The sequence below is a fragment of the Micromonospora sp. CNZ280 genome (genome assembly GCF_011759515.1).
Genome location: NZ_JAAOYP010000001.1, coordinates 1,919,002 through 2,034,344 on the forward strand (window position 1 = coordinate 1,919,002; position 115,343 = coordinate 2,034,344).

The 115,343-nt window shown below is 72.6% G+C and carries 101 protein-coding genes, 2 tRNA genes and 1 pseudogene (2 of these 104 only partly in view); 60 read left to right on the forward strand and 44 right to left on the reverse strand.

Features of this window, described 5'->3' with window-relative positions; translation table 11 throughout:
- The 5 genes from FHX32_RS09160 to FHX32_RS09180 all read left to right on the forward strand — a co-directional run.
- A protein-coding gene (locus FHX32_RS09160) for a fructosamine kinase family protein (RefSeq protein ID WP_167180318.1) crosses the window boundary here: on the forward strand, window positions 1–782 show its 3' portion. 133 nt of this gene lie to the left of the window's left edge; 782 of the gene's 915 nt are visible here — the last part of the coding sequence; the start codon falls outside the window, past its left edge; its stop codon occupies window positions 780–782.
- Window positions 779–1,792 (forward strand): GTP 3',8-cyclase MoaA, encoded by a 1,014-nt coding sequence (gene moaA / locus FHX32_RS09165; protein ID WP_167180319.1) that lies wholly within the window; start codon window positions 779–781, stop codon window positions 1,790–1,792. Before FHX32_RS09160 ends, moaA begins: the two co-directional genes overlap by 4 nt.
- Window positions 1,793–1,794: 2 nt before the next feature.
- Window positions 1,795–2,073, forward strand: a complete 279-nt coding sequence (locus FHX32_RS09170; protein WP_486480975.1) for a MoaD/ThiS family protein — start codon at window positions 1,795–1,797, stop codon at window positions 2,071–2,073.
- A gap of 11 nt (window positions 2,074–2,084) precedes the next feature.
- Window positions 2,085–3,329 (forward strand): metallophosphoesterase, encoded by a 1,245-nt coding sequence (locus tag FHX32_RS09175; RefSeq protein ID WP_167180320.1) that lies wholly within the window; start codon window positions 2,085–2,087, stop codon window positions 3,327–3,329.
- A gap of 61 nt (window positions 3,330–3,390) precedes the next feature.
- The gene (locus FHX32_RS09180; protein ID WP_167180321.1) at window positions 3,391–6,582 is read left to right on the forward strand and encodes a UvrD-helicase domain-containing protein; all 3,192 of its coding nucleotides are present in this window, start codon (window positions 3,391–3,393) and stop codon (window positions 6,580–6,582) included.
- A 41-nt stretch (window positions 6,583–6,623) separates the two neighbouring features.
- On the opposite strand, the gene FHX32_RS09185 is transcribed toward FHX32_RS09180, so the two are convergent.
- A complete protein-coding gene (locus FHX32_RS09185) occupies window positions 6,624–7,652 on the reverse strand; it encodes an EamA family transporter (protein ID WP_208418018.1) in 1,029 nt (342 codons plus the stop codon).
- A gap of 707 nt (window positions 7,653–8,359) precedes the next feature.
- Here FHX32_RS09185 and FHX32_RS34945 point away from each other — a divergent pair.
- The 3 genes and pseudogenes from FHX32_RS34945 to FHX32_RS09200 all read left to right on the forward strand — a co-directional run.
- Window positions 8,360–8,644: pseudogene (locus FHX32_RS34945) on the forward strand (LppU/SCO3897 family protein); the annotation flags it as partial.
- Between the two features lie 548 nt (window positions 8,645–9,192).
- The gene (locus tag FHX32_RS09195; protein WP_167182473.1) at window positions 9,193–9,609 is read left to right on the forward strand and encodes an LppU/SCO3897 family protein; all 417 of its coding nucleotides are present in this window, start codon (window positions 9,193–9,195) and stop codon (window positions 9,607–9,609) included.
- Window positions 9,610–9,765: 156 nt separating this feature from the next.
- Window positions 9,766–11,007 (forward strand): ATP-binding protein, encoded by a 1,242-nt coding sequence (locus FHX32_RS09200; RefSeq protein WP_167180323.1) that lies wholly within the window; start codon window positions 9,766–9,768, stop codon window positions 11,005–11,007.
- A gap of 51 nt (window positions 11,008–11,058) precedes the next feature.
- On the opposite strand, the gene FHX32_RS09205 is transcribed toward FHX32_RS09200, so the two are convergent.
- On the reverse strand, window positions 11,059–11,604 hold the full coding sequence (locus FHX32_RS09205) for a GNAT family N-acetyltransferase (protein ID WP_167180324.1): 546 nt from the start codon (window positions 11,602–11,604) through the stop codon (window positions 11,059–11,061).
- Between the two features lie 133 nt (window positions 11,605–11,737).
- Between FHX32_RS09205 and FHX32_RS09210 the strand changes: the two genes are divergently transcribed.
- The 3 genes from FHX32_RS09210 to FHX32_RS09220 all read left to right on the forward strand — a co-directional run bounded on the left by FHX32_RS09210 (window position 11,738) and on the right by FHX32_RS09220 (window position 14,929).
- Complete coding sequence (locus tag FHX32_RS09210) at window positions 11,738–12,283, forward strand: DoxX family protein (protein ID WP_167180325.1); 546 nt, start codon at window positions 11,738–11,740, stop codon at window positions 12,281–12,283.
- Between the two features lie 215 nt (window positions 12,284–12,498).
- Window positions 12,499–13,944, forward strand: coding sequence for a glycosyltransferase 87 family protein (locus FHX32_RS09215; RefSeq protein ID WP_167180326.1), 1,446 nt, complete (start codon window positions 12,499–12,501; stop codon window positions 13,942–13,944).
- Between the two features lie 139 nt (window positions 13,945–14,083).
- Window positions 14,084–14,929: an IS5 family transposase gene (locus FHX32_RS09220; protein WP_109901909.1), complete on the forward strand. Its 846-nt coding sequence runs from the start codon at window positions 14,084–14,086 to the stop codon at window positions 14,927–14,929.
- A 23-nt stretch (window positions 14,930–14,952) separates the two neighbouring features.
- Here FHX32_RS09220 and FHX32_RS09225 read toward each other — a convergent pair whose 3' ends face one another.
- The 4 genes from FHX32_RS09225 to moaC are packed head-to-tail and all read right to left on the reverse strand — an operon-like array spanning window position 14,953 to window position 17,633.
- On the reverse strand, window positions 14,953–15,381 hold the full coding sequence (locus FHX32_RS09225; protein ID WP_088996653.1) for a molybdenum cofactor biosynthesis protein MoaE: 429 nt from the start codon (window positions 15,379–15,381) through the stop codon (window positions 14,953–14,955).
- Window positions 15,378–16,637, reverse strand: a complete 1,260-nt coding sequence (locus FHX32_RS09230) for a molybdopterin molybdotransferase MoeA (protein ID WP_167180327.1) — start codon at window positions 16,635–16,637, stop codon at window positions 15,378–15,380. Before FHX32_RS09230 ends, FHX32_RS09225 begins: the two co-directional genes overlap by 4 nt.
- A gap of 37 nt (window positions 16,638–16,674) precedes the next feature.
- Complete coding sequence (locus FHX32_RS09235; protein ID WP_486480976.1) at window positions 16,675–17,145, reverse strand: MogA/MoaB family molybdenum cofactor biosynthesis protein; 471 nt, start codon at window positions 17,143–17,145, stop codon at window positions 16,675–16,677.
- Window positions 17,142–17,633: a cyclic pyranopterin monophosphate synthase MoaC gene (gene moaC / locus FHX32_RS09240; RefSeq protein WP_167180328.1), complete on the reverse strand. Its 492-nt coding sequence runs from the start codon at window positions 17,631–17,633 to the stop codon at window positions 17,142–17,144. Before moaC ends, FHX32_RS09235 begins: the two co-directional genes overlap by 4 nt.
- Before the next feature lie 815 nt (window positions 17,634–18,448).
- On the opposite strand from moaC, the gene FHX32_RS09245 reads away from it, so the two are divergent.
- The 4 genes from FHX32_RS09245 (at window position 18,449) to FHX32_RS09260 (ending at window position 23,495) form a co-directional block, all read left to right on the forward strand.
- Window positions 18,449–20,965: a bifunctional diguanylate cyclase/phosphodiesterase gene (locus tag FHX32_RS09245; protein ID WP_167180329.1), complete on the forward strand. Its 2,517-nt coding sequence runs from the start codon at window positions 18,449–18,451 to the stop codon at window positions 20,963–20,965.
- Window positions 20,966–21,039: 74 nt separating this feature from the next.
- Entirely contained in the window at window positions 21,040–22,329 is a 1,290-nt protein-coding gene (locus FHX32_RS09250; protein ID WP_167180330.1) for a glycosyltransferase family 87 protein, read from the forward strand.
- A 106-nt stretch (window positions 22,330–22,435) separates the two neighbouring features.
- On the forward strand, window positions 22,436–23,068 hold the full coding sequence (locus FHX32_RS09255; protein ID WP_167180331.1) for a phosphoribosyltransferase family protein: 633 nt from the start codon (window positions 22,436–22,438) through the stop codon (window positions 23,066–23,068).
- Window positions 23,069–23,087: 19 nt separating this feature from the next.
- Window positions 23,088–23,495: a TFIIB-type zinc ribbon-containing protein gene (locus FHX32_RS09260; RefSeq protein ID WP_167180332.1), complete on the forward strand. Its 408-nt coding sequence runs from the start codon at window positions 23,088–23,090 to the stop codon at window positions 23,493–23,495.
- A gap of 286 nt (window positions 23,496–23,781) precedes the next feature.
- Here the strand turns inward: FHX32_RS09260 and FHX32_RS09265 are convergent, their stop codons facing one another.
- On the reverse strand, window positions 23,782–26,481 hold the full coding sequence (locus tag FHX32_RS09265) for a replicative DNA helicase (protein WP_486480977.1): 2,700 nt from the start codon (window positions 26,479–26,481) through the stop codon (window positions 23,782–23,784).
- A gap of 381 nt (window positions 26,482–26,862) precedes the next feature.
- Here FHX32_RS09265 and FHX32_RS09270 point away from each other — a divergent pair, with 381 nt between their 5' ends.
- The gene (locus FHX32_RS09270; protein WP_167180333.1) at window positions 26,863–28,458 is read left to right on the forward strand and encodes a hypothetical protein; all 1,596 of its coding nucleotides are present in this window, start codon (window positions 26,863–26,865) and stop codon (window positions 28,456–28,458) included.
- A gap of 157 nt (window positions 28,459–28,615) precedes the next feature.
- Here FHX32_RS09270 and rplI read toward each other — a convergent pair whose 3' ends face one another.
- The 4 genes from rplI to rpsF all read right to left on the reverse strand — a co-directional run bounded on the left by rplI (window position 28,616) and on the right by rpsF (window position 30,253).
- Window positions 28,616–29,062 (reverse strand): 50S ribosomal protein L9, encoded by a 447-nt coding sequence (gene rplI, locus FHX32_RS09275; RefSeq protein WP_088996664.1) that lies wholly within the window; start codon window positions 29,060–29,062, stop codon window positions 28,616–28,618.
- A gap of 14 nt (window positions 29,063–29,076) precedes the next feature.
- Complete coding sequence (gene rpsR, locus FHX32_RS09280; RefSeq protein WP_007073789.1) at window positions 29,077–29,316, reverse strand: 30S ribosomal protein S18; 240 nt, start codon at window positions 29,314–29,316, stop codon at window positions 29,077–29,079.
- A 41-nt stretch (window positions 29,317–29,357) separates the two neighbouring features.
- Entirely contained in the window at window positions 29,358–29,885 is a 528-nt protein-coding gene (locus tag FHX32_RS09285; RefSeq protein ID WP_199235687.1) for a single-stranded DNA-binding protein, read from the reverse strand.
- A gap of 77 nt (window positions 29,886–29,962) precedes the next feature.
- On the reverse strand, window positions 29,963–30,253 hold the full coding sequence (rpsF, locus tag FHX32_RS09290) for a 30S ribosomal protein S6 (RefSeq protein ID WP_076468436.1): 291 nt from the start codon (window positions 30,251–30,253) through the stop codon (window positions 29,963–29,965).
- A gap of 639 nt (window positions 30,254–30,892) precedes the next feature.
- Between rpsF and FHX32_RS09295 the strand changes: the two genes are divergently transcribed.
- From FHX32_RS09295 to FHX32_RS09310, 4 genes are all read left to right on the forward strand, one after another.
- Window positions 30,893–31,684 (forward strand): deoxyribonuclease IV, encoded by a 792-nt coding sequence (locus FHX32_RS09295; protein ID WP_167180334.1) that lies wholly within the window; start codon window positions 30,893–30,895, stop codon window positions 31,682–31,684.
- Window positions 31,681–34,014, forward strand: a complete 2,334-nt coding sequence (locus FHX32_RS09300) for a hypothetical protein (RefSeq protein WP_167180335.1) — start codon at window positions 31,681–31,683, stop codon at window positions 34,012–34,014. Before FHX32_RS09295 ends, FHX32_RS09300 begins: the two co-directional genes overlap by 4 nt.
- 92 nt (window positions 34,015–34,106) lie before the next feature.
- A complete protein-coding gene (locus FHX32_RS09305) occupies window positions 34,107–34,643 on the forward strand; it encodes a VOC family protein (protein WP_167180336.1) in 537 nt (178 codons plus the stop codon).
- Window positions 34,636–35,439, forward strand: coding sequence for a MerR family transcriptional regulator (locus tag FHX32_RS09310; RefSeq protein WP_208418022.1), 804 nt, complete (start codon window positions 34,636–34,638; stop codon window positions 35,437–35,439). The genes FHX32_RS09305 and FHX32_RS09310 overlap by 8 nt, the downstream gene beginning before the upstream one ends.
- Before the next feature lie 41 nt (window positions 35,440–35,480).
- Here the strand turns inward: FHX32_RS09310 and FHX32_RS09315 are convergent, their stop codons facing one another.
- From FHX32_RS09315 to FHX32_RS09330, 4 genes are all read right to left on the reverse strand, one after another.
- A complete protein-coding gene (locus FHX32_RS09315) occupies window positions 35,481–36,983 on the reverse strand; it encodes a glycosyltransferase 87 family protein (RefSeq protein WP_167180337.1) in 1,503 nt (500 codons plus the stop codon).
- A 116-nt stretch (window positions 36,984–37,099) separates the two neighbouring features.
- Window positions 37,100–39,829 carry a transglycosylase domain-containing protein gene (locus FHX32_RS09320; protein ID WP_167180338.1) on the reverse strand — a complete coding sequence of 910 codons (2,730 nt, stop codon included), beginning with the start codon at window positions 39,827–39,829 and terminating at the stop codon, window positions 37,100–37,102.
- 114 nt (window positions 39,830–39,943) lie between these two features.
- Window positions 39,944–42,820 (reverse strand): transglycosylase domain-containing protein, encoded by a 2,877-nt coding sequence (locus FHX32_RS09325; protein WP_167180339.1) that lies wholly within the window; start codon window positions 42,818–42,820, stop codon window positions 39,944–39,946.
- A gap of 191 nt (window positions 42,821–43,011) precedes the next feature.
- Entirely contained in the window at window positions 43,012–43,476 is a 465-nt protein-coding gene (locus FHX32_RS09330; protein ID WP_167180340.1) for a DUF5318 domain-containing protein, read from the reverse strand.
- Between the two features lie 174 nt (window positions 43,477–43,650).
- On the opposite strand from FHX32_RS09330, the gene FHX32_RS09335 reads away from it, so the two are divergent.
- Window positions 43,651–44,289 carry a PadR family transcriptional regulator gene (locus FHX32_RS09335; protein WP_167180341.1) on the forward strand — a complete coding sequence of 213 codons (639 nt, stop codon included), beginning with the start codon at window positions 43,651–43,653 and terminating at the stop codon, window positions 44,287–44,289.
- 23 nt (window positions 44,290–44,312) lie between these two features.
- Window positions 44,313–45,392 (forward strand): inositol-3-phosphate synthase, encoded by a 1,080-nt coding sequence (locus FHX32_RS09340; RefSeq protein ID WP_167180342.1) that lies wholly within the window; start codon window positions 44,313–44,315, stop codon window positions 45,390–45,392.
- A gap of 125 nt (window positions 45,393–45,517) precedes the next feature.
- On the opposite strand, the gene FHX32_RS09345 is transcribed toward FHX32_RS09340, so the two are convergent.
- Window positions 45,518–46,006: a methylated-DNA--[protein]-cysteine S-methyltransferase gene (locus tag FHX32_RS09345; protein ID WP_167180343.1), complete on the reverse strand. Its 489-nt coding sequence runs from the start codon at window positions 46,004–46,006 to the stop codon at window positions 45,518–45,520.
- Window positions 46,007–46,120: 114 nt separating this feature from the next.
- On the opposite strand from FHX32_RS09345, the gene FHX32_RS09350 reads away from it, so the two are divergent.
- Complete coding sequence (locus FHX32_RS09350) at window positions 46,121–46,744, forward strand: hypothetical protein (RefSeq protein ID WP_167180344.1); 624 nt, start codon at window positions 46,121–46,123, stop codon at window positions 46,742–46,744.
- Between the two features lie 25 nt (window positions 46,745–46,769).
- Here the strand turns inward: FHX32_RS09350 and FHX32_RS09355 are convergent, their stop codons facing one another.
- Window positions 46,770–47,174, reverse strand: a complete 405-nt coding sequence (locus FHX32_RS09355; protein WP_088996676.1) for a hypothetical protein — start codon at window positions 47,172–47,174, stop codon at window positions 46,770–46,772.
- 117 nt (window positions 47,175–47,291) lie between these two features.
- Between FHX32_RS09355 and FHX32_RS09360 the strand changes: the two genes are divergently transcribed.
- Window positions 47,292–47,813 carry a hypothetical protein gene (locus tag FHX32_RS09360; protein ID WP_486480978.1) on the forward strand — a complete coding sequence of 174 codons (522 nt, stop codon included), beginning with the start codon at window positions 47,292–47,294 and terminating at the stop codon, window positions 47,811–47,813.
- Between the two features lie 29 nt (window positions 47,814–47,842).
- A complete protein-coding gene (locus FHX32_RS09365; protein ID WP_167180346.1) occupies window positions 47,843–49,357 on the forward strand; it encodes a flotillin family protein in 1,515 nt (504 codons plus the stop codon).
- 59 nt (window positions 49,358–49,416) lie between these two features.
- Here the strand turns inward: FHX32_RS09365 and FHX32_RS09370 are convergent, their stop codons facing one another.
- On the reverse strand, window positions 49,417–50,877 hold the full coding sequence (locus FHX32_RS09370) for a CCA tRNA nucleotidyltransferase (protein WP_167180347.1): 1,461 nt from the start codon (window positions 50,875–50,877) through the stop codon (window positions 49,417–49,419).
- Between the two features lie 124 nt (window positions 50,878–51,001).
- On the opposite strand from FHX32_RS09370, the gene murJ reads away from it, so the two are divergent.
- The 7 genes from murJ (at window position 51,002) to FHX32_RS09405 (ending at window position 59,518) form a co-directional block, all read left to right on the forward strand.
- Complete coding sequence (gene murJ, locus FHX32_RS09375) at window positions 51,002–52,747, forward strand: murein biosynthesis integral membrane protein MurJ (RefSeq protein ID WP_167180348.1); 1,746 nt, start codon at window positions 51,002–51,004, stop codon at window positions 52,745–52,747.
- Between the two features lie 437 nt (window positions 52,748–53,184).
- Window positions 53,185–54,786 (forward strand): protein kinase family protein, encoded by a 1,602-nt coding sequence (locus FHX32_RS09380; protein ID WP_167180349.1) that lies wholly within the window; start codon window positions 53,185–53,187, stop codon window positions 54,784–54,786.
- A gap of 43 nt (window positions 54,787–54,829) precedes the next feature.
- Complete coding sequence (sigM, locus tag FHX32_RS09385; protein ID WP_486480979.1) at window positions 54,830–55,594, forward strand: RNA polymerase sigma factor SigM; 765 nt, start codon at window positions 54,830–54,832, stop codon at window positions 55,592–55,594.
- The gene (locus tag FHX32_RS09390) at window positions 55,591–56,637 is read left to right on the forward strand and encodes a hypothetical protein (protein ID WP_167180351.1); all 1,047 of its coding nucleotides are present in this window, start codon (window positions 55,591–55,593) and stop codon (window positions 56,635–56,637) included. The genes sigM and FHX32_RS09390 overlap by 4 nt, the downstream gene beginning before the upstream one ends.
- A 180-nt stretch (window positions 56,638–56,817) precedes the next feature.
- Window positions 56,818–57,771, forward strand: a complete 954-nt coding sequence (gene trxB / locus FHX32_RS09395) for a thioredoxin-disulfide reductase (RefSeq protein WP_167182485.1) — start codon at window positions 56,818–56,820, stop codon at window positions 57,769–57,771.
- Window positions 57,772–57,805: 34 nt separating this feature from the next.
- Window positions 57,806–58,129, forward strand: a complete 324-nt coding sequence (gene trxA / locus FHX32_RS09400) for a thioredoxin (RefSeq protein ID WP_088996685.1) — start codon at window positions 57,806–57,808, stop codon at window positions 58,127–58,129.
- A gap of 225 nt (window positions 58,130–58,354) precedes the next feature.
- On the forward strand, window positions 58,355–59,518 hold the full coding sequence (locus FHX32_RS09405) for an N-acetylmuramoyl-L-alanine amidase (RefSeq protein WP_167180352.1): 1,164 nt from the start codon (window positions 58,355–58,357) through the stop codon (window positions 59,516–59,518).
- Window positions 59,519–59,591: 73 nt separating this feature from the next.
- On the opposite strand, the gene FHX32_RS09410 is transcribed toward FHX32_RS09405, so the two are convergent.
- A complete protein-coding gene (locus FHX32_RS09410) occupies window positions 59,592–60,260 on the reverse strand; it encodes a GNAT family N-acetyltransferase (RefSeq protein WP_167180353.1) in 669 nt (222 codons plus the stop codon).
- 293 nt (window positions 60,261–60,553) lie between these two features.
- Here FHX32_RS09410 and FHX32_RS09415 point away from each other — a divergent pair, with 293 nt between their 5' ends.
- Both FHX32_RS09415 and FHX32_RS09420 read left to right on the forward strand, forming a co-directional pair.
- Window positions 60,554–61,867, forward strand: a complete 1,314-nt coding sequence (locus tag FHX32_RS09415) for an aminotransferase-like domain-containing protein (protein ID WP_167180354.1) — start codon at window positions 60,554–60,556, stop codon at window positions 61,865–61,867.
- Between the two features lie 7 nt (window positions 61,868–61,874).
- Window positions 61,875–62,864, forward strand: a complete 990-nt coding sequence (locus FHX32_RS09420) for a D-alanine--D-alanine ligase (protein WP_167180355.1) — start codon at window positions 61,875–61,877, stop codon at window positions 62,862–62,864.
- Between the two features lie 130 nt (window positions 62,865–62,994).
- Here FHX32_RS09420 and FHX32_RS09425 read toward each other — a convergent pair whose 3' ends face one another.
- The 3 genes from FHX32_RS09425 to FHX32_RS09435 form a co-directional block, all read right to left on the reverse strand.
- Entirely contained in the window at window positions 62,995–63,873 is an 879-nt protein-coding gene (locus FHX32_RS09425) for a hypothetical protein (protein WP_486480980.1), read from the reverse strand.
- Between the two features lie 1,790 nt (window positions 63,874–65,663).
- Window positions 65,664–66,665, reverse strand: coding sequence for a ParB/RepB/Spo0J family partition protein (locus FHX32_RS09430; protein WP_167180356.1), 1,002 nt, complete (start codon window positions 66,663–66,665; stop codon window positions 65,664–65,666).
- Between the two features lie 27 nt (window positions 66,666–66,692).
- A complete protein-coding gene (locus FHX32_RS09435) occupies window positions 66,693–67,688 on the reverse strand; it encodes a ParA family protein (protein WP_486481091.1) in 996 nt (331 codons plus the stop codon).
- Here FHX32_RS09435 and FHX32_RS09440 point away from each other — a divergent pair.
- Window positions 67,630–67,782, forward strand: a complete 153-nt coding sequence (locus tag FHX32_RS09440; RefSeq protein WP_167180357.1) for a hypothetical protein — start codon at window positions 67,630–67,632, stop codon at window positions 67,780–67,782. The two genes, FHX32_RS09435 and FHX32_RS09440, sit on opposite strands and share 59 nt — an antisense overlap.
- A gap of 789 nt (window positions 67,783–68,571) precedes the next feature.
- Here the strand turns inward: FHX32_RS09440 and rsmG are convergent.
- The 6 genes from rsmG to rpmH form a co-directional block, all read right to left on the reverse strand.
- A complete protein-coding gene (rsmG, locus tag FHX32_RS09445; protein WP_167180358.1) occupies window positions 68,572–69,423 on the reverse strand; it encodes a 16S rRNA (guanine(527)-N(7))-methyltransferase RsmG in 852 nt (283 codons plus the stop codon).
- A 4-nt stretch (window positions 69,424–69,427) separates the two neighbouring features.
- Window positions 69,428–70,039, reverse strand: coding sequence for a R3H domain-containing nucleic acid-binding protein (locus FHX32_RS09450; protein WP_167180359.1), 612 nt, complete (start codon window positions 70,037–70,039; stop codon window positions 69,428–69,430).
- A 213-nt stretch (window positions 70,040–70,252) separates the two neighbouring features.
- Complete coding sequence (gene yidC / locus FHX32_RS09455) at window positions 70,253–71,239, reverse strand: membrane protein insertase YidC (protein ID WP_167180360.1); 987 nt, start codon at window positions 71,237–71,239, stop codon at window positions 70,253–70,255.
- 3 nt (window positions 71,240–71,242) lie between these two features.
- Window positions 71,243–71,482, reverse strand: coding sequence for a membrane protein insertion efficiency factor YidD (yidD, locus tag FHX32_RS09460; protein WP_231928446.1), 240 nt, complete (start codon window positions 71,480–71,482; stop codon window positions 71,243–71,245).
- Window positions 71,483–71,526: 44 nt separating this feature from the next.
- Complete coding sequence (gene rnpA / locus FHX32_RS09465; RefSeq protein WP_167180362.1) at window positions 71,527–71,943, reverse strand: ribonuclease P protein component; 417 nt, start codon at window positions 71,941–71,943, stop codon at window positions 71,527–71,529.
- Window positions 71,944–71,979: 36 nt separating this feature from the next.
- Window positions 71,980–72,117 carry a 50S ribosomal protein L34 gene (gene rpmH / locus FHX32_RS09470; RefSeq protein WP_007073824.1) on the reverse strand — a complete coding sequence of 46 codons (138 nt, stop codon included), beginning with the start codon at window positions 72,115–72,117 and terminating at the stop codon, window positions 71,980–71,982.
- A 625-nt stretch (window positions 72,118–72,742) separates the two neighbouring features.
- On the opposite strand from rpmH, the gene dnaA reads away from it, so the two are divergent.
- The 5 genes from dnaA to FHX32_RS09495 all read left to right on the forward strand — a co-directional run bounded on the left by dnaA (window position 72,743) and on the right by FHX32_RS09495 (window position 79,353).
- On the forward strand, window positions 72,743–74,557 hold the full coding sequence (gene dnaA / locus FHX32_RS09475; protein ID WP_167180363.1) for a chromosomal replication initiator protein DnaA: 1,815 nt from the start codon (window positions 72,743–72,745) through the stop codon (window positions 74,555–74,557).
- A 1,025-nt stretch (window positions 74,558–75,582) separates the two neighbouring features.
- Window positions 75,583–76,716, forward strand: coding sequence for a DNA polymerase III subunit beta (gene dnaN / locus FHX32_RS09480; protein ID WP_167180364.1), 1,134 nt, complete (start codon window positions 75,583–75,585; stop codon window positions 76,714–76,716).
- A 49-nt stretch (window positions 76,717–76,765) separates the two neighbouring features.
- Window positions 76,766–77,638 carry a phosphogluconate dehydrogenase (NAD(+)-dependent, decarboxylating) gene (gnd, locus tag FHX32_RS09485; protein ID WP_167180365.1) on the forward strand — a complete coding sequence of 291 codons (873 nt, stop codon included), beginning with the start codon at window positions 76,766–76,768 and terminating at the stop codon, window positions 77,636–77,638.
- Window positions 77,639–77,654: 16 nt separating this feature from the next.
- Complete coding sequence (recF, locus tag FHX32_RS09490) at window positions 77,655–78,788, forward strand: DNA replication/repair protein RecF (RefSeq protein WP_167180366.1); 1,134 nt, start codon at window positions 77,655–77,657, stop codon at window positions 78,786–78,788.
- Window positions 78,751–79,353, forward strand: coding sequence for a DciA family protein (locus FHX32_RS09495; RefSeq protein WP_167180367.1), 603 nt, complete (start codon window positions 78,751–78,753; stop codon window positions 79,351–79,353). Before recF ends, FHX32_RS09495 begins: the two co-directional genes overlap by 38 nt.
- A 3-nt stretch (window positions 79,354–79,356) precedes the next feature.
- Here FHX32_RS09495 and FHX32_RS09500 read toward each other — a convergent pair whose 3' ends face one another.
- Window positions 79,357–79,584 (reverse strand): hypothetical protein, encoded by a 228-nt coding sequence (locus tag FHX32_RS09500; protein WP_167180368.1) that lies wholly within the window; start codon window positions 79,582–79,584, stop codon window positions 79,357–79,359.
- A 97-nt stretch (window positions 79,585–79,681) separates the two neighbouring features.
- Here FHX32_RS09500 and FHX32_RS09505 point away from each other — a divergent pair, with 97 nt between their 5' ends.
- Window positions 79,682–80,167, forward strand: coding sequence for a MarR family transcriptional regulator (locus tag FHX32_RS09505; protein ID WP_167180369.1), 486 nt, complete (start codon window positions 79,682–79,684; stop codon window positions 80,165–80,167).
- On the opposite strand, the gene FHX32_RS09510 is transcribed toward FHX32_RS09505, so the two are convergent.
- On the reverse strand, window positions 80,152–80,706 hold the full coding sequence (locus tag FHX32_RS09510; RefSeq protein ID WP_088996704.1) for a hypothetical protein: 555 nt from the start codon (window positions 80,704–80,706) through the stop codon (window positions 80,152–80,154). The genes FHX32_RS09505 and FHX32_RS09510 overlap by 16 nt on opposite strands.
- 515 nt (window positions 80,707–81,221) lie before the next feature.
- Here FHX32_RS09510 and gyrB point away from each other — a divergent pair.
- The 6 genes from gyrB (at window position 81,222) to FHX32_RS09535 (ending at window position 87,285) form a co-directional block, all read left to right on the forward strand.
- Window positions 81,222–83,165: a DNA topoisomerase (ATP-hydrolyzing) subunit B gene (gene gyrB / locus FHX32_RS09515; RefSeq protein ID WP_167180370.1), complete on the forward strand. Its 1,944-nt coding sequence runs from the start codon at window positions 81,222–81,224 to the stop codon at window positions 83,163–83,165.
- Between the two features lie 136 nt (window positions 83,166–83,301).
- The gene (gene gyrA / locus FHX32_RS09520) at window positions 83,302–85,821 is read left to right on the forward strand and encodes a DNA gyrase subunit A (RefSeq protein ID WP_167180371.1); all 2,520 of its coding nucleotides are present in this window, start codon (window positions 83,302–83,304) and stop codon (window positions 85,819–85,821) included.
- A 4-nt stretch (window positions 85,822–85,825) separates the two neighbouring features.
- Window positions 85,826–86,764 (forward strand): DUF3566 domain-containing protein, encoded by a 939-nt coding sequence (locus FHX32_RS09525; RefSeq protein ID WP_167180372.1) that lies wholly within the window; start codon window positions 85,826–85,828, stop codon window positions 86,762–86,764.
- Between the two features lie 151 nt (window positions 86,765–86,915).
- A tRNA-Ile gene (locus FHX32_RS09530) sits at window positions 86,916–86,989 on the forward strand.
- A gap of 42 nt (window positions 86,990–87,031) precedes the next feature.
- Window positions 87,032–87,160 carry a DLW-39 family protein gene (locus FHX32_RS34950; protein ID WP_231928447.1) on the forward strand — a complete coding sequence of 43 codons (129 nt, stop codon included), beginning with the start codon at window positions 87,032–87,034 and terminating at the stop codon, window positions 87,158–87,160.
- A gap of 49 nt (window positions 87,161–87,209) precedes the next feature.
- Window positions 87,210–87,285 (forward strand) — tRNA-Ala (locus FHX32_RS09535).
- Between the two features lie 475 nt (window positions 87,286–87,760).
- Here the strand turns inward: FHX32_RS09535 and FHX32_RS09540 are convergent.
- Window positions 87,761–88,141, reverse strand: coding sequence for a VOC family protein (locus FHX32_RS09540; protein ID WP_167180373.1), 381 nt, complete (start codon window positions 88,139–88,141; stop codon window positions 87,761–87,763).
- A gap of 629 nt (window positions 88,142–88,770) precedes the next feature.
- Here FHX32_RS09540 and FHX32_RS09545 point away from each other — a divergent pair.
- The 3 genes from FHX32_RS09545 (at window position 88,771) to FHX32_RS09555 (ending at window position 90,872) form a co-directional block, all read left to right on the forward strand.
- Window positions 88,771–89,178: a RidA family protein gene (locus tag FHX32_RS09545; RefSeq protein WP_167180374.1), complete on the forward strand. Its 408-nt coding sequence runs from the start codon at window positions 88,771–88,773 to the stop codon at window positions 89,176–89,178.
- A 246-nt stretch (window positions 89,179–89,424) separates the two neighbouring features.
- Entirely contained in the window at window positions 89,425–90,069 is a 645-nt protein-coding gene (locus FHX32_RS09550; RefSeq protein ID WP_167180375.1) for a dihydrofolate reductase family protein, read from the forward strand.
- A 320-nt stretch (window positions 90,070–90,389) separates the two neighbouring features.
- Complete coding sequence (locus FHX32_RS09555) at window positions 90,390–90,872, forward strand: CBS domain-containing protein (RefSeq protein ID WP_167180376.1); 483 nt, start codon at window positions 90,390–90,392, stop codon at window positions 90,870–90,872.
- A gap of 85 nt (window positions 90,873–90,957) precedes the next feature.
- Here the strand turns inward: FHX32_RS09555 and FHX32_RS09560 are convergent, their stop codons facing one another.
- Window positions 90,958–91,794, reverse strand: coding sequence for an MBL fold metallo-hydrolase (locus FHX32_RS09560; RefSeq protein ID WP_167180377.1), 837 nt, complete (start codon window positions 91,792–91,794; stop codon window positions 90,958–90,960).
- 121 nt (window positions 91,795–91,915) lie between these two features.
- Complete coding sequence (locus FHX32_RS09565) at window positions 91,916–96,412, reverse strand: cation-translocating P-type ATPase (RefSeq protein ID WP_167180378.1); 4,497 nt, start codon at window positions 96,410–96,412, stop codon at window positions 91,916–91,918.
- A 367-nt stretch (window positions 96,413–96,779) separates the two neighbouring features.
- Between FHX32_RS09565 and FHX32_RS09570 the strand changes: the two genes are divergently transcribed.
- From FHX32_RS09570 to FHX32_RS09585, 4 genes are all read left to right on the forward strand, one after another.
- Window positions 96,780–98,159, forward strand: a complete 1,380-nt coding sequence (locus FHX32_RS09570; protein WP_486480981.1) for an MFS transporter — start codon at window positions 96,780–96,782, stop codon at window positions 98,157–98,159.
- Window positions 98,160–98,246: 87 nt separating this feature from the next.
- Entirely contained in the window at window positions 98,247–99,026 is a 780-nt protein-coding gene (locus tag FHX32_RS09575) for an NAD(P)H-binding protein (protein ID WP_167180379.1), read from the forward strand.
- A 37-nt stretch (window positions 99,027–99,063) separates the two neighbouring features.
- The gene (locus FHX32_RS09580) at window positions 99,064–99,258 is read left to right on the forward strand and encodes a hypothetical protein (protein WP_167180380.1); all 195 of its coding nucleotides are present in this window, start codon (window positions 99,064–99,066) and stop codon (window positions 99,256–99,258) included.
- A gap of 118 nt (window positions 99,259–99,376) precedes the next feature.
- Window positions 99,377–99,925 carry a YbaK/EbsC family protein gene (locus FHX32_RS09585; RefSeq protein WP_167182495.1) on the forward strand — a complete coding sequence of 183 codons (549 nt, stop codon included), beginning with the start codon at window positions 99,377–99,379 and terminating at the stop codon, window positions 99,923–99,925.
- Window positions 99,926–100,004: 79 nt separating this feature from the next.
- Here FHX32_RS09585 and FHX32_RS09590 read toward each other — a convergent pair whose 3' ends face one another.
- The 4 genes from FHX32_RS09590 to FHX32_RS09605 form a co-directional block, all read right to left on the reverse strand.
- Complete coding sequence (locus FHX32_RS09590) at window positions 100,005–100,640, reverse strand: DsbA family oxidoreductase (protein WP_167180381.1); 636 nt, start codon at window positions 100,638–100,640, stop codon at window positions 100,005–100,007.
- A 19-nt stretch (window positions 100,641–100,659) separates the two neighbouring features.
- Window positions 100,660–101,088: a SufE family protein gene (locus tag FHX32_RS09595; protein ID WP_167180382.1), complete on the reverse strand. Its 429-nt coding sequence runs from the start codon at window positions 101,086–101,088 to the stop codon at window positions 100,660–100,662.
- Between the two features lie 53 nt (window positions 101,089–101,141).
- Window positions 101,142–101,567 (reverse strand): CBS domain-containing protein, encoded by a 426-nt coding sequence (locus FHX32_RS09600; protein WP_167180383.1) that lies wholly within the window; start codon window positions 101,565–101,567, stop codon window positions 101,142–101,144.
- Window positions 101,568–101,639: 72 nt separating this feature from the next.
- Window positions 101,640–103,391 (reverse strand): proline--tRNA ligase, encoded by a 1,752-nt coding sequence (locus FHX32_RS09605; RefSeq protein WP_167180384.1) that lies wholly within the window; start codon window positions 103,389–103,391, stop codon window positions 101,640–101,642.
- Window positions 103,392–103,545: 154 nt separating this feature from the next.
- Here FHX32_RS09605 and FHX32_RS09610 point away from each other — a divergent pair, with 154 nt between their 5' ends.
- Together FHX32_RS09610 and FHX32_RS34455 are read left to right on the forward strand one after the other, a co-directional pair.
- On the forward strand, window positions 103,546–104,076 hold the full coding sequence (locus tag FHX32_RS09610; protein ID WP_167180385.1) for a SigE family RNA polymerase sigma factor: 531 nt from the start codon (window positions 103,546–103,548) through the stop codon (window positions 104,074–104,076).
- Window positions 104,073–105,233, forward strand: coding sequence for a hypothetical protein (locus FHX32_RS34455; RefSeq protein ID WP_208418024.1), 1,161 nt, complete (start codon window positions 104,073–104,075; stop codon window positions 105,231–105,233). The genes FHX32_RS09610 and FHX32_RS34455 overlap by 4 nt, the downstream gene beginning before the upstream one ends.
- 73 nt (window positions 105,234–105,306) lie before the next feature.
- Here FHX32_RS34455 and FHX32_RS09620 read toward each other — a convergent pair whose 3' ends face one another.
- From FHX32_RS09620 to FHX32_RS09635, 4 genes are all read right to left on the reverse strand, one after another.
- Window positions 105,307–105,927 (reverse strand): RloB family protein, encoded by a 621-nt coding sequence (locus FHX32_RS09620; protein WP_167180386.1) that lies wholly within the window; start codon window positions 105,925–105,927, stop codon window positions 105,307–105,309.
- A gap of 1 nt (window position 105,928) precedes the next feature.
- Window positions 105,929–107,221, reverse strand: coding sequence for an ATP-binding protein (locus tag FHX32_RS09625; protein WP_167180387.1), 1,293 nt, complete (start codon window positions 107,219–107,221; stop codon window positions 105,929–105,931).
- Window positions 107,222–107,335: 114 nt separating this feature from the next.
- Complete coding sequence (locus FHX32_RS09630; protein ID WP_167180388.1) at window positions 107,336–108,499, reverse strand: winged helix DNA-binding domain-containing protein; 1,164 nt, start codon at window positions 108,497–108,499, stop codon at window positions 107,336–107,338.
- Window positions 108,496–109,614, reverse strand: a complete 1,119-nt coding sequence (locus FHX32_RS09635) for an epoxide hydrolase (protein ID WP_167180389.1) — start codon at window positions 109,612–109,614, stop codon at window positions 108,496–108,498. The genes FHX32_RS09630 and FHX32_RS09635 overlap by 4 nt, the downstream gene beginning before the upstream one ends.
- A gap of 63 nt (window positions 109,615–109,677) precedes the next feature.
- On the opposite strand from FHX32_RS09635, the gene FHX32_RS09640 reads away from it, so the two are divergent.
- Window positions 109,678–110,634, forward strand: a complete 957-nt coding sequence (locus tag FHX32_RS09640; RefSeq protein WP_167180390.1) for a helix-turn-helix transcriptional regulator — start codon at window positions 109,678–109,680, stop codon at window positions 110,632–110,634.
- A gap of 73 nt (window positions 110,635–110,707) precedes the next feature.
- Here FHX32_RS09640 and FHX32_RS09645 read toward each other — a convergent pair whose 3' ends face one another.
- Together FHX32_RS09645 and FHX32_RS09650 are read right to left on the reverse strand one after the other, a co-directional pair.
- Complete coding sequence (locus FHX32_RS09645) at window positions 110,708–110,893, reverse strand: DUF397 domain-containing protein (RefSeq protein ID WP_167180391.1); 186 nt, start codon at window positions 110,891–110,893, stop codon at window positions 110,708–110,710.
- Window positions 110,884–111,687 (reverse strand): helix-turn-helix domain-containing protein, encoded by an 804-nt coding sequence (locus tag FHX32_RS09650; RefSeq protein WP_167180392.1) that lies wholly within the window; start codon window positions 111,685–111,687, stop codon window positions 110,884–110,886. The genes FHX32_RS09645 and FHX32_RS09650 overlap by 10 nt, the downstream gene beginning before the upstream one ends.
- A gap of 224 nt (window positions 111,688–111,911) precedes the next feature.
- Here FHX32_RS09650 and FHX32_RS09655 point away from each other — a divergent pair, with 224 nt between their 5' ends.
- The 3 genes from FHX32_RS09655 (at window position 111,912) to FHX32_RS09665 (ending at window position 114,303) form a co-directional block, all read left to right on the forward strand.
- Complete coding sequence (locus FHX32_RS09655) at window positions 111,912–112,292, forward strand: hypothetical protein (protein ID WP_486480982.1); 381 nt, start codon at window positions 111,912–111,914, stop codon at window positions 112,290–112,292.
- Window positions 112,293–112,507: 215 nt separating this feature from the next.
- A complete protein-coding gene (locus FHX32_RS09660; protein ID WP_167182501.1) occupies window positions 112,508–113,275 on the forward strand; it encodes an SGNH/GDSL hydrolase family protein in 768 nt (255 codons plus the stop codon).
- A gap of 125 nt (window positions 113,276–113,400) precedes the next feature.
- Window positions 113,401–114,303 carry a sulfurtransferase gene (locus tag FHX32_RS09665; RefSeq protein ID WP_167180393.1) on the forward strand — a complete coding sequence of 301 codons (903 nt, stop codon included), beginning with the start codon at window positions 113,401–113,403 and terminating at the stop codon, window positions 114,301–114,303.
- A 131-nt stretch (window positions 114,304–114,434) separates the two neighbouring features.
- Here the strand turns inward: FHX32_RS09665 and FHX32_RS09670 are convergent, their stop codons facing one another.
- Window positions 114,435–115,343: the 3' portion of a hypothetical protein gene (locus tag FHX32_RS09670; RefSeq protein ID WP_167180394.1), read on the reverse strand. It continues 273 nt past the right edge of the window; 909 of the gene's 1,182 nt are visible here — the last part of the coding sequence; the start codon falls outside the window, past its right edge; it ends in the stop codon at window positions 114,435–114,437.

Sequence of the window (115,343 nt, forward strand, 5' to 3'; positions counted from 1 at the left end):
CGGTCTTCGCCAAGACCTGGCCCGAGCGGGCCGGGCGGCCGGTGCCGGAGGGTTTCTTCGCCACCGAGGCGGCCGGCCTGCGCTGGCTGCGCGAGGCCGGCGCGGTGGCCGTACCGGAGGTGCTGGTGGCGCTGCCCGAGCTGCTGGCGCTGGAGTGGGTCGAGCCGGGCGAGCCGACCGCCGAGGCGGCCGAGCGGTTCGGCCGGGAGCTGGCCGGGCTGCACCGGGCCGGCGCGCCGGCCTTCGGGGCCGACTGGCCCGGCTTCATCGGCGCGCTCCCGGCGGACAACACTCCCGATCCCGGCCCGTGGTCGAGCTGGTTCGCCCGCTGCCGGCTGCTGCCCTACCTGCGCCGCTCGGTCGACGGCGGGGCGTTGAGCGGCGCCGAGAGCGCCCTGGTCGAGGAGGTGGTCGACCGGATCGGCGAGTTCGGCGGCGACGAACCACCGGCCCGCGTCCACGGCGACCTGTGGCCGGGCAACGTGCTCTGGGGTGCCGACGACCGGGCCTGGCTGGTCGACCCGGCGGCGCACGGCGGGCACCGGGAGACCGACCTGGCCCAGCTGGCCCTCTTCGGCGGCGCGCCACACCTCGACCGGATCCTCGCCGCGTACGCCGAGGCGTGGCCGCTGGCCGACGGGTGGCGGGACCGGGTGCCGCTGCACCAGCTGCACCTGCTGCTGGTGCACACCGCCCTGTTCGGCGCCGCGTACCGCGATGCGGTCGCCCGGGCCGCCCGGGCCGCCCTCGGCGGGCTCACACGCGCTACCGTCGACGGATGACCGCCGCCCAGCCGACCGACGGCCCCCTCGTCGACCGGTACGGCCGCGTCGCCCGCGACCTCCGCGTCTCGCTGACCGACAAGTGCAACCTGCGCTGCACGTACTGCATGCCGGCCGAGGGCCTGCCCTGGCTCGCCGGGCCGCAACTGCTCACCGACGCGGAGATCGTCCGGCTGGTCCGGATCGCGGTGCGCGACCTCGGCGTCACCGAGGTGCGCTTCACCGGCGGCGAGCCGCTCATCCGGCCCGGGCTGGTGGGCATCGTCGCCGAGGTGGCGGCGCTCGAACCGCGCCCCCGGATCTCGCTGACCACCAACGGCATCGGGCTGGCCCGGCTCGCCCCCACGCTGCGCGCCGCCGGGCTCGACCGGGTGAACGTCTCGCTGGACACGCTGGATCCGGACCGGTTCACCCGGTTGACCCGCCGAGACCGGCTCGCCGACGTGCTGGCCGGCCTGGCCGGCGCCACCGCGGCCGGGCTCACCCCGGTCAAGGTCAACACGGTGCTGATGCGGGGCGTGAACGACGACGAGGCGCCGGCGCTGCTCCGCTTCGCCCTCGACCACGGCTACGAGCTGCGGTTCATCGAGCAGATGCCACTGGACGCGCAGCACGGCTGGGACCGCGCCGCCATGGTCACCGCCGAGGAGATCCTCGCCGCCCTGCGTACCACCTTCGACCTGCGGCCCGACCCGGCCGAGCGCGGCGCGGCGCCCGCCGAGACCTGGCTGGTCGACGGCGGTCCGGCCCGGGTGGGTGTGATCGCCAGCGTCACCCGGCCGTTCTGCGGCGACTGCGACCGCACCCGGCTCACGGCCGACGGCCAGGTACGGGCGTGCCTGTTCGCCACCGAGGAGTCCGACCTGCGCGGGGCGCTGCGGGCCGGGGCGGACGACGCCGAGATCGCCCGCCGCTGGCGTACCGCGATGTGGGGCAAGCGGGCCGGCCACGGCATCGACGACCCGACGTTCCTGCAACCCGCCCGGCCGATGTCGGCCATCGGAGGCTGACCGTGACCGACCCGACCCGGCCCGCCGCCGGGCCGCCGCCGCTGACCGTGCGCTACTTCGCCGGGGCGCGCGCGGCCGCCGGCCGCACCGAGGAGACGGTGCCGGCCGGGGGCACCCTCGACGACCTCGTCACCGACCTGACCGAACGGCACGGTGACCGGCTCGCCGCCGTGCTGCGGGTGGCGAGTTTCCTGGTGGACGGGGTGACCTGCCACGATCGTCAGGCCCCGCTGCCGGCCGGGACCACGATCGACGTACTGCCCCCCTTCGCGGGCGGCTGAGGGAGGCGCACATGCTCGCAGTGCTGGGTTTCGTGGGGACCCTGGCGCTGATCACCGGCCTGATCCACCTCTACCTGTGGAAGCGGCTGGTCCGGGACACCACCGTGCCGGGGCGCTGGCGGCGCGTCGGCGGGATCACCGCGCTCGTGCTGGCGCTGCTGGTGCCGGCCACCATGGTCGGCACCCAGGCCGGGCTGTACTGGCTGGCGTGGCCCGGCTACCTCTGGCTCGCGATCATGTTCTACCTGCTGGTCCTGCTCGTCGCGCTGGAAGTGCCGATGCTGGTGACCAGGCTGGTGCTGCGCCGCCGGGTGGCCGCGGCCGAACCGACCGCCGCCGCGCCCGAGCCGGCCCTGGTCGGCGCGACCGGCCCGGCCGACCCGCCGGCCGCCGGCGCCGTCGGGCAGCCCGACCACGACCCGTCCCGCCGGCTGCTGCTGGCCCGGGGGGCAGCGATCTTCGCCGGGCTCACCGCCACCGGCGTCACCGGGTACGGCATCCGCACCGCGCTCGGCCCGCCGCAGCTGGACCGGGTGCAGATCCCGCTGGCCAAGCTGCCGCGGAGCATGGACGGCCTGCGCATCGCCACCGTCTCCGACATCCACCTCGGGCCGCTGCGCGGCCGGGCGCACACCGAACGCATCGTGGCCGCGATCAACCGCCTGGACGCCGACCTGGTCGCGGTCGTCGGCGACCTGGTCGACGGCTCGGTCGCCGAGCTGGGCGAGGCCGCCGCGCCGCTGCGGAACCTGCGCTCCCGGCACGGCAGCTACTTCGTCACCGGCAACCACGAGTACTACTCCGGCGTCGAGGAGTGGGTGCGGGAGCTGGACCGGCTGGGCCTGCGGGTGCTGCAGAACGAGCGGCGGGAGATCCGGGCCCGCGGCGGAGTGCTCGACCTGGCCGGGGTCAACGACGTCACCGCCGCCGGCACCGGGCTGGCCGCGCCGGCCGACTTCACCGCGGCGCTCGGCGACCGGGACCCGTCCCGCCCGGCGGTCCTCCTCGCCCACCAGCCGGTCGCCGCGGTGGAGGCGGCGAAGTTCGGCGTCGACCTGCAACTGTCCGGGCACACCCACGGCGGCCAGATCGTCCCGTTCAACCTGCTGGTCAAGCTCCAGCAGCCGGTGGTCTCCGGCCTCGGCGAGGTCGACGGCACCAAGGTGTACGTCACCAACGGCGCCGGCTTCTGGGGGCCGCCGGTCCGGGTCGGCGCCGAGCCGCAGATCACCCTCGTCGAGCTGCGCTCGGCATAGCGCAACTCACCCCCGAGCGTGGCGACGCGCGGCGGCGAGGCGTGCCGTGGCAGGATGCGGCGTGCCTCCGTTCAGCGCCGCACCCCCCGGTGGCCTCCCGCCGTTCGTCGCGGACCTGCACATCCACTCGAAGTACTCGCGCGCGTGCAGCCGGGACCTGACCCTGCCGAACCTCGGCTGGTGGGCCCGGCGCAAGGGCATCGGCCTGCTCGGGACCGGTGACTTCACCCACCCCGCCTGGTACGACCACCTGCGCGAGACGCTGCACCCGGCCGAGCCCGGCCTCTACCGGCTCAGCCCGGAGGCGGAGCGGGACATCGCCCGGGGGCTGCCACCCCGGCTGGCCGGGGAGGCCGAGGCGGATCCGGTGCGGTTCATGCTCAGCGTGGAGATCTCGACGATCTACAAGCGGGACGACCGCACCCGCAAGGTGCACCACCTGATCTACCTGCCCGACCTGGACGCGGTGGCCCGGTTCAACACCGCGCTCGGCCGGATCGGCAACCTCGGCTCGGACGGCCGGCCGATCCTCGGCCTGGACTCCCGGGACCTGCTGGAGATCACCCTGGAGGCCAGCCCGGACGGCTACCTGGTGCCGGCGCACATCTGGACGCCCTGGTTCTCCGCGCTCGGCTCCAAGTCCGGCTTCGACGCGATCGCCGACTGCTACGCCGACCTGGCGGGGCACATCTTCGCGGTGGAGACCGGCCTCTCCTCCGACCCGGAGATGAACTGGCGGGTCGGCAGCCTGGACGCGTACCGGCTGGTGTCCAACTCGGACGCGCACTCGCCGCCGGCGCTGGCCCGGGAGGCGACCGTGTTCGCCACCGCCCGCGACTACTTCGCCGTCCGGGACGCCCTGCGCACCGGCGACGGGCTCGCCGGGACCATCGAGTTCTTCCCGGAGGAGGGGAAGTACCACGCCGACGGGCACCGGCTCTGCGGGGTGAACTGGGCCCCCGAGCAGACCCGCGCGGCCGGCGGGCGCTGCCCCGAGTGCGGCAAGCCGCTCACCGTCGGCGTGCTCAGCCGGGTCGAGGAACTGGCCGACCGGCCGGCCGGCCACCGCCCCGAGCAGGCCCGCGAGGTGACCCACCTGGTGCCGCTCGCCGAGATCCTCGGCGAGATCAACAAGGTGGGCGCCCGGTCCAAGAAGGTCGACGGGAAGCTCAACGACCTGCTCGCCGCGCTCGGCCCGGAGCTGGAGATCCTCACCCGCACCCCGCTGGACGAGATCGCGCGGGTCGGCGGGGAGGTACTCGCCGAGGGGATCGGCCGGCTGCGCCGGGGCGAGGTGCGCCGGGTCCCCGGCTACGACGGCGAGTACGGCGTGATCACCCTCTTCGACCCGGCCGAGCTGGGCGGACCGATGCCGGGGACGCAGGCCGAGACGCTGTTCGACGTACCCGTGCCGGCGCAGCGCAGGCCCGCGGAGCCGGCGGCCCGACCCCGGGCCAAGCGCCCGGCGGCGGCCAAGGCCGAGCCGAAGCGGAAGCCCAGCCCACCGCCGCCGCCGATCGCCCCGCCCCCCTCACCGCACGAGCCGTTCGAGCCGATGCTCGCCGGCATGGAGGAGGTCGGCACCGGCCTGCTGGACCGGCTCGACGCGATGCAGCGGGTGGCCGCCTCCGCGCCGGGCGGGCCGCTGCTCATCGTCGCCGGACCGGGCACCGGCAAGACCCGGACGCTGACCCACCGGATCGCGTACCTGTGCGCGGAGCTGAACGTCTTCCCGGAGCACTGCCTGGCGATCACGTTCACCCGGCGGGCCGCCGAGGAGTTGCGGCACCGCCTCGACGGGCTGCTCGGTCCGGTCGCCGAGGACGTCACCGTCGGCACCTTCCACTCGCTCGGGCTGACCATCCTGCGGGAGCACGCCGAGGCGGCCGGGCTGCCGGTGGACTTCCGGATCGCCGACGACGCCGACCGGACGGCGGCCCGCTCCGAGGCCGGCGACGACCGGACGGCGTACACCGCGCTGCTGCGCAAGCAGGGCCTGGTCGACCTGGACGAGCTGCTCACCCTGCCGGTCGCGCTGCTGCGCGAGGACCGGGCGCTGGTCGAGCGCTACCGGAACCGCTGGCGGTGGATCTTCGTCGACGAGTACCAGGACGTCGACGCAGTGCAGTACGAGCTGCTGCGGCTGCTCAGCCCGGCCGACGGCAACCTCTGCGCGATCGGCGACCCGGACCAGGCGATCTATTCGTTCCGCGGCGCCGACGTCGGCTACTTCCTGCGCTTCTCCCAGGACTTCACCGACGCCCGGCTGGTGCGGCTGAACCGCAACTACCGCTCGTCCGCGCCGATCCTGGCCGCCGCGGTGCAGGCCATCGCGCCGTCGTCGCTGGTCCGCGGCCGCCGGCTGGACCCGGCCCGGCTCGACCCGGAGGCTCCGCTGGTCGGCCGCTACCCGGCGGCGTCCGTCGCCGACGAGGCCGACTTCGTGGTCCGCACCGTCGACGAACTGGTCGGCGGACTCTCCCACCGGTCGCTGGACTCCGGCCGGATCGACGGCCGCTCGACGTCGCTCTCCTTCTCCGACATCGCGGTGCTCTACCGCACCGACGCCCAGGCCGCGCCGATCGTGGACGCCCTGGCCCGGGCCAACATCCCGGTGCAGAAGCGCTCGCACGACCGGCTGCGGGACCGGCCCGGGGTGGCCGCCATCGCCCGGGAGCTGCGGCACGCCGGCGGGCTCGACGGCTCGCTGGCCGCCCGGGTCCGGCTGGCCGGCCAGGTGCTGGCGGAACGCTTCGCGGTGCCGACGCTGGACGGTGCCGGCGCGGTCCGCCCGGAGGACGTCCGGGCGGCGGTGGACCTGCTCACCCCGCTGGCCCGGCGCTGCGGCGACGACCTGCCGCTCTTCCTGTCCCAGCTGGCCACTGGCGCCGAGGTGGACGCCCTCGACCCGCGGGCCGAGGCGGTCACCCTGCTCACCCTGCACGCGGCCAAGGGACTGGAGTTCCCGGTGGTGTTCCTCGTCGGCTGCGAGGACGGGCTGCTGCCGCTGCGCTGGCCCGGCAGCGAGCCCGACGACGACGCGGTGGCCGAGGAGCGGCGGTTGTTCTTCGTCGGCCTCACCCGCGCCCAGGACCGGCTGTACGTCAGCCACGCCGCGCGCCGCAGCCGGCACGGCTCGGAACGCGAGTGCCGCCCGTCGCCGTTCCTCGACGCCATCGATCCCGGCCTGTTCGAACGCTTCGGCGAGACCGAGCCGCGCCGCCCGAAGGACCGCCAGCTCCGGCTGATCTGACCGGCCGGCGGCCCGGCGAGGCGCGTGGCTCGGGCCGGACGTCAGCGGCGCGCCGGCTCCGGGGTTGCCGGCTCGGCCGGCCGGCGCGGGCGTTCGGTGCTCACCACCAGGGCCACCCCGGCCACGATCACCGCGCCGCCGAGCAGCACCTGCGCGGTGATCGGCTCGGCGACGAGCAGCGCGCCGAGCGCCACCGCGACCGCCGGGTTCACGTACGCGTACGTGGCGACCAGCGAGATCGGCGCGTGGTGCAGCAGCCAGACGTACGCGGTGAAGGCGACCAGCGAGCCGGCCACCGTGAGGTAGCCGAGGGCGAGCCAGGAGCGGGTGGTGACCGCGCCCGGATCGAAGCCGCGCAGCTCGCCCCGGCCGACGGCGAGGACGGCGAGCACCGCCGCCCCCGCGAACATCTCGTACACGGTGGCGACGAACGGGTCGGCGGGCATCCGGATCCGGCCCGACAGGAACGAGCCGATCGACCAGGAGGCCGCCCCGACCACCACGGTCAGCGCGCCGACCAGCGGTACGGCGTCCGCCCCACCGCTCGGCAGCACCAGCAGCACCAACCCGACGAAGCCCAGACTCACCCCGGCCAGCGTCCAGAGCCGGGGGCGGTCGCCGGTGGCCGAGCGGAGCAGCACCACCAGCAGCGGCACGGTGGCGACCAGCAGCGCCGCGATGCCGGACGGCACCGCCACCCCGGGCGGCCCGGACTCGGCCAGCACCACCAGCCCGTTGCCGCCGGCGAGCAGGAGCACGCCGACCACCGCGGCGGAGGCGAGCTGGCGCCGGTCGACCCGCAGTGCCCGCGGCCCGCGGCGCAGCCGCAGCACCACCGCGAGCACCAGACCGGCGGCCGCGAACCGGGCCGCCGCCGAGGCGAGCGGTGGCAGGGACTCCACGGCGATCCGGATGCCGAGGTAGGTGGAGCCCCACAGCACGTAGACCAGCAGCAGCGCGGTCCAGATCAGCGCGGGCGCGGCGGCGCCTGGATGACCGGCGGCGATGCTCGGCCCGGGCCGGCTGTCCGGGCCGGTGGACGGGGACGCACTTGGCGGAGGTGAGCTCATTGGTGGTCCACGCTACGGTGGCCTGGGCGTCGGCGTCCCTCGTTGGTGGCCGGCCTCTCACCACTTGGTTCCAGGAGGACGGCATGGCGAACTACGGACCACCAGGTGGCGGTTCCCCGGAGCCGTGGCGCGGGCGGGGGCCCGACGAGCCGTACGAGCCGGACCGCCGGCGCGGGTGGGACGGGTCCGAGGATCCCTACCAGCAGCGCCGGCCGGGGCAGCCGTACGGCGCCGATCCCTACCGGCCCACCGAGCCGTCCTACGACCCCCGGTACGGGTCCGGGCCGTACCGGCCCGCGGATCCCGGGTACCCCGCGGATCCCGGGTACGCCGCCGATCCCGGGTACGCCGCCGATCCCGGTTACCCGGCCGATCCCCGGTACGCACCGGAGCCGGCGTACCGCCCGGAGCCGGGCTACGGCGAGCCGGGGCCGGGCCAGTACCGGCCGGGCGAGCAGTCGTACGCCGGCTATCCGGGCGCCGGAGCGCCGGCCGCACCGTACGCCGGGGAACCGGCCCCGCCGCCGGAGCGCCCGCGCTCCCGCGGCCCGTTGATCGCGGTGCTGGCGGCCGTGCTGGTCCTCGTGCTCGGCGGTGGGGCGGCGGTGCTCTACCTGCTCGGCCAGGACGACGACAACCCGCCGCCGACCGCCGCCGCCGGTGCGTCCGCCTCGGCCCCCGCCGACGGCGCGGAGCCGACCGCCGCGGGTCCGGCGCCCAGCGCACCGGCCCCGGAGGCGTCCGCCGACCCCCGGTTCGTCAAGGCCGGCCAGTGCGTCCGCAACGAGGGGGCGCCCGGTGGCAAGCCCAAACTGCTGATCAGCGACTGCGCGCCGAAGACGTACGAGGTGCTGCGCCGCTTCGACGGCGCGACCAGCGGCGAGCGCGACGCCGAGGCCAAGTGCGCCAAGGTCGCCGGCTACACCAACTGGTACTTCTTCGACAGCGAGCTGGACACCCTCGACTTCGTGCTCTGCCTGAAGCAGCGCTGAACCACCGCACCCCTGGGAGAGAGATGACCACCTACGGACCATCCGGCCAGCCGGACGACCCGTCGCAGCGGCCGCCGGCCGGGCCGGAGGGCCCGAGACCCGCCGACCCGACGCTGCCCCAGTGGGGCCAGCCACCGGCGGGCGGTCAGGATCAGCCCACCCTTCCCCAGTGGGGCCAGCCGCCCGCCGGCCAGGACCAGCCCACCCAGCCGCAGTGGGGCCAGCCCGTCTCCGGCGGCGCCGAGCCGCCCACCACGCCGATGTGGGCCCAGCCGCCGGCGGGCGCACCGCAGCCGGCCGAGCCGCCGCAGCCGCCCGCCGGCTACCCGCCGCCGGCCCCCGGGCCGGGCCAGCCACCGCCCGGTGCCGGCTACCCGCCCCCCACCTCGGGTGCCGGATACCCGCCGCCGCCCGGACCGTTCCCGCCGGCCGGGCCGCAGCCGGGCCAGCCGGCCGCCGGCCAGTGGGGCGCACCGCCGCCGGCCCCCGGCCAGTTCGGTACGCCGCCCGCCCCACCGGCGAAGCGGGGTGGCGGCGGGAAGATCGCCCTGATCATCGGCCTGGTCGTGGTGCTGGTCCTCTGCCCCTGCCTCGGCCTGGCCGGCTGGGCGGTGTACCAGGCCGCCGAGGACGACGACCCGAGCCCGGCGCCGTCCGTGTCGGCGAGCGCGTCGGCCGAGCCGACCGCCGAGCCGAGCCCGGAGGAGAGCAGCGCGGAGCCGAGCCCGACCAGGGACGACGACGACTACGCCAAGGGCGACTGCGTGGTCAACGACGGCACCGACGACGACGCCGAGCTGCGCAAGGTGCCGTGCGGCCCGAACACGTACGAGGTGCTGCTGCGGCTGCCGGCGACCACGGACGCCGACCAGTGCAAGACGCGCGCACCCCGGTCGACCGCGCACTACGTGCACGACAACTCGGTCGACCTCTTCGACTACGTGCTCTGCCTGCGGAAGCGGTAGGCCATCGCGGAAACTAGGGCTGTCTAGCGTGGACGCTAGACAGCCCTAGTTTTGTCTCGAGGCGGTCCCGGCCGGCCAGTTCGCTGGCACGACACGCGGTAGCCCCATCTACGGATGTCTAGCCTCCCCGCTAGACGGCCCGATACTGTGCGAGGCGTGGATCCGGTCCGCAACCCGTACGCCCCGGGCGCCGGCCAGCGTCCGCCCGAACTCGCCGGGCGGGGACGCGAGCTGGACGTCTTCGACATCGTGCTGGAGCGGATCGCGCGGGGCCGGCCGGAACGCAGCCTGATGCTCACCGGGCTGCGCGGCGTCGGCAAGACCGTGCTGCTCAACACCCTCCGCTCGCAGGCGATCAACCGACTCTGGGGCAGCGGCAAGATCGAGGCCCGGCCGGACCAGTCGCTGCGCCGCCCGATCGCCGCCGCGCTGCACATGGCGGTCCGCGAACTCGCTCCGCGACACCGCGCGCCGGACCGGATCGACGCCTTCCTCGGGGTGCTCAAGGCATTCGCCCAGCGCTCCGCGCCGACCGGCCGGGGCGGCGCCGCGCCGAAGCTGCGGGACCGCTGGCAGCCCGGCATCGACGTGCCCGCCGCCAGCGGCCGGGCCGACTCCGGCGACATCGAGATCGACCTGGTCGAGCTGCTCACCGACGCCGCCGGGGTGGCCAGCGACGTCGGCACCGGAATCGCCATCTTCATCGACGAGATGCAGGACCTCGGCCCCGAGGACGTCTCCGCGCTCTGCGCCGCCTGCCACGAGCTGTCCCAGCTCGGCGCGCCGCTGATCGTGGTCGGCGCCGGGCTGCCGCACCTGCCGGCAGTGCTCAGCGCCGCCAAGTCGTACTCGGAGCGGCTCTTCCGGTACCAGCGGATCGACCGGCTCGACCGGATCGCCGCCGACCAGGCACTCTGCGCGCCGGCCGAGCGCGAGGAGGTGGAGTACGAGCAGAAGGCGCTCGACCTGCTGTACGAGAAGTCCGGCGGCTACCCGTACTTCGTGCAGGCGTACGGCAAGGCCACCTGGGACCACGCACCCCGCTCGCCGATCACCGCCGCGGACGTCCGGGTGGCCGCGCCCGAGGCGGAGGCGGAGCTGGCGGTCGGCTTCTTCGGTTCCCGGTTCGAGCGGGCCACCCCGGCGGAGCGCGAGTACATGCGCGCGATGGCCACCCTCTCGCTGATCGAGGGCGAGGCGGACGGGGGCGGCCGGGACGACATGGACGCCGCGGTGCCGACCGCGGAGATCGCCCGGGCGCTGGGCCGCAAGCCGGCCAGTCTCTCGCCGGCCCGGGACGCGCTGATCAAGAAGGGGCTGATCTACTCCGGCGAGCGGGGCACGGTGGCCTTCACCGTCCCGCACTTCGGCCGGTACCTGCGCACCCAGCCGGCCTGAGCCGGGGGTCGTGCGGGCATCCGCAGGACGACCGGTGCCGGGCCCGAGCGGTCAGACCCGGGACCAGGCCGCCGGGAAGAGCACCTCGCCGGTGGGCGGCGGGCCGTCGCCGCTGCTGGCCGGCGGCAGCACCAGGGCCTGCCACGGCTCGCCGAGCCCGGACCACGGGCTGGTCAGGCCCATCCGGTCACCGCGGACGAAGCCGAACCGCCGGTAGTACGCCGGCGCGCCGAGCACCACCACCAGCCGCTCGCCCAGCTCGGTGGCCGCGTCGAGGGCCGCCTGCACCACCGCCGTGCCGAGCCCGATCCGCTGCCGGTGCGGGGCGACCGCCACCGGGCCGAGGGCCAGCGCCGGCGCGGTGTGCTCGTCGGAGCGCACCCGCACCCGGGTGAGCAGCGCGTAGCCGACCACCTCACCGCCGTACTCGGCCACCATGGCCAGCTCGGGCAGCCAGGCGTCGCTGTCGCGCAGCTCGTCGACCAGCCCCACCTCCGGCGGGGTGGTTACGTCGGGGCGGGCGAAGGCGGCGGCCAGCACCCGGTGGATCGGGCCGACGTCGGCCGGATCCTCGGGGCGGAGCCGCAGCGTGGTCACCCGGGCGACGTTACCCGCCCCGGCCGGTCCATCAGCGACGGTCGCTCGAATCGGCGTGGCGTGACGTCCACGTCGGCCGATCGGATCGGCGGTTGCCGGGGTAGCCGTGCCCGCGACGGGGTATGACTGATCCATGAAACCCGTACGCTCCCTCGCCCGAGCCATGTTGAGCGGCATCTTCGTGGTCAGCGGGGCCCGTAACTTCGCCAACCCGGAGCGGCTGGTGACGGCCGCCAAGCCGGTGACGGACCGGGTGACGCCGCTGCTGGAGCGGGCCAACCCCCGCATCCCCACCGACACCACCACGCTGATCCGGGTCAACTCGGCGGTCCAGGTCGGTGCCGGCCTGATGCTGGCCACCGGGAAGTTCGCCCGCCCGGCGGCGCTGGTCCTCGCCGGCACCCTGGTCCCGGTGACCATCGCCGGGCATCCCTTCTGGAACAACGACGACCCGGCGGCGCGGAACAACAACCAGATCCACTTCCTGAAGAACCTGGGTCTGTTCGGCGGGCTGCTGCTGGCCGCGGCCGACACCGAGGGGAAGCCGGGTCTGCGCTGGCGCACCGGTCATCGCATCGGCCACTCTCGACGTTCGGTGCAGCGCGCCGTCCGGACCGCCCGCCGGGAGGCCCGGATCGCCGTACGGTCCGCCTCGACGGCCCGGCGACTTCCCGGCTGACCTGCGTCTATACCATCCCCTTACCAGTCTCACCCCTCCCAACGCCGCGAATCACCTGAACCGCCAGGTAGGCGTTAACGCGGTGGAAATATCAAAAACATGTGTGGGATCGGACACGGTCGCATAACGCGGGAGGCAGTAACGTGAGGCACCGTTCTAGGCTCCGTACCGGACCTGGACGGGTAGGACGACCTTGGTACGGGGGTGGCCACGCCATGCCGGCGACCGTCGGAAGACGGGTGGACCGCCTCGCCCCAGTCCGTCGCGTAACGCGTGGGATCGATCGTAGGACAGTCGTACGGACCGGCATCGTGGCCGCCGTCGCCTACGCCGCATGGCTTGCCATCGGCGCTTTCGGGCGGCCGTACAACTTCTTCGATATGAAGATCTACCATGGCGCGGTGGTGTGGTGGGCGAGCGGTCACGAGCTGTACGACTTCATCGCACCCGGCACCACCCTGGGTTTCACCTACCCGCCCTTCGCCGGGCTGGTCATGCTGCCGATGGCGCACCTGCCGGTCCAGGCGGCCGGGCTGGTCAACGCGCTGGGCAGCCTCGCCGCGCTGGCCGTGGTGCTGGCCGGGCTGCTGCGCCCGATCGTCGACCGGCTGGGCTGGCCGCTCTGGTACACGGTCGCCATCGCGGTGCCGCTCGCGGCGGCGATCGAGCCGGTCCGCGAGACCCTCGGCTACGGCCAGGTCAACGTGCTGCTCTTCGCCCTGGTCATGGCCGACCTCATCGGCCTGCGCTGGCGCTCCCGCCGGGGCACCCACTTCGCCGACGCAGACGGCGCGCTGCTGCGGTTCGTCTACAGCGGCGCGTGGGCCGGTGCCGGCATCGGCCTGGCCACCGCTGTCAAGCTGACCCCCGCACTCTTCATCGGCTACCTGATGATCACCCGGCAGTGGCGGGCGGCGGCCACCGCCGTCGGCACCGCCGTCGGCGTGACCATCGGCACCTTCACCATCGTCGGCACCGAGTCGCGCGCCTACTGGGGCAACGTGCTGTGGCAGACCGAGCGGGTGGGCGCGGCGGACATGACGCCGAACCAGTCGCTGGCCGGCCTGCTCGCCCGCCTCTACGACTCGATCGAGACACCCGGCCTGCTCTGGCTCGCCTTCGCCGTGCTGATGCTGGCGCTGGGCCTGTCCCGGGCCGCCAACGCGCACGCCGACGGCGACGAGCTGACCGCGTTCACCCTGGTCGGGCTCACCGCCAACGTGATCAGCCCGATCTCCTGGACGCACCACCTGATCTGGGTCATCCCGGCGATCATCGTGCTGGCCGACGCCGCGGTACGCCGCCGCGAGGCCAGCCGGGGCCTCAACCAGCGGGCGGCGCAGGCGTCGTCGTACGGGGGGCCACCCGGGGTGAACGGACTACGCCCGCCGATCTGGTACCCGACGCTGACCGGGATGCGGCACGGGGTGGCCGCGGCCGGGCTCTACCTGCTCTTCCTGGTCTCGCCGATCTGGCCGTACGAGCACCAGCTGCCCGAGGTCTCGCACTACCAGGACGGTCTGTTCGGCGCCCTGATGGAGAACTCGCTGGCGCTGGCGCTGATCGTGCTGGTGGCCGCGCTGCCCTGGCGGCCCGGCGCGGAGCCGGTCTTCTACGCCGACCGGCTCGGCCGGCAGGCCGCGCTCTACACCCGCCGCTGAGCGGGACCGCCGGACGCCCGCCGCTGAGCGGGGCCGCCGCTCAGAAAGTGTTGTGATACCTCGGTGTGATCTTTGATGGCTGTGTCGGTAAAGATCACGTCCGTGTCGTTGTGTCTGTAAGCCGGGGTACGAGTCCTCACTGAGCGATCCGCAGTGGGCAGTGATCAAGCCGCTGCTGCCGCGGCGGGATCCACGCCGGGGTGGGCGGCCGCTGGGTTATCCGCGTCGGCTGGTGATCGACACGATTCTGTATGTGCTGCGTACCGGTTGTGCCTGGCGGCATGTCCCGCATGACCTGGCGCCGTGGGATGTGGCCTACCGGTGGTTTCGCTGCTGGAGCGCTGATGGCACGTGGGATCGAGTCCACGACCAGTTGCGAGACGCGGTGCGGGTGGCCGAGGGCCGTGACCCGCAGCCGTCGGCGGCGGTGCTGGACTCGCAGACCGCGCACAGTCACCAAGGCGGGGAGGCGATCGGTTACGACGCCGCCAAACGCACTCGGGGCCGTAAGCGGCATCTGCTCGTCGACACGGCAGGGCTGCTGCTCAAGGCCGTAGTGCACGCCGCGTCTGTGCAGGAGCGTGCCGGGGCCAAGCTGGTGCTGGCAGGCGTCACGGACACGTTCCCGCTGCTGGGCCTGGTCTGGGCGGACGCCGGCTACGTCAACCGCGTCGACGCGAGCCTGCTGGACTGGGCCCGCACCCACGCCGGCATCGAGTTGCAGATCGTGGCCCGCAACGCCGACGTGAAAGGCTTCCAGGTGCTACCCCGTAGGTGGGTGGTGGAACGAACTTTCTCCTGGTTGGGACGGTGCAGACGGTTGGCCCGCGACTACGAGCGCAAGCCCGCGCACGCCGAAGCGATGATCAAGGTGGCGATGATCCGGTTGATGGCCGCGCGCCTGGCCGGTGAGGACGTCGAGCCGCAAGGCCCGATCGAGGCCGAGGCAGCCCGACGCCTCGACGACGAACTCAACCAGAAGTAGCTACCCGGTTACCCAACACTTTCTCAGGGGCAATTGACCCACTCCTCGGTGCCGTCCGCGAACACCTGCCGCTTCCAGATCGGCAGCCGCGCCTTGACCTCGTCGACCAGCCGGGCGCAGGCCGCGAACGCCGCCGCCCGGTGGGCGGTGCTCACCGCGGCGACCAGGGCCACGTCGCCGATGCCGAGCGGGCCGATCCGATGCGACACGGCGACCGCGTACACCTCGGGGTCGGCGGCGATCTCGGCGGCCACCTCGCGCAGCACCCGCTCGGCGCTCGGGTGGCCCTCGTACTCCAGGCTGGTCACCGCGCGGCCGTGGTCGTGGTCGCGGACCACGCCCTGGAACGAGACCACCGCGCCGGCCCGGACGTCGGCGACCGCGGCCTCGTGCGCGGCGAGGTCGAGCGGCTGGTCGGTCACCCCGCCGTAGGTCGTCGTCGGGGCGGTCACCAGGCACGCTCCCCGGGCAGCAGGGGCAGCGGCAGCACCGGCACCCGGTCGCCCGGTTCGCCGGAGGTGTTCGGGCGGATCACCGCGAAGCCGTCCGCGCCGGCCAGCCCGCGCAGCATCGCCGAGCCGACGTGCCGGACCGGGTGGGCGGTGTTCGCGACCCGGTCCAGCCGGACCAGCGCCAGATGGGTGTGGTCGCCGCGGCCCGGCACCGGTTCGGCGAGGGTGGCGTGCGGCAGCACCGGCATCGGCCGGCCGGCCAGGCCGGCGAGCAGCGGGACGACCAGGGACACCAGCGCGATGACGGCGGACTGCGGGTTGCCCGGCAGCCCGGCGACGAACCGCACCCGGCCGTCGTCGCCGACCAGCCGGGCCAGCAGCATCGGGAAGCCGGGCCGCACCGCCACGGTGTTGACCACGTAGTCCGCGCCGAGCGCGGTCAGCGTCGGGTGCAGGTGGTCGACGGGGCCGTGCATGGTGCCGCCGGTGGTGCAGACCAGGTCCGCGTCGGCCAGCGCGGCCCGTACCGCCGCCACGTGCGCGGGCAGGGTGTCGGCCACCGGGCCCACCACGTCGGCCGGGCGCACCTGGCAGCCGTAGCGGCGCAGCCAGGCCGGCACCGCCGGGCCGAGCGCGTCGCGGACCCGGCCGGCGGCCGGCGGGCCCTCGGTGAGCAGTTCGTCGCCGAAGACCAGCAGGGCGGCCCGCGGCTGCCGCCGCACCAGCAGGGCGTCCTGGCCGCAGGAGGCGGCCAGGCCGATCAAGGCCGGGTCGACCGGGGTGCCGGCGGGCAGCAGTTCCTCACCCGCGTAGGCCTCCTCGCCGGGCGCGCGCCACTCGGGCGCCGGTCGCGGTACGCCGTCGACCAGGTCGTCCGCGGTACGGCTGGACTCCTCGACCCGCAGCACGGCGGTGGCGCCCTCGGGCACCATCGCGCCGGTGGCGATCTCGACGGTGGTGCCGTCCTCGGTCAGCGGGGCCGGGTTGCCGCCGGCCAGCACCCGCCCGACCACCCGCCACGGGCCGGCGCCGCGCACCGCCCAGCCGTCCACGCTGGAGGTGGGGAAGGCGGGCAGGTCGGTCCGGGTGGTCAACGGTTCGGCCAGGGTGTGCCCGTCGGTCTCGGCGAGCGGCCGGCGCTCGGCGGGCAGCGCGGCGGCCAGCCCGACCGCGTACGCCCGGTCGCGGGCCTCTTCCCAGCCGGCCGGCGGCGGCGCGGTGACCCGGCCGGCGGCGGATGCGGTGTCCGTGCTCACCGGCCGAGCCTATCCGGGCGGCCGGCCTCGGGGCGGCTCAGTGGTCGCCGCCGCGGATCTGGTCGACCGCGTGGTGGAGGATCGGGCCGAGCACGGCGAGCCCGTCGCGGGCGCCGCCGGTGGAGCCGGGCAGGTTGACCACGAGGGTGCGGTCGGCGACGCCGGCCAGCCCGCGGGAGAGCGCCGCGGCGGGGACCCTGTCGCGGCTGTGCGCCCGGATCGCCTCGGCGATGCCGGGAATCTCGTAGTCGAGCAGCGCCCGGGTCACGTCCGGGGTCCGGTCCGACGGGTTGATGCCGGTGCCGCCGCTGGTGACCACCACGTCCATCCCGTCGGCCACCGCCGCGCGCAGCGCCGCGCCGACCGGCTCGCCGTCGGGCACCACCACCGGCTCGGCCACCTCGCAGCCGAGCGCGCGCAGGCCGGCGACGAGCAGCGGGCCGCTGGTGTCGGCATACACGCCGGCGGCGGCCCGGTTGGACGCCACGACCACCCGGGCGCGGATCACGGCCGGCCCTCCGGGCGGAGCCACTCACCGGTCTTGCCGCCGGTCTTGCGCAGCACCCGGACCGCGTCGACGCTGGCCGCCGGGTCGACCGCCTTGACCATGTCGACCAGGGCCAGCCCGGCGACGGCCACCGCGGTCAACGCCTCCATCTCCACGCCCGTCCGGTCGGCGGTGCGGGCGGTCGCGGTGATCTCCACGGTGTCGTCGGTGAGGGTCAGGTCGACCGTCACCCCGTGCAGGGCGATCGGGTGGCAGAGCGGGATCAGGTCGGGGGTGCGCTTGGCGCCCATGATGCCGGCCAGCCGCCCGACGGCGAGCGCGTCGCCCTTGGGCAGCCCGTCGCGGCGCAGCAGGTCGACCACCTCGGGGGTGGTCCGCAGCCGGCCGGCGGCGACGGCCTCCCGGCCGGAGACCGGCTTGGCGGAGACGTCGACCATGCGGGCCGCGCCGGCCGGGTCGACGTGGGTGAGCTGCGCGGGTTCGGTCACGGGGGCGAGCCTATCGGGCGGCGGGGAAGCAGGGCGCCGCACCCGCTCACCGGATGGGGAGTGGACGACATATCCGCTCGGCATTCGGGCGTGCCGGATTCCGTGGATTCGGCGGCGGCGGAACCGCGCCGTCGACGGGCTTACCGAACGACGTTCGTCATTCCGCGGATGACGAGGGGCCATCCAGCTGTTACCGGACCATTGCGAGAAGCGCTCACCGGCCGGGTATCCGTTCCCGTTAGCGATTGTCGCGCGGGTGGGGGAGGTGGCCAACCACGTGAATCTCCACAAAATTCGTCGAGCACGTGACCCGAACGCAACTCACTTCCTGCAAGTTGCAGCATTGCCGCTGGTCAGCGGGGTCGAAAGATGATCGCCCGGGGTCTCGGGCCGGCCCGGGAAGCCCGACACCGGCCGAAACGACGATGAGCCGACGCCGCCTTGCCCGCAGACTGGAGGGACGGGGACCATCTTTCCAAGGACTCGCGGCCGGGCGGCACATTGCGCGACGGATCGACTGCGAAGGAGAGAACATCCATATGCTCTCCGCGCATATCTGGTCGACAGAACGTCACCATTAGGCATGGTATTAGCTAATGTTGAGGATACCGACATTTATCACTGCTAACCATGCCCTTCTTCACTTAAGCTCCGTTTCATCAGCCAGACGACACGTCCGGCTAAATGCGACTCTCGCGTGTGAACGGAAGGGGCAGCGGCATGCGCGGCAACGACTGGGGCTGAAATCGTCCGGAGCTCTCCCGGCTTCCCGGCGGTAGGCTGCCAGCAGGTGCGGGCGGTCACCCGGGAGTGGAGTGACTCTTTTCAGGCGACGCGACACTGAGACCGATCGGCAGCTGCGGCTGCTCGTCGGTCTCGTCGTCGTTGTCGCCGCGATCGTCGCGCTGGACTCGCTGCGGCTCGCCCTGACGTCGGCCGCACCACGGTCCGGGAACGACGTCGGCACCCTCGTGATGCTGGTCTTCATGATCGCGGTGGGCACGCTCGTCAAGGCGCGGATCCGCGTCCGGTCGACCAGCCACCTGATCAGCTGGAACGAGACCGCGATCGTCATCGGCGTGGCCATCGCCCCCACGCCCTGGGTGGTCCTCTGCACCGGCGTGGGCGTCGCCATCGCCTCCTTCCGACTCGCCCCGATCAAGATCGCCTTCGGCGTCGGCAAGAACATCGTGGTCGCCTGGGGCGCCGGGTCCATGCTCGCGCTGCTCGACGCCGCCTGGCAGTCGGCCGACGCGCTGCGGATGGTCGGCCTGCTCGCCGTCGTCTACCTCGTCGCGGTGTTCCTGGACGAACTCCTCGCCATCCCGGTCATCGCGCTGGCCTCCGACACCCGGATCTCCCGCCAGTTCCGCAGCAACCTCGACCTGCGGCTGGCCGGATACGCGGTGCGGTACGTCATCGCCGTGTGCACCCTGCTCATCGTCAAGGCGGATCCCCGACTCCTGCTCGCCTTGCCGCCGCTCGTGCTGAGCCTGCACCTCGCCTACTCCACCCGGTTCCGCACCCGCACCGAGCAGCAGGCGTGGCAGCGGCTGGCCCGCACCACCGACGCACTGAACGTGGTCGACCTGGACAAGGTCCTCACCACCGCGGTCACCCAGGCCGCCGAACTCTTCTCCGCCGACGAGGTGGAGATCGAACTGCGCGACGGCGGTCGCACCGTCCGGGGCGGCGGCGGCATCACGTACGACGGGCCGGCCGGCCAGCCCACCAGCGTCGACAGCACCGTCGTCCCCATGCTGTTGGAAGGGCACGACCGGGCGGTCGACGTGGGCGTGCTCCGGCTGCGGTTCCGGGGGCCGGTGCAGCTCTCCGAACGCGAGCAGTACACGCTGCGCACCTTCGCCTCGGCCCTGTGCACCGCCGTGCGCAACGCGCAGGCGTATGCCGAGCTGGCCCGGGTCGCCGACGAGCACGCGTACGCCGCCACCCACGATCCGCTCACCGGGCTGGCCAACCGCCGGCATCTGCTGGAGGAGGGCACCGAACAGCTCAGCGCCCGGCACGCCGACGGGGTGACCGCCCTGGTGCTGATCGACCTCAACCACTTCAAGGAGGTCAACGACACCCTCGGGCACGCCGCCGGCGACCAGGTGCTGGTGCAGGTCGCCGACCGGCTGCGCGGCGCCGCCCAGGACAGCGACCTGGTGGCCCGGCTCGGCGGCGACGAGTTCGCCGTGCTGCTGCGCGGGCTGCCGGCGCCTGCGGTGGCCGCGCACCGGGCCGAGGCGCTGCTCGGCGCGCTGCACGAACCGTTCGACCTGGACGGCATGCGGATCAGCGTGGAGGCCAGCGGCGGAATCGCCGCCGCCCCGGCCAGCGGCGGGATGGCCGAACTGCTGCGCCGCGCCGACGTGGCGATGTACCAGGCCAAGCGCGCCGGCCAGCGGACCTCCACCTACGCCCCGAACCGGGACACCGCCGACCTCGGCCGGCTGGCCCTCGGCGGCGAGCTGCCCCGCGCCGTGGCCGACCAGGAGTTCAGCGTCAACTTCCAACCGATCGTCGACCTGGGCACCGGCGTGGTGACCGCCGCCGAGGCGCTGGCCCGCTGGCACCACCCGGTGCACGGCGTGATCGACCCGCTGCGCTTCCTGGAGGCGGTGGAACGCTCCGGCCTGCTTCCCGCCTTCGCCGAAGCGATCCTCGACCAGGCGCTCCTCGCCGCGGGCAGTTGGCGCGACGCCGGCTTCGACGTGCCGGTGGCGGTCAACGTCTCCCCGCGCAGCCTGCTCGACGCCCGCTTCCCCGGCTCGGTGCTGGCCCGGCTGCGCGCGCACGATCTGCCGCCCGACCGGCTGGTGCTGGAGCTGACCGAGACGCTCACGCTCAGCCAGCTGGACGTGGTCGACCGGGTGCTCAGCCGGCTTCGCGACGAGGGCGTCCGGCTGGCGTTGGACGACTTCGGCACCGGCTACTCGTCGCTCTCGCTGCTCTCCCGGATCCCGGTGCACGAGTTGAAGATCGACCGGAGCTTCGTCACCGAGATGGAGACCTCGGCCGAGGCGGCCGCGGTGATCCGCTCCACCCTCGACCTGGGGCGCAGCCTCGACCTCGCCGTCGTGGCCGAAGGCGTCGAGCGGGAACCGCAGCGCCGCGCGCTCTGGGAGCTGGGCTGCGCCGCCGGGCAGGGCCACCTCTTCGGCCGGCCGATGCCCGCCGGCACCCTGCTGGCCGCTCTGCAACGCGGCTCCGGCGGCAGTCCCGGGTCGCTGGCGGCCCCGCTGCACGACGCGGGCGCGGTGATCCGGCTCGCCCCGGGCCGCCGGCAGAACGGCCGCGGCCGCACCGACCGGCACCTGCCCGCCTGAACCGGATCCGCGCCCGCGACCTCCACCGCGTCGGCCCGCGAGCCGTCCGCCGGCGGTCTGCCAGACTGGCGCGCGTGACCGCCGCCCCCGCCACCCGACGTCCCGTCTGGCAGAAGCTGGACACCGCCGCCGGCGGCCTCGCCCTCGACCTCGGGCTGTACGCCGTCTCCGCCGCCTTCGCCGCGATCACCGCCGTCACCTCCACCCTGCTCCCGCACCGGGCCTGGGGCGGCCTCGCCGCGGTCGGCTACCTCCTCGCCGCCCTCGCCGCCACCGGCCAGTTCCTGCTCCACCGCCAGTCACCCGCGTCACCGCTGACCGGGCTGCCGGCACGCTGGGCGGTCACCGCCTTCGCCTGGACCACCACCGCCCTGCTGCCGCTGGTCGCGCAGAGCGTGCAACGGGCCGGTGGGCGTACCGACCGGGCGCAGGAGGAGGTGCTGGTGGTCGAGCACTCCGGCGGCCGGCTCGTCGACACCGGCACCCCCTACCTCGGGCACGACGCGATCGCCGCCCTGCCACCGGGCGAGCAACTGCTCGGATACACCCCGTACCAGCCGGGCATGGCGCTGTTCGGGCTGCCCCGGGCGGCCGTCGACACCTGGTGGACCGACGCCCGGGTGTGGTTCGCGGTCGGCACCGCGATCGCCCTCGCCCTGGCGGTCCGCGCGCTGCGCCGGCCGGGCGGCCGGACCGCCGGCCGGGACGGCGCACTGCTGCGCGGCGTGCAGGCGGCCACCGTACTGCCGATCTGCGCGCTCACCCTGGCCACCGGCGGTGACGACCTGCCCGTCCTGACGCTCTGCCTGCTCGCGCTCGCCCTCGCCGCCGCCGACCGGCCCGGCGCGGCGGGCATCGCGGTCGGCGTCGCCGGCGCGCTGAAGCTCTTCGCCTGGCCGGTCGCCCTCGTCCTGATCGTCTGGGGGGCGACCCGCCGGGCCGGGCTGCGGGTCGCGGCCGGCGCCATCGGCCTGCCGGTCGCCGCGCTGCTGCCGGTGCTGCTCGTCGACCGGGACGCGCTGGTCGAGAACGTGCTCCGCTTCCCGCTCGGCCACGGCCTGGTCACCAGCCCCGCCCAGTCCCCCTTCCCCGGGCACCTGATCGCCAGCACGCTGCCGGCCGGCCGGCTGATCGCCGCCGCGCTGCTCGTCGCGGCCGGGCTGGCGATCGCCGTCCGGCTCGCCCGCCGCCCGCCGCGCAGCGCCGTCACCACCGCGCTGATCTGCGGGTACGGGCTGCTCGCCGCGATCCTGCTGATGCCGTCCACCCGGTTCGGCTACCTGCTCTATCCGATCGCGTTCCTGGTCTGGGCGCCCGCGCTACGGCCGGTGCCGGCGGACTCGCCCGCCACGACGTCACCGTGATGCTCGCGTCGGCGCGGCGAGCCGACCCCGAGTGAGCCGCACGGGCCGGCCGACCGGTTCCGCGAACTGGCGGGCGAAGGACGGCGGCAGGGCGTACACCTGGAACATGACCACCTACCGCGACCGGGCCGAGGCGGGCCGGATGCTCGCCGACCGGCTCACCGCCCTGATCGGCGAACCGGACGTCATCGTGCTCGGCCTGGTGCGCGGCGGCGTACCGGTGGCGGAGGTGGTCGCCGAACGGCTCGGCGCGCCCCTGGACGTGCTGGTGGTACGCAAACTCGGCATGCCCTGGGCACCCGAGGTGGCCTTCGGCGCGCTTGGGCCGGGTGGCGTGCAGGTGCTCAACGACCAGGTGGCGAGCCGACTCAGCGCCGAGGACATCGCCGAGGTCACCCGCCGCGAGCAGGCCGAGCTGGACCGGCGGGAGCGGCTCTACCGGGCCGGCCGGCCACCGCTGGGCCTCGCCGGGCGTACCGCCGTGATCGTCGACGACGGCCTGGCCACCGGCGCCACGGCCCGGGCCGCCGTGGAGGTCGCCCGCCGGCTGGGCGCCCGCCGGGTGGTCGTCGCCGTGCCGGTCGGCTCGCAGGAGGCGTACGAGATGCTCTCCGCCGAGGCCGACCAGGTCGTCTGCGCCCAGCACCCGCCGGAGTTCATGGCGGTCAGCGCCTACTACGACGACTTCCACGAGGTCTCCGACGACGAGGTCACGGAGGCGCTGACGGCGACCGCGTGACCGGACCGGGTACCGTCGGGTGATGAGCCTCACCTGTCCCAAGTGCCACGGAGAAATGCGCCAGTACGAACGCAGCGGCGTCGTCATCGACCAGTGCGGGGAGTGCCGAGGGATCTTCCTCGACCGCGGCGAACTGGAGAAGCTGTTCGAGGCGGAGGCGAACTGGAACCGCCAGCACGCCGTCGCCGGTCCAGCCGGTCAGCCCGGTCAGCCCGGTCAGCCCGGTCAGCCGCAAGGGGGCTACCCGCCGCCTCCGCCCGCGCCCGCGCCGCACCAGCCCGGTTACGGCGCGGTGCCGCCGCCCCCGCCGCCCGCGCACGGCTACCCGCCGGCCCCGGCCTACGGCGGCCACGGCCAGCACTACGGCTACCACGGGCACTACCGGCGCAAGAAGCACAAGAGCTTCCTCGACGAGATGTTCGGCTGAGCACCGAAGCCGACCGGGCCGGCGACGCGCCGGCCCGGTCGCGCACGTCGGCGTGCCGAACCGGGCCCCTCGTGCGACGCTGCCTCCCATGACAACCGGGAGACCGTCGGGAGGCCCCGAACCGCGCGGGCCGGAGCGCGGCCAGGGATCGGGCACCGCGGTACGCGCCGCCGGCCGGGCGGACTGCTCAAGGCGACCGGACGGCTGCCGCTGACCGACCGCGACCGGCTGGAACTCGGCGAGGTCGCCGGCTGGTTCCCGCTGCTCGGCTGAGCGCCGACGAGGCCTAGCCGATGGCCATGTCGACGAAGCGGGACAGGTGCAGTTGCGCGGCGACGGTGATGGTGTCGGTCGGGCCATTTCGATGCTTGGCAACAATAAAATCGGCCTCTCCGGCCCGTGGCGACTCCTTGTCGTAGTAGTCGTCCCGGTGCAGCAGGATCACAACGTCAGCATCCTGCTCGATCGAGTTGTGGGTGGCGATGCCGTTCGCGATGAAGTTGTGCGTCCCCATCACGGTCGCGTCGAACACCTCCCGCTCACCGATCGACTCGATCGATACGATCTCATCCCAGAAGATGTCGTTCGTCGCGTGCAGGTCGAGGTCAGCGGCATCGAGGACAGAGGCGATCTTGGCAAGCCGGGATCGACTCGGCGCGCGCTTCCACAGCGCACTCCCGCAGAACTGGGTTCCGATCGCGCTGGCGAACTCGCGCTGGCTCACTCCCTGCTCCGCGAGGATCTGCCTGACCCTGGTCCAGACCTCGCGGGGCACGGTGTCGACGTTGGTGTTGCTCTCCATCGCCTCCAACGAGGCGAGCAGGTCAATGCAGTTGCGGGACCGTTCCCCGTGCACACCGATCTCGCGCAGGAAGCGCAACTGGTCGTCCCGCCCGGAGATGTCGAGGGTGTACTGGGGGCGGTGATGCGTCACGGGTATGGCCTTCAGTCGGGCAGTGATGCCGTACCTGAGCAGAAGGCGTGAGATGTCTTCGAGCATCCTGCGGCTCGTCGAGGAGAAGTGCACCCTGCCGCCGCGGCCTGACCTGTTGACCGTCACCGAGCCGTCAGTCGCCCACAGATGCCGCAGGAACATGGTTATCTGCTCCTTTGGCAGACCGAAGACTCCCTGCGGAATGAACTTTTCGTGCGACCTGAGCCCGAACAGGCCCAGCCCGTCCAACCACTCGGCGACCGGGTTGCGCCGGCCGCGAGCCAGGCGGTACGGCGCGGGCAGCCGAAGGGTCGTCACTCTGGCGGCCTCGTATTCGTCGCGCACGGTGGAGATGCCGAAGTGCTTCGCCGCCTCCGACACCGCCTGGAGGTTCATCTCATCGCGGCTGGCGTATCGGACCGGCTGACGACGTACGAACGAGCCGTCGCCGAGGAGGTGTGCCAGCAGCACGACCTCGGCCTCTGCCCACGGCCGGATCTCAAGTGGTGGTGGTACGTGCCTGGGCGTGGCCAGCCGAGTCCCTGACGTCAGTTCGGCGAGTGGCATCCATCCGCCGAAGGTGAGGAAGGGGTGGTTGGCCGTCGCGTCGATCTGCTTCCCGGATGCCAACGTCATCCGGAAGACCTCACGTGTGCCACTCGGAAAGACATGCGTCATGGTGCGCGGCGTGTAGCGGAGGCTGTCGTCAAGCGCCCAGACCGGAATGTCCCTGGCCCCGGAGGTCAGCATCTCGCCAAGCGTGACCTCTGAGTTGTCGTCGGCGCGAATCAGCCGAGTCTCGGCGGTCAAGCAGCCCGACTCTCGGAGGTCGGACAACTGCGGACGCTTGTCGGTGCGCTGCTCCGGGCCACGGTTCAGCTGGCTTACCGCGATGACCGGGCACTCGACCTCCTTTGCCAGCAGCTTGAGGCCCCGGGACAGGTCGGCGACCTCCTGCTGACGGCTCTCGGTGCGCTTCGGCGAGGTCATCAGCTGGAGATAGTCGACCACGATCATCTTCAGGTCGTGCCGTTGCTTGAGCCGCCGCGCCTTGGCCCGGATCTCCATCAGGTTCATGCTCGGCGTGTCGTCGACGAAGAGCGGCGCCTCGCTGATCTCGCCCATGCACCGGGCCAGCTTGGTCCAGTCGTCGTCGGAGAGCTGACCGCTGCGCAGCACGTGCAGCGGTACCCGGGCCTCGGCCGAGAGCAGTCGCATGACGATCTCGACCTTGCTCATTTCCAGCGAGAAGATGGCCGCCGCCTGGTTGGCCCGAATAGCAGCATTTCGGGCAAAGTCCATACTTGCGGTCGATTTGCCCAAGCCGGGCCTGCCTGCCACGATGATGAGCTGCCCCGGGTGCAGGCCGTTGAGCAGCCGATCGAGATCGGTGAAGCCGGTCGGCACACCGGTCATCACGCCGCCCTGGGCGCCCACCGCCTCGATCTCGTCGAGGGTCGGCTGGAGCATGTCGGCGAGGACGGCGAAGTCCTCGCTGACCCGGCGCTCGGTGACGTCGTAGACGGCCTGCTGGGCGAGGTCGACGATGTCGTCGACGTCCCGGCTGCCGCCGTTGGCGGTGCCGTAGCCGAGCTGCACGATCTTGGTGCCGGCCTCGACCAGCCGCCGGAGCACCGCCCGCTCGCTGACGATCCGCGCGTAGTACGCGGCGTTCGCCGCGGTCGGCACGCTGGCGATCAGGGTGTGCAGATAGGGAGCGCCGCCCACCCGCACGAGGTCGCCCGAGTCGGCCAGCGCCGCCGCCACCGTGATCGAGTCGGCCGGCTCGCCCCGGCCGTAGATCTCCAGGATGGTGTCGAAGATGGTGGCGTGCACCGGCCGGTAGAAGTCGTTGGTCTTGAGGATCTCGACAACGTCGGCGATCGCGTCCTTGGAGAGCAGCATGCCGCCCAGCACGCACTGCTCGGCGGCGACGTCCTGCGGCGGGGTGCGGTCGAACTGCCCGTCGGGCTGCGCCGGGGCGGGCGGCGGCCCTCCGGCGCGCGACTCCGACCGCATGTCATCGGTGACCGACACCGGGCCCCCCTCCACTGCGTCGGATCCTCATCCAGCTCTACCGCCGGGGTACGACAATCTCCCGACCGGCCGGGTCGATCGGGGGTCATCTCGCGGTCGGTCGGGGGGTAACCATACGGAAACCGAGCTCAGGCACTCAACAGCCCCGGTGGACGAGCCTCGGGACAACCTGTGGACGCTGGTGGGCGAGCATGTGCGCAGGGTGTGCACAGGCTGTGGACAACGGCTGGGGAATTCCTGGCCATACGGCTCTGACCTGGGAAAACGCGATCCACACCCTGTGGGCGGGAAGTTTTCGGTCGATCCCGTGGGTCGATCGTCCCGTACTATCTCCAGCGAACGGCTACACCTGGACAGCGGATTGCGCTATCGGTTGAGAAGGGTCACGCTCCGGCCGTGAGTTACCGGGACTGGGGACGCGGAGAGGATGGTCCGCGCGAGCGACGGTCGGTCGCCCGCTGGGACGATCCCGCCGGTCCGCTCCCGGCGGATCCCTACTCCGCTGACGTCGAGGGCTACCGGACGCCAAGCCGCCGCCGGGCGATCGAACGCGGCCAGCAGGAGCCGGTCGACACCTACCTGCCACGCTGGGCACTGGAGTCGGGCGTACGCAGTGCCGACGGTGGTGGCCGGCACGCCGCTCCGGACGACGACGACGCCGACCCACCCTCCTCCGGCGGCGGCTGGCGGACGACCGACGCCACGGGCGACTGGCGGACGGGCGAGCCCGCTCGCGACTGGCGGGCTTCCGAGTCCACGGGTGACTGGCGGGCGAGCGAGAGCACCACCGGCTGGCGCCGCGTAGCGGAGACCAGTTGGCGGGAGGTGCCGGCGATCGAGGCCGCCCCCGCGTCGGACCACACCCGCGAGTGGACCTTCGACCGCCCGCAGGAGCAGGGCTACGTGGGCAGCCGCCGCGCCGACGACGATCCGGTCTCCGGAGTCCCGCCACAGAGCCGCCCGCGCCGCACGCCGTCGCGCCAGCAGCAGGTGATCTGGTCCGGCGGCGAGGAGGAAACCACCGGCGCCACCGTCGAGCCGGAGCTGGAGCGGCCGTCCCGGCGAGGCCGACGGGCGTCGGCGGAGTCCTCGGCCCGGCCGACCGTCGACCCGTGGGAGCGGAGCGCGGAACCCGACGAGCCGGCGTACCGCCCGGCGGTGGATCCGTGGGACGCCTCGGGGATGCACGCGTGGCAGCCGGCCACCGGCACCGACCGCTGGGACCGGGCGTCGGGCACCGGCCGGTGGGACGAGCCGGACAGCACCGGCCAGTGGTACCAATCCGCCGACAGCACCGGCCAGTGGGACCGGTACCGCGACGACGGGTGGGACCGGACGACGCCGCCGCGCTCCGACGGCTCCGCCGGGACCTGGTCGTGGCGGGGGCAGGACGGGCCGGAGCAGGGTTTCTGGTCCGGCACCCGGCTGGCCGGCGACGATCCCCGGTGGGTGGACGCGCCGGTGTCGGCCCCACGCTCGCCGGTGGTCGGCTACACCGCGCCACGCCCACGCTCCGCGCCACGCCGGCGCGTCGATCCGGTCGGCACGCCGCGGGCTGGCTCGCCGGCGGCCGTACGACAGGCCCGGCCGGCGGGCGCGGGAGCCTGGACGCGGCGTCTCGAGGACGACCTGCTCGACCCGGATGAGGGCGGTTCGCTGCGGCCGCTGCTCTACACCGCCGCCTGCTACCTGCTGCCGGCGGTGATGGTCTTCTTCTGGTTACTGACCCTCGACGGCCAGGCGCCGGCCGGTTGTGTCACCGACATCAGCGGCGGTGGTTGCGACTCGCCGCGTGCCCGGGCGCTCGGTTCGATGCTGGAGGGCATGCCGCGTTTCGGGCTGGCCCTGGCGAGCAGCCTGGTGGTGGCGCTGCTGCTGCGTCGGGTGGGGACCACCTGGCGGTCGACCACGGTGGCGCTGGCCGCCGCGGTGGTGGGTGGTGGTCTGTCCACGGTGATGATCAGCGCGGTGACCGGCCAGCCGATCGGCTGACGCCCCGCGCCCGCCGCCCGTACGGGGTCACGTCGCACGGCGGCGAGCTGGCCGCACACCGCCAGATGGACGGCCGAACCGGCGTGGCACGTACGGAAAGCGGCAGGGCCCCGCACCGGTCGATCGGTGCGAGGCCCTGCCGTGGTGCTGGTGGGTGTCAGCCCTGGACGACGTTGAGGTCGAACTTGGCGGTCACCTCGGGGTGCAGCTTGATGCGCACCGGGTAGGAGCCGATCGACTTGATGTGACCGGGCAGCTCCAGCCGGCGGCGGTCGAGGACCGGACCGCCGGCGGCCTTGACGGCGTCGACGATCTCGGCCGGGGTGACCGAGCCGAAGAGCCGGCCGCCGTCGCCGGCGCGGGCCTTCAGGTTGACCTTGAGGCCCTCGAGCTGGTCCTTGACCTCGTTGGCGTGGCCGAGGTCGCGGATCTCCCGGGCGGAGCGGGCGCGCTTGATGAGCGTCACCTGCTTCTCCGCACCCTTGGTCCAGGCGATCGCGAAGCCCTGCGGCAGCAGGTAGTTACGGCCGTAGCCGTCCTTGACCTCCACGATGTCGCCCGGGGCACCGAGGCCGGACACCTCCTGAGTCAGGATGATCTTCATGTCGGTGCCTCCCCTCAGCGCGCCGTCGCGGTGTACGGCAGGAGCGCCATCTCACGGGCGTTCTTGACCGCACGGGCGATCTGCCGCTGCTGCTGCGAGGTGACGCCGGTCACCCGCCGAGCGCGGATCTTGCCGCGGTCGGAGATGAACTTGCGCAGCAGCGCGGTGTCCTTGTAGTCGATGTAGGTGATCCCGTCCTTGTCGAGCGGGTTCACCTTCTTCTTCGGCTTGCGCAGTGCCGCAGCCTTGGCCATTGCTCTTGCTCCTGGTTTGCGATCGCGGGCGCTCGGCGCCATTAGAACGGGGGCTCCTCGTCGAAGTTTCCGCCGCCCGAACCGGAACGGGAGGGCGCGGGGGCAGCCGAGGCCCAGGGGTCGTCGAAGTTGCCTCCGCCGCCCTGGCCACCACCGCCACCGAAGCCGCCGCCACCGCCGCCGGAGCGGGACATCTTCTGCACCTTCGCCGTGGCGTAGCGCAGCGACGGGCCGATCTCGTCGACCTCCAGCTCGATGACCGTGCGCTTCTCACCCTCGCGGGTCTCGTAGGACCGCTGACGCAGCCGGCCGGACACGATCACGCGGGTGCCGCGCTGGAGCGACTCCGCGACGTGCTCGGCGGCCTGCCGCCAGACCGTGCACGAGAGGAACAACGGCTCGCCGTCCTTCCACTCGCCGGACGCCTTGTCCATGAACCGGGGCGTCGAGGCGACCCGGAACTTGGCGACCGCGGCACCGGAGGGGGTGAACCGCAACTCGGGGTCATCGGTCAGGTTGCCGATGACCGTGATGGTGGTGTCTCCTGCCATGACCATCTCCTCGCGCACTCATCCGTTCTGCCGTACAGGTTCTCAGAACCCTCCGACAGCCCGGTGAGGCTGATCCGGGCGTTACCGGGGGATGCTCAGCGCATCTCCGGCCGGATGACCTTGGTGCGCAGCACGGACTCGTTGAGTCGCAGCTGACGGTCCAGCTCGGCCACCGCCGCAGGCGTCGCCTGCAGGTCGATGACGGCGTAGATGCCCTCGGCCTTCTTGTTGATCTCGTACGCGAGGCGCCGTCGGCCCCACACGTCGGTCTTCTCCACCGAGCCACCCGCGGTCCGGATCACGTTCAGGTACGTGTCGAGCGACGGGGCGACGGTGCGCTCCTCGAGGCTGGGGTCGAGGATCACCATGATCTCGTAATGACGCAAGACGTGCTCACCTCCTGTGGGCTAAGCGGCCACGGTCCTTCCGTGGCAGGAGGTCGTGCGTCGTGGCCCGCTCCGGAGTCGGGGGATCCAACCCGGGCGCGGACAACCGCACCAGGATACCCGGTCCGGACGATCATGTCCGGGCAGGTCGCGGCGGCCGGCGCCGGACGCGGTGACGGGGGCCGGCCACGACAGTGCTGTCGTGGCCGGCCCCCGTCAACGAGGCCGCGGGGCGTCCCGTCCGCATTCCTTGGGTGGGACCTGGGGAGGAACGACCACACCGATGAGGTTGGACCGGGGACGCCCCGCGGAGCTTTATCATGTTGTTACCGACGATACGTCGGTACTCGCCGCTTGTCGGGGTAAATGGCTAAATCTCCGACAATTCTTTTTCCGGGCCTTCGGACGCCGATCGCCGGTGGGGCTGACCCCCGTCGCGCCGGGCCGCACGACGGGGGCTGCCCCGCTCTGGCGACGGTCTGCGGCAGCGGACGCCACGACGCGCGCCACGACCTGTCGGAGAGCCGACCGTCGATCCCACTCCCCTCAACGATCGCCGAACCGTCCGGTGACGCGGGCAGGGCGAATCGGCGGCGGGCGTCACCCCGGTTGTCGGGGACGCGACGTAGGCTCCCCTGCATGCGTATCGGAGCACACGTCGATCCGACCGACCCGCTGGCGGAGGCGACCGCCCGAGCGGCCGAGGCCGTGCAGTTCTTCCTCTCCGACCCGCAGGGGTGGAAGGCGCCGAAGCCCCGCGAGGACGCGGAGCGGCTGAGGGCCGCCGACGTCGACCTCTACGTCCACGCGCCGTACGTCATCAACGTCGCCACCCTCAACAACCGGATCCGGATCCCGAGCCGCAAGCTCCTGCTCGGGCACGCGCAGGCGGCCGCGGCGATCGACGCCAAGGGCCTCATCGTGCACGGCGGGCACGTCAACGCCGGTGACGACCTCGCGGTGGGCTTCGACAACTGGCGCAAGACCTTCGCGTACGCGGCGGAGTCGGGTGGCTTCGGCGTACCGGTCCTGATCGAGAACACCGCCGGTGGCGACAACGCCTGCGCCCGCCGGCTCGACGCGCTCGCCCGGTTGTGGGACGCGGTCGGCGACTACGGCGTCGGCTTCTGTCTGGACACCTGCCACGCGCATGCCGGCGGCGAGGAACTGCTCGGGCTGGTGGACCGGGTCAAGGCGATCACCGGCCGGATCGACCTGGTGCACGCCAACAACTCCAAGGGCGCGTTCGGCTCCGGCCAGGACCGGCACGACAACCTCGACGGCGGCACGATCGACCCGGAGCTGGTGGTCGCGGTCATCCGCGCGGCCGGCGCACCGGTGATCGTGGAGACCCCCGGTGGGGTGACCGGCCAGGCGGCCGACATCGCCTTCCTCCGTAAGCAGCTCGGGACGGAGAGCCCGGCGGCATGACGACGGACCAGTCCGCCGCCGGCGGAGCGCAGCCGACCGACGCGCCCGGCGCCAGGGGCGACGCCGACCGCGCGGCGGCGGAGAAGTCCGCAGCCGGCGGGACCGGTCCCGGCAGCGGCACCGGCGCGCGGGAGGCGGACGGCACGACCAAGGACACCGGCGGCACGTCCGACAAGACCGACGACGGAAAGAGCGCGGACGGCACGAGCGCCGACGGCAGGGCCGAGCGCGACAAGGCCGAGTCCGGCAACACGACCGGATCCAGCCGGACCGCCGAAGCCAAGGACGCGGACGGCACGGGCTCGGATGGCGGGAGCGAGTCCGACAAGCCCGACAGCACCGCGGCCGGCGGGAGCGGACCGGGCAACACCGCCGACGACGAGACCGACGACGGCAAGAGCGGATCGGGCGGGGCCGCCGCCGGCAAGAGCGGAGCGAGCAGGACCGACGGCGCCAAGGACGGATCCGGCGAGACCGGCGGCAAGGACGGATCCGGCAAGAGCCCCGGCGACAAGGACGGATCCGGCGAGCGCGCCGCCGACAAGGACGCCGAGGCCGACCCGTTCGCCGCCTTCGCGCCGGCTCCCGAGCCGGTGCCCACCCGGGTCAGGCGGATCGGGCGGGCGATCGGCCGGGGCCTGATCCACGAGTGGACCCTGGCCACCGTGGGGTCGCTGCTGCTGGCCGTCCTGCTGACCTGGCCGACCCTGCGCTACCCGCGCCACACGCTGCCGCAGGACTACTGGGACCCGAGCCTGCAGGCCTGGCAGATGGCGTGGTCGGGGCACATCCTGCTGACCTACCCGGCGCAGCTGTGGCACGCGAACACGTTCTTCCCCGAGTCGTGGAGCTTCGCCTTCTCCGACACCCTGCTCGGCTACGCGCCGGCCGGGATGCTCGGCACCGGCCCCGAGGCCGCCATCCTGCGCTACAACATCGTGTTCGTGCTGGCGCACGCGCTCGCCACGCTCGGGGCGTACGCGCTGGCCCGGCAGCTCGGCGCGGGCCGCATCGGCGCGGCGGTGGCCGGGGTGAGCTACACCTACGCGCCGTGGCTGCTGGCCCAGGCCGGCCACCTGCACGTGGTCTCCAACGGCGGCATCCCGCTGGCACTGGCCATGCTGGCCCGCGGGCACGGATACTCGCTCCGCCACGGCTACCGCCCCGAGCACCGGCGCGTCGGCTGGGTGTACGCCGGCTGGTCGGTGGCGGCCTGGCAGCTCAGTCTCGGCTTCGGCATCGGGCTGCCGTTCGCGTACGTTCTCGGCGGGACGGTCGTGGTCGCGGCCGTGACCTGGTTCCTGCGCCGCTGGGTGATCCGGCCGGAGAAGCGTCCGTTCGGGCGCCAACTGTTCCAGGCGGACCTGGTCGGCGGGGCGCTCTTCGCCGCGGTCGGCCTGTTGATGGCGCTGCCCTACTTCAAGGTGGCGCAGCTGCACCCGCAGGCGGAGCGCAGCATCGGTGACATCAGCATGTTCTCGCCGCCGGCCGTCGGCTTCCTGACCGCGCCGGCTGAGTCCCGGGTGTGGGGAAGCCTGCACGAGGGTGCCCGCGCCACGCTGCCGTGGCACCCGGAGATGACCCTGCTGCCCGGCTACGTGCTCTACGCGCTCGCCATCGGCGGGCTCTTCTTCTCGGTCTGGAAGCTGCGCCACCGGCTGCTGTTGCTCGCCGGGGTGGTGGTGACCATGGTGCTCGCCATGGGCACCCGGTTCTTCGACGGCACGTTCACCTACGTGCCGCTCTTCGAGCACCTTCCGGGCTGGAACGGCCTGCGGACGCCCGGCCGGCTGATGCTCTGGACCACGCTGCTGCTCGGGTTGCTCGCGGCCGGTGCGGTGAGCGCGTTCGCCGCCCGGGTTCGCGAGATCTCCGCCGAGCGGATCCCGTCCTGGCCGAGCCCGGGGTTGCGGCTGGCCACGCTGGTGCCGCTGCTGCTGGTGATCGTCGAGGGGCTGAACACCACCCCGCACCCGGTGGTGCCACCGCAGCCGGCCGCGATGCGGACGGTGGACGGCCCGCTGCTGGTGCTGCCCAGCAACCAGGGCCTCGACCAGCCGGTGATGCTCTGGTCGACCAGCCGGTTCCAGGACGTGGTCAACGGAGGTAGCGGCTTCACCCCGCACCAGCTCGACGAGGTGCGCCGGGTGTCGGTCGCCTTCCCGGACCAGACCAGCGTCGACTACCTGCGCACCCTCGGGGTGCGCAACGTGCTGCTGGTGCGCGACCAGGTGGCCGGCACGCCGTGGGAGATCACCATCGACGCGCCGGTGGACGGGCTCGACATCACCCGCGAGGAGATCGGCCAGGTGGTGGTCTTCCGTCTCTGAGCGGCGCCCGGTGCGGTGGGGATGCGGGGAAACCACCCGGGTCCGCGATCCGGCTTGACCCTTACGTTGCGTGAGGCCGGAGGGTGGGGCACATGAGCGACCACTACAACGCCTTCGAGATCAGTCCCGTGCCCGCTCCCGGCCCGGACGCGGTTGCGCCGGAGCCGTTCCGGGGCATCTACGGAATGCCCGCGTTCGTGACCATCCCCACGGGCGATCTGGCGGCGTCGGTGGATTTCTGGGTTCGTGGGCTCGGGTTCTTCGAGCTGTTCAGCATCCCCGGCACGCTCGTGCATCTGCGCCGGTGGGCGTTCCAGGACGTGCTCCTCGTCTCGGCGGCGAACGTTCCGGCGCAGGCACCGGCGATGAGCGCCAGCTTCGCGTGCGTGCTCAGCCAGGTCGAGTCCGTCGTCGAGGCCTGCCGTGCGTTGAGCCCGGACTCGGTCGACGGTCCACGGGACACTCCCTGGAACACCCGCGACGTGGAGGTGGTCACGCCCGAGAAGGCGCGGATCGTCTTCACCGCGGCGAAGCCCGTTGATCCAGCCAGTCACGAGGCGCGGAACCTTGAAGCCATCGGGATCACCCCACCCGGCGGCGGTCGCGGCGACAGTGCGGAGCATGTCTGATGTCACTGACGCCGACGGCCTCACCGTCGGTCAGGTCTCGACCCGGCTGGGCGTGACGGTCCGCGCGCTGCACCACTGGGACGACATCGGTCTGGCGCGACCGTCGCTGCGTACGACTGCCCGATACCGGCTCTACACCGCCGGCGATCTGGAACGCCTGCACCGCATCGTCGTCTACCGGGAGCTCGGCCTCGGCCTGGACAGGATCCAGGCCATCCTGGACGACTCGACCGTGGACGTGCCCGACGCACTGCGTGCGCAGCGCGCCCAGGTCGCCCACCGGATCGACCGCCTCCAGCAGCTCCGCGCCGGCCTGGATCGGATGATCGCCGCCCACGAGCGCGGCCTGCTGCTGACCGTCGAGCAGCAGGCCGCGATCTTCGGCCCCCAGTGGAACCCGGACTGGCCCGCCCAAGCCCGTCAGCGCTACGGAGACACCACGCAGTGGCAGCAGTACGCCGAACGCTCAGCCGCTCGCAGTCCGGAGGAATGGCAGGCCATCGCCGACACCGTCGCCGACCTCGACCGTGCCCTCGGGGACGCGATGGACGCCGGTGTCGTCCCCGGCAGCCCGGAAGCGAATCAACTCGTCGAGCGGCATCGTGAGGTGTTCGCTTCGTACTTTCCCCTCACCAGGCAGATGCAGGTCTGTCTCGGCCGCATGTTCGAGACCGATCCGGCGTTCGCTGCCCACTACGACGGCATCCGCGCCGGCCTCGCCACATGGTTCCGGCGGAGCATCGACGCCAGCGCACGCGCCCACGGCATCGACCCCGACACCGCCAGCTGGCAGTAGCGCCGGCAGTCAGCCGGCTGCGACCTCGGGACCGGGCACACCTAGGGGCTGACCGGCTCGGGCGTGGGCTGGGCCGGTCGGTGTCGCCAGTGGTCGAGCCACCCGGCGTCCGGGGTGCCGTCGAGCACCCCGCCGTCCGGGTCGTCCGGGTAGGTGTCGCGGACCGCGTCCAGCTCCGGGCGCATGATGTCCCGGATGACCAGCGCGCAGAGCACCACCACGGTGGTCAGCCGCAGGGTGGCCGCGAGCACGAAGACTCCCTCCGGGAACACCGGTCGGGCGGTGGCCGCGCCGAGCAGTTCCCCGTAGAAGGCCGCGAAGTAGCAGACCTCGGCGGCCTGCCAGGCCAGGAAGGCACCCCACTTCGGGCGGGCCAGCACGGCCAGCGGCAGCAGCCAGAGCACGAACTGCTGCGACCACACCTTGCTGAAGATCAGGAACGCGGCGACCACCAGGAACGCGAGCTGGGCGAGCCGGGGGCGGCGCGGCGCCGCCAGCGCCAGCGCGGCCACCCCGAGGCAGGCCAGCCCGAAGAGGGCGTACGTCAACACGTTCAGGGTGGGGATGTTGACGTTGAGCCACTCGAACGGGCCGAGGGCGGTCGGATCCGGGCTGCCCACCTTGTTGTCCAGGTAGCGGCCGATGTACCAGAGGGTGCCCCAGTCGATGGCGCGCTCGGTGTTCAGTTCGAAGAACCGGTCCCAGTTCTCCCGGTACGGGATGGCCACCGGCAGGTTGACCACCACCACGGCGACGACGGCGCTGCCGATGGCGGTGAGGGCGGCGCGCAGCCGCCCGGCCCGCAGGGCGAGCACCAGCACCGGGCCGAGGATGAACAGCGGCCACAGCTTGGCCGCCCCGGCCAGGCCGAGCAGGGCGCCGGCCAGGGCGGGGCGGCTGCGCGCCCAGGCGAGCAGCCCGAACGCGGCCAGCCCGATGGCCAGCAGGTCCCAGTTGACCGTGGCGGTGAGCAGCAGCGCGGGCGCGAGCGCGAAGAGCGCGGCGTCCCACGGTCTGCGGCGGCGCAGCGCGAGGATGACCGCGACGGTGGCCACCGCCAGCGCGCCGAGCACCAGCGCGTTGAGGTTGTAGAACCACTGGCCCTGGTTGAGTTCGGGGTCGCCGGCGCCGAGCGCGTGCACGGGCAGGCCCAGCGCGCCCATGAGGTAGCCGGTCAGCACCGGGTACTCGACGGGGTGGTCGCGGTAGGGGACCTTCCCCTCGTTGAGCCCCTCGGCGTAGTAGAGCGCCAGCACGTCGGTGTAGCAGAACCGGGTGTACTGCACGTTGTTCTGCCAGGCGCCGTCCTGGCACGGCGACTTCTGCACCCAGTGCAGGGCCAGGGTCAGGCAGACCAGGGCCAGCACGATCCGGGCGGCGGTCCAGAATCGGCGCTCCCGGCCGGCCGGCCGGTCCAGCGTGGCCGCGTGGTCGCCCAGCGGGCCCCCGATCAGGCCGGAGAGCCCCCGGACGAACCCGTCGGAGCGGGACGGGTGGTCGGGGGCACCGGACTCGTCGATGCCGGGCGTCGACTGCGTGCTCATGAAGGAGCATCCTGCCGTACGGGCGGGCTCCGCGTCCCGTCCCGCCCGAGTTGTCGTACCCGGAACGCCGCCGGCGGCCGGACGGCCACACCGGCCGCCCGGCGGCGTTCCCGGGGTCAGTACCGCTCGGTCGTGCGGGGCGGGGTGGCGGGCGACAGCCCGCCGCCGGTCCCGCCGTTGTCGGGCGGCGGTGGGGTGGCCGGGAGGGTCGGGAAGGTCGGTGTCCCGCCGCCGTTGTCTCCGCCGTCGGGCGGGCAGAGCGGGTTCAGCGGGTCCGGGCAGCCCGGCGGCAGCGACGGCTGGGTGGGCGGCGGCGACGGCGGGGCCGGCTCGGTGCCGTTGCCGGCCTCCGCGTCGCCCATCCCGGTGACGTTGGGCAGGTCGGAACCGCCCTTGCCCTTCAGCGCGGCGTCCATGTACCGCTTCCACAGCTTGGCCGGGAAGCTGCTGCCACCGATGTCGTTGCCGTCGTCGTCGACGATCGTCGGCTTCTTCGCGTCCCGGCTGCCGACCCAGACCGCGGTGGCGACGTTCTTGTCGTACCCGACCATCCAGGCGTGCGCGTTGCGCGGCGTGCCGTTGTGCTCCCAGGTGCCGGTCTTGCCGGCCGCGTCCCGGCCGTCGTCCAGGTTGGCGTTGTTCTTCTCGGGGATCTCCTTCAGCACCGCGGTCACCTCGCGGGCGATCTCCGGCCGGATCCGCTGCTGCCCGCCGTCCTTGTGCAGCTGCTCCCCGGCTCCCGGCACGTTGACCCACTCGCCGGTGGTCTTGTCCTGCTTCTCCACCGACAGGACGAAGTGCGCCTTGTTGTACTTGCCGTCGTTGGCCAGGGTGGCCAGCCCGTTGGCGTGGTCGAGCACGGTGATCGGGTACTGGCCGTAGCCCACCACCCGGTCGAACCTGGTCGGCGCGAGCTCCGCCGGCTCGGACGCGGTGAGGTCGTACGGCTTGGGCGGATCGACGGTCCACATGGTGCGGACCCCGGCCCGCTTGGCCATCTCGACCACCCTGTCCGGGCCGATCTCCTCGGTGACGTGGAAGAACGGCACGTTGTACGACCGGATCGTCGACTCCTCCAGGGTGCACCACTTGCCGCACACGCCCGCGCCGCGGCCGGCGTTCTGCACCTTGTCCTTGAATCCCTTCGGTTTGAAGGGGGTGGCGTCCCAGTGCGACTTGACCGAGATGCCGGCGTCGATCGCGGCGGCCAGGGTGTACACCTTGAACGACGAGCCCGGCGGGTGCCCGCCGACGATGTCGCCGGTGGCGTCGGTGTTCCTGCCCGCGTAGTCGAAGTCGGCGCCACTGTCCCCGCCGTAGTAGGCGAGCACCCGGCCGTTGCGCGGGTTGATGGAGACCGCCGCCGCCATCAGATTCTTCGGCTGCCCGTACAGCACCGAGCCCTTCTTGTCCGGCTGGGCCGCTGCCTCCAGCGCCTTCTGCAGCTTCCAGTCGATGGTGGTCTTGATCCGGTAGCCACCGTCGCGCAGCTCGTCGACGCAGGCCGGCTTTCCCGGCGCGCCGGAGTCGGAGCAGATTCCCCACTGCTCCAGCTCCTGCCGGACGTAGTTGACCACGTTGCCGCTCGGGGTCTTCACGCCGAATCCGTTGCCGTCCTTCGGCGGCGGTAGCACCTTGGGGTACTCGGTGGGGCGGTCCGGCCGGCCGGGAACCCCCAGCCAGCCCTCGGCGACCATGCCGTCGATCACGTACTGCCAGCGGGCCTGCGCGTCGGTCGGATTGACCGCCGGGTCGTAGCCCTTGTGGGTCTCGCTGGCGACGGGCTGCTTGATGAGGGCGGCGAGCACCGCGCCCTGGGCCGGGGTCAGCTCCGCCGCGGAGCTGTTGAAGTAGGTGTGCGCCGCCGCCTCGATGCCGTACGCGCCCCGGCCGAAGTAGATCACGTTGAGGTAGTGCTGCATGATCTGCGGCTTGGTGTACTTGTCGTTCAGCTTGGAGGCGAGGATCGCCTCCTTCACCTTCCGGCCGTACGTGTCGTCCTGGAGGTTGTCGAACGCGTTGCGGGCGTACTGCTGGGTGATCGTCGAGGCGCCCTGCTTGTCGCCGCCGGTGAAGTTGTTCCACGCGGCCCGGGCGATGCCCTTGTAGTCCACGCCCGAGTGCTTGTAGAAGTTCCGGTCCTCGGCCGCGGCCACCGCGTCCTGCACGTGCTGTGGAATCTGGTCGATGGTGACGAACGTCCGGTTCTCGCTGCCCAGCTTCGCCACGATGTTCTTGCCGTCCTCGGCGTACACGGTGGTGGAGAGCGGCAGCGGCACCTCGTTGGGCAGCACCACCCGGGTGGAGTACCAGGTGAAACCGACGACGCCGAGCCCGGCCAGCATGATGAGGACCGCGAATCCGGCGATCAGCGTGTTCAACCGTTTCCGCTTCCGCTTGCCTGCCCGGGCCGGGCCGCCCGCGCCGCGCCGGCCACCACCCGGACCGGTCGGCCCGGCTGGCCCTCCCGGTCCGCCGACGGCCGACGGCACGCCGGCCCGGGCCACCGACGCCCGGCCACCCGTCGCCGAACCCACCCGGGCCCGCCCGGCCGGCGCCGCGCCCATCGGCGCGGACCCGACCGTCGCCCGGCCGGTCGGGCCACCGGAGGCGGGTGGCGCCGGAACCGGAGCCCGGCCGGGGCCGCCGACCGGGGCCCGTCCGCCGATGGGGGCCCGGCCCGTCGGTGCCTGGGCTGCCGGGCCGCCCGTTCCGCTGGGCCCGCGTGGCTCACCGCCGGATCGGCGGTACGCGTCGTCCGCCCGCGCCGGGTCGCCGTACCGGCCCGGGATCCGGGCCCGCCCGCGTGGGGAACCGGGGTCGCCGTCCACTCCACTCGCGCTCATGAAACCGCATCCTGCCGCACGAACGGGCATCGCGTGCCCCCTCTCACGTCGTGGCGGGCACCCGAAACGCCGCCGGCGACCGGATCTCTCCGGCCGCCGGCGGCGTTCCTGGGCTCAGTAGCCCGCTGTGGTGCGGGGTGGTGTGCTGGGCAGCAGGCCACCGCCTCCGCCGCGTGGCGGGTCGAACGGGTTGGTCGTGCCGCCGTCGTTGCCGCCACCGTCGTTGCCGCCACCGTTGTTGCCGTCGCGCGGGCAGAACGGGTTCAGCGGGTTCGGGCAGCCCGGCGGGTTCTCCGGCGGCGTCGGCGGGGGCGGGGGCTCGCCGTTGCCGGACTCCGGGTCACCCACGTTGGCCGCGGGCGGGAAGTCGAGCTTCTCCCAGTCCTTGGCCTTGTGCGCCTCGTCCATGAACCGTTCCCAGATGGTGCCCGGCAGGTTGCCGCCGCTGATCCGGGTGCCGTTCTTCATCTTGAGCGGCTTGCGCTCCTTGACGTTGCCCACCCAGACCGCGGTGGCGATCTGCGGCGTGTAGCCGATCATCCAGGCGTCGCCGTTCTCCGGGCTGTCCGGCTTCTGCTCCCAGGTGCCGGTCTTGGAGGCGGCCTTCCGGCCGTTGTCGAGCCGGTGGTTGACCTGGGCCGGGTACTGCTCCAGCACCGAGGTCACGTCGGCCACGATGTCCTTCGGGATCCGCTGCTCGCCCTTCAGCTTCTCTCCGCCGCCGGGGACCTTCACCCACTTGCCGGTGTTCTTGTCCAGCTTCTCGACGCTGTAGAGGAAGTGCGCCTTGTGGTAGACGCCCTGGTTGGCGAAGGTGGCGACGCCGTTGGCGTGGTCCAGCACGGTGATCGGGTACTGGCCGTAACCGACGACGTGGAAGAACGGGCCGTTGGGGTGCGCGATCTTCTCCGGGTCGTTCTTGGTGAGGTCGTACGCCTTCGGCGGGTTGGTGTCCGACCGCCAGATGGTGCTGACCCCGGCGTCGCGGGCCATCTGGATGACCTTGTCCGGCCCGATGTCCTCGGTGACGTGGTAGAACGGCACGTTCAGCGACTTCAGCGTGGAGACCTTCAGCGTGCAGGAGTTGCCGCAGGAGGGGTTGTCCACGCCGGCGTTGCTGACCTTGAACTTGGTGCCCGGCGGCGTGAATGCCCGGCCCTTCCAGCGCGACTCGAGTGCCTTGCCCTCCTTCAGTGCCGCCGCCAGGGTGTAGATCTTGAAGCTCGATCCCGGCGAGTGGCCGCCGGTGATGTTGCCGTTGGAGTCGGTGTTCTTGCCGGCGTAGTCGGTGCCGGTGCCGTTGTCGCCGCCGTAGTAGGCGAGCACCCGGCCGGTCTTCGGCTCGACCGCCACCACCGCCGCCATCAGGTTCTTCGGCTGGCCGTTGAGTTCCGAACCCTTCGCGCTGCGCTGGGCCGTCTCGACCGCCGCCTTCTGGATCTTCATGTCGATGGTGGTGCGGATCCGGTAGCCGCCGGCCATCAGCGCCTGGGAGCAGAGCGGCTTGGCGTCGGTGACGTCCGCCTCGCTCTCGACGCAGAGGCCCTTGTCCCGCATCTCGTCCCGGACGTAGTTGATCACGTTGCCCTGGGGCGTGTTGACGCCGAAGTCCACCCCGACGCCACCCTTGTTCGGCTTCTGGATGTTCTTCGGGTACTCGGTCGGCCGCTGCGGCTTGCCGGGCGCGTCCAGCCAGCCCTCGGCGACCATGCCGTCGATCACGTACTGCCAGCGGGCCTGCGCGTCGGTCAGGTTGACCGCCGGGTCGTAGCCCTTGTGGGTCTCGCTCACGACGGGCTGCTTGATCAGCGCGGCCAGCACCGCGCCCTCGGCGACGGTCAGCTTGCTGGCGTCCTTCTTGAAGTACGTCTGCGCCGCCGCCTGGATGCCGTACGCGCCACGGCCGAAGTAGATCACGTTGAGGTAGTGCTGCATGATCTGCGGCTTGGTGTACTTGTCGTTCAGCTTGGAGGCGAGGATCGCCTCCTTCACCTTCCGCGCGTACGTGTCGTCGTTCAGGTTGTCGTAGGCGTTGCGGGCGTACTGCTGGGTGATCGTCGAGGCGCCCTGCTTGTCGCCGCCGGTGAAGTTGTTCCACGCGGCCCGGGCGATGCCCTTGTAGTCGACACCGGAGTGCTTGTAGAAGTTCCGGTCCTCGGCCGCGGCCACCGCGTCCTGCACGTGCTGCGGGATCTGGTCGATGGTGACCAGGGTGCGGTTCTCCTCGCCCAGCTTCGCGATGATCGTCTTGTTGTCGTAGGCGTAGATGGTGGTCGCCTGTGGCGGGTCGGTGTCCTCGGGCAGCACCACGTTGGTGGAGTAGTAGGTGAAGCCGACGACACCGAGACCGGCCAGCATGATGAAGACCGCGAACCCGGCGATCAGCATGTTCATCCGCTTGCGCTTGCGCGCCCGCGCCGCCGCGGCCGGGTCACCCGCACCGCGCGCACCCCGCCCGGGACCGGTCGGCCCACCGGGCCCACCGGGGCCACCCGGCCCACCGGAGACCGGCGACACGCTGGCCCGGGCCACCGACGCCCGACCACCCACCGCCGCCGAACCGCCGACCCGGGCCCGCCCGGCCGACGCCGCGCCCACCGCGGCGGCACCGACCGTGGCCCGACCGGCCGGACCGCCGGGCGCAGGGGAGACCGGCACCGAGGCCCGACCCGCGCCCGCCGGGCCACCGCCCGGCGCCGGGGAGACCGGCACCGAGGCCCGGCCGGCGCGCCCGACGGACGCGGAACCGGCCGCCGAACCGCCGCGCGGGGGGACCGCCGCCGAACCGCCGACCGAGGCCCGGCCACCGGCCGCGCCACGCGGCCCGACCGAGGCCCGGCCGGCCGGGGCCGCACCCTCCGCGGCCGACCAACCGTTCCCCCGCGGTTCACCACCGCGGCCGTACGCGTCGTCCGCCCGTCCCGGGTCGCCGTTCTGGCCCGGGATCTGGGCCCGCCCACGCGAAGAACTGGGATCGCCGTACGAGTTCATTCCTCACACCCTGCCGGTCGCGGTGGAGCGCGGATGCGCCGCCACCGGGTTGCCGTGAGTTGAGACACCCGCCACGGCGGCACACGCGTGCCGATCAGCCGGTGTCACTTCCGTATCAATCGGGCTATTCGGACCAACGAGCTGTCGGTCGCCCCAGCACTCCTTCACCGGGTCAACCGATCCAGCTGGGATCACCGTTGCGCCTCTCGCCTCCGTCGATTGGCCGGCGCGGCGGCCGCGGCGCTGCCGCCCACCGCGTCCTGGTCCGGCCCGCCCTCGTTGCCGCCGGTCAGCCCGTCCCGCCCGAGCAGGAACTGCTCGACGAGATGGTTCCAGTCACAGCCGAGGCACACCTCCACCACGAAAACCTGGAACTCACGCAGCGTCATCGCCAGCACGGGAAGTTCCGCCAGGGTGCGGGCCTGGCCGGCGGACTGCTTGAGTTCGTCCCCGTAAATGTAGTGGACGCGGATCAGGTTCTCGCTCCGGCAGATCGGGCACCGCTCGTCGGTCGGCTCACCGTGGAACCGAGCAGCGTTCTTCAGGTACGGCGAGGCGTCGCAGACGTCGTAGGTGCCGACCCGCCCGGCGAGAAGCTCACGCAGCACCGCTCGCTTCTGAAGCGAGTAGTCGACGACCTGGCGCTGCGTACGCATGCGGAGAAGGGTACGCGGTCTCGCCTGACGAGGCGACCGTGGTGACGATGCGTGACGGCAGGCACTCGGATTGGGGGTTTGCCCTGATCACGGTGAACCGCTAACGTGCGATGTATCGGTCCGATACATCGCGGCGGTTAGCACTCCCCGCACAGGGTAAGGGAAGGGTGGTCCGTGCTCGAGCTCGCCATCCTCGGCCTGTTGCAGGAGTCTCCGATGCACGGCTACGAGCTGCGCAAGGAGTTGACCGCGAAGCTCGGGGCGATCCGGGCGGCGATCAGCTACGGCTCGCTCTACCCGACCCTGCGGCGACTCCAGGCGGCGGGCTGGATCGCCGAGGCCGCCGAGACACCCGCCACCGCCGGGGAGGTTCCCGCGCTGACCAGCCGACGAGGTCGGGTGGTCTACAAAATCACCGCGGAGGGCAAGGAACGCTTCGCCCAACTCATCGCGCAGGCCGGGCCCGAGACGTACGACGACACGGGCTTCGGTGTGCACTTCGCGTTCTTCGCCCGGACCGACCAGGCGACCCGACTGCGCATCCTGGAGGGTCGCCGGCGAAAGATCGAGGAACGTCGCGAAGGGCTTCGTGACGTGCTCGGCCGGGCGGCCGAGCGCCTCGACGCGTACACCCTGGAACTGCAGCGCCACGGGCTGGAGGCCTGTGAGCGCGAGGTTCGCTGGCTGGAGGAGCTCATCGCCAACGAGCGCTCCGGCCGTGCCCCGACGGTCCCGCAGCCCGGGACGGCCGGCGGCCGACGAGAAGACACCAGCCCGCCTCCGCCTGGAGAGTCCAGGAAAGAGCGGCCGTGATGAAGAAGAAGGAGGCAGACGCTATGGGCTCCGTCCGCGTCGCCATCGTCGGTGTGGGGAACTGCGCCTCGTCCCTGGTGCAGGGCGTGGAGTACTACCGGAACGCCGACCCGAACGACCGCGTCCCGGGTCTCATGCACGTCACCTTCGGCGACTACCACGTCTCGGACGTGCAGTTCGTCGCGGCGTTCGACGTGGACGCCAAGAAGGTGGGCATGGACCTCGCCGAGGCGATCGTCGCCAGCGAGAACAACACCATCAAGCTCTGCGACGTGCCGCCGACCGGCGTCACGGTGCAGCGCGGCCCGACCTTCGACGGTCTCGGGCAGTACTACCGCGAGATCATCGAGGAGTCGGACGTCGAGCCGGTCGACGTGGCCAAGGCGCTGCGTGACGCCCAGGTCGACGTCGTCGTCTCCTACCTGCCGGTCGGCTCCGAGCAGGCCGACAAGTTCTACGCCCAGGCCGCGATCGACGCCGGCTGCGCGTTCGTGAACGCCCTGCCGGTCTTCATCGCCTCCGACCCGGAGTGGGCGAAGAAGTTCGAGGACGCTGGCCTGCCGATCGTCGGTGACGACATCAAGAGCCAGGTCGGCGCCACCATCGTGCACCGCGCGCTGGCGAAGCTCTTCGAGGACCGCGGTGTCGAGCTGCTGCGCACGTACCAGCTCAACTTCGGCGGCAACATGGACTTCATGAACATGCTGGAGCGCAACCGCCTGGTCTCGAAGAAGATCTCGAAGACCCAGTCGGTGACCTCCCAGATCCCGCACGAGATGCAGAAGAGCGACGTGCACATCGGCCCGTCCGACCACGTGCCGTGGCTGGACGACCGCAAGTGGGCGTACATCCGCCTGGAGGGCCGCTCCTTCGGCGACGCCCCGCTCAACGCCGAGCTCAAGCTCGAGGTGTGGGACTCCCCGAACTCGGCCGGCGTCATCATCGACGCGGTCCGGGCCGCGAAGATCGCGCTGGACCGGAAGATCGGCGGCCCGATCCTGTCGGCCTCGTCGTACTTCATGAAGTCCCCGCCGGTGCAGTACGCCGACCACGACGCGCACGCCGCCGTCGAGGCGTTCATCGCCGGCGAGGTCGAGCGCTGACGCGCTGACCAGCAGCAACGAGGGCCGGGTCTGTGCGGACCTGGCCCTCGTCGTCTGCCACGAGAGGTACCGGCCCGGCTCGCCCGGTCACCGCCGGCTCGGCCTGCACGCGGCGGCGAGGGTGGTCAACCGGAGCCGAGCAGGGAGCGTTCGAAATCGACCCGGGCCTCCAGTTCGAGCAGGATGCGCTTGCGGTCCAGCCCGCCGCCGAAGCCGACCAGCTTGGCGCCGGCGCCGACGATCCGGTGGCAGGGCACGATGACCGGGATCGGGTTGCGGTTGCAGGCCACCCCGACCGCCCGCGCCGCGCCGGGGTCGCCCACCCGCCGGGCCACCTCGCCGTAGGTCGACGTCTGCCCGTACGGGATGCGGGTCATCTCCCGCCACACCGCCCGCTCGAAGTCGGAACCCCGGGGCGCCGACACCGGCAGGCCGAACTCGGTCAGCTCGCCGGCGAAGTAGGCGCCCAGCTCGGCGACGGCGCGGCGGGAGATCTCGTCGCCCGCCTCGTCGGCGGCGCCGGCGACCCGGCCGAAGCGCGCGCCGCGGACGCTGTCGCCGTCGGTGGCCACGGAGAACTCCCCGATCGGCGAGTCGAGCACGGTCCAACGCATCCACCCATTGTCGCCCACCACTCCGACAGGTCGGGCCGCGGCAGCAGCCGCCCGGTGACCACCGCCACCGGATCAGGGGCGGCGCGGCTCGGGGCGGCGGTCGACGATGTGGCCGTGAGCACAATCGGCGGAGATCCCCGGACGGCGCCACCTGCCCGGCCGCACCGTCCCCGTACGGTGGCGGCGGCCAGCGTGCTGCTCGGCCTGGCCGGCGTCGCACAACTGGCCGTGCTCCCGCTGACCTACTGGCACCAGGAGTTCTACTCCGCCGTCGAGAAGTCGTTCGATCCCACCAGCGGGGTGGCGTTCGCGGCGTTCGGTGTCGTCGGGCAGCTCGCGGCCGACCTGGTCACCGCCCTCCTCGCGGTGGCTTTCCTGGTGCTGGCCGGTTTCACCGCCGTCGGCGTGAACGCTGCCCGGATCGCCTCCTGGGCCTGCGGGCCGTTTCTCGTCTGCTGCGCCGCCGTCGGGATCCTCCGAACGCCCCGGCCGCTCTCCTTGATGTACTCGCCGGACGACCTGGACCGGATCGGCGAGCTGGCGCGGGAGCGGATGCCCGACTGGCTGGAACCGCTGCTGGTGGTGTTGAGCGCCGGCGCACCGCTCGCGCTGCTGGTCGCGCTGCTCCTGCTCGCCCTCCCGCCGGCGAACGCCTTCTTCCGGCGGCCCGTTGCGGGCGGACCGGGCTGGCACGTGCGGGCGGGCGAGTGGGTTCCGGGGCCGCCCGCCCGAGACTGACGCCCGCCCGGGCTCCGTCCGGCGCTCAGAGCAGGGTGACGCCGAGCAGCAGCGCCCCGGCGACGAGGCAGACCCCGCCGGCCACGGTCAGCCAGATCAGCTTGTTGGGCCGGGTGTCCTGTGGCCGGACCACCGAGAGGAAGAAGCCGAGCGGCATCAGGATCGGCGCCGCGACCAGCAGCGACCGGATCAGCGTGCGGGTGCCGTCGGACGCGTCGGCCTGGTCGACGTAGGGCAGCACGGCGAGGGCGAAGAGCACCAGCACCCCGGCGTGGGCGTGGCCGGCGGTCCAGAGCCCCCGGCGGACCGGGTTGTCCAGGTAGCCGGCCTTGCGCCGGGCCAGGTGGGTGAGCAGGGTCAGGCCGCCGTACGCGACCGCGACCACGGTGATCAGCAGGATGCCGGCGGTGGTGCGGGTTGCCTCGGACATGGGGACACCTCCGTCTTGTCGTTGTCAAGATTGACCGGCCACCGCAATCTTGTCAACAACTAGATTCGTTCTCGGGCAGAGCCGCGGCCCGCCGGAACGTTGCACGGGATCGATACCGTGCGGGTCGTGGCGACGGGGACCCTGCTCTTCCTCATCATCGGCGGCATCGGCGTCGGGGTGCTGGCGCTCGCCCTGCTCGGCACCGAACTGCTCCCCTTCGGTCAACCCGATCTGGACGGCCCGGTGTCGGTCGAGGCGATCGCCGGGTTCACCGGGGCGTTCGGCTTCGGCGCCGCGATCGTCAACGAGCTGGTCGGCGGGGGCACCCCCGGCGCGATCGCGGCGGCGGTGGTCGGCGGAGTCCTCGCGGCCGTGCCCACCGCGTGGGTGGCGGCCCGGCTCGGCCGGGCGGCCCGCGACATGCCGACCGACCCGACCCCCAACCGCCACCACCTGGTCGGCGCGCTCGGACTGGTGGTCACCCCGGTGCCCGTCGACGGCTACGGCGAGGTCCGGGTCCGTGTGGCCGGCCAACCGGTCAAGCTCAACGCCCGGGCCGACCGCCCGATCCCGGTCGGCGCCCAGATCTTCGTCGTCGAGGCGCTGAGCGAGACCAGCGTGCACGTCGAGACCTACTGAACCCCCTCATCGAGAAACCGGACGGTCACATGCCCCTACTCATCGCCATCGGCGGCGCGGTCCTCCTCGTCCTCGTCCTCATCCTCTTCGTGCTCTCCCGGATCAAGGTCGCCGGGCCGAACGAGGCCTTCATCGTCACCGGTCGCAAGGGCCGCACCACCCAGACCGCCGACGGCGGCCGGTCGACCGACATGTCCGGGCAGAAGGTCGTGCTCGGCGCCTCGGTCTTCGTCCTGCCGGTGGTACAGAAGCTCCAGTCGCTCGACCTGTCCAGCCGGCGGATCGACGTCGGCATCAAGGGCGCGGTGAGCAAGCAGGGCATCCGCACCGAACTGCACGGGGTCGCGATCGTCAAGGTCGGCGGCACCGAGGACGCCATCCGCGCGGCCGCCCAGCGCTTCCTGCACCAGCAGGACGAGATCGAGGACTTCACCCGGGAGGTGCTGGCCGGCGCACTGCGCTCGATCGTCGGCCGGCTCACCGTCGAGGAGGTCATCCGGGACCGGGCGGCGTTCGCCAGCGCGGTTGCCGAGGAGGCCGAGCACTCGATGACCAACCAGGGTCTGGTGCTGGACACCTTCCAGCTCCAGGACATCCTGGCCGAGGGCTCCTACCTGCAGGACCTGGGCCGGCCGGAGGCGGCCCGGGTGCTCAAGGACGCGGCCATCGCGGAGGCCCGGGCGCGGCAGCAGGCGGAGCAGGAGCGGCTGCTCGCCGAGGAGGCGATCGCCGAGGCCAACCGGAACCTGGCGCTCAAGCAGGCCGCCATCCAGGCGGAGATCGACGCGGCCAAGGCGAAGTCAGCAGCCGCCGGGCCGCTCGCCCAGGCCGAGCGGGACCAGGCGATCCTCTCCGAGCAGCAGAAGGTGGCCGAGCGCAACGCCGAGCTGAAGCAGCGCCAACTGGACACCGAGGTGCGCAAGCCGGCGGACGCCGCCCGGTACAAGGTCGAGCAGGAGGCCGAGGCGGCCCGCAACGCCGCGGTGCTGAACGCCGACGCGCAGCGGCAGGCGGTCATCGCCGCCGCCCAGGCCGCCGCCGAGCAGGCCCGGCTCACCGGTGAGGGCGAGCGGGCCCGGCGGGCCGCGCTGGCCGAGGCGAACGCGATCGAGGGCGCCAAGGAGGGTGAGGCCGAGCAGCGCCGGCGCTCGGCGATCGCCGAGGCGGTCGAGCGGGAGGGCCAGGCCGAGGCCGCGGCCATCCTGGCCAAGGGGCAGGCCGAGGCGGACGCGATGGCGCGCAAGGCCGAGGCATTCGCCGCGTACGGCGAGGCGGCCGTGCTGGACCTGCTGGTCAAGGTGCTGCCGGAGGTGGTCGGGGCGGCCAGCGCCCCGATCGGCGCGATCGACAAGATGACCGTCATCTCCACCGACGGGGCGTCCTCGCTGACGAAGTCGGTGGCCGGCAACGTGGCGCAGGGGCTCCAGCTCGGCAGCGACCTGACCGGCATCGACCTGGCCGGTCTGCTGGCGAAGCTCGGCTCGGCGTCGTCGGCCGGCAACGGCAAGCCGGCGGTGGACGGCACCGCGGTCGAGGCGAAGTAGCGCCGACCGTACGGCGAAGGGCGCCGCTCCCCACCGGGGGCGGCGCCCTTCGCGTCGGTTCAGTCGCGCAGGCCCTCGTCGCGGGCCCAGCGCAGCAGCTCGGCCTCGGCCGTCTCCCGGTCCAGCGGGCCACGCTCCAGGCGCAGGTCCTTCAGGTGCTTCCAGGCCCGCCCGACCACCGGCCCCGGCGGTACGCCGAGCAGCTCCATGATCGCGTTGCCGTCCAGATCGGGGCGGACGCGGGCCAGGTCCTCCTCGGCGGCGATCCGGGCGATCCGCTCCTCCAGCGCGTCGTAGTCGGCGGCGAGCTGGGCCGCCTTGCGCCGGTTACGCGTGGTGCAGTCCGACCGGGTCAGCTTGTGCAGCCGCGGCAGCAGGTCCCCGGCGTCGGCGACGTACCGGCGCACCGCCGAGTCGGTCCACTCGCCCCGGCCGTAGCCGTAGAACCGCAGGTGCAGCGCGACCAGCGCGGTCACCTGGGCGGTGACGTCCTTCGGGTAGCGCAGCGCCTTCATCCGCGCCTTGGTGAGCCGGGCGCCGACCACCTCGTGGTGGTGGAAGCTGACCCGGCCGTCCGGGCCGACCGCCTTGGTCGCCGGCTTGCCGACGTCGTGCATCAGGGCGGCCATCCGCAGCACGAAATCGCAGCCGTCCTCCTCGTACGAGACCGCGTTGCTCACCACGGTGAGGGTGTGCTCGTAGACGTCCTTGTGCTGGGCGTGCTCGTCGATCTCCAGCTTCAGCCCGGTCAGCTCGGGCAGGAACCGGTCGGCCAACCCGGTGTCCACCAGCAGCCGGAGCCCGGTGATCGGGTCGGCGCCGCAGAGCAGCTTGGTGAACTCGTCGCGGATCCGCTCGGCGGTGATCCGGTCCAGGTCGGCGGCCATCCGGGTCATCGCCGCGTGCACGTCGGGGTGCACCGCGAAACGCAGCTGGGCGGCGAACCGGGCGGCCCGGAGCATCCGCAGCGGGTCGTCCCGGAACGACTCCTCGGGCGACGCCGGGGTGCGGACCACCTTGGCCGCGAGGTCGGCCAGGCCGCCGTGCGGGTCGGTGAACCGGTGCTCGGGCAGACTGACTGCCATCGCGTTGATGGTGAAGTCCCGCCGCTTCAGGTCCTCGGTCAGGTCCGTGCCGTAGGTGACCACCGGATTCCGGGTGACCTGGTCGTACGCCTCGGCGCGGAAGGTGGTGATCTCCAGCCGCAGCCCGTCGCGCTGTGCGCCGATGGTGCCGAACTCGCGGCCGGTCTCCCAGATCGACTCGGCCCAGCCCCGGACGATGCGCACCGTCTGGTCGGGCAGCGCGTCGGTGCAGAAGTCGAGGTCCTCGCCGAGCCGGCCGAGCAGGGCGTCGCGGACCGAACCGCCCACCAGGTGCAACTCGTGACCGGCCTTTGCGAACCGGCGGCCGAGCTCGTCGGCGACCGGGGAGACCCGGAGCAGTTCGGCGACGGCGTTGCGCTGCGCGGCGGTGAGTTCGCGGCGGTCGGCGGCACGGGGAGCGGAGGCTTCGGACATGGGATCGCCAGCCTATCGGTCCCGGTGCGGATGTCCTCCGCCGGGCGGGTAGCAGGTGCGCGTTGACTATCGTCATGCTCGTGCGGGCCGGTGCCGGCTCCGAATACCCCTTGGAGGCGAGAAGATGAGCGGCGGGCTCTACCGCAGCGCGAACGCCACGGGTGACGGCGGCGCGCGGCCTCCGGCGGACGGCGCCACCTTCATCTCGGCGGAGCCGCTCAACCAGCCGGCGATGGAGTCGACCGCCCCGCCGCCGGAGCAGGTGGCCGAGGGCAGCGCAGCCACCAACAGCGCGGTGATGGCGATCGGCAGCCTGGTCAGCCGGGGTACCGGCTTCCTGCGCACGCTCGCGCTGACCGCCGCGCTGGGTGGCGCGCTGGTCGGTGACGCGTACACCACCGCGCAGATCCTGCCCGGGATGGTGTACGAGTTCCTGCTCGGCGGCATCCTCACCAGCGTGCTGATCCCGGTGCTGGTGCGCCGGCGCAAGGCCGACGCCGACGGCGGTCAGGCGTACGCCCAGCGGCTGCTCACCCTCGCGGTGGTCACCCTGGCCGCGGCCGCGCTGCTGGCGACGCTCTCAGCAACGTGGTTGACCATGCTGTACACCAGCGACAACCGGGGCGACGAGTACCGGGAGCTGGTCACCTACCTGTCGTACCTGATGCTGCCGATGATCTTCTTCACCGGCCTCAGCGCGCTGATCAGCGCGGTACTCAACACCCGGGGGCACTTCGCCGCCCCGATGTGGGCGCCGATCCTGAACAACATCGTGGTGATCGCCACCGCCGGCCTCTACATCGCGATCTTCGGCGCCGAGATCATCCGGCCGGAGCAGATGACCACCGGGCGGATCCTGCTGATCGGCGGCGGCACGCTGCTCGGCGTGGCGATCCAGGCCGCCGGCCTGCTGCCGGCGCTGCGCAAGGTGGGCTTCCGGTGGCGGTTCCGGTTCGACTTCCGGGCCCTGGGGCTGGCCGAGCTGGGCCGCCTCGGCGCCTGGATGTTCTGCTACGTCGCGGTCAGCCAGATCGGCCTGATCGTGCTGTTCAACCTGCTGAACCGGGCAGGTGACGGGGACGCCGGCGCACTGATCTACAACAACGTCTTCCTGCTGCTGATGATGGCGCACGGCATCATCGCCGTCTCGATCATCACCGCGCTGATGCCCCGGATGAGCGCGGCCGCCGCCGACGGTCGGTACGCCGACCTCGCCGCCGACCTGTCCCGGGGCACCCGCACCGTCTCGGCGGTGCTCGCCCCGATCGCCGTCTGCTACGCGGTGCTGGCCACGCCGCTGTCGGTGACGCTGTTCCGCTACGGCGCGTTCAGCGACGACAACGCCGCCGACACCTCGCTGGTGTTGCTGGTCGCCGCGCTGGCGCTGGTGCCGTTCGCGATCAGCCAGCTGTTCACCTTCGCCTTCTACGCGCTCCCCGACACCCGGACCCCGGCGCTGATCAACATTCCGGTGGTGGCGCTGCGGATCGGCGTCCAGATCATCCTCTTCGCCGCCTTCGCCGCCCACTTCGCCGCCGCCGGGATGATGATCGGCAACGCGGTCTCCTACCTGGCCGCGGCGATCGCCTCCGCCTGGCTGCTGCGGCCCCGGGTCGGCCGGATCGGGCTCGGCGCGATCATGCGCACGCTGGCCCGGGTCGCGGTCGCCGCGCTCGGCGCGGCCCTGGTCGGCCTGCTGGTGGTCGCCCTGCTACCCGGCGACGACACGCCGAGCCGCGCGCAGGCGCTGATCCAACTGGTGATCGGGGGCGCGGTGATCGGCGGTACCTACCTCGGCCTGGCCATGGCGCTGCGGATCGGTGAGATCACCGAGGTGGTCGGGATGGTCCGGCGGCGGCTGGGCCGCTGATCGCCATCCGCCCCCACCCGTCGGTACCGTGCGTGACGGTGGATCACCAGCCTGGGGATGCGCCTGTGGATAACTCCGCGATTCCCCGCTCAGTCACCGGGTCGGGCTGTGGATAACCAGCCGGACGGCTGAGTATGGTGCCCCGATCGTGGGGGAACCCGCGACGTCGACGCGGCCGCGACACCGGTCCGGCCCCTGCGTCGAGCCCTTGCGGTCTGCCTCTAGATTGGCTAGTACATGTGCCAGCAACGTGGTTGACAACGGTCGTAACCGGACGAGCTCGTCGACTCCCGAAACCTCCGCCGGGGTGCGCCGGGAAGATGACATGTCGGGGAGACGGCCCAGCCGGGTAAGGTCGCTCTCGACGGGTACGGCAGGCACCGGCGCTCGCGTCGACCCCGGTCGGCCGGCCCCAGAAAGACAGAGCGGGAAGCCACATGCCCAGCAGCGCGGGTCCATCGATCGACACGATCACCGAGGGAGGACGGGTGACCCAGGTCGGCGAGGGTCAGGACGCGGACGAGAGCGCTCCTCCGGTCATGACCTTCGGTGCTCCCACGGCCGGTGAGATCCTCGCCGAGCGGTACGAACTGGTCGAGCACATCAACAACGACAGCGCGGGTCGGCTGGTCTGGCGCGGGGTCGACGTCGTCCTGCGCCGTCCCGTCGCGGTCGTGCTGCGCTACCCGGGTGGCGACTCCGCCACCGAGATGCTCCAGGCCGCCGTCGCGGCGAGCCGGGTCATCCACCCCAACCTGGTCGGTGTCTACGACGCGATCGACGAGGGCGAACGGGCGTACGTGGTGCGCGAGTGGGTCGACGGTCGGTCGCTGCGCGAACTGGTCGCCGACGGCCCGCTCGACGCTGCCCGGGCGACCACCATCGGCAACGCCGTCGCCAGCGCGCTCGCCGCCGTGCACGCCACCGACATGGTGCACGGCAACGTCCACCCCGGCACGGTGATGATCAGCGACGACGGCCGGGTGGTGCTGGCCGACGCGCGTACCGACGGCGACGACAGCCAGGAGAGCGACATCCGGGCGGTCGGCGGCATCCTCTACTTCGCGCTGACCGGGCACTGGCCGCACACCGAGGCCCCGCTGCGCGGCGCCACCGCCGGCCACGGGCGGGCCGCCATTCCCGATGCCGTCCGGGACGCCACCGGCGCGCTCGCCGCTCCCCGGCAGGTCCGGGCCGGCGTGCCGGCGTACCTCGACGACCTGACCATGGACCTGCTCGACGCCGAGGTCGCGCCGCCGTCCTCGGACGTGCTGGCGGCGGAACTTGCCCGCCTCGACGTGCCCGCCGACGACCAGTACCTGGACAACAGCGGCCCGCTGCGCTTCACCGCGGACACCGGGGACGAGCCGTCGCCGCTGGCCGCCGCCGGTGGCCGCAAGGTGGCCATCGGCATCGCCGGCCTGCTCGCCGTCGCCCTGGTCGGCCTGCTGATCGGCATCAGCGCGCTGGGCGGCGACGACAAGGACCCGCAGACCAACCCGGTCGCCCAGCCCACCTCCAGCGCCCCCGCCGACGATGCCAGCCTGGCTCCCGCGGTGGGCCCGATCAAGATCAGCAAGGCCCAGATCATCGACCCGGACGGCGACCGGACCGAGGTCGACGGCGCCGACAAGGTGTTCGACGGTGACGAGGACGAGGGCTGGGAGACGCAGACGTACCGGCGGGCCGCCAACTTCGGCAACCTGAAGAAGGGCATGGGCGTCTGGATCGACCTCGGCTCCGAACGCAGCGTGAAGTCGGTGCAGGTGCTGCTCTCCGCCCAGGGCGCCTCCGCCCAGCTCTTCCACGGCACCACCGAGCACCCGTCGACCAAGGCCGGTGACGCCCAGCTCGTCGCCGACTACCAGAAGACGCCGGTCGGCCGGGCGTTCGAGGAGCACGACGGCACCACCATGACCTTCACCGGCTTCAACGCCGAGCAGAAGTACCGCTACCTGCTCTTCTGGATCACCCAGCTGCCGGACAGCGACGGCGGCTACAAGGTCGGCGTGCAGGAGATCAAGGTCCAGGGTTCGTGAGCCGCTCGTCGCACCCCGGGCATCGCCTCCGCCGGACGCGATGATGACCGGGCACGGCGAGCGGTCGGACGGTTCGGCGGGCACTCCGGGTGGCCCGCCGCTCGCGTCGTCACCGGCCGAGGCCACCGACCTGGACCTGCTGCACGCCCACGTGGCCGGTGACCGGGACGCCTTCGCCGAGCTGTTCCGCCGGCACCGTGACCGGCTCTGGGCGGTGGCCCTGCGTACCCTCGGCGACCGGGAGGAGGCCGCGGACGCCCTCCAGGACGCGCTGCTCTCGGCACACCGCGCCGCGGCCCGCTTCCGCGGCGACTCCGCCGTCACCACCTGGCTGCACCGGATCGTGGTGAACGCCTGCCTGGACCGGATCCGGCGCCGACAGGCTCACCCGACCGTGCCGCTGCCGGACGGGATGCGCGACCGGGAGTCCGGGTCCGCCACCGGCGGTGTCGAGCCAGCCGCGCCGGCGCCGGACCACGACACCGCGCTGGTCGTCCGCGACGCCCTCGCCGCGCTGCCGGTCGAGCAGCGGGCGGCCCTGGTCCTGGTCGACGTGCAGGGCTACCCGGTTGCCGAGGTCGCCCGGATGCTCGGGGTGGCCGAGGGGACGGTGAAGAGCCGGTGCGCCCGGGGCCGGGCGCGGCTGGCCACGATGCTCGGTCACCTCCGGCCGCGGCCCGCCACCCAACCGACCGGCGGGCCGGAGCCGGACGTGCCGGGTGTCACCCTCGGGAACCCCCGGGCTCCCGAGGGCGTCGGATCGGGGTCGGGACGGTCCCGGCGGAATGCCAACCAGGAGGACGCGTGAGCGCCGGGGGCTTCAGCGAGGTCGACCACGACCTGCTCGCCGACTACGTCGGCGGGGCGCTGGACGGCACCCCCGAGGAGGCCAGCGTCGCCCGGCTGGTCGCCGAGGACCCCGCCTGGTCCGAGGCGTACGCGCTGCTGGCCGCAGCGGTGACCGGTGTCCGCGCCGACCTGGCCGGCTGGGGCGAGTCTCCCGAGCCGATGCCGCTGGCGGTGACCGACCGGATCCTGGCCGCCCTCGCCGCACAACCCGCCGACGAACCGGCCGGATCGGCGCCGGGGCGTACCGACGAGAACCTCGCCGACCGCGCCGCGCCCGTCCCCTCGCGAGGCGGTCCGGTGCCCACGGGGCCGGACCCGGCCGGCCGGGTCGGACCGGTGCTGCCGGCGCAACCCGGGGGCGGCTCCGGGCGGCGACCCGCCGGCGTACCTCGATCGGAACCGGGGGGTGGCGCGGCGACCGGTCCGGGCCGCCGGCGGCGCCGGTTCAGCCGGCTCGCCGGTCCGGTCGCGGTGGCCGCGGTGTCGATCGCCGCGGTCGGGCTGGGCCTGAACCAGCTGGCCGACGGCGGGGCGGAGGACGGGGCGGCCGGAACGGCGCTGAGCGACAGCGCCGGGGGCCGGGCCACCCCGGAGGTGGCCGGTCCGGCGGCGGCCGGCGCCACCACCGCGCCGCTGCGCAGCGGGACGGACTACACCCCGCAGACGCTCGGCGGCGCCCTGTCGACGATGAAGGCCCTGCCGTTCGGCAACGGCGCCCCGGCCGGCGTGGACGCGGAGGGCGGGCGGATGGCCGCCCCGGGCAACCTCGACCGGCTCGGCGACCAGGCCGCGCTGGCCGCCTGCCTCGGCGACATCGGCGCCGAGCACGGGTCCGGGCCGCTGGTGGTCGAGGTGGTCGACTACGCCCGGTTCCTGGGACAGCCGGCGCTGGTGGTGCGCTTCACCGACGGTTCCGGTGCCCGGTGGGCCTGGGTGAGCGGACCCGAATGCGGTGTCCCCGGATCCGGCGCGGACACCCGGTACCGCACGCGGGTAGGGTGAAATCGCGGCCACCGGGCGTTTGACCGTCCACGTGACCTGACCCACCGGATGACCGGCTCGGGAATCCCCGGTTCGTACGATGACGTTCTGGAAGTCAGCTGCCGGCACCCCCGAGGCGTCGGCACTCGGATCGCATCGGTGCGCGTGCCGATGGCGAACACACACAATCGGGAGACGGCAGTGGACGAGGTCCGCAACCTGATCATCATCGGCTCCGGGCCGGCCGGCTACACGGCGGCGGTCTACGCCGCACGCGCCAACCTCAAGCCGCTGGTCATCGAGGGCGTGCAGTCCGGCGGCGCGCTGATGACCACCACCGAGGTGGAGAACTTCCCCGGCTTCGCCGACGGCATCCTCGGTCCCGAACTCATGGACAACATGCGCAAGCAGGCCGAGCGGTTCGGCGCCGAGTTCCTCACCGACGACGTCACCCGGGTCGAGCTGGTGGACACCGGCGACATCGGCTCCGGGGCGACCAGCACGGTCTGGGTCGGCGAGACGGCCTACCGCGCCCGCGCGGTCATCCTCGCAACCGGCTCCGCCTGGCGTCCACTGGGCGTGCCGGGTGAGCAGGAGTACCTGGGCCATGGTGTCTCCTCCTGCGCCACCTGCGACGGCTTCTTCTTCCGCAACCAGAACATCGTGGTGGTGGGCGGTGGCGACTCGGCGATGGAGGAGGCCAGCTTCCTGACCCGGTTCGCCGACTCGGTGACCATCATCCACCGCCGGGACTCGTTCCGGGCCAGCAAGATCATGGCCGACCGGGCGATGAGCAACGAGAAGATCAAGGTCGAGTGGAACACCGTGGTCGAGGAGATCCTCGGCGCCGACGGCAAGGTCTCCGGCGTACGGCTGCGCAACGTGCACACCGGTGAGACGAAGGTGCTCGACGTCACCGGCGTCTTCGTGGCGATCGGCCACGACCCGCGCAGCGAGCTCTTCCGGGGGCAGGTGGAACTCGACGCCGAGGGGTACGTCAAGGTACAGGCCCCCAGCACCCGGACCAGCGTGCCCGGTGTCTTCGCCGCCGGTGACCTGGTCGACCACACCTACCGGCAGGCGATCACCGCCGCCGGCACGGGCTGTGCGGCCGCCTTGGACGCCGAGCGTTTCATCGCCACGCTGCAGGGCTGAACAACCAGAAACACATCCCGGAGGAGGGTCATAGATGGGTGCAACCAAGTCGGTCACCGACGCGAGCTTCGCGGCCGACGTGCTGAAGTCCGACAAGCCGGTGCTGGTGGACTTCTGGGCCGAGTGGTGCGGGCCGTGCCGCAAGGTCTCGCCGCTGCTGGAGGAGATCGCCGGCGAGATGGGTGACCAGGTCACCATCGTCAAGCTCAACATCGACGAGAACCCGGAGACCGCCCGGACCTACCGGGTGATGTCGGTGCCGACCCTCACGGTGTTCAAGAACGGCGAGCCGGTGCAGTCGATCGCCGGGGCCAAGCCGAAGGGCGAACTGGTCAAGCTGATCGAATCCGCGCTCTGAGCAGGATAAACACCACTTTTCCGACCCCGTGCCCGGCACCAGCCGGGCACGGGGTTCGTCTTTTCCGGACGGCCGCACCTCGGCCGCGGAGAACGCATAGCCTCAAGCCGGGGCCCGGTGGCCGGCGCCCCGGCAACCCGTCAACGAGGCGAGCACCTCCGTCGCCAGTCACGGTCCTGCGACCGCGGGCCCGGCCAGCCAGCATCCGCGCAGAGGGGGTCGTGCGTGCGTCCGATCCGACCCGGAGACCGTGGACCCGCGGTGACGGAGATCCGTACGGTGCTCTCCGGCCTCGACCTGCTCAGCCCGTCACCCGGCCCGGGCGACGAGTTCGACCCCCAGACCGAACGGGCCGTGCGGGCCTTCCAGCAGTCCCGTGGGCTGAGCGTGGACGGTCGGGTGGGTGCGGAGACCTGGCGGGCCCTGGACGCCGCCCGCTGGCGGCTCGGCGCCCGCACCCTCTACCACGCGGTGCCCGAGCCGCTCACCGGTGAGGACGTCCGGTCGCTCCAGGAGCGGCTGCTGGAGATGGGGTACGACGTGGGGCGCGCGGACGCCATCTACGGCATCCGGACCGCCCGGGCGGTCGCCCAGTTCCAGCGTGAGGTCGGGCTGACCCCCGACGGCTCCTGCGGCCCGCACACCATGAACGCGCTGCGCCGGCTGGGCCGCAAGGTGGTCGGCGGCCGGCCCCAGTGGCTGCGCGAGTCGGACGCCATCCGGCAGTCCGGGCCGACGCTGGTCGGCAAGACGGTGGTGATCGACCCGGGACATGGTGGCACAGACCCGGGCGTGGTGGTGCTGGACGGGCCGCTGCGCTGGACCGAGGCGGACCTGGTGCACGACCTGGCCAGCCGGCTGGAGGGGCGGCTCGCCGCGTCCGGGGTCCGGGTGCAGCTGACCCGTGGCCCGTCGCCGCGTACCTGCCTGCCCGACGTCGACCGGGCCCAACTGGCCAATTCGCTCGGCGCCGACGTGTTCATCTCGCTGCACACCGACGGGCACGCCAACCCGGCCGCCGAGGGGGTGGCCACGTACCACTACGGCACCAACAACGGGGTGACCTCGGCGACCGGGGAACGGCTGGCCGGGCTGGTGCAGCGGGAGATCGTGGCCCGCACCGGGCTGCGGGACTGCCGTACCCACGCCAAGGCGTGGGACCTGCTGCGGCTGACCCGGATGCCGGCGGTCCGGGTCGAGGTCGGCTACCTCACCTCGCCGGCCGACCGGGCCCGGCTGGTGGATCCCCGGTTCCGGGACCGGGTGGTCGAGGCCATCGTGGCCGCGGTGCAGCGGATGTACTTCCCGATCGAGCGGGACGTGCCGACCGGCTCGATCGACGTGAGCGAGCTGCGGGCGGTGGTGGCCGCCGGCACGGTGGTTGACTGACCCGGGTGCGGGTCCCGGCGCGGGGTCGGCTCGCCGGGTCCTGCCGTCGGCCCCGGTTCGGCGGGAGTGGTGTTCAGCCGGCGATCGAGGAGCGGGTGGCCGGGGCCGGTCGGACCGGCCGCAGCAGGGTCTCCGGGCTCATCGAGCCGAGCAGCTTCTCCAGCGCGTACTCGACGTCGGACTTCCAGCTCAGCGCGGTACGCAGCTCCAGGCGGAGCCGCGGGAAGCGCGGATGCGGGCGAACGGTCTTGAAGCCCACTGAAAGGAAGAAATCGGCAGGAGCCAGGCAACCACCGGCCGGGTCGTCGGCGTCACCGAACTTGGCGTCGCCGAACGCCTCGATCGCCTTGATGCCGCGCTTGGTGAGATCCCGCGCCACGCCCTGCACCAGCATCCGGCCCAGTCCGCCGCCGGCGAAGGCGGGGACCACGTTGGCCGTCATCAGCAGCGCGGCGTCGGGCGAGACCGGGGAGGTGGGGAACGCCATCGAGCGGGGCACGTAGGCGGGCGGGGCGTACATGACGAAGCCGGCCGGCATGCCGTCGACGTAGACCAGCTTGCCGCAGGAACCCCACTCCAGCAGCGTCTGCGAGACCCAGGCCTCCTTCTCCAGACCCGGGTCGCCGGCCACGCAGGCCCGGTCCGCGGAGACCGGATCGAGCTCCCAGAAGACGCACTGCCGGCAGGGGCGGGGCAGGTCCTCCAGCGTGTCCAGGGTCAGACTGACCAGACGTCGCGACATTGGCGCACCCCACACTCAGGCTCGGTGGTGAACCGGCACGGAACGACCCCGCCGCCTTCCTGCCCCCGACCAGCGATCGTACGCCGCGAACGGACGTCAGGGGAGAGGACCCGCGAAACCCCCACCTCCGGGGGACGCCCACCCGGTCCGGCATGTGGAAGCCCGCCCCCGGGGCGGCGCCATCCGGGCGCGAGCCGACTACGATCGACAGTCGGCGTCCCCTGTCGCCCATGGTCGCCGGTGTCCGGGGTACCCGGGACGGAAGCCACCCGAGCAGCCATCGAGGTGATGTCATGACCGGCACGACACTCGACGACTACACCGACCGGTACGCCCGTCGGGTCCGGGGCATGACCGCCTCCGAGATCCGCGCGCTCTTCGCGGTGGCCAGCCGGCCGGAGGTGGTCTCGCTCGCCGGTGGCGCCCCCTACATCGCGGCACTGCCACTGGACGCGGTCGGCGAGATGCTCGGCCGGCTCGGCGCCGAGCACGGCACCACCACCCTCCAGTACGGCATCGGGCAGGGCACCCTGGAGCTGCGCGAGCGGATCTGCGAGGTGATGGCGCTCTCCGGCATCGACGCGGCCTGCGGCGCCTCCCCGGAGGACGTGGTGGTCACCGTCGGCGGTCAGCAGGCGCTCGACCTGGTGGCCCGGCTCTTCCTCGACCCGGGTGACGTGGTGCTCGCCGAGGGGCCGACCTACGTCGGCGCGCTCGGGGTGTTCCAGGCCGCCCAGGCCCAGGTCGTGCACGTGCCGATGGACGACGACGGGCTGATTCCGGAGGCGCTCGAGGCGGCCATCGCCGAGCAGGCACGCGCCGGCCGCCGGGTGAAGTTCCTCTACACCATCCCGACCTACCAGAACCCGACCGGCGTCACGCTGACCGAGGAGCGGCGGGAGCGGGTGCTCGACATCTGCGAGCGCGCCGGCCTACTCGTGGTCGAGGACGACCCGTACGGCCAGTTGGGGTTCGAGGGCGAGGCGCCGGCGCCGCTGCGCGCGCGTCGGCGGGACGGCGTCTTCTACCTGAGCACGTTCTCCAAGACCTTCGCGCCCGGGTTGCGGGTGGGCTGGATCCTCGCGCCGCACGCGGTCCGCGACAAACTGGTGATCGCCAGCGAGGCGCAGATCCTCTGCCCCAGCGGCTACGCCCAGGCGGCCGTCACCACGTACCTGTCGACCATGCCCTGGCAGGAGCAGCTCAAGGTCTACCGGGAGGTCTACCGGGAGCGGCGGGACGCGATGCTCACCGCGCTGGAGGACCTGATGCCGGAGGGCACCACCTGGACCAACCCGGGTGGCGGCCTGTTCGTCTGGGCCACCCTGCCCGACGGCCTGGACTCCAAGGCGATGATGCCGCGGGCCATCGCCGCCCGGGTGGCGTACGTGCCGGGCACCGGCTTCTACGCCGACGGCACCGGCGGCGGCAACATGCGGCTCAACTTCTCCTTCCCGTCCCCGGAGCGGATCCGGGAGGGCGTGCGCCGGCTGGCCGGCGTGATGGAGCAGGACATCGCGATGCGGAAGGTCTTCGGCACGGTGAGCCGGTCCGGCGTGCGGCGCGGGCAGGCCGGCTCGGACACGCCGGGACCCGACTTGGCATGATTCCGGCATGAGCGCCACCCCTGCCGAACATCCCGTCGTGCCCTCCGTCACCGCCGACCTGCACGTGCTGGTGCTCGCCGGCGGTCTCTCCTACGAGCGGGACGTCTCGCTGCGCTCCGGCCGGCGGGTGCTCGACGCGCTGCGCGCCGTCGGCGTGGACGCCGAACTGCGCGACGCCGACGTGGCCCTGCTGCCGGCGCTGGCCGCCGACCCGCCGGACGCCGTGGTGATCGCCCTGCACGGCGCCACCGGCGAGGACGGGTCACTGCGCGGGGTGCTCGACCTCTGCGGCGTCCCGTACGTCGGCTGCGACGCCCGCGCCTCCCGGCTCGCCTGGGACAAGCCCTCGGCGAAGGCGGTGCTCCGCGAGGCCGGCATCCCCACCCCGGACTGGGTCGCGCTGCCGCACGACCGGTTCTCCGAACTAGGCGCGGTGGCGGTGCTGGACCGGATCGTGGATCGGCTGGGCCTGCCGCTCATGGTGAAGCCCGCGCAGGGCGGCTCCGGCCTGGGCGCCGCGGTGGTCCGGGACGCCACGGCCCTCCCGGCCGCGATGGTCGGCTGCTTCGCGTACGACTCCACCGCGCTGGTCGAGCGGTACGTGCCCGGCATGGACGTGGCGGTCTCCGTGGTCGACCTGGGTGACGGCCCGCACGCCCTGCCGGCCGTGGAGATCGTGCCGCGCAACGGGGTCTACGACTACGCCGCCCGGTACACGGCCGGCCGTACCACCTGGCACACGCCCGCCCGGCTCGACCCGGCAGTGGCCGACACGGTCGCCGAGGTGGCGCTCGCCGCGCACGCCGCACTGGGCCTGCGCGACCTGAGCCGGGTCGACCTGATCGTGGACGCGGACGGCCAGCCGCACGTGCTGGAGGTCAACGTCTCCCCGGGGATGACGGAGACCTCCCTGCTGCCGCTCGCCGTACAGGCCGCCGGGCTGGACTTCGGCCGGGTGCTCGGCTCCCTGGTGACCCGGGCCGCGGCCCGCGCCTGAGCGAGCCTGCCCGGGCCGCTCCGGGTCGTCGCGACGTCCCGTGGCGTGATCAGTACGGCCGAGGGCTGTCGCTCGGGCGGTCTCTGCCCGTGCGGACGCCCGAGGACACTGCTCCGACTGTTCCGTCGGGCTAGCTGTCCGTCGAGTGGCTCTTGGCGGTGCCGATGCCCGACGGTGCCGTGGCCCCGAGGGTCTCGGCGGGCGGGGCGCCTTCGTCGTCGTTGGCAGGCGCCCCGGGGGTAACGCCCTGCCGGGCTCCGGTGTGCTCGTCGGCTGCCGCGGCATCGGTGGTCACGGCTTCCGGAGCCGGGTCGGCGTCGTTGCCGGTTGCGGGTTCCGGGATCTCCGCCGCCGCTTCGATCACCGAAGCGGGCTCCTCGTCCGAACGCTCGGCGGTCGCCGGCGGGATGTCGGTGAGGCTGGAGGGCGCCTGCCACTGGATGCGCGGAGGCTCGGCCAGCGGGCGGCCCCCGAACTCGGCGAGCCAGGCGGCCACCAGGGCGAGGTTCTCCCGCCACTGGGCTTCGGAGATCGGCGGCAGGATCGAGTCCCAGAGCGGCAGGAAGGTGCCGCGCAACTGGAGCCGGCCGTGCGGGCGGGCCAGGAACCACATGTGCAGGTGAGCGGAGCCGTCGCCCCACCGGTTGACGTGCACCCGGGCGACGCCGTCCAGCGACCGGATCGCGCGCTCCAGCCGTACGGTCATCACGCCGAGTTCGGCGGCGAGCAGGTTGGGCAGGTCGCCGAGATCGAGGTGCGAGCGGGATTCGAGGATCAGCACCATCGGAAGCCCGGTGGGGCGGTCCAGGGCGCGTACCCGCCACCGCTCACCCACCCAGATGTACGCCTCGTCGGGGGCGCCGCAGGCCGTGCATTCCCGGAGTCCCTCGCCCTTGCGGGGCGGTTCGACCGGGACCGGATCGTCGAGTTGCTTGACCCTGAGGTCGCCTTCGAAGGGGAAGGACGGCCACTGGGTGAAGTCCGGAACTGAGGGAGGGGTGTCCTGCACGACGCTGACCCTAACCGAGTCCGGCACCGCTGTCCCTACCTGAATCAGCGGCCGTTTCCGGGCGGTCGCTCGGCCCGATGTCTACCGGTCGGTACGGCTGCCGACGGCCCAAGCACCGGTTGTCCACAGGTCGCCGAAGCGCCGAACGCAGGCCGTCATCCACAGGCACACCCCTTGTTCCACACGGGGTTTCACGTGAAACGGGGCTGCCTGTGGAAAACCGGTGTGGATAACTTTTGCGTGTCCGCAGGGGTGGTCCGGCGGCGGCGGGACGTCGGTCAAGGCGCCACAGAGCCGAAGGCTGGGTGCCCGTCCAAGCGCTGTCGAGCTGGCCGCACAGACGGGGCACCGGCCGTGCCGACCGCCGTCGCGCCTCCACGCCGGGCAGCGACATCCCACCCGAATCGCCGGGCTTCCCCGGCCGGGGCCGGCATCGCAGCGCCGGTATGCACCGGGCACCGGGCTCGGATATCAGTGCGGACCGCACAACCGGCGCTGTCTCCGTCGAGTGCCCGCTCGTTTCACGTGAAACCAGCGAGCTCCTCGGCCCACGACGGATCGTGCGAGTCGCCCACGGCCGGAAACCGAGGGTCTCTGCCGGTCACGACAATCCGCAGCTACCACGTGAGTCGGCACGGTTCGTCTGCCGCCATCTCCTCGTACCAGCGGTGCCCCCTGCCCGGCGGACGCTCGACTGCGGACACACCGACGCCGGCTGTCGCGTTCAAGGACGGCCCGGGCCATCTCTGCCAGTTAGGCGGCGGCGACCAGCACCGGCCCTCCGAGGGCTGCGGTGCCGGTGGCGTGGCGCGCGGCTCCTCGCCGGGCTGGCGTTCTCCGCCACCGCGCATGGGCCGGCCGTTGGAGGGTGCCTCGGCTTCGGTCCGGGCGCGTAACCCGACCGCCGATGTCAACACGTCGCGCTGCCCCACCGGCCGGCTCGGTGGGCGTCCCACTCTGGTTCACCGGCGTTGCCCGGGCTGGCCGGAGCGAGGCCGGCGACCATGGCGGCCGGGTCGGGCAGGGCAGCCGGTGGCGCGGCCAGCGACCGGCGGCCGTCCTGGGTTGGCGGGCGGCCCGATCCGGACCACCCTCCGCCGGCTCGGACGTTGTTGCTCAGGCGCGCCCGACCCCTTTGTTTCACGTGAAACAGTCGGCGGCCGACGGGCACAGCAAATCGCAGCAGGCGTAGGAGCTGGGGGTGCGGCGACTCGAGCCAGTTCCGGCTTCGAGCCGGCGGCCCGGCGTCGCCCGGTCCCTTTACGCTCCGACCGAGGACCGCCTCGACGTCCAACACCTTCGACAGGCTATTGAGAGACGCGGCGAGGCGGCGGGGCGCAGGTCGGGCCAGAGGCGGGCGGGCAGCGCGCTCAAGACGTTCTGCGCCCGAGCGGTCCAGCCGCCCCCGCTCGGGGCCCAGGTCGGCCAGGTGGCACGCGGGCGCGTCCAACTGAAGCCCGGCCTGGGCGGCGGTGGAGGTGCGGCGGCTCGGCAGAGGTCGAGACGCGGAAGGTCGTACAGCGGAGCGGCCGACGCCCGGCACCGCCACTGGACGATGGCCGCCGAGCGGTCGACCAACCACGACCGAATGCCCGCTGTCGTCCTGGGGGTGCCAGGATCGCGATCATGGCCGGCACACCTCACCCCGCCGCGCCGCACCCGGAAACGGCCGATCGCCCGACCCGCCGACTCGAACCACTGAGCCGAGGGCAGCATCCGCACGGGAGCACGAGCACGAAAACGGCCGCGGCACCGTAGGGGTGTGCTCGCGGCCGTTCGGCGTACCTGGGTCAGGCTTCGGGCTCCTCCCGCTCGACCCCGATGATGCCGACGATCCGCTCCAGGTCGTCGACCGTCGCGAACTCAATCGTGATCTTGCCCTTGCTCCGGCCGATGTCGACCTTCACCCGGGTGTCGAAGCGGTCCGAGAGGCGATCGGCCAGATCGGTGAGCCCCGGGGCGTGTGGCTTGGGTCGCCGCCGGGCGGACTCCTTCTTGGTCGGCCCGTCGCTCAGGGCCAGCGCCACGATCTCCTCGGTCGCCCGTACGGAGAGACCCTCGGCGACGATTCGGAGGGCCAACTGCTCCTGCGCTTCCGCGTCTTCAAGGCTCAGCAGCGCCCGCGCGTGCCCGGCGGAAAGTACGCCGGCCGCCACCCGCCGCTGCACCTGCGGGGGCAGGTTGAGCAACCGGATGGTGTTGGAGATCTGCGGCCGGCTCCGGCCGATCCGGCGGGCCAGCTCCTCGTGGGTGGCACCGAACTCCTCGAGCAGCTGCTGGTACGCGGCCGCCTCTTCGAGCGGGTTCAGGTTGGCCCGGTGGATGTTCTCCAGCAGCGCGTCCCGGAGCATCGCGTCGTCGCGGGTGTCCCGGACGATCGCCGGGATGCTGTCCCGGCCCACCGCCTGCGCGGCGCGCCACCGCCGCTCGCCCATCACCAGCTCGTACTTCTCGTCGTCGAGCTGGCGTACCACGATCGGCTGGAGGAAGCCGACCTCGCGGATGGAGGTCTTCAGCTCCTCCAGCGCTTCCTCGTCGAAGACCTGCCGGGGCTGCTTCGGGTTCGGCACGATGGCGTCGACCGGAATCTCGGCGAACCGCGCGCCGGGCACCGGGCTGAGGGTCGACGGCACCGGCGTGGGTGCGTCGACCGCTGCCGGCGCACCGGCCGGTACGGCCGCGGCGGCAACGGTGCTGTCGGGGGCGCCCGCCACGGCACCGGCAGACGCCGGTCCGGTGGGGATCAGTGCCCCCAGGCCTCGACCCAGCCCGCCCCGAGGACGGTTCTTCATGCCACGCCTCCCAGCGCCTCGTCCGCACTACGCATTCCGGCTCACCGGCTCCTTGACGCCCCGCTCGGCGATCTCCTGGGCGGCCTCGAAGTAGCTCGTGGCCCCCCGCGAACCGGGATCGTAGGTCATCACCGACTGGCCGTAGCTGGGCGCCTCGGAGACGCGGACGTTACGCGGGATGACCGCCTGGAGCACCTTGTCGCCGAAGTGGTTCCGCACGTCCTGCTCCACCGCGTCGGCCAGCCGGGTACGCCGGTCGTACATGGTGAGCAGGATGGTGGACACCTCCAGCCGCGGGTTGAGGTGCTGGCGAACCAGGTTGATGTTCTGGATCAACTGGTTCAGGCCCTCCAGCGCGTAGTACTCGCACTGGATCGGGATGAGCACCTCCTGCGCGGCGACCAGAGCGTTGACCGTGAGCAGGCCGAGCGACGGCGGGCAGTCGATGAAGACGTAGTCGAAGTGCCCCGGGTACGCCGTGATGGCGCGAGCCAGCCGGGACTCCCGAGCGACCACCGAAACGAGTTCGATCTCGGCACCCGCCAGGTCGATGGTGGCCGGTACGCACCACAGGTTCGGGATGCCCTCGACCTCCTGGGCGACCTCCTCCAACGGCACGCTGTTGATGAGGCAGTCGTAGACGTCCGGCACGCCGGTGTGGTGGGGCACGTTCAGCCCGGTGGAGGCGTTGCCCTGCGGGTCGAGGTCGACCACCAGCACCCGGTTGCCGTGCAGGGCGAGCGCCACCGCCAGGTTCACCGTGGTCGTGGTCTTTCCCACGCCGCCCTTCTGGTTCGCGACGCACATGACCCGGGTCCGCTCCGGCCGAGGCATCGTCACCTCGCCACTGGGATTCAGGATCTGCACGGCACGCATCGCCTCCATAGCCAACGGTGGGTCATCCTCTTCGCGCATCGGTGTTTCACGTGAAACGTATGCGGGCTCGACAGCGGCGCTCCCGAAGGTGGCTGTCGGCTCGGAGACCGGCACCGGCACCGCCTCCGGCGTCGGCTGCTGTGGCACCGGCGCCTCGAACCGGGCCGCCGCGTTGCGCCGGATCGGGATGACCCGACCGCCCGCGCCGGCCGGCTGGGCCGGTGCCACCGGGCCGCCCTGACCCACCCCGGCAGCCGAGGGGTGCTCCACGGACTCGAAGTCCGGCGGCCGGCTCGACGGGCCCTGGGCGGACCCCCCGGAGGGCGGCCAGCTGTGGTAGTCGGTTTCACGTGAAACAGGAGAGCCCGTCGAGCCCGTCACGCGTGGATCGTCGTACCTGCCGTCGTCATGCACCTGTCATCCCTGCCCGCTTCGGATGGTCGGTCCGCATCCCGTCATACCCCGGCCGTACGCGTCCTCGTACTGCGTCCGGCCCGGCGGGAGCGGTCGGGACCCGGTGACGTCCGTTGCCGCCCGCTCCACACTATCGACGCGCGGCCAGCCTACGGCTCACGGGCGCGGCGGGTCCACGTCGGGTTCGCAACCCGCGCCCTCCACCCGCCCGGTTCAACGACCCAGAAGCCGGCCGGAAAGCCGGTAGCAGCCAACTGAGCAGCAGCTCAGAGCTCGCCACAAGCGGTTCGGTGACCGGCATCACCCGATCGCCGAGGCGCCAGCAGCAGCCCGGCCAACACGGCGGCCAGCGGGCTACCCGCCGTCACCAGCCCGACTTCGCCGACCGGCTGTCCCCGAACCGGTGCTTGATCGACCCCGGGCCGATGCGAAGCAGCCGGTGGGGAACCTGCGCCTGCACGTCTTCAGCCCCGCCAGGGCCGGCGCACAAGCTCCTGCCGCAACGCGTACGGGCAGCTGCGGCGGGCCGGGCTCAGCCCGGGGCAATTCAGATAATTAGCGGCAGAAACCGCATCAACCGGCGCGACTCCCGGGGACGCCCACCTTCTTGCCCGGCTCAGCGGCGGCGCGACCGACCGCCGCGGGACTTCTTTGGGGTTGGTCGCCGGGCCGGCTCCACCAACCGTTCGCGCACGATCTCCACCACGGTGGTGGGCGCGTCGAGCACACCCTCGCCGCACCGATGCACGGTCGGCTCACCGCCGCCGAACCGCGCCACCGCCGCCGCGTGCTCGGCGATCTCCTCGGCGGCCGACGCGCCCTTGAGGGCCACCAACCGTCCGCCGGGCACCGCGAGCGGCAGGCACCAGGCGGCCAGCCGGTCGAGTGGGGCGACCGCCCGGGCGGTGACCACGTCGCCGCGCAGCGGCTCGGCACTGGCGCCGCCGGCCGCCGCCTCATCGGCCCGGCCACGGGACACCCGCACCGTCTTCGCCAGCCCCAGCCCCTGCACCGCCTCGACCAGGAAGGAGGTTCGCCGGGCGAGCGGCTCGATCAGCGTGACGGTCAGGTCGGGGCGCGCGATCGCCAGCACCAGGCCGGGCAGTCCAGCGCCCGAGCCGACGTCGAGCACGGCTGCGCCGTCGGGGATCCGCTCCGCCACAGCCGCGCAGTTGAGCAGATGCCGGTCCCAGATCCGCGGCGCCTCGCGGGGGCCGATCAGGCCGCGCAGCACGCCGTCGGTGGCCAGCAGTTCGGCGTACGCGGCGGCCAGCTCGAGCCGGTCGCCGAAGAGAGTGCGGGCCGCGCCGGCCAGTTCCGGCGGGAGCACCGCGTCGGCCGGCGAGGGCGTGCCGTCCGGGCGGACAGCCGACGACGACGCCGTACCACCCGGACGGACAGCCGACGGCCCGGGCGGCGTACCACCCGGGCCGGCCACGGCTCCGGCCGTGGTGTCGTCGTTCGTCACGCGGTCAGTCCGCCGGCCGGACGACGATGCACCGGTTCGGCTCGACACCCTCGGACTCGCTCTCCACCCCGCTCATCGCATTGACCACGTCGTGCACGCACTTGCGCTCGAACGCGGACATCGGCTCCAGGCGGACCGGCTCGCCGTACTCCTTGACCTTCTCGACGGCGTTCCTGGCGACGGCGGCCAGCTCCTTGCGGCGGTTGGCCCGGTAGCCGCCGACGTCGAGCAGCAGCCGGCTCGGCGAACCGGTCTGCCGGAAGACGGCCAGCCGGGCCAGCTCCTGCAGCGCCTCCAGGGTGGCGCCGCGCTGCCCGACCAGGTTCTGCAGCCGGCCGCCGACGACCTCGACCACCGGGCGCCCACCCGATACAAGCTCGTCGATGTCACCGTCGTAGTCGAGGATGTCGAGCAGGCCCTCGACGTAGTCGGCGGCGATCTCGCTCTGCCGGAACAGCTCGCTCTCGCCCGCGGCCTTCTTCTCCCGCGGGCCCTCCTCGGTCTCCTCCGCCTCGGTTTCGTCCTCGGCCTCGGTGTCGTCCTCCGCCACGGCGGGGGCGACGCCCTCCTCCTCGTCCAGTGACTCGTCGGCGCGGGGGATGCTGGTGTCCGTCACGGTCTCATCTCCGTTATCACTCGGCCGGACCGTCGGGTCCGCTGGTTTCCCGGGGCCGGCGGGAGCTTCGCCGGTGCCCACGGGCACGTCTGTAGGGGCAGTCTCACCCGTGGCCGCGTCGTGCGCGGCCGTTCCGCTCCGGCGCCGGCCGTACGGCGGCTGCGCGGCGCGGAACGGGCCGCCGCCGGTCTCCCGGACGGCGGCCCGGACGGGTCAGCCCTTCCGCTTGGCGGGGCGGCCCTTCTTGGGGTTCACCGGCTTGGCGCCGGGCTTCGGGGCGGCGACCTTCGGCGCGGCGGGCTTCGCCGGCACCTGGGCGGCCGGCTTGCCGCGGCCGAGCAGGCCACCCGTCTTCGCCGGCTGCACCGGGCCGCGGGGCGAGGTGCCCGGCTTGGTGGTGCTGACGTTGGCCGGCGGCGGGAACTTGCGGAGCACCCACTGCTGCTGGCCAAGGGTGAACAGGTTGTTGGTGACCCAGTAGATGATCACACCGATGGGGAAGATCGCGCCGGAGACCAGCAGCGACAGCGGGATGCCGTAGAGCATCAGCCGCTGGATCATCCGCTGCTGCGGGTCCTCCGCCCAACCGGTCTTGAGGATCATCTGGCGGCTGGTCAGGTAGGTGGTGCCCATCATGACCAGGACCAGGATCCCGGCGATGACCTTGACGGTGGTGCCGTTGGCGCCCAGGCGGGCCAGTTCCTCGGCGGTCGAGCCGAACTTGCCGGCGATCGGCGCGGTGAAGAGCTTCGCCTGCGAGGCGCTCTCGAACTGGCTGACCGTCCAACCGTAGAGGGTCTTGCCGCCGTTGGCCGGGTCGAGCCGGCGGAGCACGTGGAAGAGGCCGAGGAAGACCGGGATCTGGAGGAACATCGGAAGGCAGCCCATCAGCGGGTTGGCCTTTTCCTTCCGGTAGAGCTCCATCATCTCCTTCTGGAGCGTCTCCCGGTCACCCTTGTGCTTCTCCTGCAGCGCCTTCACCTGGGGCTGGAGCGCCTGCATCGCCCGCTGGGACTTGATCTGCTTGACGAAGATCGGGAACAGGATCACCCGGACGGTGACCACAAGGAAGACGATGGCGAGGATCCAGGCCCAGTTCGTGCCGATCACCGCGCCGTCCGGCACGCCGATGGCGTCCCAGGCCGAATGCCAGGCCAGCAGGATCCACGAAATCGCGTAGTAGATCCAGTCGAGACTCAATTCTCAGGCTCCAGTCACATCGGCACGTCGGCGACCGCCCGGCTCCGGCACCGGGTCATGTCCACCTGGGTGGAATGGGTGGCAGCGCAGCAACCGCCGGACCGTGAGGCCGGCTCCCCGGAGCGCGCCGTGCCGGGCCACCGCCTCGAGGGCGTACGCACTGCACGACGGATAGAACCGACAGCGGGCCGGCAGAGCCGGGCTTATCCACCGACGGTACGCGATGATGGGGCCGGTCAGCACACGGGCACCGACTGTGCTGGGCCGGGGGACGGCCGGTCCGGTGCTCACCGGGACCGCCGCCCTCGGGGCGAGCGCGCGGCGGCGATGGCGGCGTCCAGGTCGGTGCCGAGGCGCGGGTAGGACGCGTCGGCTGCGGCAGGCAGTGCCCGTACGACCAGGGTGCTGCCGGGTGGGAGGTCGGCCAGCCGCTCGCGGACCAGATGCCGCAGCCGGCGGCGGACCCGGTTGCGGACCACAGCCGGGCCGACCGCCTTGGACACGACGAAGCCGGCGCGGGTCGGTGCGGAGGTCTGCTCCGCACCGGCGTCCCGCGCCGGCTTCGGCGAGGTCTGTGCCGTGGGTTCGGCTCCGGTCGGCAGGGTGAGGTGGACGACTACCGCGCCGCGGCCGGCACGCCGGCCACCGCGGACCGCTGCGGCGAAGTCGGTGCTACGCCGCAGTCGCTGTGCGGCCGCCAGCACGACTGCCCACGTCCCCCGGACCTGACCCGGTCGGCCTCAGGCCGACAGGCGGGCGCGGCCCTTGGCGCGACGGGTCGACAGGATGGCGCGGCCGGCCCGGGTGCGCATGCGCAGCCGGAAGCCGTGGGTCTTCGCGCGCCGGCGGTTGTTCGGCTGGTAGGTGCGCTTGCTCACGTCAGGCTCTCCGTTGTCGTACGCCCCGGGCGAGGGGACCGCCGGGGTCGTGTGGTGGTCCAGGCCACCTCGGCGGTGGCCCCGATCGGCGCTGCCCGGCGGGACCCTCGGCGTGCGGGGCATGAGCGCGGACAGCAAGCATCCATCACCCTAGCAGAGGGCAACAGAGCAGCCGCTCAAGCCTACGCAGGGGTGCAATCACCGTCAAATGTCACCACCTGGGCGGATACCGGGCCGGCGGGCGACCGAAGCGGCGGTTTTCGCTGATGTTGACAAGGCCGGCCGCGCGTCGCCGGTTGATGGCGCGTGGACAACGCTGTTACCGTGCCCGATTGCGGTCAGCGTCGGGTGTCCCGGTGTCGCCGGCAGGCAAGACCGGACCCGGTAGTGAATCGTTCGGCACGGTGAACCCGCTTCAGCGCCCGTTCAGGCAGGGGGCAGGTCAGACCCGCGTCCGGCGGGCGGCCACAATCGGTCGATACACAGGCTGTGGATAACTTGTGGACGACGACCGGTCGGCCGTCCGGGTGGGTGCGGGTCCACCCGCTCGAGGGCGGCGGGCCCGGAAGACCGGCCGGGGCGACGGCGGCGTCCGGGGGGCAGAGGCGAGGGGGGTGGCACGACGGTGACCGGTACGACCGACCTCGCCGCGGTCTGGATGGCGACGACCGACGAGCTCGCCGACGAGATCATCTCCGCCCAGCAGCGGGCGTACCTGCGGCTGACCCGGTTGCGGGCGATCGTCGAGGACACCGCGCTGCTCTCCGTCCCGGACGCGTTCACCCGGGACGTGATCGAGTCGCGGCTGCGGCCGGCGATCACCGAGGCGCTCACCCGCCGGCTCGGCCGCCCGATCCAGGTGGCGGTCACCGTCCGGGTGGCCGAGGACGGCGCGGGCCGGCCGGCCGGCACCGTCTACCGCTCCGGTCCGGAGCCCGCCCCGGTCGACCACGACGGCGGGCCGGCGGGATTCGACGGCACCGGGCCGCGGGACGACGAACCCGTCGACGCCCGGCACCAGCCGCCGCTCATCCCCGAGCAGCCGCACCCCGAGCGGCGGGCCGACCCGCCGCCGGCGCCCGCGCAGCCGGCCGACGACCGGCCGGACCCGGCCGGACCCGGCGGCCAGGAGGCGCTGTTCAGCACGGCCTTCGCCGAACCGCCGCGGCCCGACCGCCCGGCCCGGCGTACGCCTCCCGGGCGCGGCTTCGACGAGCAGGCCACCCGGCTCGACCCGCCCGGCCCGGACGCCCGCCCCTACGACGCGCGCTACCCGCAGGACGCGGGCTCCCCCCGGGACCAGCACGTGATCCGCGCACTGCCCCGCGACGGCGGCCCGGACAGCGGCCCCGGACGGGTGGACCACCGGCCCGGCGTCCGGGACGAGCGGCGGCTGCCCGCCGACGGCGGCGGCAACCGGCTCAACCCGAAGTACATGTTCGAGACGTTCGTCATCGGCTCGTCCAACCGGTTCGCCCACGCCGCCGCGGTCGCCGTGGCGGAGTCACCGGCGAAGGCTTACAACCCGCTGTTCATCTACGGCAGCTCCGGGCTGGGCAAGACGCACCTGCTGCACGCCATCGGCCACTACGCCACCACCCTCGGCAACGCCCGGTCGGTGCGGTACGTCTCGACCGAGGAGTTCACCAACGACTTCATCAACTCGCTGCGGGACGACAAGACCAGCGCGTTCCAGCGGCGCTATCGCGACGTCGACATCCTGTTGATCGACGACATCCAGTTCCTGGAGAACCGCGAGCGCACCCAGGAGGAGTTCTTCCACACCTTCAACACCCTGCACAACGCCAACAAGCAGATCGTGATCACCTCCGACCGCTCGCCGAAGCAGCTGGCGACGCTGGAGGACCGGCTGCGGACCCGGTTCGAGTGGGGCCTGCTCGCCGACATCCAGCCGCCGGACCTGGAGACCCGGATCGCGATCCTGCAGAAGAAGGCCGCGCAGGAGCGGCTGTACGCCCCGCCGGACGTGCTGGAGTTCATCGCCTCCCGGGTGTCGAACTCGATCCGCGAGCTGGAGGGGGCGCTGATCCGGGTGACCGCGTTCGCCAGCCTGACCCGCTCCACGGTCGAGCTGTCGCTGGCGGAGGAGGTGCTGCGGGACTTCATCCCGGACGGCGCCGGGCCGGAGATCACCGCGGACCAGATCATGGTCTCCACCGCCGACTACTTCGGCGTGAGCCTGGAGGACCTGCGCGGCCACTCCCGCTCCCGGGTGCTGGTCAACGCCCGCCAGGTGGCCATGTACCTGTGCCGGGAGCTGACCGACCTCTCGCTGCCCCGGATCGGGCAGGCCTTCGGTGGCCGCGACCACACCACGGTGATGCACGCCGACCGCAAGATCCGCCAGCAGATGGCCGAACGCCGCTCGCTCTACAACCAGATCGCCGAGCTGACCAACCGGATCAAGCAGAACACCTGAGCGACGGCTTCAGGTCGCAGCGCGGCGTCAGACGCGCCGAACTGAAGTCGTCGCGTACGCCCCGAGACGTGACCGCGCCCGGCCAGGATGCTGGCCGGGCGTACCCGTGCCCGGCGCGACCACGGCACGGCGGCCCTCAGGACGCCCGGTCACGGCGGCCCTCAGGACGGTCACGACGCGACGCGTCGACCTTCGGGGCGGCCGGCCGCGTCGGCACGAAGCCGGCCGGCCGCGGGCGCCGGGCCGACAGCCCGCCGCGCGCGGCGGGCTTCAGCGCTCCGAGGGGTACGCAGCGCGATCCACCCGGCCGCCGGACGATCCACAGCGGCCGGGACTTGACCCTCGACAAGGTCGAGACCACAGCATTGAAGCCGTGACCATCCACCGCTGCGCCTCGTTGTCCACAGCTCGTTGTCCACCGCCGGTGGACAACCACGCTCCGTCCGGAGCCGGTTACCCACAGCCTGTGGAGAAACCCTGGGGACGACGCTGTGGACGCCTGGGGACAACGGCTCCGTTGTCCCCAGCGGACGGTCGGCCTGTGGGCGGGCTGTTGAAGGTTCTGGGGATGACGCCGGTGGAGCCGTCTCCGCCGGTCCACAGCCCTGGGGAGAAAGTCGGTGGATTACCGGTGGACAACCGGTGGACAACCGTGGACAACCCGGTGGATCGGGCGGCCTGTGGATCAGAACACGGGTTGTACCCCTGGTTCTCCACAGCAAAACCACCGGTGGATAACCTGTCTGACCTGCGCGGACGCCGGTTCTCCACAGTTTGCACAGGTGCGATGAAGACGATGAGTTATCTCTTCTGAAAGAACAAAAACCAATCATCACCGTTGGACTTTCTGTGGATCGGGCCGGAGACCGCCGAGGGCGGCCGGGCCGGCACCGGAATCCACGGGGTCGGGCGCACAGCCGATGCCCACGCGCCCTAAGGTGCGATGGGTACCCGCACCGTCAGGCGGGTCGGCAGGTAGCGGTCGGCATGAGAGAGTTGTCGCTGACGTCGACGCGGAGGCATTGATGAAGTTCCGAGTGGAGCGCGACGCGCTCGCCGAGGCCGTGGCCTGGACCGCGAAGAGCCTGCCCAACCGGCCGTCCGTACCGGTGCTGGCCGGCGTGATGCTCCGGGTGACCGACGGCAACCTGCAAGTCTCCGGGTTCGACTACGAGGTCTCCAGCCAGGTCACCGTCGAGGTGCAGGGCGACGCCGACGGGGCCGCGCTGGTCTCCGGCCGGCTGCTCGCCGAGATCACCAAGGCGCTGCCGGCCAAGCCGGTGGACATCGCCGCGGTCGGCGCGCACCTCGAACTGGTCTGCGGCAGCGCCCGGTTCACCCTGCCCACCATGCCGGTGGAGGACTACCCGTCGCTGCCCGAGATGCCGGAGAGCGCCGGCACCGTCGACGCGGCCGCGTTCGCCGCCGCCGTTGCCCAGGTGGCCGTCGCCGCCGGCCGGGACGAAACGCTGCCGATGATGACCGGCGTCCGGATCGAACTCTCCGGCAGCACGCTGGCCATGCTCGCCACCGACCGCTACCGGCTCGCCCTGCGCGAGATGCAGTGGAATCCGGACGACGCCGAGATCAGCATCAACGCGCTGGTGCCGGCGCGCACGCTGCACGACACCGCCAAGGCGCTCGGCCCGCTCGGCGGCGAGGTCACCATGGCGCTGTCCCAGGGCGGCGCCGGCGAAGGCATGATCGGCTTCTCCGGCGGCACCCGCCGCACCACCAGCCGGCTGCTCGACGGCGCCAACTACCCGCCGGTGCGTTCGCTCTTCCCGGCGAGCCACAACGCCGAGGCCCGGGTGCCGGTCAGCGCCCTGGTCGAGGTGGTCAAGCGGGTCGCGCTGGTCGCCGAGCGGACCACCCCGGTGCTGCTCAGCTTCAGCGCCGACGGCCTGGTGGTCGAGGCCGGCGGCACCGAGGAGGCCCGGGCCAGCGAGGCCATGGAGGCCACCTTCACCGGTGAGCCGCTGACCATCGGCTTCAACCCGCAGTACCTGATCGACGGTCTCGTCAACCTCGGGGCCCAGTACGCCGTGCTCTCGTTCGTCGACGCCTTCAAGCCCGCGGTGATTTCGCCGGCGGGCGAGGATGGCGAGGTCATCCCTGGGTACCGGTACCTCATCATGCCGATCCGGGTGTCCCGCTGATCGCACCCCGGACAACACCCCAGAGAACGCACGACGGAGGTAGGAGCAGATGCAGCTCGGCCTGGTAGGACTCGGCCGGATGGGCGGCAACATGCGCGAGCGGTTGCGCGCCGCCGGCCACGAGGTGGTCGGTTTCGACCACAACGCGGAGCTGAGCGACGTCGCTTCCCTGGCGGAACTGGCCGAGAAGCTGGAGTCGCCGCGCGCGGTCTGGGTGATGGTCCCGGCGGGGGTCACCGACGCGACCATCGACGAGCTCGCCGACGTGCTCGGCGAGGGCGACATCATCATCGACGGCGGCAACTCCCGGTTCAGCGACGACGCGCCCCGGGCCGAGCGGCTCAACGACCGGGGCATCGGCTACATCGACGTTGGGGTCTCCGGCGGGGTCTGGGGCCGGCAGAACGGCTACGCGCTGATGGTCGGCGGCGCCCAGGAGCACGTCGAGCGGCTCATGCCGATCTTCGAGGCGCTCAAGCCGGCGGGCGAGTTCGGCTTCGTGCACGCCGGGCCGGTCGGTGCCGGGCACTACGCCAAGATGGTGCACAACGGCATCGAGTACGGCCTGATGCACGCCTACGCCGAGGGCTACGAGCTGCTCGCCGCCTCGGAGCTGGTGACCAACGTGCCCGGGGTGTTCAAGTCCTGGCGAGAGGGCACCGTGGTGCGTTCCTGGCTGCTCGACCTGCTCGACCGGGCCCTCGACGAGGACCCGGAGCTGGCCGAGCTGAGCGGCTACACCGAGGACACCGGCGAGGGGCGCTGGACGGTGGACGAGGCGGTCCGGCTCGCCGTGCCACTGAACGTCATCACCGCCTCGCTCTTCGCCCGGTTCGCGTCCCGGCAGGACGACTCGCCGGCCATGAAGGCGGTCGCCGCGCTGCGCCAGCAGTTCGGCGGGCACGCCGTGCGCAAGCGCTGAGGGGTATCCACAGCCTGTGTACGTCCGCCGGCTCGAACTGGTCGACTTCCGCTCGTACGAGCGGGTCGGCGTCGACCTCGAACCGGGGGCGAACGTCCTGGTCGGGCCGAACGGCGTCGGCAAGACCAATCTGGTCGAGGCGCTCGGCTACGTGGCGACCCTGGACTCGCACCGGGTCGCCACGGACGCCCCTCTCGTCCGGATGGGCGCCGGCTCGGCGGTGATCCGCTGCGCCGTGGTGCACGAGGGACGCGAACTGCTGGTCGAGCTGGAGATCGTGCCGGGCAAGGCGAACCGGGCCCGGCTCGGCCGGTCACCCGCCCGCCGGGCCCGGGACGTGCTCGGCGCGCTGCGGCTGGTGCTCTTCGCCCCGGAGGACCTGGAACTCGTCCGGGGCGACCCGGCCGAGCGCCGCCGCTACCTCGACGACCTGCTGGTCAGCCGGCAGCCCCGGTACGCCGGGGTGCGCGCCGACTACGACCGGGTGGTCAAGCAGCGCAACGCCCTGCTGCGTACCGCGTACCTGGCCCGCAAGACGGGCGGCTCGCGCGGCGGGGACCTGTCCACCCTGGCGGTCTGGGACACCCACCTGGCCCGGCACGGCGCCGAGCTGCTCGCCGGCCGGCTGGAGCTGGTCGCCGCGCTGGCTCCGCACGTGACCAAGGCGTACGACGCGGTGGCCGCCGGTCGGGGCGCGGCCGGCATCGCGTACCGGCCGTCGGTGGAGCTGCCGGAGCCGACCACCGACCGGGCGGTGCTGGCGGGGGCGCTGACCGCGGCGCTCGACGAGTCCCGGTCGGCGGAGATCGAGCGGGGCACCACGCTGGTCGGTCCGCACCGGGACGACCTCACCCTGACCCTCGGCCCGCTGCCCGCCCGCGGGTACGCCAGCCACGGCGAGTCCTGGTCGTACGCGCTGGCCCTGCGGCTGGCCGGCTACGACCTGCTCCGCTCGGACGGGATCGAGCCGGTGCTGGTGCTCGACGACGTCTTCGCCGAGTTGGACGCGGGCCGGCGGGAGCGGCTGGCGGAGCTGGTCGGCGGGGCCAGCCAGCTGCTGGTCACCTGCGCGGTGGACGACGACGTGCCGGCGACCCTGCGCGGCACCCGGTATGAGGTGGGCGAGGGGACGGTGCGCCGTGTCGGATGAGACCCGGCCGGGGCGTGGGCCGGAGGAGGCACCGCCGGCGCCGCCCGAGGGGGGCGCGTCCGGCCCCGAGCTGGCCCGCGCCGTGCTGGACGCGGCCCGGGCCCGGCGGGAGGCGGCGGCGAAGACGCGTCGGCGTACCGCCGGCGGGGGTGGCGGCGGTGACGGCGGCCAGCGGCGGTTGCGTGGCTACTCCGGCCCGGGCCCGGACCCGCGCGACCCGCAGCCGCTCGGCGCGGTGCTCGACCGGCTGGTGAAGGCGCGCGGCTGGCAGCAGCCGGCCGCCGAGGCGACGGTCTTCGGCGCCTGGGAGCGGGTGGTCGGGCCGGAGGTCGCCCAGCACAGCCGCCCGGTCAAGCTGGCGGACGGCGAGCTGACCGTCGAGGCGCGGTCGACCGCCTGGGCCACCCAGTTGCGCCTGCTCGCCGGCTCGCTGTTGCAGCAGATCGCCCGGGAGGTGGGCCACAACGTGGTGCGCAAGCTGCACATCCACGGCCCGGCGGCGCCGTCCTGGTCGCGGGGGCCGCGCCGGGTCCGCGGCCGTGGACCGCGGGACACCTACGGCTGACGCTCAGCCGCCGGCGCGCCGGGCCTCCCGCTCGGCGCGCTTGCGTTCCCGCTGCTCGCGCGTCCACTGCTTGCGGCGCTCCAGGTCCCGCTTCCACGCCTCCCGGGCCTCGGCCGAGCCGCCCTGCACCGCGCCCTGCACCTCGGGCGGGCCGGCCAGGCGGCGGAAGACCCAGGACATCAGGCGCCCGCCCTCGCCGGGGCGCCTCGGGGTCGGCTGCTCGTCGCTCATCGCCTGGCCTCTCCTGCGTCGGCAGTGACGGTTGGTGCGCTAATAATTGGTACACCAATCGTTGGTAGGCTCGCAAGGACGATGAGGAGGTCCAGCCGTGCCCGACCAGCTCGACGGGGATCCCCTGGCGCTGGAGGAGCAGGTGTGCTTCGCCCTCTCCGTCGCGGCGCGGGGAGTGGTCGCGGTCTACCGCCCGCTGCTGGAGCCGATGGGCCTGACCCATCCGCAGTACCTGGTCATGCTGGCCCTGTGGCAGCACGCGCCGCTGTCGGTCCGGGACCTGAGCCGCCTGCTCCAACTCGACCCCGGCACGCTCTCACCACTGCTCAAGCGCCTGGAGGCGGCCGGCTACGTGCGGCGCGAGCGGGACGCGTCGGACGAGCGCAGCCTGGCGGTCACGCTCACCGCCAGCGGTCAGGCCCTCCGGGCCCGGGCCGAGCAGATCCCCCCGGCGATCGTGGCCCGGCTCGGGCTGCCACTGGCCGACCTCCGGCACCTGCACGGCGTACTGACCGAGGTGATCGCCGCGGCGAACCGGGCCGTGACGGCCGGCGACGGCCGGCCGGGTCAGGCGTCGGCGTAGACGGCGAAGCCGCGGTCGGCGCAGCGGCGGTAGAAGGCGGCCAACACGCTCAGCTCGGCGCAGGTGAAGGTCCACTGCGGCGGCGCGCCGCTCTCGTCGCGCAGCGCGTCGAGCCGGCTGTCCAGCCAGCGCAGCTGCTGCTCGGCCAGGCGGCCGTCGGCGAGCAACGAGCGCAGCACCTGGCTGACCGAGTCGAAGGTCACCGCCTCGCCCAGCTCGCGGTGCCCGGCGACGAACCGCTCGATGCCACCGGCGATCCAGGCGCAGCCGTCCGGGTCGATAACCGGGTCCTCGTCCTCGGCCGCGGCGTCTGTGGCGTAGAGCACACCCTCCAGGCCGAGCAGCAGGTCCACCAGCTCGGTGTACGCGGTCGCCCGGACGGTGCCGGTCTTGGCGATCAACTCCGCCAGCGCGGCGGTCGGCGCGGAGATCCGCGGCATGTCGACGATCTCGCCGAAGTCCACGAACTCGGCCGGCGCGACCGGGTCGTAGAAGCGGCCGGTCCGCGGCCAGTGCACCGCGACGTTGTCCAGCCCCATCTGGCGTCACCTCTTACAGCACGAGTCGGGTCGATCGGGTCGATCGTCCGGTTCCGGCCGGGAAAGATCAAGGCCGGCACCGGCGGCGCCGTCAACCTACGACACGGCGGGCCGGTCCGCGAGATCGGTCCACCCCGGCCGTCGGGCGGCGCCGCCCCCGATCCAGGGCAGCCGTGTAGGGGGAGTCGCAGACAGCGCGATTCGGCCGGCTACGGCATTCTCAGCCGTCTCGCGGGGGTGCCGAGTGGTGGTTTAGTCGGCCGCGCACAGTAAGATTGAGGCTGAGACGAAGACCCGGTGGGGAGCGACGAGACACGGGCCCGACACGGCCCGCGATCATCGTCCACGTCGGGTCGAGCCGATCGCGATCCGCGGGCAACCGCGGCGACCGGCGCGTTCGACCCGTACCCCGGAATTGTCCCCGGTGCCGGTCCGCGTGCCGACGTCGCGTCCTGTCCGCCGAACCCGCGCCCGACGCGCCACCTGGTGCGGACGGCGCGAGAAAGTGGCCGAGGGTGGCAGCGCAGGACAAGCAGGAGTACGGCGCAGAGTCGATCACCGTTCTCGAGGGTCTGGAGGCGGTCCGCAAGCGGCCCGGTATGTACATCGGGTCGACCGGCGAGCGCGGTCTGCACCACCTCGTGTGGGAGGTCGTCGACAACGCGGTGGACGAGGCGCTGGCCGGGCACTGCGACACCATCGACGTGGTGCTGCTCGCCGACGGCGGGGTCCGGGTCACCGACAACGGCCGGGGCTTCCCGGTCGACCTGCACCCGAAGCTGAAGAAGCCGGGTGTCGAGGTGGCGCTGACCGTGCTGCACGCGGGCGGCAAGTTCGACGGCAAGGCGTACGCGGTCTCCGGCGGTCTGCACGGCGTCGGCGTCTCGGTGGTGAACGCCCTCTCCACCCGGATGGCGGTGGAGATCCACAAGTCCGGTTTCGTCTGGCGGCAGCAGTACAGCAACTCCAAGCCGACCCCGCTGGAGAAGGGCGAGACGACCAACCGCACCGGCTCGGCGGTCGCCTTCTGGCCAGACCCGGCCGTCTTCGAGACTGTCGACTTCGACTTCCAGACGATCTACCGCCGGCTCCAGGAGATGGCCTTCCTCAACCGCGGCCTCACCATCCATCTGCTCGACGAGCGCTCGGCGGACGAGGAGGGCAAGCCGCGCGAGGTGACCTTCCTCTACAAGGGCGGTATCGCCGACTTCGTCCGGCACCTGAACGCCTCGAAGAACCCGATCCACAAGACGGTGGTCGAGTTCGGCGCCGAGGAGGAGGGCATGTCGGTCGAGATCGCCATGCAGTGGAACGAGTCGTACGGCGAGTCGGTCTACACCTTCGCCAACACGATCAACACCCACGAGGGCGGCACCCACGAGGAGGGCTTCCGGGCCGCGCTGACCAGCGTGGTGAACCGCTACGGCGCCGAGCGGAAGCTGCTCAAGAGCGACGAGAAGCTCTCCGGCGAGGACATCCGCGAGGGCCTGGCCGCGATCATCTCGGTCAAGCTGGCCAACCCGCAGTTCGAGGGCCAGACCAAGACCAAGCTCGGCAACACGCCGGTGAAGAGCTTCGTGCAGCGGGTCTGCAACGAGTGGCTGGTCGACTGGTTCGACCGGAACCCGGCCGAGGCGAAGATCATCATCCAGAAGGCGTCCCAGGCCGCCCGGGCCCGGATCGCCGCGCAGCAGGCGCGCAAGCTGGCCCGGCGCAAGTCGCTGCTGGAGTCCGGCTCGATGCCCGGCAAGCTGGCCGACTGCCAGTCCACCGACCCGCGCGAGTCCGAGGTGTTCATCGTCGAGGGTGACTCGGCCGGCGGCTCGGCCAAGCAGGGCCGCGACCCGCGGACCCAGGCGATCCTGCCGATCCGCGGCAAGATCCTCAACGTGGAGAAGGCCCGGATCGACCGGGTGCTGAAGAACAACGAGGTCCAGGCGCTGATCACCGCGCTGGGCACCGGCATCCACGACGACTTCGACATCGAGAAGCTGCGTTACCACAAGATCGTGCTGATGGCCGACGCCGACGTCGACGGCCAGCACATCCAGACGCTGCTGCTCACCCTGCTCTTCCGCTTCATGCGTCCGCTGGTGGAGCTGGGGCACGTCTACCTGGCCGCCCCGCCGCTCTACAAGATCAAGTGGAACAAGAAGGGCGACGACGCGCAGTACGCGTACTCCGACCGGGAGCGCGACGGGCTGATCGCGCTGCGCCAGCAGAAGAAGCCGAACGCCAAGCCGGACGACATCCAGCGGTTCAAGGGTCTGGGCGAGATGAACTACCCGGAGCTGTGGGAGACCACGATGAACCCGGCGACCCGTACGCTTCGTCAGGTCACGCTCGACGACGCGGCAACCGCCGACGAGTTGTTCAGCGTGTTGATGGGAGAGGACGTCGAGGCGCGCCGCTCGTTCATCCAGCGCAACGCCAAGGACGTCCGGTTCCTGGACATCTGAGGGGTATCGGTATCGGCGGGCCGGCCGGACATCCACTGGTCGACCCGCCGATCCACAGAGTTATCCACAGCTTGGCCGGTTTCCACAGCGGTTATCCACAGCACGAAAACGACTCTGAGTCTGATAAGGGTAAACAGTGACCGATTCCCCCGAGTCCACACCGAACGAGCCCGAGGTCCCCGAGACCATCGCGGCCGTCGTCGCGCACGACCGGATCGAACCGGTCGGGCTCGAGGTGGAGATGCAGCGCTCCTACCTCGACTACGCGATGAGCGTCATCGTCGGGCGGGCGCTGCCGGACGTCCGGGACGGGCTCAAGCCGGTCCACCGCAAGATCCTCTACGCCATGTTCGACTCCGGCTACCGGCCGGACCGCGGCTACGTGAAGTGCTCCCGGGTCGTCGGCGACGTGATGGGCCAGTTCCACCCGCACGGCGACTCGGCGATCTACGACGCGCTGGTCCGGATGGCGCAGCCCTGGTCGCTGCGCTACCCACTGGTCGACGGCAACGGCAACTTCGGATCGCCCGGTAACGATCCGGCCGCGGCGATGCGCTACACGGAGTGCAAGCTCGACCCGCTGGCCATGGAGATGCTGCGGGACATCGACGAGGACACCGTCGACCTGCAGGACAACTACGACGGCCGGGCCAAGGAGCCCACCATCCTGCCGTCCCGGATCCCGAACCTGCTGGTCAACGGCTCCGAGGGCATCGCGGTCGGCATGGCCACCAAGATCCCGCCGCACAACCTGCGGGAGATCGGCGCGGCCGTGCAGTGGTGCCTGGAGCACCCGGACGCCGACGAGGCCACCACGCTCGAGGCGCTGCTGGAGATCGTCAAGGGGCCGGACTTCCCGACCCACGGCCTGATCGTCGGCCAGGCCGGCATCCAGGACGCGTACCGGACCGGGCGCGGCTCGATCCGGATGCGCGCCGTGGTGGAGGTCGAGGAGGACAAGCGCGGCCGCCCGGCGCTGGTGGTCAGCGAGCTGCCCTACCAGGTCAACCCGGACAACCTGGCCGAGCGGATCGCCGAGCTGATCAAGGAGGGCAAGCTCGGCGGCATCGCCGACATCAGGGACGAGTCCTCCGGGCGTACCGGCATGCGGATCGTGCTCGTGCTGAAGCGCGACGCGGTCGCCAAGGTGGTGCTGAACAACCTCTACAAGCACACCCAGCTCCAGGAGACCTTCGGCGCCAACATGCTGGCGCTGGTCGACGGGGTGCCGCGCACGCTCAACCTGGCCCAGTTCATCCGCTACTACGTCGAGCACCAGGTCGAGGTCATCCGCCGGCGGACGGCCTTCCGGCTGCGCAAGGCGGAGGAGCGGGCGCACATCCTGCGCGGTCTGGCCAAGGCGCTGGACGCCCTCGACGAGGTGATCGCCCTGATCCGGCGCTCGCCCACGGTCGAGGACGCCCGGCAGGGCCTGATCCGGCTGCTGGAGATCGACGAGATCCAGGCGACCGCGATCCTGGACATGCAGCTGCGCCGGCTCGCCGCGCTGGAGCGGCAGCGGATCCTCGACGACCTGGCCAAGCTGGAGGTGGAGATCGCCGACCTCAAGGACATCCTCGCCAAGCCGGAGCGGCAGCGGAAGATCGTCTCGGAGGAGCTCGGCGAGATCGTCGCCAAGTGGGGTGACGACCGGCGCACGAAGATCGTGCCGTTCGAGGGCGAGGTCTCGATGGAGGACCTCATCGCCCGCGAGGACGTGGTCGTCACGATCACCCGGACGGGCTACGCCAAGCGGACGAAGGTCGACCTCTACCGCTCGCAGCGGCGCGGTGGCAAGGGCGTCAGCGGCGCGACGCTGCGCCAGGACGACATCGTCAGCCACTTCTTCGTCTGCTCGACGCACGACTGGATCCTGTTCTTCACCAACAAGGGCCGGGTCTACCGGGCGAAGGCCTACGAACTCCCGGAAGCCACTAGGGTGGCCAAGGGCCAGCACGTGGCCAACCTGCTCGCCTTCCAACCGGACGAGCAGATCGCACAGATCATCGAGATCCCGAACTACCAGGTGGCCCCCTACCTGGTACTGGCCACGAAGAACGGCCTGGTGAAGAAGACGCGGCTCGAGGAGTTCGACTCCAACCGGTCCGGCGGCATCATCGCGATCAACCTGCGCGATGAGGACGAGCTGGTCGGTGCTGCCCTGGTCGGGCCCGAGGACGACCTGCTCCTGGTCTCCAAGAACGCGCAGGCGATCCGGTTCAACGCCACCGACGAGGCGCTGCGGCCGATGGGTCGGGCGACGTCGGGCGTGATCGGCATGCGCTTCGCCGAGGACGACGTCCTGCTGGCCATGGAGGTGGTCCGGCCGGGGATGGACGTCCTGGTGGCCACGAACGGCGGATACGCGAAACGTACCCCGATCGAGGAATACCCCGTGCAGGGCCGGGGAGGTAAGGGCGTGCTGACTGCGAAGATCACGGAACGACGCGGTGGTCTGGTCGGCGCGGTGGTGATCGACCCGGACGACGAACTGTTCGCCATCACCAGCAACGGTGGTGTCATCCGGACTCCGGTGAAGCCTGTACGCCGTACGCGTGACCGGAACACAATGGGGGTCAAGTTGATGGACCTCCCGGACGGCGTGACTATCGTGGCGATTGCTCGCAATGCCGACGAGCCTGACGAACAGGACTAGTTGAATGACGGAGACACAGGCGAAGTCGGGGAACACGGGGACCTCGGCCAACCCGGTCGACGAGGAGGCCGCGAAGAGCGGCACACCAGCGACCGGCCGCGCGGCCGTGGGCCGGGCCACGGTCCCCGCCGACGCGCCTGCCCCGAAATTCACCCGGGCTCCCGGGATGGCGCCGCCGCCGGACAAGCCGAGCGACGACGAGGCACCGGCCGACAAGACCGAACCGGTAGCGCCGGCGGAGAAGCCGAGTTCCGGCGGCACCACCCCCACCACCGCTACCGCGACCGCCCCGGCGGCCGCGGCCGGTAACCGGCCGTTGACCACCCAGCCGATCGGCGTACGGGCGGGCCAGTCGGCCACCGGCTCCGCCGGCGCCGGCGGGACCACCGGCACCCAGCCACGGGTCACCCCGGGCACCCGACCGCAGCCGGACGGCAGCCGTCCGGGCGCCAGTGGCCGGCCCAACGGCGGCGGGCTGCCGCCGGGCATCAGCAGCGCGGCGGCCGTCGGCGCCGCGCGGGTGGGTGACGCGGTACGCGCCGCGCGTACGTCGGTCAGCTCGGCGGCGTCGCGCGGACCGCGCCGGGCCCGGCTGAACCTCAAGCGGATCGACCCCTGGTCCGTGATGAAGTTCGCCTTCGCCGTGTCCGTGGTGCTCTTCATCGTGGTGGTGGTGGCCACCTCGGTGCTCTACCTGGCGCTGGACGCGATGGGCGTCTTCCAGAGCGTCAACGACAGCCTGACCGACCTGGTCAGCGCGGGCGGTGGGCAGAGCACCGACGGCTTCCAGATCACCGCCAAGGGCGTGATCCTCAGCTCGGCGCTGATCGGCCTGGTCAACGTCGTGCTGTTCACCGCGCTCGCCACGCTCGGGGCGTTCGTCTACAACGTCTGCGCCGACCTGGTCGGCGGGATCGAACTGACCCTCGCCGAGCGGGACTGAACGGCCACCGGGACGCCGGGGCACCGCGAAAGCGGTCGCCCCGGCGTCCCGCATTCCGGTACGTTCGACAGGGCGACGGGGGCGCCCCGCCGGCCGGGGCCCCGATTTGGGGCCGGGTGGGCCGATGGGTTAACCTTGGCCGTCGCTACGCGGGGCTATAGCTCAGTCGGTTAGAGCGCAGAGCTGATAACTCTGAGGTCGCTGGTTCGATTCCAGCTAGCCCCACCGCACACCGTCCGACGACAGTCGAGCGCGAGGGGTAGCCCCATGTTCAAGAAGCTGCTGATTCTGGCCGGCGTCGTCGGTGTGGCCGCCGTCGTGGCCAAGAAGGTCAAGGCTTCCAACGACGAGCGCGCTCTCTGGCACGAGGCGACCACCGCCCCCGACCTGCGCTGATCCCGCTCGTTTCAGCCAGCACCAGCACCAGGCGGCGTCGCCCGCTTCCGGGGCCCTAGCTCAACTGGCAGAGCACTGCCTTTGCAAGGCAGGGGTTAGGGGTTCGAGTCCCCTGGGCTCCACCACAACATCGGCCTGCTCACGGCCTCTCTTCCTCCTCCGTCGGCTCCCTGCCGGATTGAGGATCATCTTTGGCCGTGAGCGGACCGTCAGCACCACCGCCGAAGACCCTGCGCACCGACTCATGGAAATCCGCCGGGGTGTGCGCGTAGCGGTTGAGCGTCGTGACGCCTGCTCGTGGCCCATCACCGCTTGGACGATGTTGACCGGGACCCCGCCGGACATGGGCCGCACGCGCCGCCGCCTGGGCGCGCGCCGGCCGCTGCCGCTGCCGCTCTGCGACCGTCACTCCTGACGCCCGGCGGCGGGTCGACGGCGACGGGATGGCGAGGTTCCGCTGGCTGGGTCAATGCCTCACCAACACGCATGCGACACGGGGCGGGTCGAGCATCCACCCGGCCCCCGAGGTATCGATGGGGTCGCCAGATCTTGTCGGCGGCTGCGGGGTGGCGGCTGCGTCGATCGTTTGGGCAAGGGCCGTCAGAGTGGGTCGAGGCGGCGCTTGAGCAGGCAGAACTCGTTGCCTTCTGGATCGGCGAGGACGTGCCAGGACGCATCGGCAGGCTGACCGATGTCGACGAGTTTGGCCCCGGCGGCCAGGAGGCGCTCGAGCTCGGCGTCCTGATCGCGGTCGGTGGGGTTGACGTCGATGTGCAGCCGGGCATGCCCGTTCTTCGGCTCGTCGTTGCGGATGAGGAAGATCGTCGGCTGCGGGCCGCCGAACCCTTCGCGCGGGCCTATCTCGATGTAGACCCCCTCTTCGCGATCGAGCACCATGAAGTCAAGGACCTCGCACCAGAACCGCGCCAGCACCTCGGGGTCGCGGCACTTGAGCACGAGCTCACTGATACGGCATGCCATTGACGAAACCTACTCTCAGCATTGGAACTGCCGGGGCGGCCGCACGCGGATATCATGGGCTTCCTGCAGTGCGAACAAGCTCACAATCGTACCGGGCGAGGCGAGCGGGGCCGGACGAGGGTGCCCGTCGGGCTGAGCCCTGACGGTCGTCAGTCAGCAGGAAGTCAGCGAGACGCGCGACAACAGCCGTCAACCGTTGGTACAGGACAGCAGAGTCCCGGACGACAACACCAGTCGTCGGCATTGATCAGCAAGCATCAACTGTGTGGAGCCGCCTATGCGAGGCAGGGGTTAGGGGTTCGAGCCCCCTGGGCTCCACCAGCACTTTCGTCAGTTGATCCCGGTTCCGAGTACAGCCGGGCGGTTACGCCGTCCCCTCCTCGCCCAGCACTCGATCGATGGCCGAAGCAGCCTGACGAGCCTGCGGATCTCAGCGTTTGTTGGTGTGTGGGTTGGGATGCCAGCCGAGTTCGACTGATCGACGGCAGATGTCCGTGCATCGCCGCAGCTGGTGAACAACGCGGTGACCAGAGGCGCGCCGTGGTCGAGTGCTTGGCATGGCAGGGGACCGGTTGTCACCAGGGGCTTCAGGCTCCTGAGAGATCCCTCGTCCCATGGAAGGAGCGGTCATGGCCGTGGAACTGGTCAACCCCGACGGGCTGCCGAAGCCCGAGGTGTACCGGCAACTGTCGATCGCCACCGGGTCCAGGCTCGTGTTCCTGGCCGGACAGGTTGCCCGCGACGCCGCTGGGAACCCGGTCGGTGAGGGGGATCTTGCCGCGCAGGTCGAGCAGGCGTATCTGAACGTCGCTACCGCCATGGCTGGGATTGGTGGCTCGTTTGACGACGTGGCGAAGTTGACCATCTACGTCGTGGACTGGTCGCCGTACAAGATGCCGTTACTGGGCGAAGGGGTGTCCAGGGCGGCAGCGACGTTGGGGATCGACCCGGTCAAGCCGATCACCCTGATCGGCGTTGCCGCGCTGGGTGAGCCGGATCTGCTGGTCGAAGTGGAGGCCACCGCCGTCATCGAGTGACGCCCGCCTGACTGACGCTGCACGCTGGGCAGTTACCCGGTTTGGACCTGCCTGGTGATCTAGCGTGAGTGGGGAAGGTCGGTCCGGCGTCCCGGCCCGGTGGCGTAAGCAGGACACCGTGCTGCGTGACCGGTGCACCGGGCGTGACGATCGGCGGGTACGAGTTGGGTGCCGCCGCAGCGATGAGTCTGCCGGCGCTCGCAGGTCTACCTCCCGACCGAGACAACCAACTCACGGGAGCAAGGCATGGGTCTCATCCACATCGAGCTGTTCGCGACCCTCGACCTCGTCGGGCAGGCGCCCGGCGGCCCCGACGAGGACCCGGTGGGGTTCCCGTTCGGCGGCTGGCAGGCGCCCCTGCTGGACGAGGCCTCCGGGGCGCAGGTCGGTGCCGCGTACGAGGGCACAGACGCCCTGCTGCTCGGCCGGCGGACGTACGACATCTTCGCCGCCTACTGGCCGTACCAGGAGGGCGGCGAGGACAACGAGATCGCCACGCTCTTCAACAGCGTTCCGAAGTACGTGGCCTCCCGCGGCAGGCCCGACCTCTCGTGGGCCGGGTCCACTCAGCTCGGCCCGGACCTGGCCGGCGCGGTGCGTGAGATCCGTGACCGGCACGAGCACGTGAAGGTCGTCGGGAGCTTGAACCTGGTGCAGACCCTGCTGCGCGAGAAGCTCTTCGACCGGCTCGACCTCTGGGTGCACCCGATCGTGCTCGGCGTCGGCAAGAAGGTGTTCGACGGCGGCGCGGTGCCCACGAACGTCACACTCCTCGAACCGCCGGTGGCCGGTCCGAAGGGCACCGTGTACCTGCGCTACGGGCTCGCCGAAGGTATCCCCGGGACGGGGGACATGAGCGCACCGGATCGCGGTGCCGGGCGTGGCGACTGACGGCGGCTCGGCCGGCCGCCCGCGCCGCTGCTAGGCGAACTCGGGGAAGATGCGGGCCACCAGGGAGGGGTCCCGCATGCCGCGCTGGAAGCCTTCCCACGCCATCGGGTCCTTGCCCTCGTCGGGGCAGTTCAGGACGTTCCGGGTGGCGGACCGGACCAGTCCGCCGTACGTCCGGTCGCGGGCGAACTCCGCGTCGTCCGGCGAGAGCCCGAACCCGGTGGCGATCAGCCGGTCGATCTGGTCGACCGGCGTTGGACCGTACCACGATCGCCGCCGATGGGTGGGGCCTGATCGCGGCGGGCGACGACGGTCCGTGCATGGCCGGCACCGGCCGGGGTAGGAGAAACGGCAACAACCCCCGGAAAGTGAGGTGTCATGCCAATGCCGACCGCAGCGACATCATGACCAACGACGTGACCTGTGTCCGTGAGCAGGACGACCTCCGGACCGCAGCCAAGCAGATGGCGCAACTGGGCGTCGGATCGCTGCCGATCTGCGGTCAGGACGACCGGCTCAAGGGCATGCTGACCGACCGCGACATCGTGGTGAAGGGGCTCGCCGAGGGTCGCGACCCGGGCAGCGTCACCGCGGGCGAGCTGGCCCAGGGCGAGGCGGTGACCGTCGGCGCGGACGACGACGCGGCCGACATCCTGCGCACCATGGGTCAGCACCAGGTGCGCCGGCTGCCGGTGATCGACGGGCACGAGCTCGTCGGCATCGTGGCCGTCGCCGACGTGGCCCGCTCGCTGCCGGAGCGTCCGGTGGGCGACCTCATCGAGGCGATCTCCGAGCGCAACTGACCGGTCCGACCCGCCGGACGCCGCCTCCGGCCCAGCGGCCGGCAGGCGGCGTCCGGCGTACGGGCGGGAAGCAGCCGGCGGGCGGTCAACTGCCGGCCGGCGGCGAGATCCGTTCGGCGGGTGGGGTGATCGGGGTGAGCGGCACCGTCTCGCCGCGCGCGATGGTGCGTACCCGCTGCACGAAGCCGCGCCGGCGGGCCTCCATCACGAAGTGGCCCAGCGGCGAGCGGAAGACCGGGTAGTCGTCGTAGTGGATCGGCACGGTCAACTTCGGCCGGATCAGGTCGACCAGGTCGGCGCCCTGTCGCGCGTCCATGGTGAGCAGGATGCCGGCGACCTTGGTGCCGCCGAGGTGGATCAGCATGGCGTCGATGTCCGGGTACCGCTCGGGGATGCCGGCGAGCAGCGGCTTGTTCAGCGTGTCGCCGGTGACGTAGAGGCGGAACTGCCGGGAGCCGTCGCGTTCCAGGTCGATCATCGTGCCCATCACGTCCGGCATCAGCCGGTCCACCACGCCCGGCCCGTGCTGGCCGGGCATCGAGGTGAGCCGCAGGGTCGCACCGTCGCGACGCAGCTCGCGGGAACGCCAGGTGGGCAGCCCTTCGGCGGCCCGGAAACCCCAGCGGCGCAGCTTCCGTTCGGCCGCCGGGGTGGTGACGATCGATAGTTCCCGGTCCAGCTCGCGCCGGGCCACCCGGTCGAAGTGGTCGCCGTGCAGGTGGGACAGGACCACCGCGTCCAGCGACGGCAGTTGGGCGATCCGCAGCGCCGGGTCGGCACGCCGCTTCGACCACAACCCCTTGCCCAGGTACGCCCGCTGCCCCCGGTGCAGGAAGTTCGGGTCGGTCAGCAGGGTGAACCCGCCGATCCGCAGCACAGTGGTGGCGGTACCGACGAACGTGACCTCCGGCTGTCCTTCCATGTCCACCTCCCAGGTGGGTGACCAGGCGGGCGGTGCGCGAGCCGAGCACGGAGAGCAGCACCTCCATCCCGCAGCGGTACCCCCGATGACCAGCGCCATGCGCGGTGACCGCCGATCCTCGTCAGCCCGGCTCCGCCGAGCGGTCGTCGTCGACCGGTGGGTCGGCGGCGGAGGCGTCGGGTGAGCCGTCGGACCCGGCCGGGTGCGTCTGCGGCAGCCGGGCCACCAGTCGGGTGAGCGCGCCGTTGGCGACGGTGGCGCCGAGCGCCGACCCGGTGGCGATGGTCCAGCCCACCGGCCCGAGCGGGGTGCAGCCGAAGAACTGGCTGACGCCGGGCGTCTGCACCACCGCCACCAGCACGCCGAGCGATGCGGCGGTGGAGGCGAGCACCGCCGGGCTGGTGCCGCCGGCCAGCACCGTCTGCCCGAGCTGGGTGCCGACCAGCGACACCAGCGCGATCGTCCCGGCCCGCCGACGCCGGCCGGTGTACCGGGCCAGCGTCCAACCGGTGGTGGCGCCCAGCGTGGTGGCCGCGGCGCGCAACCCGATCTCGCGGGTGAGCGTCTCACCGAGCGACCTGTCCGGCCCCTCCCGGAGCAGCCCGTCGGCGTGGTCCGCGCCGGGTGGGCGGATCGCGATGGCCAGCGCCGGCGCCAGGTCGGTGAGCAGGTTGACCAGGAGCAACTGCCGGCCGGTGAGCGCGGAGCGGCCGGTGGTGGCGGCGCTCAGCACGCTGAACGCGATCTCGCCGAGGTTCCCGCCGACCAGGATGCTCAGCGCGTGGCGTACCGACGACCACATCGCCCGCCCTTCCACCAGGGTCGCGATGATGGTCTCCAGCCGGTCGTCGGTGACCACCAGGTCGGCGGCGGCCCGGGCGGCCGGGGTGCCCCGCTGGCCGAGCGCGATGCCGACGTCGGCGAGCCGGATCGCCGGCGCGTCGTTGGCGCCGTCGCCGGTCATCGCGACGGTACGCCCGCACCTCTGCAACGCCTGGATGATCCGGACCTTGTGCGCCGGGGTGCAGCGGGCCACCACGTCGGTGCGGGCCAGCCGCTCGGCCAGCGCGTCGTCGTCGAGCTGGTCGAGTTCGGCAGCGGTGACCACCTGCTGTTCGTCGCCGTCGCTGATGGTGGCGGCGATCGCCTCGGCGGTGGCCGGATGGTCGCCGGTGATCATGATGGTGTGCACGCCGGCCTGGCGGATCCGCCGCACGGCCGGCGCGGCGCTCTCCCGCACCCCGTCGGCGAGCGCCAGGAAGCCGACGAACACCAGGTCGCGTACGTCGTCGTCGCCGATCTCCGGGTCGTCCACGGCGCACTCCGCGACGGCGAGGATCCGGTGCCCCGCACCGGCCCGCTCGGCGAGCAGCCGGTGCAGGTCGTCCCGGCCGCCGTCGTCCAGCGGCTCGTCGCGGCCGTCCACCCGCCGGTACGCGCACCGCGGCAGCACCGTCTCCGGCGCGCCCTTCACGCTGAGCAGCCGCCGGTGCCCGTCCTCGCCCACCGTGGCGTGGTAGCCCCGGGACGGCTCGAAGGGCAGCCCGCCGGTGGCCCGCCACCGGGGCACGCCGGTCTGTTCGGTCACGTCGGCGGACTCGGCGCCGCGGTGCACCGCCCGGTCGGTCTGCAACGCCAGGTCGTCCGGGTCGTCGGCGGCCGGGGTGGCTCGCAGCGCGGCGGCCAGGGCCGGCCGGAGCCGGTCGTCGAGCCGGTCGACCGGCGCGTACCGGTGACCGTCGCCGACCCCGGCGAGTAGCAGCTGTCCCTCGGTGAGGGTGCCGGTCTTGTCGAAGCAGAGCACGTCGACCCGGCCGAGCGCCTCGATGGTGCGCGGGTTGCGGACCAGCGCCCCGTGCTCCGCCAGCCGCCGGGCGGCGGCCAGCTGGGCGGCGCTGACCAGGAACGGCAGCCCTTCGGGCACGGACGCGACGGCCAGGTTCGCGGCGGTGGCGGCCGTCGCGGCCAGCGGCACGCCGCGCAGCAGCCCGGCGCCGGCCACCGCGACCGCCGAGCCGGCGGCCAGCGGCACGGCAGCCCGGGTCAGCCGGCCCAGCCGGGCCTCCACCCCGCTGGCCGGGGGCGCCTGCCGGGCCAGTGCCAGACTGCGTCCGGCCTCGGTGTCGGCGCCGGTGGCCACCACCACGGCGGTGCCGTACCCGGCGGCGATGGTGGTGCCCTCGTAGAGCATGGACCGGCGGTCGGCGACCGCGGCGGCGACCACCGGTTGGTCCGTCTTGCCCACCGGGAGGGATTCGCCGGTCAGCGACGACTCGTCGGTTTCCAGGCCGACCGACTCCAGCACCCGGCAGTCGGCCGGCACGGAATCCCCCGGCTCCAGGGTGATCACGTCACCGGGCACCAGGTCGTCGGCGGGCAGCATCCGCTCCTGGCCGTCCCGGCGGACCCGGGCGGTCACCGCCGAGCGGGAGAGCAACTCGGCCAGCGACCGTTCGGTGTTGCGCTGGTGCACCGCGCCGATCAGCGCCGACCCGCCGACCACGCCGCCGACCAGGGCGGCGTCGACCAGCGAGCCGAACGTCGCGGAGAGCACAGCGCCGGCGGCGAGCACCGGGGTGAGCGGGTTGGCCAGCTCGTCGACGAATGCCCGGAGCAACCCGGACGGCCCGGGCAGGTCGCCCGCGGTGGCCCCCCGACGGCCGTCGGCCTCGTTGCTGCTGAGCCCGTCCGGGCTGCTGTCGAGGCGGTCCAGGACGGTGTCGGTGGGCATCAGGTGCCAGGCGGTGATGGTCGGCACGGGGGCGTCCGTCCGGTCCGGCAGCCGGCGGGCCCGCCAGACGCCGTGCGCGAAGGCGAGCGCGGCGGCGCCGTTCACCGCGCCGAGCGTACGGCCGGGCAGCCGCGCGGGGTCGGCGGTGAACGCGTTCAGCGCACCGAGGCCGGTCCCGGCCAGGCCCAGCTGGATGTTCTGCGCGGTCACCCGGCGGGCCACGCCGGTCGCCTCGACGAGCAGCGCGACGATCCGCAGGTCGGTGCCGACCAGCAGGTGGGCTCCCCAGGGCGGCAGTTCCTCCGGGGCGGACAGGCCCAGCCCACAGTCCGCGGCGCCGAGCGCAGCCCGATCGCCGGAGGCCAGCATCACCACCGCACCGTCCCGCTGCAACGCCCGGACCGAGTCGGCCAGCTCCGCCCCGCCGGGCACGTGCGCGTCGGCGAAGCCGTACCGCTGCTCGTCGTCACCGGCCACGACCAGCCGCAGTCCGGCCTGGCGGGCGACCGCCGGCAGCGTGTCGACGCCGGGCGCCGGCTCGGGTTCGACCCGCAGCACCGCGACCAGGGTGCCGCCGTCGGCGAGGCCGAGCAGGGCGGCCCTGCTGTCGCGCAGCCGCCGGCTCTCGGCGGTGTCCCCGGGGTCGCGGGCGTCGAGCTGGTCCAGCGGGCCGAGCCGCCAGCCGTCGGCGTGCCGCAGTTGGTGCGGGTGGGCCGGGTCGAAGAGCGCGAACGCGCGGGTGGCCACGTGTCCGGTGTCCGCGCCGGGCAGCGGCGCCAGGTCGGCCAGCACTCCCCGGTCCGAGCCGAGCACCGCGGCGTCCAGCACCAGCGTGTCGATCCGGTCCAGTTGCCGCAGCACGCTGCGGTCCATCGCGATCACGCCGCGCCGGGCCAGGATCCGGCCGAGCTGCGCGGCGTACCCCTCGCGGCCACTGCCGGGGGCCTTGGGTAGCGCGGAGAGCCCCAGCGAGGAGGCCCGTTTCCGGCCGACGATCGGGATCGCGGCCGCCGCGGCGGCGGCACCGGCGGTCAGTGACCGGTTGATGTACCGCTCGACCGGCCCGTCGGGCTTCGGAGTGACCCGCGTGGTGGCCGGTGACCGGGCGACCGCCCGCTCCGGGTCGCCGGTCAACCGCGGTTCGGCCTTCCCCCAGGCGGCGAGCTGGGCGCGCGCCTCACCCCACTGCACCACCCGCTGCGCGCCGTCCAGCACGATGCCGGCCCAACCGCCGGTGAGGCCCTGCACGACCGCCTCGGCGAGCGGGAAGAACAGGTCGGCGCGGGGATCGGCGCGCAGCCCCCGGTCGGCGAGGGCGTGCAGTCTGGGATGCAGGTCGACGGCGCCGAGCAGCCCGGCCACCTCGCCCGGGACCGGGGTGAACGGCAGGATCCGGGTGGCCGCCGAGATGGTCAGGCCGAGCGCGTCCGAGGCGAGCGCGCCCAGCGTGCGGGGCGTGCGGGGCCCCTCCTCGGGCGGGTGTGGCGGCGGGATCTCCGGATCCGGCTCGTGCGGGCAGGCGCGTTCGGTGCGGGCCACCATGGCGATCAGGTCCCGCAGCTTCGGCGGCGGCGTGCCGACGGCCACCACCACCCGGCCGGACGGGGCGTTCACCCGGGCCCACTCGACCCCGGGCAGCCGCTCCAGCGCCGCCTCCACCTGGCGGGCCAGCAGGTCGCCGCCGTCCTGGCAGACGCCGTGCACCTCGATGTGGTGCCGGCCCGGGCGGGACCACACCCGGCGGCTGGTCAATCCGGCCAGGCGGGCCAACCGGGTCGCGGCCGATCCGACGGTCCGGGTCGCTTCGCCGACCACCGGCGGCAGGGCGACCGGCGGCAGGGCGACCGGCGGCCGGAGGCGACCGGCGACGCGGCCCAGCGAGGTCATCGAGGCGTACGACCGGACAGGCGCCGGTCAGGCCCTCCGATGCCGCCCTGCCTGCCGTACGCCATCTCGCCTCCCACGTCTGCTCCGGTGGCCGCCCGGGTCACACGGCGGCTCCACGGCGATGGCCTGGCTTCCCGCCCGGACGTCCGTTATGCCCCCCGAGCAGGGGAACTTCTGCGCGGGCGGCATCACCCGCGGGCTGACGAGATGGCGGTCACGCTTGACCTCAATCCGGGTTCAGGTCGCAGGCTGACCGCATGCTGATCGAACTGCTCAGGGCCGAGGTACGGCGGGACGAACTGCGCCGTCCACCCCGTGCCGGCAACCGTCCGACCCCGCTCTGGCCGCGCCGTACTGCGGGCCTGCGGTGACCGCCACCGCCGCCCCGCCGGCACCCGCCGTCCCGGCTCCGGGCCTCTTCGCGCCCCGGCTGCGGGCCATGACGGTGGGCAGTGTCGCCCTGGTCTCGCTGCTGGCGTTCGAGGCGCTGGCGGTCGGCACCGCCATGCCCACCGTGGCCCGCAGCCTGGACGGGCTGGCCCTGTACGGGATCGCGTTCGGCGGCCCGTTCGCGGCCGGGGTGCTGGCCATGGTGGCCAGCGGCATCTGGTGCGACAGTCGGGGGCCGCGCGCGCCGATGTGGCACGGGCTGGTCTGGTTCGTGCTCGGGCTGGTGATCGCGGGCAGCGCCACGGCGATGGGGGCGCTGGTCGTCGGGCGGGTGGTGCAGGGGTTCGGTTCCGGTCTGCTTTCGGTGGCGCTCTACGTCATCGTCGGGCGGGCGTACCCGGAGGAACTGCACCGGAAGATCTTCGCGGCGTTCGCCGCCGCGTGGGTCGTACCGTCGCTGGTCGGGCCGGCGGTGGCCGGGCTGATCGTGGAGTACCTCGGGTGGCGGTGGGTCTTCCTCGCGGTGCCGCTGGTGGCGGTGCCGGCGGTGCTGCTGATCCACCCCGGCCTGCGGGCGGTCGGTCCGGCGACGCGGGCGGCGCGGCCGGCCGGCGCGGTGGCCCGGATCGGCTGGGCGTGCGGGGCGGGGGTGAGCGCCGCACTGCTGCACATCGGGGGACAGCAGCGTGGTATCGCCGCCGTCGCCGTCGTCGCCGTGGCGCTGGTCGGGTTGCTGGTCTGCGCGCCCCGGCTGCTGCCGGCCGGCTTCCTGCGGGCCGGCCGGGGTCTGCCGACCGTGGTCGGGCTGCGCGGCCTCGCCTCCGCCGCGTTCGTCGGCGCGGAGGTGGTGATCCCGCTGATGCTCTCCCGCGAGCGCGGATTCTCGCCGACCGCGGCCGGCCTGGTCCTCACCACGGGCGCGCTGGCCTGGTCGGTGGGGTCCTGGTTGCAGGGCCGGCTGCCGGTGCCGCGGTCCCGGGCCACCCTGCCGCGGGCCGGGCTGGCCTGCATCGCGGGCGGCACCGCGGTGGTCGCGCTGACCGTCGTGCCGGCGGTGCCGGTCCTGGTGGGGGTGCTCGGCTGGGCGGTGGCCGGGCTCGGCATGGGCCTGCTCTATCCGTCGCTGTCGGTGCTCACCCTGGAGTTGTCCGCCCCGGGCGAGCAGGGCCGCAACAGTTCCTCGCTGCAACTGGGCGACTCGCTCTTCGCCGCGACCGTGCTGGCGCTGACCGGCGCGGTGCTCGCCGCCGGCGCCGCCCCCGCCGCGGGCGACTACGCCGGGACGCTGACGGTGGCGTCCGGCCTGGCGCTGCTCGGCCTGCTGCTCGCCGGCCGGGTGGTACCGGGCCCGCGGTGAGCCGGCACACGGGCGGTCACACCGGATCGCTCGGCACCGTCACCGACCTGGACGCTCCCTCCCGGGGCGCCGGAGAAGGAGGACATCATGCGGGTGCTGGTCACCGGAGCGGGCGGCCGCCTGGGTCGGGCGGTGCTGCCCCGCCTGCTCGACGCCGGGCACGCGGTACGAGCCACCAGCCGTCGGCCGCGTACCGACCCGGCGACCGAGTGGGTGGTGGCGGACCTGGCGACCGGGCACGGGCTGGCCGAGGCGGTACGCGGCGTGAACGCGGTGCTGCACCTGGCCTCGTCGCCGAACCGGCGTACCCACCAGGTCGACGTCCTCGGCACCCGCGAGCTGGTCCGGGCCGCCGGGGCCGCCGGCGTGGGCCACCTGGTCTACGTCTCGATCGTCGGGGTGGACCGGGTGCCGATCCCGTACTACCGGCACAAGCTGGCCGCCGAGCGGGTGGTCGCCGCCGGGCCGGTACCGTGGTCGGTGCTGCGGGCCACCCAGTTCCCGCAGTTCCTCGACGACCTCCTGGTCGCGTCGAGCCGGCTGGGCCCGGTGATCGGCGACCGGGCGGTGCTCGCCCAGCCGGTCGACCCGGGCGAGGTCGCTGTCCGGCTGGTCGAACGGCTGGCCGCCGGCCCGTCGCGCGGCGTCGACGAGTACGGCGGCCCCGAGGTGCTCCGCTTCGACCAGGCGGTACGCGCCTGGAGGGCCGCCCGTCGGTCCCGCCGGCCGCTGCTGCCGGTACGGATCCCCGGCCGGCTCGGCCGGGCCCTGCGCTCCGGTGGACTGGTCACCGAGGCGGTACCGACGGGCTCCCGGACCTGGTCGGACCACCTGGCGGACACGTACGGGGGAACCCGGGCAAGATGAGAACCTTCCCTGTTCACGTTCGGCCTACCGTGACGCCATGTTCGCCATCGTCACCACAGTGATCCTCTACGTCGCAGGCTTCGTCTTCCTCTACGGCGTCATCCGGCTCGCGGTCCGGCACGCCATGGAGGACCTGGAGCTGCGCCGGGTCCAGGCCCAGCGGGCGGAGGAACTGGCCGCCGTGCGAGACCGCACCATGCTCCGCGAGAACGCCTTCCTCACCGGCAGCTGACCCGCTTCCGGTGCCGCCCGCCGACGTGGTCGGAGGGGGTGGCTGAGCGGCCGACCGCCGACCGGACGGGCCGTCCGGTGGGCGGGAGCGGGCGGGTGGTGCGAGGATCGCACCCGTGATGGGGACGCTGAAGACCGAACCCGCCCGCACCCGGCTCGATCTGCTGGCACCGCCGGTCGCCGCCGCGCTCGGGCAGTGGCCCGCCGACGCCCCGGTGGACGTCGATGACGTGCTGGTCGCGCCGATCGACGCCGACCTCGCCGACACCGCCGCCTTCTGCGCCGCGTACGGGGTGGGGCTGGACGAGTCGGCAAACTGTGTGGTGATCGCCGGCAAGCGCGAGGGAGTGGTCCGCTACGCGGCCTGCGTGGTGCTCGCCACCACCCGGGCCGACGTCAACGGGGTGGCCCGGCGGGCGCTGGACGTCCGCAAGGCGAGCTTCGCGCCGATGGCCGACGCGGTGGAGCTGACCGGCATGGAGTACGGCGGGATCACCCCGATCGGCCTGCCCGAGCAGTGGCCGATCCTGGTCGACGCCCGGGTGGTCGCCACCCCGCACGTGATCATCGGGTCCGGCGTGCGGCACAGCAAGATCGCGCTGCCTGGGCCGGCGCTCGGTGCGCTGCCCGGGGCGCGGGTGGTGGAGGACCTGGCCAGGCCGGCGTGAGTGATTACCGCCGTCGATACCGTTGCACGTGAAACATCACGTGCGTCGATGTGCTCGGCGTCCATCGAGGACGGCGACGTCAGTCGGTGCCCGACTCGCGCCGCCGCACCTCGGCCAGGGCGGCCAGCAGGGTCGCCGGCTCCTGGGCGCCGGTCACCGCGTACTTGCCGGCGAGCACGAAGGTGGGCACGCTGGTCACCCCGATCTGCCGGGCGGCCGCCAGGTCGGCGGTCAGCTCGGCCACCCGCTCGTCCGAGTCGAGGAACCGGCGCGCCTCGGCCGCGTCCAGCCCCACCTCGGCCGCCAGCGCGGCGAGCGCGTCCCGGGAGCCGACGTCCACGCCGTCGGTGAAGTGCGCCCGGTAGAGCGCCTCGACCAGCTCGCCGGCGCGACCCTGGTCGGTGGCCCAGGCGACCAGCCGGTGCGCGTCGAAGGTGTTCGCCGCGACGGCCCGGTCGAAGTCCAGCTTGAGGCCGGTCCCGGCGGCCACCCCGGTGACGTGCTCGGCCATCTGCCGGGCCCGGTCCGGCCCGCCGAACTTGGCGCCCAGCGCGTCGAGTAGCGGCTGCGGCTCGGGCACCGGCGACGGGTCGAGCTGGAACGGCCGGTAGCGGACGGTCACCTCGCCGTCGTACGACTCCAGCGCCTGCTCCAGCCGGCGCTTGCCGATGTAGCACCACGGGCAGACCACGTCGGCGTAGATCTCGATCTCCATGGTCGGGACAACCTCCAGGTCAGCTGGTCTGTTCCCGCACCTGGCGCTTGAGCCGGGCCAGGATGGCCGTGCCACCGCGCACCCGCAGCGGGCTGATCGCCTGGGCCAGCCCCATCCGCTGGTAGAGGTCGTCCGGCACGGCGAGCACCTCGTCCGGCTTCGCTCCGGCCAGCCCCTCGGCGAGGATGCCGGCGAAGGCCCGGGTGGTCGGCGCCTCCGGCGGGCAGTCGAAAAGCGTCTTGACGGTGCCCTCGGGCGTCACCCGGGCGCGCAGGAAGAACGCGGTCTGGCACTCCGGGACCTGCTCCATGCCCTCCCGGTCGGCCGCGTCCGGCGGCAGCGGCGGGATGACGTCGGCGTACTCCAGCAGCATCTCCAGCACCACGTCCCGGGGCGCGGCGGCGAACTCCTCGACGATCTCGGCCAGCCTGGCCGGCATGGATGACATGCCCCGAGGCTACGCCGTCGTCGGCGTACGCCGCCGCGCCGCCGGACACCCGGTCAGACGGTCGGCGCCTGCTCGCTGATCTCGCTCAGCGCCGACTGGGGGTCGAGCTGCATGGCCAGGTCACCGAGGGAGACGATGCCGACCAGCTTGCGCTCGCTGTCGCAGACCAGCACCCGGCGGATGCCCCGCTCGCGCATCAGCGTGGCCGCCTCACCGGCGCTGGAGTTCTGCTCGATCATCACCACCTCACGGGTGATGACCGAGCCGATGGTGGTGGTGGCCGGGTCGCTGCGCTCGGCCACCGCCCGCACCACGATGTCGCGGTCGGTGAGCATGCCGGCGAGGGTGGCGCCGTCGGTGACCACCACGTCGCCGATGTCCGCCTCCTTCATCACCTTGGCGGCCTCGTCCAGGGTGGTCTCCGCCGGCAGGTAAACGACCTGCTTGGTCATCACGTCAGCGACCCGGTAACCGGTCATCAGAGTCCTCCGAAACAACGTCCACCCGATCCACCTGCGGTACCCGGTGACGCGGTGGCTACACCCGTGCGGCTAGCGGGTCACCACGTCGCGCAGCCGGTCAACCAGCTCCGCCACCGGCAGTTCGGTGCGCTCGCCGGTGGCCCGGTCGCGCAGCTCGACGGACCCCTCGGCGAGGCGGCGGCCGACCACGACGGCGCGTGGGATGCCGACCAGCTCGGCGTCGGTGAACTTCACCCCGGCCGAGACGTGCGTCCGGTCGTCGACCAGCACCCGCAGGCCCGCCGCGGCGAGCTGCCCGCCGAGCTCCAGCGCCGCCGCCAGCTGCGGCCCCTTCCCGGCCGCCACCAGGTGTACGTCACACGGCGCGACCGCCGCCGGCCAGACGAGTCCCCGCTCGTCGTGGTGCTGTTCGGCGATCGCCGCCACCGCCCGGGACACCCCGATGCCGTAGCAGCCCATGGTGGGCCGGACCGGCTTGCCCTCCGGGCCGAGCACGTCGACGGAGAACGCGTCGGTGTAGCGGCGGCCGAGCTGGAAGATGTGCCCGATCTCGATGCCCCGCCGGATGGTCAGCTCGCCGGTGGCGCAGGCCGGGCAGGGGTCGCCGGGGCGCACCTCGGCCGCCTCGATGGTGCCGTCCGGGGTGAAGTCGCGGCCGCTGACCACGTTCACCGCGTGCCGGCCCGGCTCGTTCGCGCCGGTCAGCCAGGCCGAGCCCGGCGCCACCCGCGGGTCGACCAGGTAGCGGATGCCGAGTTTCGCCATGAGCTGCGGGCCGATGTAGCCGCGGACCAGCTCGGGGTGGGTGTCCCAGCCGTCGAAGACGTCCACGGTGGCCGGGGCGACCGCGGCGGCGACCCGCTTCAGGTCCACCTCGCGGTCGCCCGGCAGCCCGACCACCAGCAGTTCGGCCTCCTCGGTACCCGGCCGGCGGACGGTCAGCACCACGTTCTTCAGCGTGTCGGCGGCGGTCCAGTCGCTCCGGCCGCCCAGCCGGCGGGCGTTGGCCAGCTCGACCAGGGTGGCGATGGTGGGAGTCTCCGGGGTGTCGTGCGCCTCGGCCGGCGGGTGCGCGTCCGGGTCGCCGGCCGGCCCGGCGGGGGTGGTCACCGCCTCGGTGTTCGCGGCGTAGTCGCAGGCCGTGCAGCCGACGAAGGTGTCCTCGCCGACCGGCGCCGCGGCCAGGAACTCCTCCGAGGCGGACCCGCCCATCGCCCCGGACATCGCGTGCACGATGGTGTGCTCCAGCCCCAGCCGGTCGAAGATCCGCCGGTACGCGCCCCGGTGCCGGTCGTACGCGGCCTGCAGGCCCGCCTCGTCCAGGTCGAACGAGTAGGCGTCCTTCATCAGGAACTCGCGGCCGCGCAGCAGGCCGGCGCGCGGCCGGGCCTCGTCGCGGAACTTGGTCTGGATCTGGAAGATCGTCACCGGGAAGTCCCGGTACGAGGAGAAGAGGTCCTGCACCAGCAGCGTGGCCAGCTCCTCGTGGGTGGGGGCGAGCAGGTGGTCGGCGCCCTTGCGGTCGGCGAGGGTGAAGATGTCGTCGCCGTACTCCGTCCACCGGCCGCTGGTCCGGTACGGCTCCGCCGGCAGCAGCGCCGGGAAGTGCACCTCCTGGTCGCCGATTGCGGCCATCTCCTGACGGACGATCTCGGTGACCCGGTCCAGCACCAGCTTGCCCAGCGGCAGCCAGGTGTAGCCGCCCGGCGCGGCCCGGCGGATGTAGCCGGCGCGCACCAGGAGCCGATGGCTCGGCACCTCCGCGTCCGCCGGGTCCTCGCGCAGGGTCCGGAGCAGCAGGGTCGACATACGGAGCAGCATTGCCGCAGCTTAGAACCGGTGCGGTGCGGGCGGCGACCGCATTGCGGCGGGCGGCGTCGAGACTGACCCCGCAATCGGCTGCCGGGGCGGCAACCCGGGGACCCCGAGGTGACGTCTGGGAAGTCATCAACGACTACCCCAAGGATCGGCTCGTGTGGACCCTGCACTGAGTGAGTTCGACTCGTTCGTCCGGACCCGGACACCCGCCCTGCTGCGGTCGGCGTACCTGCTGACCGGGGACCAGCACCTCGCCGAAGACCTCGTCCAGTCGGCGCTGGCCCGGGCCCACCGGTCGTGGAACCGGCTGCACGACAGCGGCAACGCCGAGGCGTACACCCGCAAGATCATGTATCACCTGCAAGTGTCCTGGTGGCGACGCCGTCGGGTTCCCGAGTCGATGACGGGCGAGTTGCCCGAACCACGCGGAGGCGACTCGGCTTCCGACCACGCGAGCCAGACCACGCTGCGGCTCACCCTGCGGGCCGCGCTGGCCAAGCTCTCCGCCAAGCAGCGCGCGGTGCTGGTCCTGCGCTTCTTCGAGGACCGCAGCGAAGCCGAGGCCGCCGAGCTGCTCGGCGTCACCGTCGGCACCGTGAAGAGCCAGACCTCCAAGGCGCTGGCGAAGTTGCGCGCCGTCGCACCCGAGCTCGCCGAGCTGTACGTCCTGGAAGGAAGCGCCCGATGAACGACCAGCGTCTCCGGCTCGACCTGGCCGACCTGGCCGCGGAGGTCACCCCGGTCGACCTGCGGGACCGCGCGTTGCGGACGTCCCGCCGGATCGGCATCCAGCGGGCCGTGGCGACGTCCGCCGCGGCGGTGGTGATGCTGGCCGTGGCCACCGGCACCGCCTTCGCGATCCTGCCGAACCGGGGGACGGACCCGCTCCCGGCGACCACCCCGTCGGTCATCGCCAGCCCGTCGCCGTCGGCGCCCGCCACGCCCTCGGTCACCGACAGCCCGTCCGCGCCGGCCACCGGCGATCCGGCCGGACCCCCCGACACCGCGACGTTCGACCGGCTCCACTACGGCCCGGCCTCGGGCGACGCCGAGACCGCCCGGCTCTACTCCTGGACGCCGGGGAACACTCCGACCCGACGGCTCGCCCTGCCGTTCGGTGCGGCACGGGACAACGCCGCCGTCTCGCCGGACGGCCGCCGGGTGGCCTGGGTGGAGGACGGCGGCGCGCTCTGGACCTCCGCCCTCGACGGCTCCGGCAAGCGCAAGCTCCACGACCTGGTCGACAACATGTGCTGGTCGCCCACCTGGTCACCGAACTCCCGGCAGCTCACTGTGCGGTTGGGCGCGGCGGACGGCAGCTACGACAAGGCTGGTCTGCTGAACGTCTCGTCCGGCGCCTTCACCGAGGTGGCCGGCTTCCAGGGCTGCCACCCGGTCTGGGCGGCCGACGACACGGTGGCCTTCGCCGACGGCTCGAACGGCACGGTCGTCGTCACCGACCGGACCGGCACCGGGCGGCGCACCATCCCGGGCCTCGGCAGCAAGGGCAGCCGGTACGTCTGCTTCGACGTCGCCAGCATCTCGCCGGACGGGCGGCGGATCGCGCTGTTCCGGATCGACCGCGACGGCACCTACGGTGACGCCGCCCGCGACCTGGTGGTCAACGCCGTGCTCGACACCAAGACGGGCAGGGAGGTGACCTTGCCGCTGGGTGGCCGTGAACTGCGGCAGGCCTACTTCCAGGCGGACGGCTCGCTGGTGGTCCGGGTGCGCAGCGGCGGCAAGTACACAGTCATCCTGGTCGACGCCGACGGGAAGAAGGTCACCGAGCGGGCCGAGCCGGCCAGCCTCGCCGACATGCAGATCATCGGGGTCGGCGGCTGAGCAAGCCCACGTGCGCGCGGCCGTCCCGACGAGGGGCGGCCCGCGTCGGCTTCGTGCTGATCGAATCCAGCGGTCAGCTATCGGTATCGGGCTCGATCGCCGCGAGAAGCTGGTACATGGTCGACGAGGGATTGTCGTCGGGGATCACCGTTTGGTTCCTGGCATGTCGCTCATCGAGGGAGGCGGCGCGACGAGCCGCATCCTTGCGATGCGCCATGTAAGGCATGGCGTCTATCCGCTTGCCAGGCCGGCCGTCCAGCCGCCGGCTCATGCGTTCTGCCTCAGTGGTGTTGATGAAGGCGGTCTGCTCTTGGAAGTGAAGTATCAGCCACAGCTCAAAGCAGGGGTTGGAGACAGCCAGCCGAACTCCGTGGGCGGTAGCGAGACGGATCGCCTCGCCAAGGCGAGGATGGTTCTGCGGCCATTCGACGTCGAACACACACCAGCACTCGTCCACCTCTTCGTCCTCGTTCCGTGCCACGGCCCGCTGAACGAGCGTGATCGGTGCTCCCTGCCTGGGGTCGATCTCGACTGTCACTGCGGTGTTGCCGCGTACCTCGGGTAGGCTCTTGAGGGCGTTGATGTAGTCAGGTTCCGAAGCCTCGCCCTCGCAGAAGACGACGATTGTCCTGCGTTCGGGCCGTCTGGCGACCGGGCGGCGAAGGTCCTTCGCCCGGGTTCTTCTCGGTGCCATCTCAGCCGATCAGACCGAGTGCGCGGAGTACGCCGGTGCGGTCGACCTCAGGGAGCGCGCCGAATCTGCCGTGCAGGTACGCCCTCTCGAGGTTTTGTGATCGGCGGACTCGCTCACCGGCGAACTCTGCGAGGGCACCGAGGCGGGTCGAACCGTCCTGACCCTTTTCCGTCAGCCACACTTCGTCACGGTTGAGGTGGTTGAGCAGGCTCGTGTCGTGTGACGTGAAGACCAGCTGCGCGCCCGACGGGTTGGTGACAGGGTCGCAGAACAATCGGATCACCTCGGCGGAGAGGGTCGGGTGAAGACTGGCGTCCAACTCGTCGAACAGCAGGAGGGACCCTGTCTTCAGTGCGCCAAGTACCGGACCGATGAGCTGGAACCAGGTGCGGGTGCCCTCCGACTCAGCCGAAAGGTCGAAAGGGACCCGCTCGTTGGCGGCGCGATGCACGAGGCGGATCCGCCGCTGCTTGCGCACCCGGCCCGCCTCCGGGTCGACGCCCGGAAAGGCGACCTCATGTTCGTCGATCACCACGTCATCAATGCCGAGGTCCGCCATTCGCAGCAGGGCAAGCGCCTGGGCCCGGTCGGCCTTGAACTCGTCGCGGGGGTCGCTGAAGCCGGGTAGGACCGGCTGGTCGTTGCCGTCCGGTTCCTCGAACCAGCGCCGAGTCGTTGCGCCGAAGGTCGGCGAACCCAGCGACCGACGATTGATCCGTTGGCCGAAGGTCTGGATGTTCAGGATGAAACTGGCAAGGTCGGAGATGAGAGGCTCGTCGAACCGTCGTGCGATGGAGAGCGCCAACGCGCGGTCGGTCAGCAGCTCCCGCGTGCCGGACAGTCTCCCGAGGCCGCGTTGGAGCGTGAGATTGGTGCCTTCGCGCTCGAACACCCTCCGTCGCTTCTTCTCGGGATAGTGGAACAGTGCCTCGTAGCGCACCGCCTCGCGGTCAACCTCCACCACGTACTCGAAGCGCACGCCGCGGATGACAGCCTCCAGGGTGAACGCTGAGAATCGGTTGGGGCCGTCAGCGAAGGCGAAGGGCTCTACGGGCACTGCGTCATCCCAGAAGCGGAGTGACTCCCAGACGGCGTTCCGCAGCCACGTCATCGCCGCGATGACGTTTGACTTCCCGGAGGCGTTAGGGCCGAAGATCGCGGCGACCGACAGAAGACTTTCATTGATGTTGGGGACAGGACGTGCCGCGGGGCGGTCCTGGTCGATCGCGACCATGCTCAGCTCGACCGGGTCGAGGATCGACCGGAAGTTCGCAACCTCGAATCGGATCAGCACGTTTGTCCCCCCATCTAGGCTGCGATCATAGCCCCATTATCGTCAAGAACCTACGAAAACTGCTCCCTGTCGGCGCTCAAGGCGCAACAGTCGGCATCTTTGAACGTGGCGACGTCAGGCGTGCGGGCCGACGCTGACCGGGCCGATGGTCAGCGTCGGCCGGCCCTCCAGGATCTCGCCGACCCGCTCGACCTGCGCCTCCAGCGCCCGCCGGGTCGCGGCGCGCAGCGACGTCACCGGCTCCACCGTGACGTGGATGGTGCGGCCGGAGCGGCGCTGGTGCCACACCCCGGCGACCATCCCGTCCACCAGCAGCACCGGATAGTTGCCGGCCTGGCCGCGGGCCAGCGCCCGCTGCCCGACCTCGCCAGGGAAGAGCAGCTCACGGGGATGGCAGCCGACCTGGTACACGTCGAAGTACGGCAGCAGCCGCACCCCGCTCGGGCCGTCCGGCGGGAAGTGGGTGTCGCCGGCCGCCACCCAGGCCGGGGTGCCCTGGACGGTGACCTGGTCCAGGTCAAGCGACGCGAACAGGTCCGCCGCCCATCGCCGGGGCACCGACAGCCACTGCGCGAAGTGCGCCGAGGTGGCCGGCCCGTACGCGTACAGGTAGTGGCGGACCAGTTCGGCGAGCGCGGCCGGTTCGGCCATCGGAGTGAATCCGGGCAGCCAGCGCGCCGGGCTGGTGTAGGTGCTGGTGCGGCCCCGGTTCGGGCCGAAGCACATCGCCCCACGGCGGGTGGCGGCCTCCATCGCGGCGATCCACCGCGGCCACTTGTCCTGGAACGCGTCCAGCACCCGGTCGCCGGCCCACGGGCCGGTGCGGGCCACCACCTCCTCGGTCAACTCGGCGGTGGTCAGTTCGGCGTCGCGCAGCGCGTCCGCGATGGCTGCCACCACCTGATCGGTCTGCTCCGGGCTGAGCAGGGTGCGGGCCTGCTCGTGCGGCCGCGCCGGTATCGCGGAGAGCGCTCCGGTCCACATCGGCAGGTCAGCGGCGGCGAGCAGGTGCACGGTGCCGCGCGGCCCGCGCGTCTTGACCAGCGTGCGGTCCGTCCACAGGGCCTGCCGCACGGTGGTACGGGTGGCGCCGGCGACCCGCAGCCCGATCGACAGTTCGGCGGCCGAGGCGACCTGGGCGTGCGCGCCGCAGATCGCGGAGACCACACCGGCCACCGCGTCCGCCGGGCCGGCCGCACCCGCCGGACCGGCCGGGGTGGCGAGGGCGTGCCGGTGGAGCCGGCGGGCGCAGACCTGCGACCAGGTCAGCTTGGTCATCGCAGCTTCCCGAAGAAGGTCCGGATGTCGGCCGCGTGCGCCTGCGGTTCCTCCATCGCCACGAAGTGGCCGCCGGGGTTTCCCTCCGGCCAGTGGATGATCGTGTTGTGCCGCTCGGCGAGGCGGCGGATGAGCGCCGGGCCGCCCCCGTAGACGCCGCTGGGCACCCGGGCCTGCCCCTTGGGCCAGGTGAACGAGGTGTTGTCGTACATGAACCAGGACGAGGTGCCGGCGGTGCCGGTCAGCCACCACAGCGTCGCGTTGGTCAGGATCTGGTCGCGGGCGATGGCCTGTTCGGGGGTGTCCGCCGTGACGGTGAACTCCTTGAACTTCTGCACCAGCCAGGCCAGCAGCCCGACCGGCGAGTCCTGCCAGGCGTACGCGAAGGTCTGCGGCGCGGCCCGCAGCAGCGTGTGGTGGTCGACGCCGCCGCTCATCCACTGCTGCATCTCGGCCCAGAGGGCCCGCTCGCTGTCGCTCATCCCGGGCACGTCGGCCTCGGTGGGGAAGCCGAACCCGCCGTCGATGTGGACGCCGGCCACGTGCTCAGGATCCACCACTGCCACCTCCGGCGCCACGTACGCGCCCAGGTCGCCGCCCTGCGTGCCGTACCGGTGGTAGCCGAGGCGGCGCATCAGCTCGGCCCACATCCGGGCGACCCGGTTGACGGTGAAGCCGGTCTCCGGCGGGGCCTGGGAGAAGCCGAAGCCGGGCACCGACGGCACCACCACGTGAAAGGCGTCCGCCGGGTCGGCCCCGTACGCCCGCGGGTCGGTCAGCGGACCGATCAGCTCGGTGAACTCGACGATCGAGTTCGGCCAGCCGTGGGTGAGGATCAGCGGCAGCGCGTCCGGCTCCGGCGAGCGGACGTGCAGGAAGTGCACGTCCAGCCCGTCGATCTCGGTGACGAACTGGGGGAACTCGTTCAGCCGCGCCTCCTGCGCCCGCCAGTCGTAACCGTTGGCCCAGTGGTCGGCCAGGTCGCGCAGGTAGTCCACCGGCACCCCGCGGCTCCAGCCGTCGCCGGGCAGCTGCCGGGGCCACCGGGTGCGGGCGAGCCGGTCGTGCAGGTCGTCGAGGTCAGCTTGCGGGATGTCGATCCGGAAGGGGGTCATGCGGACCACGCTAGATGCGATGTAGGTCAGGTTCTGGCACACATCGTCGTTAGTCTGGCAGCCATGTCCGACACCCCGGCCCGGCTGCTGACCCTGCTGTCGCTGCTGCAGACCCCCCGCGAGTGGCCCGGCAGCGAGCTGGCCGCGCGGCTCGGCGTCAGCCTGCGCACCATCCGCCGCGACGTGGACCGGCTGCGCGAGCTGGGCTACCCGGTGCAGGCCACGATGGGCGCGATCGGCGGCTACCGGCTGGTCGCCGGCAAGGCCCTGCCGCCGCTGCTGCTCGACGACGAGGAGGCGGTGGCCATCGCGGTGGGGCTGCGTACCGCCGCCGGGCACGCGGTCGCCGGCATCGAGGAGGCATCGGTACGCGCACTGGCCAAGCTGGAGCAGGTGTTGCCGACCCGGCTGCGGCACCGGGTCGGGGCGCTCGGCGCGGCCACCGAACCGCTGCTGACCTGGAGCCGGCCGACGGTGGACCCGGAGCAGCTGACCGGGCTGGCCGCCGCCATCACCAACCGCGAGCGGCTGCGGTTCAGCTACCGCCGGCACGACGGCGTGACCGGTGAACGCCGGGTGGAGCCGCACCGGCTGGTGTCGGCCGGGCGCCGGTGGTACCTGGTCGGCTACGACAACGACCGGGACGACTGGCGGATGTTCCGGGTGGACCGGATCAGCGAGCCGGTCTCGATCGGGGTGCGTACCGCCGCGCGGGAGTTGCCGGCCGCCGACGCCGCCGCGTACGTGACCGACAAGCTGACCGAGCTGACCCCGGTGTACCGGGCGGTGGCGACCCTGCACGCACCCATCGAGACGGTGGCCGGCCGGGTCGGCGACTCGCCGGCGGACCTGGTGCCGATCGACGCGCGGAGCTGCCGGCTGACCAGCCACAGCGACACCCTGGAATGGCTGGCCTGGCGGCTGTTGACGCTGGGCTGCGAGTTCGAGGTGCACGATCCGCCCGAGCTGGTCGCCCACCTGCGCGAGATCGGCGGCCGGGCCACCCGGGCAGCGGGCTGATCGACTCCGTGTCGGCGAGGTGGGGGTGTCGGCGGCGCGGCGATGCCGCCACCTCGCCGAGCTTGCGTACGCCTCAGCGCCGCCGCGCGAAGTCGACGAACGCCCGCCAGTTGTGCGGGCCGATGGTGAGTACCGGTCCGGACGGATCCTTGCTGTCCCGCACCAGGACGACGCCCGGCAGGTTGTCAGCCACCTCGACGCACTCACCCTGCGTGCCGCTGCGGGTGGACTTGCGCCAGGTTACGCCGATCAACTCCACGACGTCATCACTTCCTTCATCAGCTCGATCGACTGCCGGCGTGACAATGCCTCGCTGCGGACGCTCTCCCACCTCGACAACAGAGTAGACAGATCCTCATCTCTGTCGACCACCACGCCACCGAGCTGTGTCTCCAAGTGACCAACCCAACCGCCGTCGTCACCTCGGGCCAGCACGAATGGCCCGTCCAGCCCGACATGCACGCTGACCTCAGCGGGTATCACATGGACGCTGATGTGCGGACCCTCCGCGCATTCGATGAGGTGGTCGATCTGCTGGACCATCAACCCACGAAAGCCCTCATCGGCGCGGCGGAGAACCGACTCTTCGATGACCGCTACGAACTTGGGTGGGTCCGGTCGAAGGAACACCGACTTCCGATCCATGCGCACGGCCAGTCGCCGCTCCACCTCGTCATCGCTGATCGCGTCGTCGCAGCGGATCAAGGTGCGGGCATAGTTCTCGGTCTGAAGCAGCCCGGGAATCAAGCTGGGCTGGTAGCACCGGAGTTGCTGCGCGCGTCGCTCCGCCTCAAGCCAGGGGCGGAACCAGCTCGGCTGGCCGTCGCGCTCGGCCAGCTTGAGCAGGGACGTCAGTAGGCCGCCGGTGGCCAGCACCTCGTCGGCGCGCTTGAGGAAGAACCGGTCGAGGGGGCGTTGCCCAAGCTCGACGGCGGACACCTGCGAGCCCGAGAAGTGGACGAGCTTCCCGAACTCCTCCTGGCTCAGCTCGGCCTTCAACCGCAGTCGCCGCAGTTGGGCACGGATCAGGTCGGTGGTCGGTTCGGATTCCACAGTTCCTCCACAGATCCGCCGGCTCCTGCCCGGGATGTCACGCGGCCACGGCTGGTCGCCCCGCCCTCGCTCCGACCCCCGTCGATGCCTTCCGACAGTAGTGGCCTCCGCAGCAGAGTGTCACCAGCGGTCGCGCTCGCCAACGGTGGCGGGCGGGCCGCGCCGGGGCCGCTCCGGTTCCCCCGTGCCGGGCGGCCCCGGCCCCGGCACCCGAGGAGGTCGACGTGGACAACCGCCGGTACGGCGATCGGCGCCCGGTGCCGGCCCGCCCGCTGCCCGTGCCCCGCCTCGGCCCGTACGCCGATCGGCCCCGGGCGTACCCGGCGGACCGGGTGCCGCACCTGCCGCTGCGTCCGATGTGGCTGTGCCGGGCCTGCGGCCGGCCCTGGCCGTGCGCCGAGGCGCGGCTGCTGCTCCGGGTCGAGTACGACGGCCGCCCCGTCGACCTGGCCGTCTACCTCTCCGGGCTCTACCACGAGGCGACCCACGACCTGTTCCGGCTGAACCCGCACGACGGCCCCACCCCGCGCGAACTGTTCGAGCGGTTCGTCGCCTGGGGGCCGTACCGGCGGCCGGTGGTCGAGCCGGCCGACGGCGAGCGGTGAGCGGCCACGACGCTCGCCGACGCCCCGATGGTTGCCCGCCCGGGACGCCGGACACCGTCACCATCAGCATCCGGCGTGGCACGTACGACACTCCGCCGTCCCATGTCCGTCGTGGGCGTCGCCACATCGACCCGGTGGGCGCGCCACGGTCGTCGGGCGCCGGTGGGAGACTGACCGACCGACGCGGATCGGACCCGGAGGCCGGAGTGGCAGACGTGCGCTGGCGCAGTTACGTGGCGGTGGGGGACAGTTTCACCGAGGGGATGGACGACCCCTATCCGGACGGCACCTACCGCGGCTGGGCCGACCTGGTCGCCACCCGGCTCGCCGCCGAGGCCGGCCCCGACTTCCGGTACGCGAACCTGGCCATCCGGGGCCGGCTCTTCCCGGACGTGGTGGCCAACCAGGTGCCCGAGGCGGTCGCCATGAAGCCGGATCTGATCAGCTTCGCGGCCGGCGGCAACGACGTGCTCCGCCGCACCTTCGACCCGGACGCCCTGGTCGCCCGCTTCGACGACGTGGTGCGGGAGCTGCGCTCCGGCGGGGCCGACGTGATCCTCTTCCGGTTCGCCGACGTGATGGCCCGGCTGCCCGGGCAGCGACTCGTGGCGCCCCGGGTGCAACTGCTCAACCAGGCCGTCGGCGAGACCGCCGAGCGGCACGGCGCCATCCTCGTCGACCTGTACGCCGACGACACCTACCTCAACCCGATGCTGTGGAGCACCGACCGGCTGCACCTCTCCCCGGCCGGGCACCGGCGGGTGGCCGCGCAGGTGCTCGGCGCGCTCGGCGTCGGCTGCGACGACGAGTGGCTGCTGGTGCCCGAGCGCCCGCTGCCCAAGCCGTGGCTGGCTGCCCGCGCGGACGACCTGCGCTGGGCCGGCCAGCACCTGGCCCCCTGGATCAAGCGCCGCCTGACGGGCCGCTCCTCCGGCGACACCGTCACGGCGAAGCGCCCCACGTTGGCCCCGATCACCGACTGAGCAGAAGAGATCTTGGTAGGAAACGGCCCCGCCAGGGGCCACTTCCTACCAAGATCTCCTCGGGAGTCGGCGTCCGGTTCTCGATGCGGGGTCGGTGCCGGCTGATCGGGCGTACCTTGGGGATCATGTCTGTGCCGAGCGATCCCGATCCCCGACTCCAGTCCTACGCGGACCCGCAGCGGCTGGTCACCACCGGCTGGCTGGCCGAGCACCTGGGCGACGAGGGCCTCGTCGTGGTCGAGTGCGACGAGGACGTACTGCTCTACGACACCGGCCACATCCCCGGCGCCGTGAAGGTCGACTGGCACCTGGACCTGAACGACCAGGTGACCCGCGACTACCTCGACGCGAAGAGCTTCGCCGAACTCTGCGCCGCCAAGGGCATCGGCCGGGACGACACGGTCGTCTTCTACGGCGACAACTTCAACTGGTGGGCCGCGTACGCCCTCTGGGTGTTCTCCCTCTTCGGCCACCCGGACGTGCGGCTGCTCGACGGCGGCCGGCAGAAGTGGGTCGCCGAGGGGCGGGAGCTGACCCGCGACAAGGTGACCTGGCCGCGCGCCGACTACCCGGTGCCGCAGCGCGACGACGCGCCGATCCGGGCCTACCGGGAGCAGGTTTTGGCGCACGTGGCGGCGGGCCGGCCGCTGGTCGACGTGCGCTCGCCCGGCGAGTACACCGGCGAGATGCTGCACATGCCGGACTACCCGCAGGAGGGCGCGCTGCGCGGCGGGCACATCCCGGGCGCGGTCAACAAGCCGTGGAAGTCCGCGGCCAACGACGACGGCACCTTCAAGTCGCCCGACGAGCTGCGCGCCATCTACGCCGACCAGCTCGGGCTGAGCCCGGCCGACGACATCGTGGCGTACTGCCGGATCGGCGAACGGTCCAGCCACACCTGGTTCGTGCTGCGCCACCTGCTCGGCTACCCGCAGGTGCGCAACTACGACGGCTCGTGGACCGAGTGGGGCAACCTGGTCCGCGCCCCCGTCGTCAAGGGCGACCAGCCCGGCGGCCTGGCGAGCTGAGCGGTCGGCCGGACCCCGCGCGCCGGTTTCGGCCGCGCGGGGTCCGGCCCTTTCGGCGGTACGACGCGGGGGCGGCCCGCCGCAGCCGTACGGCTCAGCCGGCGGCGAGCCGTGGGGCGCGGCGACGCGGCTCAGCCGGCGGCGAGGGAGATCTCGCCGTAGAGGTCGCGGACCACCCCGGTGATCTCTCCGGTCTCCGGCTGCCACCGCAGCAGCCCGCCCGGATCGTGGCGCAGCAGCACCGCGCCGTCGGCGTCCCAGCCGAGCACCTCGCAGCAGCCCTTCCAGCGGTCCCGGCCCAGGTCGAGCAGGCGGGTCACCACGCCGGTGCGGGCATTCAGCACCGCCACGCCTTCCAGGCTGCCCGTGCTGCCGAGGGTGAGCCAGCCGGCCCGGGCCACCAGGTCGCCGCGCTGCCAGCCCCGTCCGTAGAACTCGTCGACCCGGTTGCCGGCGGGCAGCGCGCGCAGGTCGAGCGGGAAGTCGCCGCGCATCGTCTCGTCGCCGCTCCACTGCCGCAGGCGCAGGCTCGTCACGGCGCCACCCACCTCCAACAGGCCGTCCGTCGGCCGCGCGGGGTCGGGGGCGACCAGATCCCAGGGGTACGCCTTCAGCCGCCGGGTGGCCCCGCTGCTCCGGTCCACCTCGTACGTGGCGGCGTCGTCGCCGACGAGGAGCCGGTCGCCGGCCCAGACGACGTGCTCCAGGTAGCCCCTGAGCGGGTAGCGGCTGACCGTCGCGGTGGTCAGGTCGACCACGACCACCACGTCGGTCTGGGCGAAGGCGGCCAGCCGCCCGTCCGGCGACAGGCTGCCGGTCTTCAACGGCACCGCCTCGTTGCCCTCGGCGTCCCTGGTACGGGCCGGGGTGAACACGTCGAGTTCGCGCACGACGCCGTCGTCGCCGAGCACCCGGATCCGCCCCTCGACGCCGGTCGCCGGGTCGACCGGCTGGTAGAGCGCCAGCGCCTGGCGGACCGGGCGGGCGGAGAGCGGCGCGGCCACCGGGTCGCCGAGGCGACCGAGCGGGCCACCGGGATA

Excerpts from the sequence above, each read along its gene's own strand:
- FHX32_RS09580 (WP_167180380.1), top strand. The coding sequence starts at position 99,064 with ATGTTCGCCATCGTCACCACAGTGATCCTCTACGTCGCAGGCTTCGTC.
- FHX32_RS09630 (WP_167180388.1), bottom strand. The coding sequence starts at position 108,499 with ATGACCAAGCTGACCTGGTCGCAGGTCTGCGCCCGCCGGCTCCACCGG.
- FHX32_RS09295 (WP_167180334.1), top strand. The coding sequence starts at position 30,893 with ATGCGTATCGGAGCACACGTCGATCCGACCGACCCGCTGGCGGAGGCG.
- FHX32_RS09565 (WP_167180378.1), bottom strand. The coding sequence starts at position 96,412 with ATGACCTCGCTGGGCCGCGTCGCCGGTCGCCTCCGGCCGCCGGTCGCC.
- FHX32_RS09380 (WP_167180349.1), top strand. The coding sequence starts at position 53,185 with ATGCCCAGCAGCGCGGGTCCATCGATCGACACGATCACCGAGGGAGGA.
- FHX32_RS09590 (WP_167180381.1), bottom strand. The coding sequence starts at position 100,640 with ATGGAGATCGAGATCTACGCCGACGTGGTCTGCCCGTGGTGCTACATC.
- FHX32_RS34455 (WP_208418024.1), top strand. The coding sequence starts at position 104,073 with ATGAACGACCAGCGTCTCCGGCTCGACCTGGCCGACCTGGCCGCGGAG.
- FHX32_RS09635 (WP_167180389.1), bottom strand. The coding sequence starts at position 109,614 with ATGACCCCCTTCCGGATCGACATCCCGCAAGCTGACCTCGACGACCTG.
- rplI (WP_088996664.1), bottom strand. The coding sequence starts at position 29,062 with ATGAAGATCATCCTGACTCAGGAGGTGTCCGGCCTCGGTGCCCCGGGC.
- FHX32_RS09550 (WP_167180375.1), top strand. The coding sequence starts at position 89,425 with ATGGGTCTCATCCACATCGAGCTGTTCGCGACCCTCGACCTCGTCGGG.
- FHX32_RS09585 (WP_167182495.1), top strand. The coding sequence starts at position 99,377 with ATGGGGACGCTGAAGACCGAACCCGCCCGCACCCGGCTCGATCTGCTG.
- FHX32_RS09185 (WP_208418018.1), bottom strand. The coding sequence starts at position 7,652 with ATGAGCTCACCTCCGCCAAGTGCGTCCCCGTCCACCGGCCCGGACAGC.
- FHX32_RS09595 (WP_167180382.1), bottom strand. The coding sequence starts at position 101,088 with ATGTCATCCATGCCGGCCAGGCTGGCCGAGATCGTCGAGGAGTTCGCC.
- FHX32_RS09315 (WP_167180337.1), bottom strand. The coding sequence starts at position 36,983 with ATGAGCACGCAGTCGACGCCCGGCATCGACGAGTCCGGTGCCCCCGAC.
- FHX32_RS09300 (WP_167180335.1), top strand. The coding sequence starts at position 31,681 with ATGACGACGGACCAGTCCGCCGCCGGCGGAGCGCAGCCGACCGACGCG.
- FHX32_RS09210 (WP_167180325.1), top strand. The coding sequence starts at position 11,738 with ATGAAACCCGTACGCTCCCTCGCCCGAGCCATGTTGAGCGGCATCTTC.
- FHX32_RS09325 (WP_167180339.1), bottom strand. The coding sequence starts at position 42,820 with ATGAACTCGTACGGCGATCCCAGTTCTTCGCGTGGGCGGGCCCAGATC.
- rpsR (WP_007073789.1), bottom strand. The coding sequence starts at position 29,316 with ATGGCCAAGGCTGCGGCACTGCGCAAGCCGAAGAAGAAGGTGAACCCG.
- sigM (WP_486480979.1), top strand. The coding sequence starts at position 54,830 with ATGACCGGGCACGGCGAGCGGTCGGACGGTTCGGCGGGCACTCCGGGT.
- dnaN (WP_167180364.1), top strand. The coding sequence starts at position 75,583 with ATGAAGTTCCGAGTGGAGCGCGACGCGCTCGCCGAGGCCGTGGCCTGG.
- FHX32_RS34950 (WP_231928447.1), top strand. The coding sequence starts at position 87,032 with ATGTTCAAGAAGCTGCTGATTCTGGCCGGCGTCGTCGGTGTGGCCGCC.
- FHX32_RS09345 (WP_167180343.1), bottom strand. The coding sequence starts at position 46,006 with ATGCGTTGGACCGTGCTCGACTCGCCGATCGGGGAGTTCTCCGTGGCC.
- FHX32_RS09665 (WP_167180393.1), top strand. The coding sequence starts at position 113,401 with ATGTCTGTGCCGAGCGATCCCGATCCCCGACTCCAGTCCTACGCGGAC.
- FHX32_RS09365 (WP_167180346.1), top strand. The coding sequence starts at position 47,843 with ATGCCCCTACTCATCGCCATCGGCGGCGCGGTCCTCCTCGTCCTCGTC.
- FHX32_RS09540 (WP_167180373.1), bottom strand. The coding sequence starts at position 88,141 with ATGGCATGCCGTATCAGTGAGCTCGTGCTCAAGTGCCGCGACCCCGAG.
- FHX32_RS09175 (WP_167180320.1), top strand. The coding sequence starts at position 2,085 with ATGCTCGCAGTGCTGGGTTTCGTGGGGACCCTGGCGCTGATCACCGGC.
- FHX32_RS09620 (WP_167180386.1), bottom strand. The coding sequence starts at position 105,927 with ATGGCACCGAGAAGAACCCGGGCGAAGGACCTTCGCCGCCCGGTCGCC.
- FHX32_RS09410 (WP_167180353.1), bottom strand. The coding sequence starts at position 60,260 with ATGTCGCGACGTCTGGTCAGTCTGACCCTGGACACGCTGGAGGACCTG.
- FHX32_RS09555 (WP_167180376.1), top strand. The coding sequence starts at position 90,390 with ATGGCCGGCACCGGCCGGGGTAGGAGAAACGGCAACAACCCCCGGAAA.
- FHX32_RS09420 (WP_167180355.1), top strand. The coding sequence starts at position 61,875 with ATGAGCGCCACCCCTGCCGAACATCCCGTCGTGCCCTCCGTCACCGCC.
- FHX32_RS09415 (WP_167180354.1), top strand. The coding sequence starts at position 60,554 with ATGACCGGCACGACACTCGACGACTACACCGACCGGTACGCCCGTCGG.
- FHX32_RS09495 (WP_167180367.1), top strand. The coding sequence starts at position 78,751 with ATGAGGTGGGCGAGGGGACGGTGCGCCGTGTCGGATGAGACCCGGCCG.
- trxA (WP_088996685.1), top strand. The coding sequence starts at position 57,806 with ATGGGTGCAACCAAGTCGGTCACCGACGCGAGCTTCGCGGCCGACGTG.
- FHX32_RS09215 (WP_167180326.1), top strand. The coding sequence starts at position 12,499 with ATGCCGGCGACCGTCGGAAGACGGGTGGACCGCCTCGCCCCAGTCCGT.
- murJ (WP_167180348.1), top strand. The coding sequence starts at position 51,002 with ATGAGCGGCGGGCTCTACCGCAGCGCGAACGCCACGGGTGACGGCGGC.
- FHX32_RS09600 (WP_167180383.1), bottom strand. The coding sequence starts at position 101,567 with ATGACCGGTTACCGGGTCGCTGACGTGATGACCAAGCAGGTCGTTTAC.
- FHX32_RS09355 (WP_088996676.1), bottom strand. The coding sequence starts at position 47,174 with ATGTCCGAGGCAACCCGCACCACCGCCGGCATCCTGCTGATCACCGTG.
- FHX32_RS09640 (WP_167180390.1), top strand. The coding sequence starts at position 109,678 with ATGTCCGACACCCCGGCCCGGCTGCTGACCCTGCTGTCGCTGCTGCAG.
- FHX32_RS09560 (WP_167180377.1), bottom strand. The coding sequence starts at position 91,794 with ATGGAAGGACAGCCGGAGGTCACGTTCGTCGGTACCGCCACCACTGTG.
- FHX32_RS09525 (WP_167180372.1), top strand. The coding sequence starts at position 85,826 with ATGACGGAGACACAGGCGAAGTCGGGGAACACGGGGACCTCGGCCAAC.
- FHX32_RS09310 (WP_208418022.1), top strand. The coding sequence starts at position 34,636 with ATGTCTGATGTCACTGACGCCGACGGCCTCACCGTCGGTCAGGTCTCG.
- FHX32_RS09430 (WP_167180356.1), bottom strand. The coding sequence starts at position 66,665 with ATGAAGAACCGTCCTCGGGGCGGGCTGGGTCGAGGCCTGGGGGCACTG.
- gnd (WP_167180365.1), top strand. The coding sequence starts at position 76,766 with ATGCAGCTCGGCCTGGTAGGACTCGGCCGGATGGGCGGCAACATGCGC.
- FHX32_RS09500 (WP_167180368.1), bottom strand. The coding sequence starts at position 79,584 with ATGAGCGACGAGCAGCCGACCCCGAGGCGCCCCGGCGAGGGCGGGCGC.
- FHX32_RS09605 (WP_167180384.1), bottom strand. The coding sequence starts at position 103,391 with ATGCTGCTCCGTATGTCGACCCTGCTGCTCCGGACCCTGCGCGAGGAC.
- FHX32_RS09340 (WP_167180342.1), top strand. The coding sequence starts at position 44,313 with ATGGGCTCCGTCCGCGTCGCCATCGTCGGTGTGGGGAACTGCGCCTCG.
- FHX32_RS09330 (WP_167180340.1), bottom strand. The coding sequence starts at position 43,476 with ATGCGTACGCAGCGCCAGGTCGTCGACTACTCGCTTCAGAAGCGAGCG.
- FHX32_RS09255 (WP_167180331.1), top strand. The coding sequence starts at position 22,436 with ATGACCACCTACCGCGACCGGGCCGAGGCGGGCCGGATGCTCGCCGAC.
- FHX32_RS09305 (WP_167180336.1), top strand. The coding sequence starts at position 34,107 with ATGAGCGACCACTACAACGCCTTCGAGATCAGTCCCGTGCCCGCTCCC.
- FHX32_RS09370 (WP_167180347.1), bottom strand. The coding sequence starts at position 50,877 with ATGTCCGAAGCCTCCGCTCCCCGTGCCGCCGACCGCCGCGAACTCACC.
- FHX32_RS09575 (WP_167180379.1), top strand. The coding sequence starts at position 98,247 with ATGCGGGTGCTGGTCACCGGAGCGGGCGGCCGCCTGGGTCGGGCGGTG.
- moaA (WP_167180319.1), top strand. The coding sequence starts at position 779 with ATGACCGCCGCCCAGCCGACCGACGGCCCCCTCGTCGACCGGTACGGC.
- FHX32_RS09545 (WP_167180374.1), top strand. The coding sequence starts at position 88,771 with ATGGCCGTGGAACTGGTCAACCCCGACGGGCTGCCGAAGCCCGAGGTG.
- FHX32_RS09320 (WP_167180338.1), bottom strand. The coding sequence starts at position 39,829 with ATGAGCGCGAGTGGAGTGGACGGCGACCCCGGTTCCCCACGCGGGCGG.
- FHX32_RS09510 (WP_088996704.1), bottom strand. The coding sequence starts at position 80,706 with ATGGGGCTGGACAACGTCGCGGTGCACTGGCCGCGGACCGGCCGCTTC.